We start from the raw sequence: 115343 nt of genomic DNA, 5'->3' as shown, positions 1-115343 counted from the left end.
AAGGTGATGCCGCACCTGTGGTATACGAGCCAAATCCGACCTTTGGCAATATATTTGGCAAAATAGAGTATGCGACGTCGCAAGGCTCGTTGATCACCAGTTACCGCTCAATTCAGCCTGGTGCATTGCATCGTGCGAATGGTGGTTATTTGATCATGGACGCCGAAAAAGTGATGGCTAACCCGCAAGTGTGGGATGGTTTAAAGTTATCGCTGAAAACCCACCAAATTAAAAATGATTTACCCTATCAAGACAGTGCCGTTGGCAGCAGTTTTACTCTACGCCCGCAGTTAATTCCGCTTGATGTGAAAATTATTTTGCTTGGCTCACGTGAATTGTATTACACCATTGGCGAGTACGACGAAGAATTTGCTGAGCTATTTAGAGTGCTCGCTGATTTTGATTATTACTTACCAAGCAGTGATAAATTACAGTATCAATTTATCACTAAAGTACTTGAGTATTGTGAAGGCACGCTAAAGTGCAGCTTAACGGAATCTGCGATGGCGCGACTGCTTAAGTTTAGTTATCGCCAAGCGGAGCACCATAATAAATTATCAGCGCGTTTTGCCGATGTATTAGAGTTAGTTGCAGAAGCAAGCTTTTATGCCAAACAAGATAATCTAAGTCTAATTGATGCGCATCATATTGATGAAGCTATTGAAGGTAAGCAATATCGCACTGGGCAAATAAGTGAAAACATGCTCAGTGATATTAAAGAAGGGCACACGTTAATTGCCACCGAAGGTCATGCGGTCGGTAAAGTTAACGGTCTAACGGTATTGCACATTGGTGATACGTCATTTGGTACACCGGCACGCATAACCGCCACGGTATATGCTGGCGCCGATGGCGTAATTGATGTTGAGCGCGAAGCCGAACTCGGCAAAGCCATTCACTCCAAAGGTGTCATGCTACTGACCGGTTATTTAGGTAATAAATATGCACAGCAGTTTAGTTTAACGCTCAGTGCTAATATCGCCATTGAACAAAGCTATGGTTACATTGATGGTGACAGCGCATCACTAGCTGAGCTTTGTGCATTGATCTCTGCTATTACAAGCTTACCTATTAGTCAATCAATCGCGCTGACCGGCTCAATTAACCAACACGGTGATGTACAAGCCATTGGCGGCGTGAATGAAAAAATAGAAGGCTTCTTTAAGCTGTGTAAAATGCGTGGTTTAACATCACAGCAAGGCGTCATCATCCCTAAATCGAACCAAGTTAACTTAGTGCTAGATGATGAAATTCTTAACGCGGTAGAGCTAGGTAAGTTCCATATTTACGCTGTTGAAACAGTTGACCAAGCGCTTAATTTATTGATGGATATAGCCGCTGGTGAACTTAAAGATGGGCAATACCCAGAAAATTCAGTTAATGGTATTGCTTTGGCGCGATTAAGTGAAATTGCCGATATCGTTAATGGTGATAACGACGAAAAAGAACACGAGAAAGAGTGATTATGATCAATATTTTTTTGGCGGTAGTTATCGCCATTTTATGTTTTTTAATTTTTAAAAATAGTAAGAAATTAAAACAACAAGCACTTGCTAACGCACAAATTGAAGCGGATTTTTTGCGTGCGAATAGCCAGGTTGATGGGGTTTTTGAGACGGCATCGGGCCTGCAATATAAAGTTGTGCACCGCAGTGACAATGAAACTAAACCTAGCCCAACGAGTATGGTGAACGTGCATTACCATGGCACTTTAGTGGATGGCACTGTGTTTGACAGTTCAGTTGAACGTAATAGCCCGATCAGCTTTGGCTTGCACCAAGTGATAAAAGGTTGGACTGAAGGCCTGCAATTGATGAGTGAAGGGGATAAGTTTACTTTTTACATCCCTCATCAACTTGCCTATGGCGAAAAGCGAGTTGGCAGTATACCTCCTGCCTCGTTACTTATATTTGAAGTTGAATTACTTAAAATAGAGTCTTAGTTGAAAATAAATGGCGAAATAAATACATTCGCCATTTTAAACACCGTTTACATGGCTTCTAGCTTGATACCGCGTGTTTCTTTTATATATTTAACAATAAAAAATACGCTAATAAAGGCCGATAAGGCATAAAACCCATAGGCACCCGCTAATCCAATACTACCGAGCATAATCGGGAAGGTCATAGTAATGGTAAAGTTGGCAAGCCATTGTGCACTTGCTGCAACTGCTAAAGCAGCACCACGAATTCTGTTATTAAACATTTCACCTAACAGTACCCAAACGACCGGACCCCAACTTAAGCCAAAAAACACCACAAAAAGATTCGCCATAATCAAGGCGAAAGTGCCCATGTTTTCACTTAGTGCCAGTTTACCTGCTGCATCGAGGCCTGCGCTACCAAAGGTATAAGTCAATGCGCTTAAACTAATAAACATACCAATACTACCTACTAGTAATAATGGTTTTCTGCCGACTTTATCTATCAGTGCAATTGCAATAAAAGTAGATAAAATATTGGTAGTACCTGCTAATACGTTGATAAATAAAGATTGTGACTCATCAAAACCCGCAGCTTGCCACAGCTCAGAGCCGTAATAAAAGACCACGTTAATGCCTACAAATTGCTGAAAAACAGACAACGCAATACCAACCCAAACAATAGGGTGGATTTTCTTTTTACCATCAATAAATAAGTCACGAATACTTGGTTTTTTATCGCCATGCAGTGACTGTTTAACATCGTCTATTTGTGATTGAGCATCATCATTGGATATTTTACCAAATACCGCTTTGGCTTTATCTAATTGGCCTTGGGCAACTAAATAACGCGGTGACTCAGGTATAAATAATACTCCCAGCAGAAATAATCCCGCAGGGACTAGCTCAGCCCAAAACATCCAGCGCCAAGCCGCCAGTTCAAGAATAAAAATACCTTCAGCGCCATTTGCCGCCGAAGCGATCAAGTAATTACTTAAAAAAGCAGCAAATAAGCCAAGTACAATCGCTAACTGTTGCAACGTCGCTAAGCGTCCACGTAAAGCCGCCGGTGCGACTTCAGCGATGTAAGCGGGCGCTAACACCGATGCTGCGCCAATACCTAAGCCACCAAATAGACGATAAAAAATAAATTCTGCGGAGCTGTCAGCAATGCCCGAACCAAACGCGCTAATGGCAAATATAACTGCAGTGATGATCATGATTGAGCGGCGGCCAAATTTATCAGCAAGTGGGCCCGCAGCGAGCGCACCAAGTGCACAACCCAGTAATACCGACGCAACATTAAAGCCTGTTGCTACACTGCTTGAGTTAAACGTTTTTCCAAGTGCCGACACCGTTCCGTTGATAACTCCGGAGTCAAAGCCAAATAAAAAGCCACCAATTGCTGCAACGCCAGATATGAATATAACATAAAGTAGAGAATGGCAGCTTGTTGGTGAAGTATGATTCGGGCTATTGATCTTGCCCGACGATAAAGGTGTTGTCATGGTGATATACCTGATTATTGTTGTTGCGAATTATATTGTTGAAAATGATTTTATCAGAGCTGACCCTTTCATAACTAATATTAAAGTTATTATTAAGCACTTCAAGTAAACCTGTCAGTTCGCAAGTTTGACCATGCTGGTTACTTGTACATATTTAAACGCTCATTATTAAAGCCCAATATACCCAAGTCATCTCAAGGTGCTAACCCCGCATCTTGGGTATACTAGCCGCTTTTAGTCTTTGGGTAATTAAGGAGTTGGTTATGTCATACAGCAATGGATGAGGCTGATGAAATAGTGCTTAAGCTTTTTTATTTTATGCCGATACCTTTATTAGGACCATTTCAGGATGAAATAATGAAAATATCACCAGCCATAAATTTGCCTAAAGCTGAGGGCTTTCAAACGAATAGTGATAAGCGATTACAGCAACAGCAATCCCAAGATGATGAGCCTAAATATACGCTGTCTGAGTTTTTAGATGCCAAAGCACAACAATACAGCGATGAAGATGCCAGTTTTGCAGGCCAATATGAAAACTTAGAAAAAGTATACGACGATTTAGAGCAAAAGATTAATGTGCTGCAAGAGCAAATTAGTAAGCTCAAACAAAACCCAATCCAACGCCATCTGCAGCTAGAAAGTGGCACTGCAGAGGTGGTTAAACCTGAACAAAGCAAAGGACAGCAAAGTTTAAATATTCAACCTGAGCACACCGGCGTTAAGCGCTACAGAGAATCCCAGCAACAAGAGCAAGTAGATATCTTGCTGCACCAGCTTAATGAACTGCAATCTCAGCAAGCAGAAGTTAAGCAACAGATGATGGATATGGTTATTACTGAGCTCAAAAAGCGAGGTAACGAAGAATATAAACTTTAATCTGCAGCTGTTGCTTTATTAGTAAACGCTATTTGTTTTAACTCTATTTTAAAATTACCTTGTTGTTTCTTTGCGATCATCAGGCCTAACTGTTGAATATCATTAAAATGTAACGTTGCTTGCTGCTGTAAAGCTTTACCGCGATAAGTTAAGCTGAAATCATCCGCTGAAAAGGTAATAACTTGCCATTGATTTTTTAATGTTGCAAATGAGGTTGTATACGCTGGTCCGTCTAGGAACTGACTTGTTCTTAAGCGAAGTTGATACGTTTGACCATCTCCTTTTAACCGTAAAGATATGAGATTGGCGTTTTCTTTATTGGTGTTTATTGTTGTGCGTATTGAAGCAAAGCCCCCATTATTTTCAAGAGAAACGTGGCCTGTAAAAATTAAGCTATTATCCTTCTCATAAGCTTGGCTGGTCGATAAACCGCCCATGACTGAGTCATTAACTATTTGCCAATGCAGAGTTAAATCGCCGGAACCTGATAGTAACAGCAAACTAGTTGTAGGGTTTGTTTTCATTTTTTATCGCAAAGCTTTGTGTTATAGATAAGCTCAATAATACGTATGTTCAGATAAATTGATCATTTTTTTTAATAGGGAAAGCATGAATTCAGATAAATTTTTTAAATGGGTATGGAACTTAAATGGAATTATTTTATTAGTCGGGGTTTTAATTGCTACTGCGTTAATTTCAGTCCAACTTGTTACAATAGTATTTAATGATAACGACGTTGAGCCACCGGCATTAAATTTAGCAGATGATAAGAACGAAGAAGAAAAGTGGCGTTTGGGCTACCCGCGAAGAGTAGGAGAAACGGACTTTTATTATATAGAGCTTGAGTCTGAAAAGTTAACGGTTGAAGCCGATACCGAACGTGGGTTAGGGCAAGTTGTAGAAAATTTTAGTGGTTCCTCTTATTATAAACATAGGCCAACACGGTCAAAAAATGTGATGTTTATCAATGGTAAAACAAACTATGCAAATTGGCTTTTTGATACGACAGCTCAGTTGATTACTGATATTTCTCCATTGTATTTATCTGAATTTGATTCGCAGTCAAAAGCGGCGGGTATTGCCTATCATGTTATTAAAAACGACACAAATAACGACGGCCTTTTAAGCAACGAAGATAAAAGCACTTTTGCATTAAGTAAAATTGATGGCAGTGGTTATAGCGAGGTTCTTACAGGCTACGACCGCATTCTTGAGTACGCTGTTAATGAACAAGGCAATTTGTTTATGTTGTTTATCGATAATGCTGACGTGTTTTCAATGCTCGTTGATTTAACTACATTTAAAGTCATTGATAAAAGGCAGCTACCTAAAGTAGGCTAAATAGAGCGGCTAACTGTTATTGCTCATGAACGTTATTTACACTCTGTTACAGTAATTTGTCGAACAAAGCTGCAATCCATTTTTATGTTGTTATGATGATATAAAATAACAACATAAGGATGGTTAAGTTGAAATTACGTACTTTTTTAACCGCAATAGCAGTAGCAGTGTCACCGGCAATCTCATCGGTGGCTCTAGCTTACGAAACACACGACACGCGCTTATTGCGTTTCCCTGATATTCATAAAGAATCAGTCACCTTTGTGTATGCCGGTGATATTTATATAGCAAATATCAAAACGGGTAACAGCACGCGCTTAACTGATCATATTGGTTTTGAAACCTTCCCTAAGTTTTCACCTGATGGCAGCAAAATTGCTTTTTCAGCGCAATACAATGGCAGCCGCCAAGTGTATGTAATGAACCGCGACGGCTCACAGCTAAAACAGTTAACTTACTACAATGATGTGGGTGTGATGCCACCGCGTGGCGGGTTTGATTATCGCGTACTTGATTGGACGCCAGACGGTAAGCATATTGTATTCAGAGCTAATCGCACACCATATGGTAAGCGTGTCGGACGTCCTTACATGGTGCCTGCTGATGGTGGCTTAGAGCAGCCATTGGCTATACCTGAAACGGGCGGCGGCATGCTATCACCTGATGGCAAGCAGTATTTATATACCCCCATTGACCGCGAGTTTCGTACTTGGAAGCGTAGTCGTGGTGGTCGTGCACAAGATGTCTGGATTTATAATTTAGAAAATAATACCTCAAAACAACTAACCAGTGATCCTGCTACTGAGCAGCAACCGACCTGGGTGCACGACAACATTTACTATGTTTCTGATAAAGAATACACCTTAAACTTATATAAACACCAAGACGGTAAAGCGCCTGTAAAAGTCACTAACCACAGTGACTTTGATGTGCTTTGGCCATCAGCAGGTCCTGATGCCATAGTGTATGAAAATGGCGGTTATTTATATCGCTTTGATGATGCTACGGGGCAAACCAAAAAACTGACTATTAATGTCCAAGGTAACCGTGAATACACTATGCCTTACAGTAAAAATGTAGCTGGTTTTATTGATTCAATGGATGTATCTCACGATGGTAAACGGGTGTTATTCACAGCGCGTGGTGAGTTGTTTTCAGTGCCGGTTAAAAATGGTCCAACCCGCAATTTAAGCCATACGCCAAAAGGGCGAGAGATAGCAGCTTCTTGGTCGCCAAACGGTCGCTATGTGGCATATATGAGCGATGAAAGCGGCGAATACGAAATTTACCTGCAAGATCGTGCTAATAATAATCAGGTTAAACAACTGACCAGTAATGGCACAATTTGGCGTTTTGACCCAGTTTGGTCACCGGACAATAAAAAGCTATTGTTTGCTGATCTAAATCACACCTTATGGTGGCTTGATATAAAAACCGGCAAGCAGCATAAAATTGATACCGCAAAGTATGAAGAAGACGGTTTAACCACCTATATTTGGTCACCAAATAGTGAAGATATTGTGTTTGTTAAAAATAACGAGAACCGTTATGCATCACTGTGGCATTACAATATCAAAGAAAAAGACCTGACTCGCTTGACTGACGATATGAGCAGTGAGAGAAACCCAACGTTTTCGCCTGATGGCCAACAATTGTATTTTACCTCTGAGCGCGACTTTAACTTAACTTTTAGTAGTTATGAATTTGATTATATGTTTAATAATGCCACGCGAATTTACGCGGTTGCAGTAAACAATAAAATCAAACCGCTAAATGCCCCGTTGACTGATGAAACCAGTATTGTGGAGGACAAGCAAGATGACGCCTCATCTAAAGCGCCGAGTAATCATATTGATGGTAAAGGTTTTATGCAGCGTGCGGTGGCACTCAATGCGCCTGCAGGCAACTACGGCGCATTAAGCGGTGTTAAAGATGGCGTATTAACTTTATCTGGCGGTGAACTAAAGCTTATCCCAAATGCTGTTGATGGTGAAGTTGCCACTGTGGCCGCGGGTGTTAGTAGCTATAAAGTATCAACAAGTAGCGAGCATATAATTGCTCGTGCTGGCGATAACTACAGTGTTATTGCGCCTGCCGCAAAGCAAGATTTAAAAGCCACGCAACTAAACCTTGACGACATGGTGCTCAAAATTGATCCGCAAACTGAGTGGGCGCAAATGTACCGCGAAGGTTGGCGTACATTACGTGATTGGTTTTATGATGAAAATCATCATGGTCAGGATTGGGACGCGATTTTAAAACGTTATCAGCCAATGGCAGATGCAATCGCACACCGCGCAGATCTTGATTACGTGTTAAGTGAAATCGCTGGTGAAATTAACTCAGGGCATATCTATGTCAATTCTGGTGATATGCCAACGGCTACTCGTTTGCAACATGGTTTATTAGGCGCTGAAATTAGCGCGCATAAATCAGGCTTTGTGAAAATTGAGAACATTTTTAAAGGTGAAAACTGGCACGAAAACTTCCGTTCACCACTAAACGAGCCGGGCGTTAACGCAAGCGTAGGTGACTATATTATTGCGGTTAATGGCCGCTCAGTAAAAGACGTGGTTAATTTTTATGAGCTACTTGAAAACACTCAGGGCAAACCTGTTGAGTTATTACTCAGTAAGTCAGCAAGTGTTAAAAATAGCTGGAAAGTGTCAGTTAAACCAGTGGCAAGCGAAACAGGTTTACGCTATTTACAATGGACGCAAAGTCGCGCTGACTATGTAGATAAACTCTCTAATGGCCGAATAGGGTATGTGCATTTACCGAATACTCATTACGAAGGTAACCGGTCACTGTTTAAAAACTTCTTACCGCAAACAACGAAAGAAGCCATGATCATTGATGATCGTTACAACGGCGGTGGTTTTATTCCTGAACATATGATCACTTGGCTGGCACGTAAGCCGCTTAATTATTGGAAACGTCGTGGTGTTGAACCGACTAAAACGCCACAGTTTGCGCATGATGGACCAAAAGCCATGTTGATCAATGGCTACTCAAGTTCTGGTGGTGATGCATTGCCGTATTACTTTCGCCAAGCTGGCTTAGGTAAACTCATTGGTACTCGTACTTGGGGTGGCTTAATTGGTATCTCAGGTAATCCAAGTCTTGTTGATGGTGGCTCTGTGATTGCCGCTACCTTTAGAATACTCGATAACGACGGTAATTGGATCATCGAAAATGAAGGCGTAAGCCCAGATATTGAAGTGATTGACCGTCCAGAGCTTATTCATGCAGGACAAGATCCTTCGGTTGAGCGTGCAGTTAAAGAGCTACTTAAAGAACTAAACGCGAACCCGAAAAAACCATTGGTTGTGCCACCGGCACCTACCGAGTTTGGTAAGTGATCAGTCAATTGTTATTACTAAAAAGCCAGCGTTTGCTGGCTTTTTTATCTATTTTTTACACTGAAGTTTTGTAGGTCGCAACGGATAGTGAAAATTGTATTAAATATACTTCATTAATTTAATCTTTAAACAACTCATCTAATTTAAAATACGCTACACCAGAGCCTGACTCAGCACTCAGCGCGCACATTTTTGCTGCAACTTGTTTGCCCGTGATAGGGCGGTATTTTCTTAAACCAGGTAGCATACATAAAATTGGCAACAATACACTGCCTAGCTTTTCACCAATACGAAACTCATTATTACGCTCGCCAAGTAATAACGATGGCTGAATAATGCTTATTTGATCAAATGCTAAAGTTTTAACCGTCTGTTCCAGTTCACCTTTCATTTGTAAATAGGCGTTACCACTATTGGCATTTGCACCACTGGAGGACACGAGCAAATAATGTTGTACGCCATGTTTTACAGCAAGCTCAGCGACTTTTAATTGATAATAAAAATCCACCTTACGTTGAGCGGCAATAGAGCCCGCGGCTTTTTTGGTGGTGCCCAAACATGAAAATAAAATATCTGCTTTAAACAGTTGCGCATGCTGGGCTAAGTGATCAAAATCAACCACATGATTAATCACTTTTTCATTTTTGTATGGTGCAGGGCGGCGAGTGAGGGTAATTACTTGGCTGATATGTGCTTGGTCAACGAGTTGCTTAACTAATTGGCTGCCGACTAAGCCTGTTGCGCCAATTACGATTGCGGTTTTGCCCATACGTCTTCACCCGTGTTTGATTAAATAGTTGAGTAAGCATTGTTATGGATATTTACCTTTAAAACAATCTATTAGTTTTTCACGAGAGCAATTTTTTTAAATAGCAAAGCTAGTAACTTAAACATTAATCATGGCATTATAAGTTAATCTTCCTCAGTAGATTAAAGGGGAGCCTTATCAAATAATGACAATAAAAATATCAAGGTACTTACATGAGCATTATGACATTAACGACTCAAGACAGCGTTGCAGTTATTACCCTAACAAACGGTGAAAATCGTCAAAATCCACAGTTTGCTAAACAACTAAAACAAACACTTGCAGAAGTTGCTGCAAACCAAAACCACAAAGCGCTAGTGATCACTTCAAATGATGAGAAGTGTTGGAGTTTAGGCATCGACACCGATTGGTTGTTACCTGCTATGCAAGCAAAAAAGGCCGATGAAATACGTGGTTTTATGTACGACATGGACGATGTATTTAAAACCTTACTGCTTTTCCCTATGCCAGTGGTAGCCGCTATTAATGGCCATGCTTTTGGTAATGGGGCTATTTTAGCCTGCGCCTGTGACTTTAGATTTATGCTCGGCGATCGCGGCTTTTTTTGCTTCCCTGAAGTGGATTTATCAATCCCATTTTTACCTGGCATGATAGCTTTTGTAAAAAAAGCCATGCCTTACTACCGCTTTAACGAAATGAAACTAACAGGGCGTCGCGTATCTGGAGCAGAGCTGGCAATTGATCACGTTATTGAAAAAGCCTCAACCGATCAGCAAAGCTTACTTAGCGATGCGATGGCATTTGCGGCCACGTTTGATAAAAAACGCACTATTTTTGCCGAGCATAAAAAACGCTTACACAAACAGATAATTCAAATCATTGATGAAGAAAATAAACCCTTTATAGATAATTTGGCTTTAATGGTTTGATAAAAAAGTAATTTGTTAAAGCTGCTGTAACAGCGCGGAATAATGTTTAAGGACGAGAGCATAAATGAAAGTCGAACAAATAGAAGAGTTAGGGTTAACGCGTGCTGAAAGCAGGGAAGTTATTACCCCTTATGCGTTTGAGCTTGATCAAGCGTTATTGGGGTTGCCACTTGCTTCACCGACTCGCCGCGCGCTCGCGATGGTAATCGATGTAATGTTGATTTTTGTAGCAGCAAAACTCAGCGCAGCGTTAATTGCCTTTGTGGCTGCAATGGCTTTTTATAAAGGCACGGCCCAAAAGCATCTACCGAAAATGTCGGTGTTCTGGCGTAGAGTACTAAAAGTGACAGCGGCCAGTATACTATTTGTAAGTTCGTTGGCCGTACTTTCCCTCGCTATTGATTTTTTTGAGGACGATAGCGCAGTTCAAATGCAAGGGATAAAAATTAATAACGACATACCTTTAGCGATCGACGAAAAGCAACTTATCCAAGCGTATTTAGCTGACACTGCGCAAAATTGCGACCAACTCTGCCAAAATAAGGCACTGACTAATTTACAGGCTCAAGTACCGCGCCTTGCTGAAATAGAGGAATTTGAAAACCAACAGCTGACGCGGGTGCTATTGCAAATAATGGTTTCAGCTGATGGTGAGCCGTTAGATCTGGAACCCGAGATTACGCAAACGCAGCCTTCAAATAGTGTGCTGCAGTGGGGCAAGGGCATTATTCAAGATTTAGGCCTTGGCTTTGGCTGGGCTGCAGTGTACTTCACGTTATTTTCGCTGCTTTGGCAAGGCCAAACACCGGGCAAAAAAATATGTGACATTCGAGTAGTGGCACTCAGTGGTGAATATTTAAGTCTATGGGATGCGTTTGGCCGCTACGGTGGTTATGGAGCAGGGTTTGCGACTGGCTTATTAGGATTTTTACAAGTTTATTGGGATCCAAACCGCCAAGCAATTCAAGACAAAATAGCTGCAACCGTTGTGATAAAAGGCAATGTAAATCAGCTGGTAAATACGCACACAATTGAAGAAGCCATTAAGGATTAAGGTTTTTTTAAACGTATGTTGTACGGTTTTACTCAAATTACACTGCAATAGTTTGAATAATTGACATTTGTTACGCCATCTCAGATCATAATTTATAAGGATTTTAAATTTTTATGGCTAAACCTCAGCTTTTTTGGCTTATTTTAATATTATTACTTACCTGCTTCATGCCTTGCGGTTTTCTCATCTGGTATGAAAGTGAGGATCCCGCATTTATTCCTAATGCTAATTACAATTTTATTCTCAACTGGATTTTACCCTCGTTGACGGTGCTGACGATTGGTTACCTTTTTAGCCGTTATAAGAATTTTGCTCAAGTGAAGGAAAGTTTAGATGAGCACTTTATTGCTGAGGGACGCTTAGTTAAATATTTTACGCTGTTTTTCACTCCGGCACTTATTTACTTCTACTTTTGGACGCTCATTAATATCCCAATACAGTTATGGGCACAATACCGTTTAGCGGACTATTGGTCGCAAGAATACCTGTTAGTAGAGGCAACCACATGTAGTAGTGATTATGAGGCGCACTGTGTAGAGCTCAGGTTTGCCGATTTATCAAACCAAGAAACGTATTCAATAAGATGGTATTTAGATAAAGCTGAATTATTAACGCTTAAAGATAAAAGAGTAAACCTAGTCGGAGAACAAAGTTATTTTGGCTATATTATCAATGAAATACAGTGGTAAGTTGGTTTAAAAAGGCGATTAGTAAGATTAACCCCAGTTATTGTGCTGGGGTTAATTTATAGCGAGTTTCAGCAGTTAGTCGCGTTTATGTTGACGCGAAAAATCTATATTGGGACCTTTAGGCACCACTTGGGTTGGGTTTATCATAGTATGGCTAAAATAGTAATGCCGTTTAATATGATAAAAATCAACAGTTTCTTTTACCCCGTCAACTTGATAAAGCTCGCGTAAATACTCACTTAATGCAGGGTAGCATTCGATGGTGCGCAGGTTACATTTAAAATGCCCAACATACACGCTATCAAAACGGATCAAGGTGGTAAACAGTCGCCAATCTGCTTCAGTTAATGTGTCACCCACTAAATAACGCTGCTTGAGTAAAATACTTTCTACTTTATCCAGCGCGCTGAACAAGTCATTAAATGCCTCTTCATAGGCTTTTTGTGTGGTTGCAAACCCTGTACGGTATACACCGTTATTAATGTTGTTGTATACCAGCTCATTTATTTCATCAATTTGAGCCTGCAAGTGAGCGGGGTAAAAGTCGAGCTCATTGCCCGTTAAATGATTAAACGCGCTATTAAACATGCGAATGATTTCTGCTGATTCATTGCTCACAATTTTATTTTGCTGCTTATCCCATAAAACGGGTACGGTCACTCGGCCTGAATAATCTGCTTTATTTTGGGTATAAATTTGATGCATAAATTGTTTATCAAATAACGCATCCCCAGTACTGTGATTACTTTTATCAAATGTCCACCCGTTATCAAGCATATCTGGGCTTACCACAGATACATCAATGTAGTCTTCAAGGCCTTTTAATTTTCTGAAAATCAAGGTGCGATGCGCCCATGGGCAAGCTAGCGAAACATATAAGTGGTAACGGCCTTTTTCAGCCTTAAAACCAGCTTCACCCGTTGCGCCTGCGCTGCCATCTTCGGTTACCCAGTTACGTAATTGTGCAGACTCGCGTTTAAACTCACCGTCACTTTTGTCGGTATCGTACCACTTGTCTTGCCATTTACCGTCGACTAGTAATCCCATAATTGACTCCTGTATTTTGTTTTAAAAGGTACCAAATTTACCGCTTTGATAATCACTAATTGCTTCTCGTAGTTGCGCTTGCGTATTCATCACAAACGGCCCCATGTGAGCTATCGGTTCATTCAGTGGGTTACCGGCTAAAATAAGTACCCCCGCGCCGGTTTGAGAATTAAATTTAATGTCACTGCCAGGCTCTAAAATCAGTAAGCTACCCGCCATAACAGGGCCACCTTGGTCGGTGTTGATTGAGCCGCTGTGAATATAAATCATCACCTTAGTTTGGCTAAGCGGCGGGTGTGTAAACTCAGCCCCTGCAGGCACTGTTACATCTGCCAACATGCCATTGGCTGCCAGCTCTTGCAGGCTTGAAACTTGCTCCTGCTGGTCAAATTGCCAACTGCCAGCCAGCGCTTTTAGCACAGCACCTTGGCTATTTTTATGCTCAGGCGCAGGGTGCTCGGTAGTATCTTGATACTTTGGTGGTCTGAGCTTTTCAGTGCTTGGCATATTAAGCCAAATTTGGAAACCGTGCATGCCCTCAATCGCATCTGCCAGAGGCATTTCACTGTGAATAACGCCAAAACCGGTGCTCATCCATTGTACATCACCTGCGCGAATCGCTTTTTTATTACCCATTTGGTCTTGGTGCTCAAAACCACCTTTTATAATATAGGTAAACGTTTCTATTCCTCGATGCGGATGCGCTGGAAAGCCACCCATAAAATCACTGTGGTCGTCGGATTTTAATTCGTCGATCATTAAAAAGGGATCTAAATGTTTGCCATCAAAGCCTGGAATGCGGCTGATGTTTACGCCATCACCATCTTGGGTTGCATGGCTATTGAGTTGTTTAATTACTTTCATTATTGCGCTCCGAATCGTGTATATGCTTATTTAAACACATTTAAATTAAACAACCATGGGTAAAAATAGCACTATTCATTCGTTTTAGAAGAATGCTCACGCTGTTGTTGCTTAGTTAAGTGATCGGCTACAAAGGCGCCACGTTGACCAGATTCACGGGCAGGGCCTATGGTGCTATCAAGCATGGTTTGTTGTTCAGTACTGGCATTGATGGCTGCGCCAAAAATAATAATATAGGCGCTGATATACAGCCACATCAGCATGATCACCACGCCACCCAGAGAGCCATATGTTTCATTGTATGAAGCAAATTGTGACACGTAATATGAAAACCCTAATGATGCAATGATCCACAGCCCTGTGGCCATGATAGAACCCGTTGTAACCCAACGCCATTTGGCCGGCTTTCTATGTGGTGCATAACGATAAACAAATGCTAATGCAAAATGAAAGGTGGCAGCCAATAATGGCCAAGTGAGTAATTTGATCACGAAATCGATACTGTTTTTGAGGCCTACAATATTGAGTACGATAGGCAAGATACCAATGATCAGCAATGCGACCACCGCAACAAAGATAGCGCCAAGAGAGAATAAAAAGCGTATTAACAGCGCTTTAAAAAACTGTCTTTTGTTATGTTCATGATAAGTAATGTTACAAGCGGTGATCAACGCCTGACAGCCTTTACTGCTACTCCATACCGTTAGTAGAAGCGTACCTATAGCACTAATACTCAACACCTTTTGTGATTGCTGGGTGACTTCGGATACTTGTTGCATAAGGATTTCGCGGCTGCTTGGCGGTAATAAGGTAATAAATTTACTAATGTGTTCACTGATATCCGCAGCTGAAGTGAAATACGCATACACTGATACGCAGGCTGCCAGTGCAGGGAAAATAGCTAGCAATGCATAGAAGGCGACGCCAGCGGCAACAAACGATAAGTTATCTTGCGACATACTGTGATAAACCCGCTTACAAATATCCCACCAACCAAGTAGTGGGATGTCTGTAGGCTTATTGGCCGTAAAGCCACGCTGTTTATGTGCCATTATATTCCTTACTTAGCTTTATTATTAAGTAACCAGAGTTCAGGTTGAGTGTCTTATTTGCAGTTAAATACTTATCTATTAATGAATTTAACTGCAAGGTGCTTGCCAGCTTAAATTGGCGCTTTATTTGCAGTGCTAGGAATAATATTAATTAGCACTGCCAGATTCACGTATGTATATGGAAATCACTAATATGATTAAAAATCAATTGTTTAATTTACTATCATCACTCAGGGTTGAAGCAGCCCCCGCTGTTGTCGATCCTGTTTCTTGGCAAGCTATAAATGTTCAGATTGCGCACTTTTTACAAAGTGCTTGGCAAATGTTACCTGCTCTAACTTTGGGAGTTGTCGCAATCGTTGTGTGTTATTTTATTGCCAGGCCGCTGTCTTATTTATTTGTTAAGCCCATCAGTTATGTGAGTGAAAGCAGGTTATTGCATGTTGTCACTCGTCGCTTTATTAGTATTGTGATTATTTTATTTGGTGTTTATCTATTCCTAAGGTTAGCGGGTTTAAGTGAGTTTGCCGTGGCGGTGATGAGTGGCACCGGCTTAGTGGGTTTGATTTTAGGCTTTGCATTTCGAGATATTGCTGAGAATTTTATATCAAGCATGCTGTTGAGCGTACAGCGGCCTTTTCGTATTGATGATGTGATTGAAGTTGATAATCGCTTAGGCGTGGTTAAAAAAGTAACTGCACGTGCCACCACTTTAGTTGATTTTGATGGCAACCATATTCAAATACCGAATGCGACAGTGTATAAGAATGTGATTAAAAACCTGACTGCAAACCCCAAAATGCGCGGCCATTTTAAGTTAGGTATAGGCTACGATAACGACATACGCGCGACGCAACAACTTGCCGTTAGTTTAATGGCTCAACAAGAGGCGGTGTTAAATGATCCTGCCCCGCAAGTGTTACTGGATGAATTGGGTTCATCGACCATCAATTTAATCATTTATTTTTGGGTTAACAGTGAGCAACACAGCACAATTAAAGTAGCATCACAGTTAATGCGAGAAATGGTTAACAATTTTACTGAGCATGGTATTAGTATGCCTGATGATGCACGAGAGCGTATTATCTTAAATGCTCCAAGTGCCGAGCAACCACAAGAGCAGCAACCTCAGCCAGCCTCTGCTGAGAGAAAAACTAAGCTAGCAGCCACTCACACCGATATTGATGATGTCAGCAGTGATGCCGATGAAATTCGAGAGCAAGCTGATAGCTCACGTGATCCAGAGCAAGGCAATAATATTATATAACCCTTACTATTATGAATTTTTTGCGAAAAAGACAGTGCTGTTTTGTGGGCGTCGCGTAGATAGCGTATACTGCTGTGCTGGTAATTTCAGGCAAGCTCGGTGCTTTACGGGTATAGCTTAATTACGCCGTCTTCTTACCCCTTTTCAAAATGACACTAAATATATGAATGATTTAACAGTAGTAACCCACAATGGTAATTTTCACGCGGATGATGTGTTTAGTATCGCAGCACTTAGGCTAGCTCTTCCTGATTTTAAGCTTGTGCGTACTCGCGATACGCAGTTGATAGCGCAAGCTGATATTGTGATTGATGTAGGCGGTGAATATGATCCAGCAGCAGGGCGCTTTGATCACCATCAACGTGGTGGCGCGGGCGCACGTGAAAATGGCATTCCTTATTCGTCATTTGGTTTAGTTTGGCAGAAATATGGCTTACAACTGTGCCATGGCGATGAAAATATCGTTAATGCTGTTGATTCCTCTTTAGTATCTACCATTGATGCTATTGATTGTGGTCACGTTGAAGGGGTGTCACAAGGGATCAGTTTAAGCCAAACTATTTCTATGTTTAATCCAACCTGGCAAGAAGCAAGTGAGTTTGATCGCTGTTTTGACGAAGCGGTTGAATTTGCAATGCGCATTTTATCGCGCTTTATAGCCTCGGCCAGTGGCAGTATCAACGCTAAAGCCATTGTCGCAAAGGCGATTGAAAACGCAGAAGATCCAAGAGTCATTGTGCTAGAGCAGTACACGCCATGGAAAAAAACAGTGCATGCGTTATCGCAACAAGCGCTGTATATGGTTTACCCATCACATTCGGGTAAATGGATTTTGCAAACTGTACCAGTGGAGCCAGGCTCATTCGACGATCGAAAATCATTGCCAAAAGCATGGGCGGGTTTATCAGATATTGAATTTCAAACCGAAACGGGTATTGATGATGCAATGTTTTGCCACAATGGTTTGTTTATCGCAGGAGCAGAATCATTTGCAAGTACCATGAAACTGGCTGCAATGGCGTTGCAAGATTAATAAAGTGATTAAAAATCTCGAAAAAGGGGAGGCGATTGATCCGTTTCCCCTTTTTTATATTAATACCTAAAGTTCTCTAATAAAGCAGGGATCCCTGGCAGCATGCCGACCATGGCCATTACGCTGGTAAGTAACACAAACATGATCAGTGGAATGATCCAGCGGCTCATATGAGTGAGCTCTGAGCTGCGCTCTTTGCAACCAATTAAGCCTAAGTTATCGAGCAGCATAGTTAGCGACCAGCCAAATGCGGGGTTTACTAACGTTGAAGCAAATACCACAATGGCAGCTGATTGCGTGGTTTTACCTTCGCGGGTCATTTCCATGCCAGCCTCTAACAAAGGGATAAATACCCCCACAATTAACGCTACACATAAAACGGGCTGCCAAATCGCGAGATCCATTGGGTAACCCCATATACCGGCGATCACACAAAATAATGCAGTTAAAATTGCACCGGCTGGAATAGGGCGCTTAGCAATCGCTGCAGGCACAATATAAGTCCCCCAAGATGAGGTAAAATTAGAGCCACCTAAAATAGAACCAAAGGTTTGTCTGACCGATGCACTGAGCATTGTATCGTCGATATTCATTTGCACTTTTTCAGTACGTTTTGGGTAGCTGATTTTTTGGAACACTTGGTGCCCTAAAAAGTCTGGGGACCACATGGCCACCGCAAGTATCGCAAAGGGTAATACCACCACAAAGCTTTCAAGGGTGGGTAAACCTAACATCCAACCGGTGTTTTCACCCCACCAATACATTGGGTTCATATTTGGTAAGCCCGGGGCGGTTTTAAATTCAAACGGTGCGCCTAAAGCAAAAGCTGTTAAGCCCCCAATCAAGCAACTCAGTGGTACAGCAAGCCAGCGCTTTTTAAAATGTTCGAGTAACGCATACAGTAATATAGTGGCCAAAATAACAATGAAAGCAATGTGGGTCATTTGGATTTCTTCGGCCCATGCAAACAGTTTTTTTACCTGTGAAATTGTGCCGATAAAGCCCAAATACAGTAATAACCCGCCGCACACTCCTTTACTGGTGAGTCTTGCTAATAAACTGCCGCCTTTACTGATCGCAAGCAGTAATCCTAATGCACCTATGAGTAGTCCGAACGCCATAGGGTGACCGCCCGCGGCGACTACAATGGGAATGAGTGGGATCAAAGGACCGTGGGTGCCCGCTAAGTTTGCAGTGGGCAAAATAAAGCCAGAGAACAAGATGATAAAAATAGCCACTATGAGTAACTCATAGCGCACGTTTTCTAGTACAAATGCATCACTTAATCCCAGAGGCGCTGCAAATGTTGCTGCAATTGCACCCACCATCACGACTTTACCTATGGTGCCAGCCATTGCTGGAATTGTATCTTCAAATTCGAAACGGTAATCGCGAAAAGGTAAATTAGGGCGCCAGCGCTTGGGCTGCATAATTTGTAGTTCATGCTCAAGGTAGTCATCTCGACTGGCAAACTCAGAGCTTGGTTTATGAAGATTTTTATAGCTATCGGAAACGGTTTGAGTATCGCTTACCTGCTCAGCTTGGGATGAAGAGTCATCTTTTTGCGTTGTTGTCATTACTTCTCCTGCAACATAAGTTGCTTACTCAAAATAAAAAAACAGCTTTATACCCAAATCACCTCAGATGCGAGTTTGAGGTCGTTTGGGTATATAAGCTATGAATATTGAGTTGGTACAGTAAAGCAGAGACGCCACAATTACGATTAGGCAAAGGTCGAGCATGGTGTTGAAAACGGTGAGTATATTAAGTAAGCAAATTGCCAAGCATGAATGTATTTTATTTTTTATATCATTGTTTTAATTTAATTTTAACGAGAAAAAACTGAAGGTGATCGGCGGATAAGGCCGAGGTTGGTTAACCAATTGGCTCTAAACCTTTAGTCTAATAAGCGCAGTAAAGTGTTAATAATCAATAACCAGCAGGACGGCTGTCTTGCATTATTAAATCTAACTTGGTTTGTGCTTTTTTGTAGTTTTCTAAATCAATGACTTCGATCATTTCACATTCATCCCTTACCATTTCGCTGATCAGGCTAGGGTAGTGACGACAGTCTTCTGGTCTATCTAAGTAAATACTGCAGGTATATTTATCCGCTTCATGGGGGGTTGCTTTGGGGGCTAATTCAAGAAAAGGGCATCGGCTTAGTTTTTCCCCAGTGTGCGGGTCGTGCCATATTTGCTCATTTTTAACAAATGCGAAAATGTCAGGGTTAAAAATTTCCCACAGATCTATTTCTTCTTGCGTAGCACTGAGATCGCCATCGCCGTATTTAATACAGCATTTACCACACTGATTACATTCTTTCATAATTAACATTTCTGCAAGTTTGTGTGCTCACTATACAGCAATTGTTACTCAAGACGGATAAACGAGCCGATTATTATTGTATAAGGTCAATTTTGTTCAATAAGGCTCATCGAGAAAAAGAAATACTCCTCTATAAATTAATTACTTAAGTACATTTATGACTTTTTCTGTGATCATCTCAATGGCATTATTTGCCTTAGCAGCCTCTATTACGCCAGGCCCAGTAAACCTACTTTCACTTAGTTGCAGCGCTCGCTTTGGGACAAGAAGCGGCCTGCTATTTGTGACGGGGGCAACGTTAGGTTTTATCGTATTATTTTTATTTATTGGTTTTAGTTTGCATTTGCTGGTGGATAAACTGGTGTGGCTCACAGTTATTTTACAGTGGTTTGGCATCGCATTTTTAGTGTACTTGAGTTACCAATTATTTATCGATGATGGCACATTGAATAGTAAAGATCGTCGCCGCGCGCCCACTTTCATGACTGGAGTTATCATGCAATGGCTTAACCCTAAGGCGTGGTTGGCTTCGTTATCGGGGATTGCGGCGTATATTCCCAATGCTTTAAGTACAGAGCTTGTTACCTTTGCCAGTGTGTACTTACCAATTTGCTGGCTATCACTTGCTTGTTGGGTGTGGCTCGGTTTGCGACTCGGGCAGCATTTTCAAAGCGCTGCCAATGTGCGGTTGATGAATAAAGCACTGGCATTATTGTTGCTGGCCAGTTGTGTGTTATTAGTAATTTAAATTTACAACGGTAAGGAGCGCCGATATTGCTCAGGAGTTGCGGCAACACGTTGCTTAAATACACGTTGGAAATGTGCTTGATCACTAAAGCCACTGTCGTAGGCAATACTGGCAATTGCTTGCCCTTTTTTCAGTGCTTGCTGGCCTAACTGAATACGGCGATTTAACCGGTAAGCGTGTGGAGTCATATTAAAGTGACGTTTAAAAGCGCGTACTAAATAGCTGGTACTAAAACCAAAATGTTCACTGATGCTACTAATTGAGGTGTCATCTAAGCTGTGCTCATTTAAATAGTGGGCCACTTGATAAAGTGCGTTGGGCACGAGCAAAGTTGGCTCTATTGTACGTGAGTTGCAATCTAGGTGGTTAAACAAGGCAACAAAATAGTCATTTAATTGCGTCTGCTTGGTACTAATAGGGGTGTTGGATAGCAGTAATTTGCATAGCTTGACAAAACCTTGATAGAGCAATGGCATATTAAGGGTATCTAAGTGACTATCTTGCCAGTGTGGTTCGGCTCTCACCCCTGACTCAAATAATAACTGCGCTAACCACTTTTTATCGACATGCATCATATAATACGCCCATGCAGAATTTTGCTGCGGGTTACAGGCATGCACTTTATCAGGGTTCATTATTACTAAGTGACCTTGGCTGACATGATGTAGGCGGTTTTCACAAACAAACTCGCTTTGCCCAGCTAAAATAGCGCCGATTGACCATTGCTGGTGTGAATGGGGGGCATAGGTAACGCGTCGGCCATCAAGTACCTGGCGCAGCTCTATATATGGCAATGCGGGATCACGCCAAAAAGTAGGCTGTGTTGTAGGGAGCATAAAATTTACCACGATTGAAAATATGAGCTTAGCTGTTGATACATAAATCTACTCGTAATTTAAAATATTGTCTACAAAAGCAGCCCTTGATTGACGCTAAAATGCATGATTAAAGGTAGTGAGATAAATCACTAATCATGGGCTCATAAATTAATTTTGGTATTTCCAATAAACGGGGTTGCCATACACTTCGCTAAAATAATCAATACAAACACGCACATTTAGCGGTGGTTGCTTTGTGTTTGGGTAAATTGCGGTTATGTTTTGTGAGCCTACTTTTATTGTTGGTGCAAATGAACCTAAAATTGATACTAAGCTTCCAGCTGTTAGGCTTTCACCGATTAACCAGTCTGGAAATAAAACAATCCCCATGTCATTTAATGCGCTAATGAGCAGCGTTTCGGCATTATTAGAGACTAAGGTAGGGATCACTACTTGTTGCTGCCATGCTGATGAATTGTTTTTAAATAACCAACGATTTTGCCCCGATGAGCCGCGATATATTAAACCATGATGTTCACTAAGATCTGATGGCTGTTTAGGTATGCCATACTTTTTAAGGTAACCGGGAGATGCCGCCAAGTGATATGTTTGCACGCCTAAGGTTTTGCCATGCAAGGATGAGTCGCTGAGTGAGCCAATCCGGAAAATTATGTCGGCGGCATCCGTATGTGGATCAATAAAATCATCTGTTTGGGTTAACTCAACTTGAATTAACGGGTAGCGATTTAAAAACCCGCTAAGCCAAGGGGCGATGTGTTTTTGGCCGAAAAATACCGGAGCATTAATTCTGATCAAACCTTTTGGCTGACTTGCTCTATCTTGCAATTCATTGCGTACTTCGCTGAGCTGTTCAGTCATTGACCGTGCATAGCCGTGAAAAATTCTCCCCGCTTCGGTTGGCATTATTGCGCGTGTGTTACGATAAAATAGCTGCTGGCCAAGCGCGCCTTCAAGTTGCAAAATCACCCGCGAGACCATTGAAGGGGATACATTTTCACGGCGAGCAACAACAGAAAAACTCTTACTTTGATACACGTCAATAAAGAACTTTAATGCGCGGATATTAATTGAGCTAATATTATTCATTTGTGCAAATCCTGCAAAAGTGTTTTCTACATAATCCCATTTTTTACGTTGAATCACTAGGCTATGATCAATTTCTTATTAATAGGAGATTTACATGCAGTTTATTTTGATTCTAATTGTGGTGATGGGAGGAATGGGGCTGTCTGTAGAAGCGGGTCTATTGGGCCCTTTAGGCGGCGAAGTTGGAGAGCTATGGGCTACCTTCAGTGTATTTAGTGTGGGTGCTGCGCTTACCTTTATGTTGATGCTATTTTTTAGTCCTCGCAATAGCCCGTCATTTTTCAAGCAACCATCATGGACATTATTAGGCGGCGTTTTAGGCCCGGTTTATGTCGTTATATTGACGATAACAGCACCAGTTATAGGTATTGCTATGACGATGATCGGTATTTTAATGGGGCAGATAGCGAAAAGTTTATTGATCGATCATTACGGCTTATTTGGCACACAACATCGTCAGGTCGACCGGAAACGGCTTGTCGCACTGGTTTTTATTATTATTGCATTGTTTTTGATGGCACAAGGGTAGGGGACGAAAATGACGTTAATAATGATAATTCTCGCTGTGATTGGCGGCGCTACATTAAGTATTCAAGCTGCAATTAATGCTCAGCTTGGCAGTAAAGTGGGCGTTTTTCGCTGCGCATTTTTGACTTTTTCGGTTGGTGCTTTGATCACCGGATTACTTATTTTTTACTTTGAACCTAGCCACGCGATGACATTGTTAGATGTGCCTAAATGGCAATTACTCGGGGCAATGTGTGGTGTGCCCTATATCGTGATTATGGTGTTTGCGGTACAGCGCATAGGTACTGCGGTTGCAACGGTTGCAGTTATTTTTGGGCAACTATGTATGAGCATGCTCATTGATAATTTTGGCTGGTTTGGGAATGGCATTATTAGTTTTACTCCCACTCGAATTGGCGCCATTATTTGCTTAGGCATCGCATTATATTTTATTCATGCAAGTAACAAAGCTGCAGTTAAAACTGAGGGTTAATATTTACCCAGTTGGAAGGTGCGCTGAGCCACTGCAATTGAACAATTACTTTATTAAACAGACCTTTTTGCCCTGCGATAATAAAACATGTAGTGTGATCACTTAGCATGAATCATTTTTGCGTAGAGTGTATTAGAATAGCGCGTTATTGGCCTCACATAGATTGCTTGTTTGGGATTACTTTACGCAATCTAATGAGCTGGCCGTTATTTCTAACAAAAGGTAATGATAGAATGATGAATACAAAACTGTATAAGTCAGTATTGGAGCTCGCAGGTGAGCTAATGAATGCAGCGCAGCAGCAAGATCAAGCGAGTTTTGATTCACTTTATGTGCAGTTAAAAGCGCTGTGCATCGAACATGAAAATACTGAGAAAGATCATCCTGTTCAGTGGGAAACACTGGCTGATTTTACCGATGAATTTGCAGATGCCTTGTTGATCTATGAAAAGGCGTTAGCTAAAGCGACAGCTATTAATGCGAAAGACTATATGTCGTCAATTGGCTATGCAATGGCAACCATGCATGTCGAGCTTGGCCAAACTGATGCCGCTATTGCCTGTCTACAAACTGCACAGGTGAGTGCAAATAAAATCCCAGACAAAGCCCTAAAAGCTGAAATAGCAGAGTTATTAGACACCTTAAAATAGAGTGTTTAATGGGTTATCTGAGAGGGGGTAATCAATGGAAGTTACGCTAGGCAATAGCCCGGAATTAATTGAAATGCGCTATAGCATAAAATAAAGGCTGCAAAGATTTAATGCGCGATGAGTTAAGAGCGAAGATCATTCAAGTTTGCAATAAAAAAATAGCGGCGAAAGGCGACAATGTGGGGTTGTCTTTTTATGCCTTTTTTGCAAATAAAAATGATGACCCTGAGTTATTAATGGAAGCTGCGACTTGGTGGATCCACACTCATCAATTAGATCACTTTGTTAAAGCAAAAACGATTAAAACGATGATTGAAAATGATATGTGAGCGTGCAGCTTTTTGCAGTTTGCTCATTTGCAGGTGATTAAGATAGTTTTATAGGAGTATTTTGCTGGTGGTAGATACGTTCATTGCACAAGGTTTTGGTTTTTTAAGTTTTTTTTTAGCGATGCTGTGCTTTATGCAAAAAGATGATCGCCGCCTTAAGCTAATGATGATTGTGATGAATTTGAATCACGCCTTACACTTTTATTTACTCAATGCCGTAACCTCATCGTTATGCTGCTTATTTTCAGCAGGGCGAACCGCCGTTTCGATGAAAACCAAGGCAACTTGGGTGGCGTGTATATTCATTATTTTAACCGCTTTGATTGGTTACTTGACGGCGCAGCAGTGGACTGATTATATTGCAGTGCTAGGTGCATGTTTAGGTAGTTACGCTTTATTTTGCCTGAGTGGGATCACTATGCGCTGGGTGTTATTTTGTGGCTCATGTTTATGGCTTATCAATAATATTATTGTTGGCTCAATTGGCGGAGTATTATTAGAGGTAACGGTTATCGTAATAAATTTAACCACCATTTACAGGCTTCATAAACAACGTTTTATGGACCCAGAGTTTACGCAGTGAAGGACTTAGCTGAGCCCTTCACTGCGTAATTTATGGGTTACTGTCTGGTTAATTCAAACATTTGATTTTCAGCACCAGCTAAGCATGTCCACTGCAAAATATTAGCGTCATCACTGGTTTTGCTGCCATCTACATCCAAACACAGTTCGCTATTGCGATTGATTATACGCCATTTACCAGAGCCCGCACTTTGGAAGCGAAACTGCTGGTTATAACTACCTGTGTAGGTCCAAAGATTAATATTTTCCCCCGCGGTTGTTGAATGGGTATAAACCTCTAATCCTTTAGCTGGGGCATTGGCGGGTGAAATACGATGCCAAACACCGTCAACAGTGGTGATATTAAATTTTTGGCAATTATTATTAAGCCAAGACCATTGCCTAATATTTGCCCCATCAGCAGTATCACAATTAGCTACATCAAGTGAAGCACCACTGTGTTTTGGAGTAATTCTATAGCTACCATTAACTAAGGTATTGGTAACGCTGCCATTAGCTCCATCACTGTAGCCATTGTAGACTTCGAACTCCGCAATTTGAGGAACACCATTGGCAGAATGAACCACAAAACTGACTTTAGATAAGTTAGTGTTCGAGAAGCTGATAACATCAGGTACTGCTCCACCATTTGCTAGTGTTACGCCAGTGTCATAATTTACTAATGACCAAGCAGTGATCTGTCCTTTAGTAGCCGCTGTTTCGATAACTCTAACGGCATTTATTGTCGTGTTGAGGTTTTTAATATTAATGCTACCTGTTGTAGACGAAGGCGACCAGTATGTAGAAGTATCACCATCGTTCACATTACCATAGCTTGAGCCACTGGCTTTTGAGCTACCATCAACACCAGCATTGAGTGCTAAGTTTTCGCCAGCAGGGGTTGGCTCAGGAGTAGGCTCAGGGGTCGGCGTTGGATCGGTAGGCGTTGTAGTACCACATTGCCCATTGGATGTTTGTAAGCCTTTGTTTGCCCCCGCTGTTGCAGCGATGATGCTCGGTATACACTGCGCATTATCAAGTTGATAGCTATAAGGAATGTTGATTGTTGTGGTGGAAGTTGGGTTAGGTCCAGCAGGGTGAAGTTTGCTTTCTTGCTGTGACCAATCGATATTATCCCAAATATTACCACTGACTTGCCAGTAACCCATGTCGTTTGTATAAAACGTACCAAGTGGATCTTTTGAATCTTTGAAGTAATTATTCTCGGCTCGCATTTTGCCACCAATACGTGGATTCATACCTGATGATACAAGTCCACTGTAATAGTTATTGTAAGCATGAGCTGTAGCATGCCTTAATAAAGGCGTGCGCGAATTGATGTTTTCATAGTAATTGTGATGAAAGGTCACAGGGCCGTTATTTTCATCGCTATCACTTGAGCCAACAAGGCCGCCACGGCCTGAATTACGTAAAATACTGTATGATAACGTTACGTATTTAGTATTACTTTTCATGTCAAATAAGGCATCATAACCTGAGCTTTCTCCTCCACTGGCTTCAAGTGTCACGTGGTCGACCCAGACATTACTAACATTCGATTCCATGCCAATTGCATCTCCACCGTTTGAAATAGGGGAGCCAGACTTTTTGACGTTTCTGACATGGACATTCTGAATAATGATATTTGAAGAAGAGCGAATATGAATGCCCAGTTGATCAAAGAGGGCACCGCTTCCTACACCGATAATAGACACATTACTAATTTCTTTCAGTTCAATTAAATCTGGCCCAGTATTACAGCTGTCTCCAGAAACTTTACTGGTATTGCCATGATTTATGGTGCCCTCAACATGGATAATAATTGGTGTGTCACTTGATGCTCGGTTACACAAAGCTTGATGAATTTGCGTGCCAGTTGTTGCATAAACAATATCACCGCCAGCTCCACCGGTTGTTCCGCCATTTGATGTGGCAAAGCCTGACGCATTCGCAAACGCACTTTGGCCATAAATTGCAGCAGTAATGGCTAAAGCCCTCACTGAGTAGTTAAAAAGTGTACTTTTACTCATTGTTGTTCCTAATAATTGTGTGTTTAGATCAAAACAATTAGATTAATTAATTGTAAAATTAGTTAACACAATCAAGTTTTTTAATGCTTGTACTGCAGTGCTACCGGTGGCATTATTGCGGTAAATATAATCTTTAGCAATATTAATTACTGATTTTTTAGTTTTCAATTCATTATTTAGGCTTGTTTTATTTGTTTCTAAATGGCTTTAATTAATTTAAATCATTATGTTATGTATTTTTTGTGGTGTAAAAATAAATGACAATAATAACAAGTTTGATTTTTAATTTTTGTTTAAGAAGGTTTCATTCATGATTTTATTAAATTAACATTTGTTCCCTTTATTTTGGTGGGAAAGGGTCCTCAGCACATAAATAATAACGTTAATGCTGAGCGCTATAACAGTTTAAGGGGGCACTCTAGGGTTGTTTGTGGGTATATGCTGCATGAATGCTCTTTGCAGCATTAATTTATACAAGGAATTATCTACACGCTATGGCACTTTTTATATTTTTTACCACTACCACATGGGCATTTATCATTACGGTTAACTTTTATATCTGCAACTGGGAAAATCTCACCATCTAGATAGCGCCATAATCCTGCTTCTTTTATAAAATTTGATTTTTCATGCAGCTGGCAAAATAGATTTTGATAAAAATAACTAACGCAAAATTCAACATCCGCAGTCGACTCGTGTTGTTCGGCATTGATCACGTCTAATTGAATAAAGCGGCAGCTGTTGGCAAACTCAGTGATTTCTTTGACTGGATTTTCAGCTTGTTTTTCTTGGGCATAAGTTTGGTATATATATTTGGCATTTTTTAATGCATAGGCGGCATAGCGAGATCGCATAAGTTGCTCTGCCGTGGTTGCTTGCTCTGTGCCTAAATGAAGCTTTTGGCAGCAGTCTTGATAACTATGTTGACTGCCGCATAAGCAATTACTGTCGGTAAGTGAAGTCATGTTAAATCGTTTGATTCAAAAACGTTATTTTAACAGCTTATTGCGCCAATGCCATATCGTTACTTTGCTGGGTTTTAGTGAAGCAGTATAGCTTGGCACTTGCTTGGTCTAAGTTTAACGATAGATCAGCAATTTGATTATCTTTTACGATATCTGTCCAAGTGATCACTGCTGCAAAATTCCCATTATGTAATGCAGAGTTTAAAACATACGCTAAATTAACAAGGTGCTTTTGGCGTATTACTAGTAACTTACTGGTATCAATCGAACATGAATCAAGTAGTGCTTTACTCGGTACATGATCGGGTGCAATTAGCAATGTCCATGCATTTTGATTATTGTAATGGTGCAATACCTTTAGCAATTCAAACGTTGCTGAGATCTCATCTTCAATTTGAATTAAGTTAACTGATGCGCTTTGGTTATCTTGTTGGTAGCTTTTAACAGTTCTTACGGTAATTGGCTGTAACATAATGTTCACTCACTGGTTGTTTATACAGTATGTGTATACAGTAGTTTATACAGTTGTTTGGTGCAAGTTTTTTCTGCTAATTTTTTATACGATTTACAACCTTGGCAGGCTAATGTAAGCATGAAAGAGGTAGTTAAAATTAAATATTATTTAAAAATCAAGCGGTTAGTTTGTTTGTGGTGATGTTTGTATTTTGCACGATATGAACAGCCGGTTATCACTTTTTTATACAGTAGTTGGGATCAGATGTGAAAATTGCTGTTGATGGATCTGTTCATACAGTGTTGCAGCATAGCACTGGGCGTCTTTAAAGCGACGTGTGCTCAGATGCTTACGTAGATCTGTAAGGGCTGCTGTAGCAGGTTCATAACCTTGGCTGCTGGCTAAACTTAGCCATACTGCACCATGAAATACACTATTTGGCACGCCTTGGCCCTTGATAAAAAATAAGCCAAGATAAAATTGTGCTCGGTGATTTCCTGACATCGCTGCCAATCGCATCCATTTAGCGGCGAGGGGAGGTTGTTCATTTTTCAAATAATAGAGTGCTTTATTCACGGTGTTTTCTGGTGTATCAGCTTTAACATCACTGTGTGGGGTGCTGTTTGGTTGAGTGATAAACGATAAAACGTTATCTAGCTGTTGTTCTAAATCTAAGCCAATAGGTGAGGTATCTGTCATAGTGCCACATATATTATTGTTGTCTATTACCGCGTAAGTTTAGACTAATACAAGGTAAAATGTCCTGCTATTCTTGAAATATATGATAAAATTACACAATTATTCTTATCTACAATGAAACTCATCTATGCTTGACGCGTTATTTAAAATTAGCGACCACAATTCAACTGTGCGTCGTGAATGTATTGCTGGCCTCACAACATTTATTACTATGGTTTATATTGTTTTTGTAAACCCTGCTATGTTAGCCGAAGCGGGTATGGATCAGGGCGCGGCGTTTGTTGCAACCTGTATAGCTGCCGCAATTGGTTGTTTTATTATGGGTCTTTGGGCTAATTATCCGTTAGCGCTGGCGCCAGGTATGGGGCTCAATGCCTTTTTTACTTATGGCGTTGTACTTGGCATGGGCTATACCTGGCAGGCTGCGTTAGGTGCGGTGTTTATGTCAGGTTGTATCTTTTTGTTTTTAAGTTTGTTTAAAGTCAGAGAGTGGATCATTAATGCAATACCGTTGGTTTTAAAACAAGCAATAGCCACGGGAATTGGCGCATTCTTAGCGTTAATCGCACTAAAAAATGCCGGCATCATAGTGGCAAGCCCTGCGACTTTAGTGCAGTTGGGTGACATCACAGCTGCAGGGCCATTATTGGCAATTTTTAGCTTTTTTGTTATTGCAGCTTTGTTGTATCGTGATTTTAAAAGTGGCGTACTGATCAGTATCTTATTAGTTACTGCCATTGCATTAAGTTTAGGTTTAGTTGAGTATCAAGGTGTGATGTCTATGCCACCTTCAATCCTACCAACCTTTATGCAACTTGACTTTGCAGCGGCTCTTGAGTTGTCTATGCTCAGTGTTATTTTTGCTTTTTTGTTTGTCGATTTATTTGATACCTCAGGGACTTTGGTTGCAGTTACACAAAAAGCGGGCCTTGCTGATGAAAAAGGCAACATGCCGCGTTTAGGCCGTGCATTAAGTGCAGATAGTTCAGCAACGATTGCAGGCGCAGTGCTTGGTACTTCTACAACAACATCATACATAGAATCTGTCGCAGGTGTTTCTGCTGGTGGTCGTACAGGTTTAACAGCCGTTGTTGTTGGCCTGTGTTTTTTATTGATGATGTTTTTTGCACCACTGGCTAAAATGGTCCCAGCGTATGCAACTGCGGGCGCTATTTTATATGTGGCAGTATTGATGTTACAGAATCTCAAGTTTGTAAATTGGGATGACATGACTGATGCAATACCAGTGAGTGTAGTATTACTAATGACCCCTCTGACGTTTTCAATTGCACATGGCATTGCACTTGGCTTTATTTCGTATACGGCTGTAAAAGTATTGTGTGGCAAACGTGATGAGGTAAGTATCAGTGTGTGGATCTTAACGGCAATGTTTGTGGTTAAATTTGCGTTTTTATCATAATTCGATTTCTAACAATTACGACAAAGAAAAAGTGGTTTTACCACTTTTTCTTTGGTGCAAATAATACGTCTAAATCGTCTTGCTCTTGCTCGGCTTTTTTCTTCAGTGCCGTTGCATTCGATGCTTTTAACTCAGTACTAATGGCTTCTAAGTAACCCTCTAATTCTTGACGTTTACCAGTGATGTAGTCATCGCTATAAGCCACAGCAGATACAGTTGCGTAGGCTTTTTCAAAGTATTGACGTGCAGAGCCCACCATGTTGGCTGAACGAGCAGAAATACCGCGTTTAATTTGGCTTTCAATATTAATTCTTAATTGTAGTTTTTCTAAACGCTTATCTTCAGCAACAAAAACTTGGCTATCTACTTTACCTTTACCGTGTTCTGAGCGAAGCACTGCGCGTAATTTTTTAATACCTTGGATCAGTGATATCAATTGCTTGTCGTTATCAGGTAACACTAAGTTTTCTGAATTAGTGGCGTCAAGTGGGTTGCCCAAACGTTCTTTTGCTTCTTTTAAGCGGTTTTTTAATTCTTTAGAATTGGGAGAAAGTTGCACCATAGTTACAAGCGCATCGTGAATACGGCGCTGCAGAATACGTAAAATATTCTCAGACATGGGGATGTTAGCGCTATTTAGTAATACGTCTTCGGATTCTTCAATGATTTTTTTTTGTTTAGTTAAATCTTTACGGCGTTCTGTCTCTTGTTTCTCTTTATGCTGTTGTACCGCACTAACCCACAGGGCAATGACGATAAGTGCAACAATCAACATAATAATAATAGAAACGATCATGGTTTAGGTCTCAGGTTTCACAAGCTAATAATTTTTATCTTACATTAAATATATGCTAACAGGGTAGTTTTGCGCGTTTTATAGCAAAAAAGAATTCACTTTCTCAGTATTTATTATTATATAGATTATGATTTTTTTTATTTTTTGGTTCCGCTAAAAAGATGGCTACCTCAATACGAGGGTTTATGCTAGCCTAAGCATATCATCTTATAATTCTGATCTCAGAGAGCCTTTTTCTATTATTAAGTAGAAAATACTTGGCTTGACGCGATGTAGCATTTATAAATAAGCAGTATAACTACACTAAAAAATGCAGCCATGAAATTACAACAACTCAGATACATCGTCGAAGTCCAAAATCATAAACTCAATGTTTCAGCAACAGCCGAAAGTTTATTTACCTCACAACCTGGTATTTCTAAACAAGTACGTATGTTAGAGGATGAGTTGGGCGTGCAAATTTTTGGCCGCAGCGGTAAGCATTTAACACATGTTACTAGTGCGGGCACAGAAATTATTAATATTTCTCGTGAAATACTTTCTAAAGTAGAAGGTATTAAAGCGGTAGCAAATGAACATACTTTACCAGATCAAGGTAAGTTAAATATTGCTACTACGCATACACAGGCTCGTTATGCTTTGCCAAGTGTGATCCAAGGCTTTATGAAAAAGTATCCTGCTGTGTCATTACACATGCATCAAGGTACACCACAGCAAATTTCTGATGCGGCGGCGCGCGGTGATGCCGATTTTGCGATTGCCACTGAAGCACTGCATTTATATTCTGATTTAGTGATGCTGCCGTGTTATCACTGGAACCGTAGTATCGTGGTTGCAAAAGATCACCCGCTGGCGAAAAAAGCGGAATCTCTCACTGTGGCTGATATAGCTCAGTATCCGCTAATTACCTATGTATTTGGTTTTACTGGCCGTTCAGAGCTGGATAAAGCGTTTAATGCACAAGGACTTGAGCCGCATATTGTATTTACTGCTACCGATGCTGATGTTATTAAAACCTACGTACGCTTAGGTTTAGGCGTAGGTGTTGTCGCATCAATGGCGATTGACCAAATTGCCGATACCGATTTAGTGTGTATTGATGCCAGTCATTTATTTGAAGCGAGTACGACTAAAATAGGCTTTCGAAAAGGCAGTTTCTTACGCACCTATATGTATGACTTTATAGAACGTTTTGCGCCGCATTTAACCAAAGAACGAGTGGAAAGAGCGAGCTTATTGCGTAATCAAGAAGACGTTGATAAGTTGTTTGAAGATATCGAATTACCAGTTAAGTAACTAATTTTATAAAGAAAAAGCCGCATAATGCGGCTTTTTTATCATCCTAAAAAATTAGCATTCAATAATGTTAACAGCCAAACCACCCCGTGCGGTTTCTTTGTATTTGGTTTTCATATCATTACCTGTATCGAGCATGGTTTTGATCACTTTATCCAGTGATACCTTTTGCTCGCCACTGCCACGAATAGCTAAGCGTGATGCGTTAATCGCTTTAATCGCGCCCATTGCATTACGTTCAATACAGGGCACTTGTACTAAGCCACCGACCGGATCGCAGGTTAAACCTAGGTTATGTTCCATGCCAATCTCGGCGGCATTTTCAACATGTAATACGCTGCCACCAACAATTTCTGTCAGTGCACCCGCAGCCATAGAGCAGGCAACACCTACTTCACCTTGGCAACCTACTTCAGCGCCTGAAATTGAGGCATTCTTTTTATATAAGATGCCAATCGCAGCAGCAGTGAGTAAGTAGCGCGTTGCAATATCGCGGTCAACTTCTTTAATAAAGGTGTGATAGTACATAAGTACCGCAGGTAAAATGCCCGCAGCGCCATTAGTCGGTGCCGTAACCACACGGCCACCGGCGGCGTTTTCTTCGTTAACGGCAAGGGCAAATAAGTCGACCCAGTCCATGGCTCGCAGAGGATCGTTACTTACTTCAATATTGAGCTTTAAATACAAACTCGGAGCACGGCGTTTTACTTTTAAACCACCGGGTAAAATGCCTTCGGTGCGCATACCGCGTTCAATACAGGCTTTCATTACTTGCCAAATATTGAATAGCTCATCTTTGATTTCATCTTCTGTGCGCAGCGTTTTTTCATTTTTCATCATCAAGCTTGATACGCTAAAACCCGACTCTTTACACATCTCAAGCAATTCTTTGGCGCTGCCAAAAGGAAAGGGGGCTGGGTTTTCTTCGCGAATATCCAGTGCTGCTTGTTTTTCTTTTTCAAATTCTTCATCGGTAACAATAAAGCCGCCACCAATTGAGTAATATACTTTACTGTGGAGTTTTTCGTCACCTTTGAATGCAATGATTTCCATGGCATTTGAGTGTTTAGGTAAAGTTTTGCGACGATGAAATACGATCGCCCCTTGTTTTGGGAACTTAGCTTTATGAACTTGATTTAAATAGATAACTTGTTCGTTTTCAATTTTAGCGAGGATCTCGTCAACTAAATCAGCATCTATGGTTTCTGGATCATAACCGGCAAGCCCTAAAATAACGGCTTTACCAGAGCCATGGCCAATGCCGGTTTGGCCTAATGAACCATATAGCTCAACTTTAACGCTGGTGACATCGGTTAATAAATTTTGTTGTTGTAGTTCGTTAACGAATAAACGCGATGCACGCATAGGACCGACTGTGTGTGAAGACGACGGGCCAATGCCAATACTAAACATATCAAATGCACTGATCATAATAACTTTACTCTACTTTTACTCAGCACGATTGCTGCCTTTGAACGGTCGCACATAATAACCCGTAATTGTACCCTTGTAACCATTTGTGGCAGAGATTTAAACTGGTATGGCGAGCTGTTTTGTAAAGTTTTTTATAATGCTAGCCGTTGCCCCCCAGAGCAATCCGTAAGGGGTTGAAAAGCCTTGTAAAGTAATTACCTTTCCGCGTCGCTCAAAATGCAAGGGTTGCCAATTGTTTACATTCGCTAAAGTATTTACGGGTAGTAAAAAACTTGCCGCAACTTCATTGTGATCGGGATGCCACTGGGTGTTTGCTGCGAGCACACCAACAAATGGCGTGATGGTGAAGCCTGTAAGGGTAGAGTAATCGGGTAATTGGCCAATCACACGGACATTCTCAGCAGCAATATTAAGCTCCTCATGTAACTCGCGCAGGGCGGTGTTACGTAAATCGATATCACTGTGTTCATATTTACCGCCAGGCAAACAAATTTCGCCAGGGTGATGATTTAAAAACGTTGGGCGTTTACATAATAAAATGTGCGCAATGTTGTCGATATCAATCAATGGCAGCATCACGGCACTGGCGCGTTGAGTGCCTTGTAAATAAGCATGATGCGCTGGAATGTCAGTATTAGGCGCCGTTAGCTGAAAACGAGCTATAAGCTGTTGGCTATTCAAATGGGTTACTTCAATAAAGGCAAAATTTTATTTACTTTATCGTAAGTTTCTTGGTATTCCAAATCCACTTGAGAGTCTGCCACAATCCCGCCGCCAGCCCAACAATAAATATGTTGATTATGACAGACTAAGGTGCGAATGGTAATGCTGGTATCCATGTTGCCGCATGCACTTAAGTAACCAATTGAGCCACAGTAAATACTGCGGCGATGCGGTTCTAATTCTTCAATAATTTCCATCGCGCGTATTTTTGGTGCGCCAGTAATAGAGCCTCCGGGGAAAGCAGCTTTGAGCTGATCAACTGCGGTTTTATCATCGGCTAACTGTGCTGTCACGGTGCTAACTAAATGATGCACGGCTGGAAAGCTCTCAATTGCAAACAACGAAGGTACGTGTACGCTGCCTGGCTTGGCAACTTTACCTAAATCGTTACGCAGTAAATCTACAATCATCACATTCTCGGCGCGATCTTTTGCTGAATTTTGTAAGCGAGTGGCTTGTGCGGCATCTTCTTGCGCGTCTTTACAGCGCGGCAAGGTGCCTTTAATAGGCTTAGTTTCAATGTGGCCTTGCTTGATGGCGATAAACCGCTCTGGTGAAATAGACACAATAGCGCCATCGGGGTGATTTATAAAACTAGAGAATGGCGCTTTGTTGGCTTCTCTAAGCGTACAATACGCTTGCCACGGCGAGCCTTGATATTGCGCCGAAAAGCGCTGTGCTAAGTTTATTTGGTAGCAATCACCACTTTTTAGGTAGGCTTGGATTCTGGCAAATTTATCGCTGTATTGAGCAAGGCTCATATTGGAGGACCAGTCACGGGTTATTTCAAACTCAGGATAAACAGGCACTTGCGTTGCTAACGGATCAAGATACAGGGCCTGCCTATCAATATTTGGCTGCGCGATATAAAACCAATGGCCGAGCTGCTTATCGTAAATTAATGCATCTGGATAGAGGCCAATCGCCATTTGTGGCATGGCAATATCATCAATAGCTTGCTTTGGTAAGTGCTCAATTATGCGACCTAAATCGTAACCAAAATAACCCAGCCAACCACCACTAAACGGCAAGTCGTGCTGTGCTTTACTGTTATCAAGCTTGGCAAGCTCGCTTTGGATGACGCTGAAGCTGTCTTGCGTTGTCAGTTTGTCATTAATATAGGTGTGATTATTTTTAACCTCAAGGCGTAGGCTAGGCGCTATCGCAATAAGATCATAACGGCTATTTACATGCTCGCTATTGGCAGAGTCGAGCAGTATTGCATAAGGTAAATCAGCAAAATAAGCGAAAACCTCTACACAGTTGAGTGAAATGTCTAATTGAATACAGGTTTTTTGTTGCTTTATCATCTATTTTTTTACCCTGAAAAACTGGCTCGAAACGGGCTGGGAGGGTATCATAAGTTAAAATTTTTTGGCAGCGTTTAGTGAATAACAAAGGCTGTTACAAACCACCGTCACGGTTTGATTTATGTTACGTGTATAAATACGTAAAGGTAACTTAAGGAACCCCTATGAGTACAATTCGTCAGCAAGACTTTATTGATAGCATTGAAGATGCTCTGCAATATATTTCGTTTTATCACCCACTTGATTTTGTACAAGCACTCGAAAAAGCCTATAACAAAGAGCAAAGTAAAGCAGCGAAAGATGCCATCGCGCAAATTCTAATTAACTCGCGTATGTCGGCTGAAGGTAAGCGTCCACTATGCCAAGACACTGGCATTATCACCTGCTTTGTAAAAGTTGGTATGGATGTGAAGTGGGATAAAACAGATTTAACCGTACAACAAATGGTTGATGAAGGAACGCGTCGTGCTTATTTGAACCCAGATAACCCTTTACGTGCATCGATTGTTGCAGATCCTGCTGGTACACGTAAAAACACCAAAGACAACACGCCATCTGTAGTTCACATTGATTTAGTGGCCGGCGGCGAAGTTGAAGTCATGGTGGCAGCTAAAGGCGGCGGCTCTGAAAATAAAACCAAGATGGTGATGCTAAACCCATCTGATGACGTAGCAGCATGGGTTGAAAAAACTTTACCGACGATGGGCGCTGGTTGGTGTCCACCGGGCATGTTGGGAATAGGTATTGGTGGTACAGCTGAAAAAGCAGCGGTGCTTGCAAAAGAATCACTAATGGATCCTGTTGATATCCATGAGCTTATGGAACGTGGCGCCGAAACTACGGAAGAAAAATTACGTTTAGATATTTTTGAACGTGCAAACAAACTGGGCATTGGTGCACAAGGCCTCGGTGGTTTAACTACGGTCGTTGATGTGAAAATCAAAACTGCGCCGACTCACGCAGCATCAAAACCTGTGGTAATGATCCCTAATTGTGCAGCGACTCGCCATGTTCACTTTACCCTTGATGGTTCAGGCCCTGCGAACTTAAAAGCGCCAAAACTTGAAGATTGGCCAGAAGTAACGTTTGAGGTAGGTGAAGGCACACGTCGTGTTAATTTAAATACGTTAACCAAAGAAGATACCCGTGAATGGAAAATGGGCGAGACAGTATTATTGTCAGGCACTATTTTAACTGGCCGTGATGCGGCGCATAAACGTTTACAAGATATGATCAACTCAGGCGAAGGTTTACCAGAGGGCGTTGATTTTGATAATAAATTTATCTACTACGTTGGCCCAGTTGACGCGGTACGTGATGAAGCGGTAGGCCCAGCAGGCCCTACAACGGCTACCCGTATGGATAAATTTACTGACATGATGTTAGAGAAAACCGGCATCATTGGTATGATTGGTAAAGCAGAGCGTGGTCCAGCAACTGTAGAATCTATCAAAAACAATAAGTCAGTGTATTTGATGGCAGTGGGTGGTGCAGCATACTTAGTATCTAAAGCTATCAAGAAAGCCCGCGTTGTGGCGTTTGAAGACTTAGGTATGGAAGCTATCTACGAGTTTGAAGTAGAAGATATGCCAGTTACCGTTGCAGTTGATAGCGAAGGCGCCAATGCGCATACGCAAGGCCCTGCGATTTGGAAAGCTAAAATTGAAGAGCTAGACGGTAAGTTAAAATAATCCGTCGCTGATTCTGTGCGGTATTTAGCAAATGTTAAATACCGCCGGTCAGATCTGACCAGTTTTAATAATTTCCGCAAACCTCTACATAACTCACTCTATTTAAACATATAGTATCGATTTTCTGGTTGTAATATTTACTTTACACTAAACTTGCCTTTTACGTTCACGTAAAGCTATGATGATGGTTTTTCATTTATTCTGCATTTATATTTTGTATGCCGTACTTTTTATGAATTAAATATGCTGGTTATTGGCTTTATTTCATTTTTTTATGATGTTTCGTTATTTTGATTAGTTTTATCATCTCATATAGTGGTAAGGCGCAATTTGAAGTGATAAAGTCTCGGCAATTTCAGCGTGCATACCCTCTCACGGGTTACAAATTTCGGAGTAAGATAAAGTGGCTGTGTTTAATCAAGTTGACTTTGATAACCACGAACAAGTGGTTTTTTGTGCAGATAAAGAATCAGGCCTTCGAGCAATTATTGCCGTTCATAATACTAACCTAGGCCCAGCTGTAGGCGGATGCAGAATGTGGGATTATGCCAGTGACGACGACGCAGTAGTAGATGCGCTGCGTTTATCAAAAGGTATGACCTATAAAAATGCAGTAGCACGCCTGCCTTTTGGTGGTGGTAAGTCAGTGATCATCGGTAATGCAAAAGAGATTAAATCAGAGCAGTTATTCCGTGCCTTTGGGCGTCAATTAGAACGTTTAAATGGCAGCTATTATTCAGCCGAAGATGTTAATATCACTTGTGATGATGTTGCCATTATGAATAAAGAAACCAACTACGTATTAGGCCTTGAAGGTAAAAGTGGCAATCCATCACCTTTTACTGCCTACGGCACATTTTTAGGTATTAAAGCTGCTTTACAGCATCAACGTGGCCATCAGGACCTAACCGGTATTAAAGTCGCCGTGCAAGGTTTAGGTGCCGTTGCTTATGGTTTATGTAAACATTTACATGAAGCCGGTGCAACTTTGTTTGTTACTGATATCAATCAAGTCGCGATTGACCGTGTTGTAAATGATTTTGCAGCAACTGCGGTGAGCATTGATGAAATATATGACCTTGATGTAGACGTGTATGCACCGTGTGCATTGGGCGCAACAATTAATGATGCAACGATCCCTCGTATTAAAGCGACTATTATTGCAGGGTGTGCGAACAACCAATTAGCAGAGTCGCGTCACGGTGAAATTATTCGTGAAAAAGGCATTTTGTATGCCCCAGACTATGTGATCAACGCTGGCGGTATTATTAATGTTTATTATGAAACTGCGCCAGAAGGTTACTCTGTTGAAGCGTCAAATAAACATGTTGAAGGGATTTATGCTACTCTAACTGAAATTTTTGCACGCAGTGAAAAAGAGCAAAAATCAACGCATTTAATTGCCGATGAGCTAGCACAAGAGATCATCAAAAACGGTTTATAATAGCCGAATACCAATCGTGTTAAGTATTTAAGCCGATTGGTATATAGGCGTGCAATTGCACGCCTTTACTTTACCCAATAAATCCCTCACGATACGCTTACCCTAAGCTGTTTAATTTTAAAATAATGACTCCAATAGATTTAACTTCTTGGCCTCGCCAACAACATTTCTCTTTGTTTAAAGAGTTTACCCAACCTTATTTTAATGTTTGTGTACAGCTCGATATGGCAGCACTTTATCAGTACTGTAAGGCACAACAATATTCATTTTTTCATGCGTATATTTATGCAGCGCTACAGGCGAGTAATGCTTATCAGCCAATGTTGTTGCGCATCATAGATAACATGCCTTGGCAATTAACAGCGCAACGAGCCAGTGTGGTTGAACTTGCCGATGATGATACTTTTCGCTTTAGTTATTTGTTACCAAAGCAAAGCTTTGCTGATTTTCAAGTTCATGCACGTGCTGTGAGTCTGGCAACAAAACAACAACCCTTATTTTCCGAAGCGTTTGCATGCACTGAGGGACAGGCCGACTTGCTGCATATTTCAGTACTACCATGGTTGGATTTTATGAGTTTCTCGCATGCCTTTAGCCAAAGTGATAATTTTGGTATTCCTAAACTAGTGTTTGGTAAGTTTAATGCTAAAACGGGGAAAATGCCGTTTTCTATAGATGTGCATCATGCCTTAATGGATGGATTGCATGTGGCTAAGTTTATTGAACAACTGCAACGCTGTATTGATGATTTTTGTGTTTAGAGCCGTTTAGTTTAGACGTAAACAAATTGTGTTATTTAGTTAATGAAAATAAAATTAAGACTATGTTAGTATAATTACCGAATAGTGAAATATAATGATAATTAACTACTAATAAATCATTATTAATTTAGTTTGTGTTAGTGCTAAGTTGTTAGCCCGCCATAATTACAAAGGCGTTTAGTGTAATGATTCGTTCAGGTCTTTGCTTTTTCATTTTTGTTATGTTCAGTAGCCTGGCTGCTGAACAAACTCGTTTACCTCTTAATGATTATTTCGCTGAAACATGGAATACCCGCTCAGGTTTACCTCACAATAGTATTAATAGTGTTGCACAAACCAACGATGGCTATGTGTGGATTGCGACTTGGGAAGGGCTAGCCCGTTTTAATGGGCGTGAATTTAAGTTATTTACTCGCTCAGAAATAACTGGTTTACCTGATTCTGGTTTACGCAGCCTAGCCCCCCAAGCTGATGGCAGTTTGTATATTTCAGGTGCACGCGGTGGTGTTGGTCATTTAAAAGAGCGACAGTGGATTGCGCAAAATGATGCGTCAGCGATGGTCAATTACATATTAAAAACGCGCACTGGTGAAATGTGGTTAGCACTTGAAGGCGAAGGGGTGACATATCGTGAGTTTGATAATGGGCCTGAACATCAGGTTTTAGTCAATCTAAGCGCATATAGATTAGTTGAAGATGACAATGGTTTGATTTGGGCCGCTACCAGTGATGGCTTGTATCGAATTGAAAATAAAATAGCACAGTTAGTCACAGCAAATAGCGGGTTACCGAATAATTCTATTTACTCTTTATTATTAACTAAGCAAGGCCAACTTATTGTCGCTGGTGAAAAAGGTGCGTGGCGATTAGTGGGTGATATGTTTGAAAGCATCCATCAACTTGATGGGGAGTCTATTTCTAGCTTGTTACAAGATGATCATGATGACATTTGGTTTGGTACGATAAATAAAGGCCTATTTAGGCTCAGTGAAATAGGCTTAGAGCAACTGGATGCCGAGGCTGGTTTGCCGGCAAATCGTATTTTATCGTTAATGCAAGATCGTGAAAAAAGTATCTGGGTTGGCACCAACGGCGGTGTCTATCGATTACGGGAAGCGCCTTTTTCGTCATGGACAAAAAAACGCGGGCTCAACGGGGACTATGTACGCAGTGTGCTGTCTCGCGCAGATGGCAGTATGTGGGTGGGCAGTAGTTTAGGCTTAAATCGTATTATTAATGATAAAGTTGAGCTGATAAAACCCGCATTTGATCAGGATCCTTTATCCATTCTCAGCTTAGCTGAAGATAATCAAGGCAATGTGTGGGTTGGTACTTATACCAGCGGTTTAATGCGCGTTATTGATAAAAAAATCTACCCAGTCATTAATCGTGATAATGGTTTGCTTAGTAACGAAGTTAGAGCTCTTTTGTTTGATAATGAACAGCGCTTATGGGTCGGCTCTGCTGCAGGCTTAACACGTATCGATGCTGATGGTTCATTAACTCAATTTACAACCAAGCAAGGGCTACCAGGTGATTTTATTATGGCGCTTGCTCTTGATAGCCATGGCAATATTTGGGTTGGCACAGGTGTAGGTGTTGCCATGTTTAATAGCGCGCTTGGAGAATTTAAAGGGCAGGCATTTCCTAAACAATTTAATGCAAAATATGCATTTGGTTTTTACGCTCAACAAGATTTTATGTGGATGACCACAGACAGAGGTTTAATTCGCTTTAATGTTATCACGGGCGATATTGCTATGTTGGGCCGTGAGCAAGGCTTACCGGTTGATAAGCTCTTTCAGTTAGTGGCGCAAAGCGACTTGTTTTGGCTGTCGAGTAACCGCGGTATTATTCAAGTTAAGCAGCAACAAGTGAATGATTTTTTAGATGATCCAATCAACACGAGGGGCCAAAAATTACAGTACCAGCTCTATGATGAAGGTGATGGTATGCTTAGCGCCCAGGCCAATGGTGGTTCTAACCCAGCTGCAACACTACATAACGACGGCAGTATTTGGTTTGCGACTTCGCAAGGTGCCAGTACAGTTATCCCTGAGCGTATAAAAAAAACCACGCAAATATCACTGCCAACAGTCATTGAAAATTTATACGTTGATGGTAAAAATACCCCCTTATTATACGACGAAGAAGTCTTATTTTTACCGCCAAGTACGTCGCGGTTATCATTTCATTATGCTGGCTTGAGTTTTATTATGCCGCAGAGACTCAATTTCCAAACAAAATTACTGGGTTATAATAATGAATGGGTTAATCGTCAGCGCTTAACAATTACAGAATATACAAACCTTGCGCCGGGTAAATACACTTTTATGGTAAGAGCGGGATACCCAAATAGTCCGTGGCAAGATAATTATAAAACCGTTAACTTTGTTATTCAGTCATATTTTTGGCAAAAAACAAGCTTCAAACTGGTGATGTTTTTTTCGTTACTAGTGCTTGCATACGGCGTGTATCAATATCGTCTTTATCATTATAAAAACATTGAAAAACAGCTCACTATTCGTGTTGAGCAACAAACCAGAGACTTACAACAACAAACGGATGCATTTGCGCATCAAGCAACTCATGACCAGTTGACGGATTTACCAAATCGTCGTGCTTTTGATAGCTGGTTAGCTGATAACTTTACCGACTTTAAACAGCAAGCTTTACCTTTGGCTATTGCGATTATGGATATCGATCATTTCAAACGAATTAATGATGGCTGGTCACATATTATTGGCGATCGGGTAATTTGTGTCGTTGCTCACCTGTTAAGCCAGTGTGGTGAGAATGACGCGAGTCTTGTCGCTCGCTGGGGTGGTGAGGAATTTACGTTACTATTCCCTAATAAAACTGCGCAACAAGCCGCGCAATTGTGTGAAGAGCTACGCCAGGAAATTGCAAACTACGATTTCTCAAATATTGCCAGTGGGCTAACTGTTACGGTTAGCTTTGGTGTAGCAGACTCATTGACTGTTAATGATTATGATCGGTTACTAGCGCAAGCAGATCAGGCATTATATAAAGCAAAAAGTAATGGTCGAAATAGGGTGGAGGTAACATCTGCTGAAACATTTACTGTTGGGTAGTTGAAACCTTTGCATGATTTTTTGCAATTAATAATTGTGTGCATTTTGTACATTTTGTTTATAGCTAAGAAAACTCGCTACAGGCTGCACTATATCAGGTACATAAAATATATTTATGCAAGCATAAAAACATTTTATTAACATAATTTTAACCTTGATGCTATACCTTTTGTTCCCAGTTAGGGATTTTTACTCTGGAAAAGGAACAAAAGATGAAAAATAATATAATTAATATTGCATTAGCAAGTGCCTTAGGTGTGTCACCTGTGGTGTTTGCTGAAGGGCATAAGCACGATGATTTTTCGTTTACAGCTCAGTCTATTGAATCACTAAAATTAAATGCTTTACTGGTTGTTGATGATACTCAGTTTGTATTCAATAATGAATTATTGAATAAAGATTGGGATAATTTTTTTGCTCTACATGCCCCTGCACTAGAAGATAAAAAAGAGCTTATTTTGCATTGGGCAGGTTACACCAGTATTAACCCGAAAATCATTCTAGCCTTGATTGAGCAGCAAAGTGGTTTGCTGTCTAACCCTGATGCTGATTTCGCAGCTCCGTTAATAGGTTTATCTGATGAGCAGGGTTTTGACGCGCAAGTAGAAGATCTAGTAACAAAATTAAGCCAGCGGTTTTATGCTTACAAACAGTGGCAAGATAGTCAAGTGACGGCAACAACATCAAAATATACAAGTACAGCTATATCTAATCAGGCGAGTAGTAATAGCAGCACTGCAGCAACTGCGGCCTTGGTTAGTGTATTTAAAAAACGTAATAAATTGGCAGTGGATCAGGATATCGTTAATCACTCTAATGACGATTTAACCGTTTTTTTGGCCACTTTTGATCGTTTATTTCCCGAAAGTAGTGCGCAGTTAGAACGCTCATCAAAAAGCACAGTGCAAAGTGCTGAACAACAATTCGTTGCTGCCAGCTTTTCTATGAATTTACCTTGGCCATCTGGTTACTGGTATAGCGGTGGTGCTCATTCAAATACAGGCTCTGGTTATCCATATTCATCACTTGATTTTAACAATGGTTCAGGTAACTGGGGCAGTAATACGCCCTATGTGCAAGCGGCTCATGGCGGTACAGTGACACGTTTTTCATCGTGTAATATCCGCGTAACTCATTCTAGTGGTTATTCAACCAATTATTATCATATGTCTAATCTGCAATATAACAGTGGCGATTATGTACAACCTGGCGCATGGCTTGGTCGCTATGCTAATAGCTATAATCAAGCATTATGTGAAGGCGGGCAATCGTCAGGCCCGCATGTACATTTCACGTTGCTATATAACGGCCAGCAGGTGTCACTGCATAATCAGTACATCAGTGGGCATCGTATCGACGTAGGTAATAGTAACTATGATGATAACTGTAACCGCTTCTACTTTGAACGTAATGGCTACCGCACGTGTGCATGGCAGCCTCTATATCGTTAATTTTATGGCCTTATAGCCTGTTATTAGATTAACAGGATGTATGCAGCCGCAGATCTTACATAACCTGAACTCTGGATACTAAATCAGTCTCCAGAGTTCGGATTAAATAGGTATGCGGCTTTTTATTTGTAGTTAACTAATTGAATTTACCAGCCAACGGACATATTAATACTGCATAGCTTTTTAGTGGACACTAATATGGTAAACGGATTATTAATGCTGGCGCTGATTGCGTTTGTGGTTGTTTATTGGCGATGGCCAATAATCCAAAATCGATTGTGGCAAAGGAAATACCAAGACTTCCGTTTAAACGACCAACAAAAAGCGTTGTTACTTCGCTGCATGCCAATTTACCAAAAAATGACTGACAGCGACCGTGAAAAATTAGAGCGCCATATTGTATGGTTTTTAAATGAGAAACGTTTTATCGGCTGTGATGGCTTAAAGCTCAATGATGCAATGAAGCTAATTGTTGCTGCTGACGCATGCGTTTTAGTGCTCAATAAACCATGGCCATTATATCAAAATGTGAAAGAAATTCTGCTTTACCCAAGTGCATATTATGCCCCGCAAACGTCACGTGACAGCGCGGGCTTGGTGAGTTATCACAACACAGTGCGCCAAGGAGAGTCATGGCCTGGCGGGACATTAGTGCTGAGTTGGCATGATGTATTAGAAGGTAACCGCTTGCCCAGTGATGGCCACAATTTAGTGTTTCATGAATTTGCGCATCAGCTTGATCAAGAAACAGGGCAAACAACCGGTACGCCGTTGTTAGCAAAGCAAACGGATTATCAACAGTGGGGGCGTGTTTTTAGCCGTGCCTATAACCAGTTAAAAACTCATGTGGCTTATAATATGCCGCATGTTATTCATAGCTATGGCGCGACCAATGAAGCCGAATTTTTTGCTGTACTCACAGAGACCTTCCTTGAAAAACCCGCAGAGCTGCGCCACTACGACCCTGAAATATATAGTTTGTTGGTCGGTTATTACCAGTTTGACCCAATAAAATGGCATTAACCGCCAAATAACCGCGCTTTATCAGATATAGCTGGTAACGCGTGGCTATTTTTGGTGCAATTAAAAACAATAAACAACAAGAACAAGCGAGAAATCGATGAAAAAGTTATTTCAAACTGCGTTAGCTGTATCAATATCGCTAGCTCTGTGTCCGAGTTTACAAGCAGCTGAACACAAAGAAGATAAAAAATGGCAAGTAGATGCCCCGCAAGGGCAATTTGCAGATGCGGCCATCAGTGTCTCACAAGGCACATGGATGAACATTGATGTTAGCCCTGATGGTAAAACCATCGTATTTGATTTACTCGGTGATATTTATACTATGCCTATGGCGGGTGGCACGGCGGTGCAGCTTACTTCAGATATTGCATGGCAAATGCAGCCACGGTTTAGCCCTGATGGAAAGCATATTGCGTTTACCTCAGATCAAGGTGGCGGCGATAATATTTGGCTAATGGATGTAAACGGTGAAAACCAAACGCCGGTGACTGATGAAACGTTTCGTTTACTCAATAGCCCAGCGTGGAGCCCTGATGGTGATTACATAGTCGCTCGTAAGCATTTTACAGCAACTCGCTCATTGGGCGCAGGTGAGGTTTGGCTATATCACAAAGCCGGTGGTAAAGGTGTACAGCTAACACAACGAGACAATGATCAAAAAGATTTAGGTGAGCCGATGTTCTCACCGGATGGTCGTTATGTGTACTTTTCTCATGATGCAACACCGGGTAAAACTTTCCATTACTCAAAAGATTCGGTTGCTGGTATTTATAAAATAAAGCGTTATGACCGCGAAACGGGTGAGATTGAGACGATTATTGATGGTGTAGGTGGTGCAATTCGCCCAACGCCTTCTCCTGATGGCAAAAAACTCGCGTATATCAAGCGTGATGATTTTCAAACGAGCCTCTATTTATATGATTTAACGAGCGGAAAACACACTAAGTTATACGATAAGCTTGAGCGTGATATGCAAGAGACTTGGGCTATCCACGGAGTATATCCAACGATTGCCTGGACACCGGATAATGAAGAGCTGGTATTTTGGGCTGGTGGCACTATCCACAAACTTGATGTCAGTGATGGTAATGTAGAAACAGTGCCATTTACAGTTAAAACCAGTAAGAAAATTCAAAAAGCAGTCCGCTTTACGCAAAACATTGATAGTGATGAATTTGATGTAAAAATGCTCCGTAATGTACAAGTGTCACCTGATGGTGAAACGGCTATTTTTGAAGCGCTAGGACATATTTATAAGCGTGATTTAGAGTCAGGTAAAGTCCAACGTTTAACTAAACAAAACGACCATTTTGAGTTGTTTGCGCAGTTTTCACGCGATGGTAAAAAAATTGTTTATGTAACTTGGGACGATAATGAGCAAGGTGCTGTCCGTGTTGTATCTGCGCGCAGTGGGCGTGGTGATGATATTACGACTGAGCCAGGTAAATATGTTGAGCCGACATTTAGCCCTGATGGTAAAACGGTGGTATATCGCAAAGCTTCAGGTGGCAGTATTTTAAACCCTGATTGGTCTTTGCACCCTGGTATTTATGCCGTTAGTAGCAAAGGAGGTAAAGCAGAGCTAATTACTAAAAGTGGTTATCAGCCACAATTTGCAGCAGCAAATGATCGTATTTATGTAATGAGCCCGTGGCCAAAACCAACTTTGAGTATGGTTGAGCTGGATTCTAAAAAAATCTCTAAATTGTATGAATCTGAGCATGCCACTGAGTTTAGAGTATCGCCGGATGGCAAATACTTAGCTTTTGCTGAGCGCTTTAAAGTGTTTGTTACTCCCTTAGTGCAAAGTGGTAAAACCATTAATATTGGTCCTAAAGACAGTCAGTTCCCAATCGAACAGTTATCTGTGCGCGCCGGTGAGAATATTAGCTGGAGCACTAATAGCGATAAGTTGTATTGGAGCTTAGGTCCTGAACTTTATCATGCGAGTTTAGCGGGTTTGTTTGATATAGATAAAGCTGATGATGTCGATTTCAAAGTAAAAAGCGGTGATAACATTGGTTTCACCACTAAAATGGCTGAACCTAAAGGTATGATAGCACTAACTGGTGCGCGCATCATCACTATGCAAGGTGAGCAAGTAATTGAAAATGCTGTATTACTCACTGATGGTAAGCATATTAAAGCCGTTGGCAATGCAGCAGATGTAAGCATTCCAAAAGATGCCAAAGTGATTGATGTTACAGGCAAAACGATTATGCCTGGCATTGTTGATGCACATGCCCATGGCTCACAAGCCAGTGATGAAATCATTCCTGAGCAAAACTGGAAAAACTTAGCAGGGTTATCGCTGGGTGTAACTACTATTCATGATCCATCAAACGATACGACGGAAATTTTTGCTGCCAGCGAAATGCAAAAAGCAGGAAGCATCGTTGGTCCGCGTATCTTCTCAACCGGTACTATTTTATATGGCGCCAATATGCCTGGTTATACGTCGCATATTGATTCATTAGAAGATGCTAAATTTCACCTAGAGCGTTTAAAGAAAGTTGGCGCGTTTAGTGTGAAGTCATATAACCAACCTCGTCGAGAGCAACGCCAGCAAGTAATCGAAGCGGGTAGAGAGCTGGAAATGATGGTGGTGCCAGAAGGTGGCTCATTATTGCAACATAACTTAACTATGGTGGTTGATGGCCACACTGGGATTGAGCATTCAATACCAGTGGCGAATATTTACGACGATATAAAGCAGCTTTGGTCACAAAGTGATGTGGGCTATACGCCAACCTTAGGGGTTGCTTATGGCGGTATTTGGGGTGAGAACTATTGGTACGATAAAACAGATGTATGGAATCACCCGCGCTTGAGTAAATTCGTGCCGAAAAATCAATTGCTACCGCGTTCAATGCGTCGCGTTAAAGCACCCGATCACCACTATAATCACTTTAATAATGCCCGTGTCGCAAAAGAGCTACAAGATTTAGGCGTGTTAGTGAACTTAGGTGCGCATGGCCAGCGCGAAGGACTTGCTGCACATTGGGAGATCTGGATGTTTGCCCAAGGCGGTATGACACCACTTGAAGCAATTCGTGCCGCAACACTTGATCCGGCTAAATACATTGGCCTTGATAAAAACATTGGCTCACTAGAAGTTGGTAAACTTGCTGATTTAATCGTGATTGACGGCAATCCACTGACCAATATCCGTGACACGGATAAGGTGGATTACACGATGATCAATGGTCGCCTGTTTGATGCTGCAACAATGAATGAAGTAGGTCAAAAACAACGCGATAAACTGTTCTTTGAAGAGCAATAGATAACTCGCTCTATGCATAATAACTAAGCGGCTTCAATAGCCGCTTTTTTTATGCTTGCGCATCCATTAACTGAGCTAAAAACTCAGGGTTTTGTAAATAGTGATTTGTTGTATGCGTGACGCGTGCTTGGCATATCATGCCTTCTTTTAGAGTCATTAGTAAGTGCGCCATCTGAGTCGCTTTAGTTGGCTGATGTTGCAGTTGTGTAGTTTGACTGAGTGTGTTGATGAGTAGCTCTAACACAGCTTGCTTATGTGCTGCACATTGTAAAGCGATTGGGTGATCCGGCTCTGGGTATTCGGCCGAGGTATTAATAAAAAAACAGCCATTAAAATCGCCTAGCTCAGGCACTTTATTATCTATCCAACGCGCGATAGCACTAAATAATGCACCGGCAACCTGTTGTGGTGTTGCACAGTCTGCAATTTGATTACTTAGCCAGCGATTAAAACGTTGATCCCTTACCTCCAGGCAGGCACAGATCAGCTCATCTTTACTAACAAAATGGTTATAAAGTGTTTTTTTCGCCACATTCGCCTGTTTTAGTATTTCGTTTATACCTACGCTGTGGATGCCTTTTTGATAGAAGGTATTCAGCGCAGTATTTATTATGTGGGTGCGTTTATCCATATTCACTCCTAAAAATGTAAGCTTGACACAAGTAGACCGACTTGTCTACACTGCGCATGTAGACAGCTCGGTCTACTTGTTTGGAGGTGACTATGAATTATTCGTTGTATAAAGCACTCAATGCGGGTGTATTTTCTGCAATAACAATATTGGTGTTGGCGTATTTAGAAAGTTTAGGAAATTATGGAGTGTGGTTAATGGCCCCGTTTGGTGCAACAGCCGTGTTAGTATTTGGTGTACCACAGAGCCCGCTAGCTAAAGCAAAAAACGTGATAGTAGGACATTTTTTGACTGCGCTAATAGGTGTGGCTTTTGTGAGTTTTGTGGGGACTGATCCAATAAGTATTGCCCTCGCCACAGGCTTTGCAATAACAGCAATGATGCTTACAGATACAATCCATCCAGCGGCGGGAGCAAACCCTATTTTGATCATAGTAACCGGGCAAAGTTGGGATTTCTTGTTTATGCCAGTGTTGCTAGGAACAGTATTTATAGTGCTCTGCGGTACATTAGCGAATGGCGCAAATAAAAGAGTGGGGCAGTACGTCACGTACAAAAAAACCGCTTAAAAGCGGTTTTTTTATAATACTAAATTAGCTTACACAACACCGCGCGGTAGGCGACAATCGTGATCTTTTTCAGCTAGGTACACAATCCATAGCTCTTCGGCTGTGTAGCCATCTTCATTAGCTGTAATAACAGTAAATGGTGCTTTTTTATCAGCTGCTTTTACTGGCGCTTCAGTTTTAGTTTTTGTTTTTTTCGCTGGCGCTTTAGCGGTAGGTTGTTCAGCAGTTTTACCAGATGTTAGCTGCTCAGTTAGCTCAGCTACATCCGCGAGGCGTAAATTCTTCCCGCCGTCGATGCTATACCAACCAGGTTTAGTGGTTATTTCAGGTTTCTTACCATTGGCTGCTTCATATGCTGCTTCAAAGGCATTTAATACTTCTGTTTTGTCTAGTTTGCTCATCAGAGGCCCTATACGTTGTAAACACAGATTGAGAATATTTATTTATACCTATTTTTGACTTACTTTTCAATTTTTTGCGATTTTCCTTCCATTTTAACCCTATAAACGCCAAAATTTGCACAGAATTTAACGCCAATCTGGAATAATAAAATGCAGCGCAGAGAATTTAACCACTTATTAAATACTATTTTAAGACCTGATTCTATCCAAGACTTTTGTCCAAACGGATTACAAGTTGAAGGGCGTGAGCAGGTCAAAAAAATTGTGACAGGTGTCACTGCCAGTCAAGCATTAATAGATGCTGCAATTAGTCATCACGCCGATACAATATTAGTTCATCATGGCTATTTTTGGAAAGGTGAAGCGCAGCCAATTACAGGCATGAAAAAACGTCGTATTGCAGCGCTGCTTGAGCACGATATAAATTTATTTGCTTATCATTTACCGCTTGATGTTCATCCAGTGATAGGCAATAACGCGCAACTTGCCCAATTACTAGAGTTAGAGATGACTGAAGGCTTAGAGCCTGTGGCCAATAGTGTCGCAGTAAAAGGGCGGTTAAAAACCCCGATGAGTGGTGAGCAGTTTGCACAAAAAATAGCAAAAGTGTTAAACCGAGAGCCATTAGTTAGTTTAGTACGTGATGAACCTATTGAAACAATTGCTTGGTGTACCGGTGGCGGGCAAGGGTATATCGATTTAGCAGCAAGCCTAGGGATAGATGCTTACCTAACTGGTGAGGCGTCAGAGCAAACCATTCATAGCTCTCGAGAACAGCAAATTGACTTTTTTGCGGCTGGGCATCATGCCACCGAGCGGTATGGCGTCAAAGCCCTCGGTGAGTTACTGGCTGAGCAACATGGCTTTGATGTAACCTTTATTGATATAGATAACCCCGTTTAAACCCACAGTTGATTTAAAGCGCTTCTGGATCAATCCAGCGGCGCATGCTGATCCACGCACTTCCTAGTACTTCATGCCAATAGTTGGTAACGGCCTTCAGCACTTCTACATTTGGAATATATTGTTTGTAGGTAGGCCAAGCGGAGAAATCATAAAAATCGGTTGCAGCGGGGATCACATCAACGCCTTGGGCGTTAAATAAATTGGTTGCCCTTGCCATGTGGCTGGCAGAGGTAACCAGCGCCACTTTAAAATCAACAAGGCTTGGTGCTAACAGCTTGGCTTCGTCTGCAGTATCCATGGCTGCGGGGTTTTGTTTGATGCGCGCGGCATTAATCCCTAAACTAATTGCTGTTTGTTGCATTAAGCTACTATTGGTGATTTTTCCATAGCCACCACCGGAAACAATGAGTTGTGCATTAGGGTAAATATTAGCTAACCGCAGGCCTTCAACTAAGCGGCTTTTAGCGCAATTGCCCAGTTGACTATTAGCGTTAAGCTGTGGGTTGGGGTTCACGTCACAACCTAGTACCACTATTTTATCGAGTGTTGGCTGTTTATTTGCGAGAAAGGTGTATTTTAATTGCGAATTGGGATCTATTATTTTTTGGCCGATAAAGGGAGTGCTAATAAGTAATAAACAGCTGATCGCAATGAGACCAACATACGCGCTGAATTTATTGCTGCGCAGGGCGATAAGCAGACCGATAAAGCACAACAAACCCAACAAAGGTAACGGCATGAGCATTGAGCCGAGGATTTTTTTCAATTCAAACATTACAGTAGCACACATAAAAAGGTTTTTTGTATGCTACTGCGTTACTGTTATTTTATCGACCGTTATTTAACTTACAGGTATTTAAAAAATGGCGATAAACTGGATTGTCTTTCATATTCTTTTTCATTGCTAAATACATAGGTCGAGTTAGCCCCAACGCACCCAATGGAATTGATTTTATTAACCCTTGGCTTTCGTAAGGTGTTACTAACCAATCTGGTAGTGCCGCAACGCCCATTCCTGCGCTGACAAGTTGAAAAATCAGCAAGCCTTGGTCAACGGTTTTTAAGGTGCCGTCAAAACGGGCATTTTGGATAAAATGCTTAAATATATCCTGACGCTCCCGAGGGATCGGGTAGGAAATAATGGTTTCATTTTTTAGATCAAGCGCGGTGACATAGGCTTTTTTTGCTAGCTCATGATCAGGGGCAACAATAAGCTTAAGCTTAAAATCAAATAAATGTGCATATTCAAGTTTATCTGGTTCACGAATATCTGAGGTTAATACTAAATCCAGTTCATCACTGAGCAGATCTGGTATAGCGTCATAGCTAAAGCCGCGTTCGTAATCCACTTTGATATCTGGCCAAAAGTTATTGAATTCCTTTATTGTCGGGAGTAACCAATGGAAACAGGCGTGGCATTCTACACTTAAGCGTAATTGCGAAATAGGCTGATTAAGGCTTTCTTTTAAACGACACTTGGTTGCTTCAACACGAGGGAGTACTTCGTTTGCAAGTTCAAGCAAAAGCATACCTTGCGGCGTAAAACGCACCGGTTGCGTTTTACGTTCAAACAGTTGGCAATCCAGCTTGTTTTCTAAGTCCTTGATTTGGTGTGATAAAGCTGATTGTGTTAGAAATAACTCCCGCGCAGTATTCACCAAAGAACCGGTTTCTTTCAAGGTTGCGATGGTCTTTAAATGTTTTACATCAATCATCTTTAATAATTCTCATGGTAAAAGTGAGTCGAACTCAGATTACAGACATAATACGCTTTTGCTAAAGGTGTTTCAACGTCTAGATGGCTAAATAATGTCATTTGTTTTACGTAAACTTTACAAGTTTACTATAGCACTAAAATTGACAGCGTTGTCATTGTATTTTTCTAGATTTTGAATATTGTTTTCATGAATTTACCTCACGTTGAAACTGAGAAAGCATCAATTGCACTATTCTAATCGTGAGTGTAAATTTTTTTCACCTAAACAGCTAAAAGCAGATTCCATCACATGGCACAATTACATTACTTAGGCTTTCCTCGTGTAAATAATGTGAATTGAAATTTGCAGTCCAATGATATTGGCAGACATTGCTTGATACGCCGATGCCTTGTCTAGCAGCTTATTCGTTGCTGTTATTTTTGAACGTTTCCCGAAAGTGATGCAGAAAATAGTTGCTCAGTGTTTATGGGGTGAACCAGATTATGGTTTGAGCTCTTATGGTTGGGGGGACACGCGTCAAGTGCTTGATAGCATTGCAAAAGAAACTAAAGAGCTGTTTAACTAAATTTAAGAACATCCCCTACGATGCAAAGCCCTAACTGAATTAGGTTAGGGCTTTTTTTGCCGATTGGGTTTGGGAGTATCTTCATTGTTTGGCTTTTTAAAATCCATCGTAGTCGAATGTTTTATCAGTAAAATATTACCGATAATGATTGCCAATACTAAGATGATAATGAGTATATGCCAAAGTTGCATGATGTTGATCGCTAGTGAATTATTGATAAGTGGTTACTGTAGCAAAAATTTACCTGCTTAAAAACGCCGAGCTAACGATAGGGAAATAAAGTCAAGGCCAGGATTAGGGCTTTTAAATCCGGCATTTGAATAATGTAAATAGCGTAGTGCGGCCTTAGTTTTTCCAAAGTCAGCAACCAACCCAAGGCGGTCTTCAAATTGGTAGTGGGTGCTTACATTTTTGCCTGCAAAGTGAGTGTCGTTAATTAATGAAACACCAATTCCAGCTTCAAAATACAGGGGAATGCTTGCAACTGATCCGATCGGGTATTGAAATACCGGCGACAAAGCCAGCACTGTATTGGTCTGGTGATTATTTTCAGCGCCATATTGCCATAAGTTAATACTTGATTCTAAGTAAACATGGGTGTTTTTAAATAGCGTCTGTAGAGACTCAGGATGATACTGATAGGCTAATTTTATCCCTTTTACATCACCTTCACCTTGAATGTAATCAACCGCATAGCCATGAGGGGAAGGTTTATTATCGCTGGCATACGAGAAGCAACTGAACGTCGCAATAAAAACTAAAATTGATAAGGTGTATTTTTTAAATAACATATGAAAAAACTCTTCGAGTGATAAATGTGTTATTTACAAAATAAGGGCGCGAAGAATGCTAATTCAAGGAGCATAAATTCACAAACTCTGTGCATTTATGCAAGAGTTTAGCTAACAAGATGAAATAAAAAGATTAAATTTATTGGTGTCAGTTTGGCATTAATAAGGTGCTATTTTGAGGCTTTTTAATCTCTTATGAACAGCGTAAATTACACGCTAAGATTTACTCAGGACTTATCAACAATGATTTTACTCAGCCGTTACTTTTTATTTATCTCACTTCTTTTTAGTGCTTCGTTGTTTGCGCAGGCTCAACCGTCGCCACATCAGTTACTAACCCAAGTTGGGGATCAGCTGTTTAGCGAAATTGGCAAAATAAACAGCCAAGGTACTGCAAGTAAAGGTGACATGGCAAAAGTTGTTGATAAGTTTCTAATGCCAAATATTGATGTGAAATTTGTATCGTATAAATTATTAGGCAAGCATATAAAAGGGATTGAGCGCGAACAAGCGACTGCTTTTATCAGTGCGGTGGAGCATTACTTAACCACGACATACGCAAGTGCATTAATGAAATACACTGGTCAAGAAATAAAGTTTGAAGAAAGCAGCGACACAACGGCTGGCGACTTTGCAACTGTGAAAACACAAATTATCGATAAAAATGCGCCGACCATTGATTTGCATTTTAAGCTTCGCCAAGGCAAAGATGGCAGCTGGAAAGTTTATGATATTGTTGCTGAGGGAATTTCATTACTGAGTGCAAAACAAAAAGAAGTGATCCAACGAATTTCAGATGTTGGATTGGATCAAGTGACAGCTGAACTTAATAGTAAGTAACCTTTCCCATGTACGTCTCCAACCTAAAGCGGCACGCTGTGAAAACACCGTGCCGCTTTGTTATTTTCTTTTAAAATCACATTGTTTGTCTATAGCGTGTGGTTTTGGGTATGCTAGAATAATCGACATATTAAGCGCAGTGTCAGTTTGTGGTTGTTATAACTAGACATTGACTTATTTCCCTAGCATTTCAGACACTGGAGTTGTGTTTTTTTAATGGAAAATGTACTTATTTGGCCGAAAGAATACCCGTTGTTAGTCAAAGGACTTATTGAGCAAAACGGTGCCTTTATTTTAGATGCTTTAGATGCATGGCCTGCCTGTCGCTCGACCGAAGAAGACGATGGTGTATGTACTACTGTGCTACCACCCATTTATTATTTAACGTGGTTAACTCCCCTTGAGCCGTTTGAAGAATGCTTTTTTCAACATATTTGTGAATATGATGAAGCTGCCCAAGAATATATAAATGCAGCGAAAAGTTATTACTTTGAAAACGAGTATACACATGAAAGCTTAGTGTTATTACTTTGCCAGCGGCTTGAGAAGTATGCAGCTGTTGCTGCGCAAACGACTATAAAAACCCCTATTACATTACTCTCTCAGTTATTTTCAAAACGCTACTTTACAATTATTGAGCATGCACTTAATGCGGGCAGTAAAATGAGCGCAGAAGATGTGTTAGCGTTATGGAAAGAAGTTGATTTTAGAGAGCGTTTAAGCAGCTTTATTCCGGACTCCATTGATGATGTAAGCGCACTGAGTGATTTAGCTGCGCAAAAGGTGGCTGGCGGAAAAGATTACTTTACCTTGCTGACTCAAGTATCACCAGATGTTGACTCTGTTGTGCTATTAGAGCAAGCACTGTTGGCGCATTTAAGTGTCGATACGGCAAAGCAAACAATGGCAATGCGTTTTATAGAGCAAGGAGCAACAGGCACACTTGCTGATGAAAACGGTAAAACCGCTTTTATGTGGGCGGTTGAAAAAGGCTTTGTTAATTTAGTACAAACTCTTTTAAGTAAACAAGATAAAAAGCAACGAGATACACTTGGTAATAGTGCATTGCACTATGCCGTACTTGCAAAAAATGAACCGTTGATGGTGCTATTATTGAAATCCGGCTATGATTTTCGCGCGCGAAATAGTGATGGATTAAGTTGCTACCGATTAGCTGTTAGCATTAAAGCAACTCAGTTAGTTAAGTGTCTAGAACGTGATTTTGGCATTAAAGAATTATCGCCCGATGGGCAATTTTCGCGAATTAAAAAGGTACATGGCTTACATGCGATAGTGACCTTGTTATTGCCATTACAGCTGTTTTTCTTTTTTGATGATTCGATTGCAATTAAAAGTGAATTGACTCTGTGCTTAACCATGTTAGCGATTGTCTGTTTTTTCTTTGCCATGAGTTTAAAGCGCTGTGCACTTTATCCACACATCAAACACCCTTGGGGGTTGTTTGTATTACGCTGTTTTTCGTTTTTTAGTTTGATAGCACAATTGGGTTTAGCGAGTATTGTTGCACTAGCCACGCTAAGTGAAGTGGTATAACTCACCTGAATAAAAAACGCGCCAATGGGCGCGTTTTTTATTATCTATGATGGGTTAACGATTTTTTCTATCGTATTCTTGCTCGGCTTTCTCTTGCGCTAATTCATCTTTTAATTTACGAATTTTCAGTCCTAATTCTTGACCGCGATGACGTGCATAATAGGTGCAACCAATAAACATCATACTAGCAAATAATAATTCGAGTAACACCCAAAGTAATTGATCTTGTGCTACCCACAGCAATGTAAAGCCGTGAATAAAGTAGAACATAACAATGAAGTTAGCCCATGCGTAGGTATATGGTTTATCTTGAATGATGCCTTTGAGTGGTAATAATAGCGGTAAAATATACACCACAAAGATAAAACCATTACTGTGGCCTTCTCGGGGGGCAATCAAAAACAACCAAAGTGGCATTAGCAGTAATAGGCCAACATAGCCAATAATAGCAATGCGCTGAAAGCGAACCGTGAGGGCTTTTTTCGGCGTTAATTGTGGGTTTAAATCGCTTTGCGATGTCATTGTAGTTTTCTCGTGATTTTAACTAAGCGTTGGCCAACGCTTTGGCAAATTTTAATTTCGTCTTTACTCAATTGAGCGCTATTTTGTGCACCAGCCACATGACTTGCGCCATACGGAGTACCACCGGTTTGTGTTGCAAGTAATTCAGGTACTTCGTAAGGTACACCCATCAGCATCATACCATGGTGTAGCAGTGGTAAAGACAAGTTAAGTAAGGTTGCTTCGTTACCGCCATGCATACTACTTGAAGATGAGAACACACACGCTGGCTTATCGATTAATTGTCCTTTGAGCCAGATATCGCTGGTGGTTTCCCAAAATGATTTCGCTTGTGCGGCCATCATGCCAAACCGAGTTGGGGTGCCAAAGGCTAGACCATCACATTGAATTAAATCTTCTTTGCTGATCACAATATCGTGAGGTGCTCTTTGTTCAAATGTGCGCAGTAATGCAGTGGCGCCTTGGCACTCAATCGATTCTGCAATCTCATGAGCCATGGCCGCAACAGAGCCATGACTTGAGTGATACAAAACAACAATAGTGGTGCTCATTAAAGTACGCTTAATACGTTTTCAGGTGGGCGACCTAACGCGGCTTTATTGTTGTTAACAACAATTGGGCGTTCAATTAACTTAGGGTGAGCTTGCATAGCAGCGATTAAGGCTGTTTCATCATGCTCATTTTTAAGGTCTAGCTCTTTGTAGATATCTTCTTTAGTGCGCATTAATTCGCGTACAGATGAAAATCCTAACTGCTGAACTAAGGTACTGATCTGCTCAGTGCTGAGCGGTGTTTTTAAATATTCGATGATATCTGGTTGAATCGATTTTTGTTCAAGTAGGGCCAAAGTTTCACGTGATTTTGAACAACGTGGATTATGAAAAATAGTAACAGACATAGTAACAATCCAATTAGATAAAGTAGGGTTATTTTAGGGCAAGCAGCGCGAGACTTAAAGTCTCGCGAGCTCTTTTTGCATTTGTCGGTATTGAGTTAATAGTGCTTTGAGGCGTTGTTGTTTAATTAGCTCTTGAGGCTCTACAAAGTTGAGTGCTTTTTGAACTTCGTCGGCGGCTTTTAAATAAGCACCGTATTGTGCTAATACTTCGGCATTCGATTCATGGTAAGCCGCTAAGTTTTCTTGCTTTTTGTAAGCGTTAGTGAGTAATTGCAGGCCTAAGCTATGCTCAGGTTTTTCAAGTAAAAATGACTTTAAAATTGAGACTGCAAGATCATATTGCTCGGCTTCTATGGCAGCATTTGCGTAGTTTAATGTGATGACTTGATTGTTAGGGCGATTGACATGCAGTGCCGCTAAAAATTTTACCGCTTCGGCGGCTTTATTTTGTGCGATTAATAAATCTGTATGTGTATCTATATAAAATAAGTTTTTAGGATCCGCCTTGAAAAGCGGCTCTAGAATAGCCGCGGCTTTATCGAGCTTTTTTTGGTCCAGTAAGCTAATACCTAAACCATAATTAAGCGCGGTTTTATTATAGAAGCTGTTTTCACGAATGAGCTTTCTAAATAAGTTCTCTGCCGCTGCCGGTTTTTGGTGATAACGGGCTATTACGCGACTTTTCGCTAAATTAAATTCTAAACTATCAGGAAGTTGACGTTTTTCAAATTGTTGTGCTCGCAAACGAACATCAGACACTCGACTCTCGGGTAAGGGGTGAGTCAGTAAAAATGCAGGGGGTTTATATTTGTAACGAATTTGCGCCGCAAGCTTTGTTAAAAACTCGCTTGATGCATAGGGATCAAATCCTGCGTTATTGAGTGTCTGCATGCCAATGCGGTCAGCTTCTTGCTCCGCAGAGCGACTGTGAGTTAATTGACTAAATGCACTTTGCGTTTGACTGGCAGAAATAATAGCAATCCCCGCATCTGGTGATACTACGGTGGCTAAAATACCAGCAATCATACCAGCGATTGTCATCGCGCTGTTATCTTGTTGTTGCTGCATGCGACGGGCAAGATGGCGCTGTGTTACGTGCGCAATTTCGTGGCCAAGTACTGAGGCAAATTGGCTTTCGTTATCTGATTGCGCAATTAAACCAGTATGAACACCTACATGACCGCCATAAAATGCAAATGCATTGATTTCAGGATTGTTGATCCAAAAGAATGAAAACGGAAAACGAACATCATTGGCATTGGCTACGAGTTTTCGGCCAAGCGTGCTGAGGTATTCATCAAGTACCGGATCGCTTACAACAGGGGATGACCCGCGGATCTGCATCATCATTACTTTGCCGATAGCTTGCTCTTTTTCAAGCGGCAAGGCTTGCAATGCGGAAGTACCAAGATCAGGTAGTGTAAAACTCGATTGTGCCTTTAATGGCTCACTTACCAGGACACTAAAAGTTAAAAGTGTGCTGAATAATGTAATAAAGGCTGATTTTAGCTGCATTTTATTCCTTGTTATGGTTTTCACCGAGCATCAGCTTGGCAATGTCGATTTCGTCACTGCACGCTCTGCTGTCTCGTTCGCATAATTGATATAACTCTTTGATTGTGACCCCATCTAGCTTTACAACGTTCAATTCTCTTTGTAAAAAACTAATGATTTTATGCACTACTTTATGTGCATGTAGAATAAGCGCCTTATCTGCTTTGTCGCCACGCTCAAAGTAAAAGCCAATAAATTTGTGTAATTGATTAATGCGGATCAAGCTTTTCATTGACACTGGATCCCATTCGTTAAACTCCATGAAACGATTATCTTTTACGTATTTGTCTATTGTAACGTCTTTTGCGTAAGGCAGTGCCCATAATTCAAAACCACGATCAGTAAACACTTGGTGTAATGCAATTCGTGGTTTATTTACACAGTGAATTTCTCCAAAAGAGTCTTCATGGCCTTCTAATAGGTCGAGATTCCAGTTGCGCTTATTAATGATCTTTTTTACTGCATTATCAAAACCATGCTCTAATATCCCCTCTGATTCACTCACTGACGATGCAACGAGGTGATAGAAGGGCGGAAGCTCGCCCCAGTTTATTTGTTTTTTATACCAGTTAATTTCTTTAAGAGTTGGATTACTGGGTAGTTGCGCTTTATTATGCGTACCAGACATTAACTTATCCTTACTACAAACTATGCTATAAGGATAAACTATTGCGGTGCGTGTTTTAAGAAAAAGTTACACTTGTTATCAACACCGCTGATATGAGACTTATTATTCATTTTTATAGAGCTGATAATTGGTTATGCTAGAACGAGATTTGCGTGACTTTAAATGCCCGCAGCAATTTATCCAGTTTAAGCTGGCATTGCGGGAAGCGGTAAAAACTGCGCAAACAATTAAATTTACTTTTTTGGCGCACCAATCGACTCGAGATATTGAGCGCTTTTTGCAAAAAAATCATTACCCTTACAAATTAGAGCAACAACATGGGTTGTTAATCGTGGAGCTTAATCGTGTTTGAATATGTAAAAACGTGGTACGAAAGGAAGTTCTCAGATCCACATTCTGTTACTTTACTGCTTTTATTACTCGCTTTAATGGCGTTGTTTTACTTTTTTGGTGCGTTTATCGTACCTGTATTAATAGCATTGGTCATTGCCTATTTGCTGGATTGGCCCGTTGCACATCTAGAGCGATTTGGCTTACACCGATTTACTGCCACAATTATTGTGATGTTAATTTTCTCAGGACTAATGTTGACCTTAGTGATAGGGATGGGACCTGTACTGTGGCAGCAAGCAAGTAATTTAGTGCAAGAAACCCCGCATATGATAGAGCAAGGTAAGGCATTTTTACTGCATTTGCCTGAGCAGTACCCAAGTTTAATTACTGCAGAGCAAGTGCAGTCAGTAGTGGCGAGTGTTGAAGCCAAGGCTATCGAGTTTGGTCAAATGCTGTTATCGGTGTCTTTAACGTCACTCAAAGATGTTGTTGCTTGGTTGATTTACTTAATTTTGGTGCCATTGTTAGTATTTTTCATGCTTAAAGATAAGCTCGAATTGGTCACTAGTGCAGAGAAACTAGTACCTAAACAGCGCCGCTTGATCTTGCAGGTGTGGCATGAGATGAACCAACAGATCATGAACTACATTCGTGGCAAAGTGTTTGAAATTTTGATTGTTGGTACTGTCTCGTTTATTGCATTCACTATTTTTGACTTACGCTATGCGGCGTTATTAGGTGTACTCGTTGGTTTATCAGTGCTTATCCCTTTTGTAGGCGCAGCGCTTGTGACAATCCCTGTTGCTGCGGTGGCACTTTTTCAATTTGGTTTAGAAACGCAATTTTGGACTATCTTAATTATCTACGGTGTTATCCAGGCACTGGACGGTAATGTGCTAGTACCGTTATTGTTTTCAGAAGCGGTTGATTTAAACCCGGTATTTATTATTGTCGCTGTATTGTTTTTTGGCGGTTTATGGGGGTTTTGGGGAGTGTTTTTTGCAATCCCACTGGCTTCCTTAGTTAAAGCATTACTTAATGCTTGGTCAACGAAACATGACGAGCATGCGGGCGAGCAAAACCAGCTTTAGTCGTAAATAGCATAGATAACGCACTTGAGAGACTAATTGATTATTACGCAACCCATTAATTTTATGTAGAATGGGTTATAAGATATATCTTTTAGTAATATGGTGCGTTTTTTAATGTCTGATTTATTATTTCCTACTGACACTGGTTCACAAATTTACCTTGATGCAAACGCAACGACCCCTGTGCTGCCTTGCATAGCTGAGGTTGTATCGCATACGATGCAAATTTGCTTTGGTAATCCTTCTTCTTCTCATATTACCGGTATTCAAGCTAAACATTTACTAGAGCAAACACGCCAAAAAGCGCGTGATGTTATTGGTGCCCAGCAGGGCGATATTTTATTTACTTCAGGGGCTACCGAAGGTATTCAAACCGCGGTGGTTTCTACGCTAATTGCCGCAAAAAATCACACTATTAAAAACCCTGTTTTATTATACGGCGCAACTGAGCACAAAGCGGTACCAAATACTCTAATCCATTGGAATGCGGTATTGGGAATTAACGCCACTGTGCTTGCGATCCCCGTTTCGAGCGAGGGAATTTTAGATTTAGACTTTATTGCCCAACATGCCAGTGATGCCCTGATGATTTGCACTATGGCTGTTAATAATGAAACCGGTGTTTATCAAGATTTAAATGCTATTGAAGCTGTGATCCGCAGCCATAATACTGACGTTGCCTGGATGGTTGATTGTGTACAAGCACTGGGCAAAACGGCATTAGCACTAAGTGATACCAGTATTGATTACGCGCCGTTTTCAGGCCACAAGCTGTATGCACCAAAAGGTATTGGTGTGCTGTATATTCGCCAAGGCAGTGCTTACACGCCTTTTATCGCCGGTGGCGGGCAAGAAAGTGGTATGCGCTCAGGTACTGAAAACTTACCGGGTATTGCTGGGCTCAACAAATTGTTTTCTTTATTACTCGATAAAGCAAACGACACCTTTAAATCACTTGATGTGTTGCATAGTTACCGTGAGCAATTACAGCTGGCGCTTGTGGATACCTTTGGTAGCTTAACATTTAATCATGCCTTTGAATTGTCAGTGCCTACGACTTTAAATTTCGCGGTTGATGAGTTAAGTAGTAAAGAGGTGATGGATTTATTTGATGCGGCCGGTATTCGTATCAGTGGGGGATCTGCGTGTAGTTCTGGTGCAAACCGCAGTTTTGTACTAGATGCTATGGGCGTGAGTGATTGGCGCAGTGAAAATGCAATTCGCTTGTCATTTGGACCTGCGACGACACAAACTGAAATTACCACGGCTTGTACTCGTATTCGTTCACTTAAAGCGATTTTACAAGCAAACTGTTTAGTGGTGTCTGACTCATCAGTACCGAATCAAGAGGTGTGTGCGTTAGGGCTAACCCAATTTAGACACCAAGGAGCATGCTGTTGGCTTTATGTCAGCGCAGATAAACAAGCAGTGATCATTGACCCTATTGTTGAGCTCATTCCTCGCCTTGAAAAAATAGTGCACACCCAAAATTTAACTGTGGCAGCAATTTTAGACACTCATGCTCATCAAGAGCGTTGTGGTGCAACTGTATTATTAGCGCAAGCGCTACAATTTAGTTTTGAGGATGAAAATCAATTAGGCTGGCCAGTTGCACAGACTGTGATTGAATTACCTGAGTGCACCATTGAACGTATAGCGACGCCAGGACACAGTGAGGATAGTGTTAGTTACTTATTGCGTTGTAATGTATCTCAGCAAGTGCGTTTTTGTTTTTGTGGCGATTTACTGCTGCCTGCAGGGCTTGGCAATACAGCTATTGACGGCGGCAATGCATTAGTTATGGCGCACTCATTACGCCAATTAGCACAGTGTTTAGATAATTCGACAGTGATTTGTTCTGGTCATGATTACCAGCAATGCTTTGCTATCAATTGGCAGGTCCAGCAACAGCAGACGCCGTTATTGCAGGCATTATTAAGTAATGAAATAAGCGACTCTGAATTTGCACAGCAAAAACGCCACAGTGATGAATGCAATCTGTCTAAATTTGCAACCTTGTGTGGTTATGCTGATAGTTTACAGCATAGCACTGCGCACGAACTAAATGCCGCACAAGCAAAACAGATGTTAACAATAGGCGACGTATATTTAATTGATACCCGTGAACCCTATGAGCATGGCGCAACTAATGTGTCTCAGCAATTTGCAATCAATCCTGCACGTGTAATGAACATTCCGCTCAGTAGAATGGCTAACGCGTTAGTAGATGGGCAATTAAGCTCACAAGGGAAATATATTTTACTCTGTCGTAGTGGCAATCGCTCAAAACAAGCGGCGACTAATTTATCTCAGCTTGGTTTTTCGGATGTGTATAACCTCAGCGGCGGTATGGCATTGCTTTAGTTCGGACTTAAAGGTAAGACACAATAAAGGCGCTTGTAAGCGCCTTTATTGTTTTCAATCGTATTGTAAGGTTACTGTTTGGGGCCTGAACTTTCACGGATAACGATTGAGGGTGTAAACGAGGTAATGATGTCTTTATCTTGATTTCGCGCCCCGCGAGTTTTGGTAAATAATAATCGTGCCGCATGTTGAGAAATAACATCGTTGGCTTGGTGGGCAGTAGTTAGTTTTGGCCACGTTTGACGAGAGAAGGGCGAATCCTCAAAGCCGGTAATGGATAATTGCTCAGGAATAGCAATACCCATTAAGCGTGACGCAAATAAAGCGCCTGCGGCCATTTCATCGTTACCACCTAAAATTGCTGTGATCGCCAGTTTGTTATTATCGGCTAATAACGCTTTTGCGCCTTCAACACCTGACTCAAAAGAGTATTTACCATCATAAACAAACTCATTGTTAAATTGAGTATTATGATCTGCCAGTGCTGCTTTATATCCTTCCAGACGCTCTGATGTTGATTTATGCTCTTTATCACCACAAATAAAACCTATATTTTCATGGCCATGTGTTAATAAGTGAGTGGTGATCTCGTACGCCGCTTTATAATCGTTTACATAAATACAGGTATCTTGATCATCATCAGTTGGTCGTCCTGAGAGCACTCGCACGTAGTGAATGTTTAATTCATCCAACAAATTAGTGATGCTGCTTTGCTCTGATAACGGCGGAGTAAGCACAAGTCCGGCTAGACGTGAGCGCTTTATCATAGTGATAAAATCTGCTTCCATGTTTGCATCAGTGTATGTACATGGATGGATCACCAATTCATAGCCTTCGTCTTTACAGCGAGATAACACACCATTTTGCATATCAATCACATAATACGCATTGGGGTTGTCATAAACTAAACCGACAGTAAATGATGATGTACCGGCTAGATTACGCGCCGCAAGGTTAGGTTGATAATTCAATTCATTGACAGCTTCCATGACTATATCGTAAGTTTTTTTACGAACAGAGGGTTCTTTATTAATCACCCGAGAAACTGTTTTCATTGAAACTCCTGCGAGTTTCGCTACATCATTTATAGTTACTTTCATAGAGTTACTTTTAGGTTATAGTTTTAGTGTTGTCTTGTGCCTGTGATGAGTCCTCCAGAGTAGACTTAGCAAAGTACTATTCATTAATTCTTCATCAAGACCAGTTAGTGTATCTAATGTTCCATTAAATTAGCAGTAAAATAATTGAGAAAATTTTTATGATACCGGTGTCAAATGAGTAAAAGTGCGTTATTATCTCGATATTAAAATATAAAAGTAGCTTGTTGACAGCGTTGTCATTTTAACTTATCGTTAACTTCGTTTGTAGGTTAATACGCTATCAGTTTACTTTTTTTATATAAAGATAGTTATAAATCAGTTTGTTGCAAGTTTAAGGGGATGTTAAAAAATGAGTTGTCGTTCACAGTTAGCTAGTTGGCAAGCATTACAAACAAGTGCAAATAAGATGAAGGAAATTCATCTTAAAGATTTATTTGCCAATGACAGCACGCGATTCGAGCAATTTTCAACTCAAATCCCTGGTGTTTTATTTGATTATTCAAAACAATTGATCGATAACAGTGTAATCACGCAGTTGATTTCTTTAGCGCAAGAGTGCGATATCGCCACTTGGCGTGACAAAATGTTCAGCGGCGAAAAAATCAATATTACTGAAGATAGAGCGGTTCTTCATACTGCGTTGCGCAATCGTAGTGAATCATCATTGGTTGTTGATGATGAAAATGTCAGTTCTGTGGTAAATGCTGAATTGCAAAAGATTAAATTGTTCGTTGAAAAAGTACGTAGCGGGCAATGGTTAGGTTATACCGGTAAAACAGTTAAAGATGTGGTGAGCATTGGTGTTGGTGGCTCGAACTTAGGTCCGCAAATGGCCACGGAAGCACTAAAAAGCTTCGCAGACGATACTCTTAACGTGCATTACGTATCAAATGTAGATGGTGTACAGATTGCGTCAGTATTAAAAGACATTGACCCAGAAACGACCTTGTTTGTGATTTCATCAAAAACGTTTACTACATCTGAAACCATGACTAATGCGAAAACGGCTGTTGCATGGTTTTTAGAGTCAGCCAATGACAACCAAGCGATTGCGAAACACTTTGTTGCAGTGAGTACTAATTTAGAAAAAACAGCAGCGTTTGGTATTGCAGATGAAAACGTATTCACAATGTGGGATTGGGTAGGCGGTCGCTTTTCATTATGGAGTGCGATAGGATTACCAATTGCATTGTACTTAGGCTTTGAAGCGTTTGAGGCTATCCTTGAAGGTGCATTTGAAGTTGATGAACACTTTAAAACTGCTGAATATCAACAGAATATTCCACTGTTGATGGCGTTGCTAAGTGTGTGGAATACCAGCTTTTTAGGTTTCGATTCACAAGCAATCTTACCTTATGATCAAGCATTACATATGTTGCCTGCCTATTTGCAGCAAGGTGAAATGGAAAGTAATGGTAAGCATGTAAACTTTGCGGGTAATACTGTGCCATATACCACAGTGCCAATTATCTGGGGTATGACAGGTATTAACGGTCAACATGCTTTTTATCAGTGTTTACATCAAGGTAACGTTGTTGTACCAGCTGATTTTATTGCGTCAATTAAACCGCAAGTTAATGTTGGTGAGCATCATGATATTTTATTATCAAACTTCTTTGCACAAACTGAAGCAATGATGATGGGGGTTGATGCCGAGCAAGTACGTGCTGATTTGACCGCTAAAGGTAAATCTGAAGCTGAAATTGCAGAATTGTTGAACCATAAAATTCATCAGGGTAATCGTCCAACGACATCAATGCTGTTAGATACAGTTGATGCAAAAACAGTGGGTCGGTTAATTGCCTTGTATGAACATAAAATTTTCTGCCAAGGTATCATCTTAGAGATCTGTTCATTTGATCAATGGGGTGTAGAACTTGGTAAAGGCTTAGCGTCAAAAATTGAAGCTGAGTTATTGGATGACAGTATAACTCATCCACATGATAGCTCGACAAATGGCTTAATGAGCTATTATAAACAACGTCGCGGACAGTAAAAAATTCGCACAGTACAATCAAGTGTGCTGTGCAACCAAATACCTTTGAACGGGTAGCGCTGGAGTTCTTAGGGCCTGTATATTTGTGAGAGGATATACAGAGCCCCTAAGACTCATTTAATTACCAGTTTAATATGAGTACAGCTGGATCAATATTCAGCAATAAAAACAAGCGAATTCAACAGGCTTTTTCTCGATCACGATGCCAAAAAGCTGACATCATCTAAACAATAAGAATGTATGCCTGTACTATCAATAGCAGATAGTCGACAACCGGGCATAGCAAACGTAGAGAGTAAATTATGCTAAATCCTTTTGATATTGTAATTTTTGGGGGCGGTGGTGATCTTGCATTACGCAAATTATTACCTGCAATGTATCGCGCATATCAAGAAGGCAACCTTCCACAAGGTTCACGTATTTTACCGACGGTTCGTGAAGAAAGTAAACGTGCGGAATACGTAGAAACAGCTCACCAAGCATTAAAAGAGTTTTTAAGTAAAGGTGAGTTTAACGCTAAAGATTGGAAAGCATTTTCAGCGTGTTTAGTACCAGTAGTCACTAACGTTACCGAAGCTGATGATGATTGGGATAAATTAAAAACTATCCTTGATGAGCACGATACAGATAAATCGCGCGTGTTTTATTTATCACTGCCACCTGCTGTGTATGGTAGCTGCTGTGAAATACTTTCAAGCAAAGGTTTGATCACCCCGACATCTCGCGTAGTTGTAGAAAAACCCATTGGCTATTGTGGTAGTTCGGCTGAAGAGATCAACGCAAAAATTGCCGAGTTTTTCACCGAAGAGCAAATTTTCCGTATCGACCACTACTTAGGTAAAGAGACGGTACAAAACTTAATGGCACTACGTTTTTCAAACTCATTATTTGAAAATATGTGGGATGCTAAATCAATTGATAATATCCAAATTAGCTTATCGGAAACCGTTGGCCTTGAAAGCCGTGCTGGTTTTTACGATAAAGCCGGTGCTTTACGTGACATGGTGCAAAACCATTTATTGCAATTATTATGCTTAGTAGCGATGGAATCGCCAAATAAGCTTAATGCAAACAGCATACGCACTGAAAAGTTAAAAGTATTAGAATCATTACGTCCGCTGGTTGCAACAGATGTAGATGAAAATATCATTCGCGGTCAATATGTCCCTGGCGATTTAGCGGGTAAAATAGTACCTGGTTATTTAGAAGAGTTAAATGAAGGTTCGAGTAAAACTGAAACCTTTGTAGCTATTCGTGCGCATATTGATAACTGGCGTTGGGCGGGTGTGCCATTTTACCTGCGCACAGGTAAACGCATGGCTAAACGTTGTGCTGAAATTGTGGTTGAATACAAAAAAGTATCTCACAACGTCTACGATGATAACGTTGGTAAAATTGAACCAAATCGCTTAGTTATTCGTCTGCAACCAGAAGAGACAATTCAATTAACTTTAATGTCTAAACGCCTAGATAATCTTGAGATGCAGTTAGAGCCAGTGACAATGAATATTGAGCTTTCACAAGCTTATAGTAATGGTTTTCACTCAGACGCGTATAAGCGTTTAATGCTTGATGCAGCGGCAAATAATCCATCATTGTTTATTCACCGTGATGAAGTACGTCAAGCATGGAAATGGATTGACCCGATTATTGAACGTTGGCAAGAAAAAGGTAAGCCGGCTTTATACCGTGCTGGTAGCTGGGGGCCTGATGATGCTGACGAATTGTTAGCTGAAAACAATCATGTTTGGTTTAACACTGGCGATAAGGCATAACAATGGCAACCATCGTAGAGAAGTTTTTTGATTCAAAAGATGCATTAACCGCAGAGTTATCAGCAACGCTTGAACAAAGTTTAGTCAGCGGCATTGAGGCTGATGGACGTGCTGTACTTATGGTATCTGGCGGTTCATCGCCAGCGCCAGCTTATAAACATTTGTCTAACCTCGCATTAGATTGGGCTAAAATCGATGTTGCAATGGTTGACGAACGTTGGGTTGATGCTGAACATGAAAAAAGCAATGAAGCGTTTATTAAAAGCACATTACTACAAAATCATGGTGCAGCTGCGAACTTCATAACCATGAAAAATAGTGCAGCAACGGCCGAGCAGGGTAGTGCAGAATGTGAAGCCGCTTTTCAACAATTAAAGCGCCCATTTGATGTGACTATTTTAGGCATGGGGCCTGATGGCCATACTGCTTCATTATTTCCTCACGCAAATGGTCTTGAGTTTGGATTAACAACTTCAGATTTAGTGTGTGCAATTAATGCGATTGAAAGCGATGTAACAGGTAGTATCACAGAGCGTATGACTTTAACCTTAGCTGCAATCGCGCAATCTAAAGTTGTAAAATTGTTGATCAGTGGAGACGAAAAACTCGCTGTTTATAAAGCGGCAAAAGCCGGTGGTGATATCAATGATATGCCACTACGTGCTGTTTTAAATCACCCAACAATAAATATTGAAGTGTATTGGGCACCTTAATTATTTAATTGCTCAAAACAGCAAAATGCAGGCTATAAGCCTGCATTTTTGATTGCGTCAAAATAGTCTAATTCCATAGCATAAGTTGCATACGTTTGTTTATGTGAAAAACGGCAGCAATATATCAATCGACTTAAATATTTAAGCATCTAGAGCTTGTCATCATAGACTTACTCGATAGTTAGTCACGATAAATAGAATACACATGAAATAAAGGTAGACATAAGTAGCATGGCTCTTTATAATTTAAAAATGACAGCGCTGTCATTGGTATTGATAACTATTTATATCAGTTCCCCTTAGATAAATTATTTGCCCTAATTTATCTTGTGCAAGCAGTTTTAAGTGATGCGCTTGTAATTCCCGCAAGCGTAGTAGTGTCATCGTCAGTTAACGAGTTTGGTTCCACTTTAGATAATGAAGTGGAACGTTTTTTTTACACCTAGCCACACTAAAAACCATAAAGTTTACCTAAATAGGGTATTTGATTTTCTCTTTTCAGACTTATTCATGTTATATTCACGCCGTTAAGATGTAACAATTCATAAAGTTCATTATTTTTAATGTATTTACTTTCAATTGCTTAGTGTTTTTTCAGCTATTTTTTTACACAATATAGCTAAAAAGATGTAGCACAATTGTAATTTAGAGTGTATGGTTTGTTACTAGATGACAACGCTGTCATCATCACTGGGCAGAAGTGATAAATAAAACCAACAAAATGATTCAAGGGGAATCCTGTGTTAGCTAAAAATTTTAAAAAAAGCTTATTAGCAGTAAATATCGGTCTTGTAATGAGTGCCGGATTCACTGGTGCTGCATTCGCAGCTGAAGAAACAAAAGTTCAAGAAGACGTTGAAGTAATTGAAGTACGTGGTATTCGCGCTTCAACGAAAGCTGATATTAATAACAAACGTTTTGCGAATGCGGTTGTTGATTCTATTACTGCTGAAGATATTGGTAAATTTCCAGATAAAAACGTTGCTGAATCACTTTCACGTATTACAGGTGTTGGTGTAAGCAGAGAGTTTGGTGAAGGTGAGAAGATCACCGTTCGTGGTTCTGATCCTACTAAAAACCGTACTTTACTTAATGGTCAAAACGTAGGTACTGCTGATTGGTTTATTCTTGATAATCCATCACGTAGCTTTAACTTCACTATGCTACCATCTTCTTTGGTAAGTAACTTGGAAGTTTATAAGTCACCAGAAGCGCGTTTAGACGAAGGTTCAATTGGTGGTACAGTAATTCTTCATACTCGTAAACCTCTAGACTTAGACTCAGGTACGACTCACATTAACCTTCAAAGCCAATATTCAGAAACATCTGAAAAACATGACCCACTAATTGAAGGTTTATTTTCATGGAAAAATGAAGATGAAAAGTTTGGTATTTTAGTTTCTGGCTCTAAATCAGACCGTACAGTTCGTCGTGAAGGCTTTGAAGTGCTAGGTTGGGATGCACAAGATGATGGTACATACACACCTCGTACTATGGGTGTACCAGTATTTCGTCAAGACCGTGAAAGAACAACATTATTTACAGCAATTCAATTTGCACCATCAGATGACTTTAGCGCTACTTTAAACATCTTAGATTCAAATATGGATGTGAATAACACGAACTCAAACTATCTACTTATGAACCCAGCATCTAACTCTACTTTAAGTTACGAAGGTGATAATGCTGTGTATGGTAGTGGCGGTACTGATGTTCGCTGGAACCACATCAACCGTATTTCAAGCACAGACACAAGCTCAATTCATTTAGATATTGATTTTGCAACTGATTCTTTCAGCATGAATGTTGAGTTAGGTACTACCGAAGCTGAAGGTGGTACTTTGAATGAAACGTCATGGGAGTATGGTGGTCAAGGTGATTATAACTTTGACTTAACTGGAAGCACACCAACTGTTAATGCGGGTGTTGATGGTACTGATCCTTCTAAATTTAATGGCGGTTGGATTTGGGGTGGTAATAAACCAACGACAGACGAAGAAAGTTATGGCCAAGTAGATTTTGATATTCCTGTTGATATGGGCGCATTTACCGCTATTAAAGTGGGTGTTAAGTATCGTGATCAGAAACGTACTCAAGATAGAGAAGCTTATAGCTGGCACTGGGGTTATGCAAACGATGGTGTTAGTGCTAACTACATGAGTCAAATTCTTTCTACTGATTGTCCAACTTTAGCTCAGTGTGATCTTGCTATTGGTTCTGATTCAGTAGGTGCAGATGTTGTAAATGGTGATATCACGCAGCAATTAACGCATAACAGCGCTAAAATGCTCGAGCTTGGCTTAGGTCCAGACGCATCATACGCTGTACACAAAGTACTTGGTGAAATATTTGCAGTTGAAGAGAAAAAGACCTCATATTACATTCAGGGGGATTTCTCTGGTGAAGATTTCCGTGGTAACTTAGGTGTTCGTGTTGCTAAAACAGATCAAGATTCTTCAGGCTACTTATTCTCTTCTGATTCATCTGGTCTATTAACTGTTGATAATCCAGGGTTAAACCCGAGTTTAGCACCTTCAACGCTTGAGTGGGTAACAGAATCTCGTAGTTATACTGAAATTTTACCTAACTTTAATTTGTCATATGATTTAGCTGAAGATCAAATTGTTCGTTTATCAGCAGCTAGAACAATGGCTCGTCCTAACTTTTTTGATATCTCACCAATTACAGCACCTGGTGATTTAGGGGAAGATAACCCAACTGCGCAAGCGGGTAATCCTAACTTAGATCCACAGTTAGCTAATCAGTTTGATGCTGCGTGGGAATATTATTTTGATGATGCATCACTTTTTGCAGTTACTCTGTTCTATAAAGATATTGAGAGCTATCAAACATCTGGTACATATAGTCAAAGCTTTTATGACGAACAAACTGATTCTTGGATATCTGCTACGGTTACCCGCCCTGAAAATGGCCCAGGTGGTACAACAACAGGTTTAGAAGCTACATTGCAGTATGACCTAGGTGGTGGTTTTGGTGTATCAGCGAACTATACTTATACTGATGCACAAAATGATGGCGAACGTGATGTTATGAAACCCGGTTCTGGTCTAGTAATGGGCGCATCAGAAAATATGTTAAACGCTTCAGCATTTTATGAAGATGACCTATTCTCAGTTCGTGCAATGTACAACTACCGTACTGAGTGGTACAAAGGTCTGCATTCTTCAGGCGCAGAGCTATGGAATGATGACTATGGTCAATTAGACTTCACTACAACTGTAAATGTTACAGAGAATATCTCAGTTGTGTTTGAAGGTATTAACTTAACGAATGAAAAAGTAGTTGAGTACAATACAAGTAAAGACCGTGTTCTATCAATTTATGAAAATGGTCGCCGATTTGTTCTTGGTGCTAACTTCCGCTTCTAAGATTTAACTCATATAAAAAATGCCGCAATTAAGCGGCATTTTTTTCCCAACTTACAAAGTCAATGTGATATTAAAAATAGTAAGTTAAATAAGTTGGCGCTTTAATGTGTTATTAATAAATTAGTGATTATTTATTTTTATTCTTGCAGCTAGCGATTCGTATGCCAATTTAATTTTGTTTTTATTACCACTTAATATTCCATCATAATTTTTAGTTTTTTTATTGAAAGGGTCTAATTTATTAAAAACATAATAATCAAAAATTTTTTGCCATGATTTTCTCTGATGCTCAGGTAAATGTCTAATTGTTAAAATGCTATGCAATAAACTATCGGAAGCATCGTTGCTTATACTTTGGTTTGTGGTTTCATTTTTCCACCAATAATTAATTAATATGTTTATTTTTTCAGTTGATTTTACATTATGCCACCAAAGCGGTGGAATAAACAAAGCTTCGCCTTCATTTAGCGATGCCTTTAATACTTGATCTTTTACATTTGAGAACTTTGGAAACTTAGTAAGGTCAGGTTGCGAAAAATCGACTTGACTAACAGCGGGACCCGCTATGGAGAAATCTAGTGGCGCAACATATAAATTTGAAATAGCTTCGGCAGGTAGCAGATAAAAAGTTCTTTTACCGCAAAGGTTTAAAGCTATATTATGCTCGCAATCATAGTGTCCAGGCACTGTTGTGGCATTACCAATCCAAATTCGAGGATCAATACTTGCTAAAAAGTCTGGAGAAGGATTATTTTTTAAAAATGAAGTTAAGCAATCTTTAATTAGCGCACTTTGCACTGCAATGACATCTGTGTTGTTTAACTTTAAATTAAGGATAAGCTTTTTAAGCACTGAAGGAAAAGGAGCATCGTATTTTTTAAAAGTATAAGACTCAAAAGTTTCATCTGAAAAACTTATTAATCCGTTGTGTTTTTTATCAATAACTAAAGTATTAACAAGTTCAGGTTTCGCTTGACTTATCAAATGTCGTAATATTTTATCACCAGAATATTTTGCAATTTCTAATGATGGCCAATTATCAAATAAGTTGGTTAAAATGATTGGGCTGTCTTTTACTTCAAGATAACTCTTTAAGTTATCAATTTTTTCAACATTAATTCGTTGTATCTTCATCCTTTAACTTACCTTGAATACATGTTATTTTTAATAAAATAATAACATATTGATGAGTGATTTATGTCAGAAAATTATGAAATATTTAGCTTGGAAAAACATAAAAAATATTCTGTTCAAATTAGTGGTAAATATTCATACGCTAGCCACCTACATATGGTAAGCATTGTACCTAGTGAAATTGCAAAAGTAGCTTTAAACTTCCCAATTTCTTTTATTAAGTCAAAAAATGATAGCTATCATATGGTGGCTATTTTAGGTTTGCAAGCTGGTTCAAATGTGTTTATCGATGATGATCATTTTGATACGGTTTATGTTCCACAAAATATATCTAAATACCCTTTTTCGTTAGCAAAAAATGCTGAAGGGGACATCGTAATTGCGATTAATTCAGATGAGTTGAATGATCTAGGTGAAGGGGTTGCTTTAGTTGCTGATAATGGACAACCATCTGCTTATATGCTTGAGAAGCAAAAGCAATTAAAACACTTAGCTGAGCAAGAAGTGATTGGCAATCAGTTTATTGAAAAGCTAAGTGAGTTAGGTTTGCTTGTCGAGCAAAACTTCAAGTTTGATTTAGGTGATGGTGATAAAAAACAAATCTCAGGTTTATTTTCTGTGGATCGTGACTTATTAAATACATTAAGTGATGAAGAATTACTTGAATTACAGAAAAGTGGAATGCTTGAGGCTATTTATTCTCAGTTAATTTCTTTAGGTCAATTTCAGCGACTTATCGACAAATCTAGAATAGGATAAATGCATTAAACTGCTATACGTAAGTTTTGGGCTGATGATGAACAACCGATGATTAACAGCAGTTCATTTTAAAAAAGTCCAACGTACAAATTGTCACAAAGTTTTCACTTCCTTTTTGCCGTCAAAACCTTTAGCCTTAGGGCACTAACAGCAAAAATATAAATTAATAAATAACGGAGCAGTAACATGGCGGAGCAACAAGTACAGCCTTTACACAATGAAAAGCATGCCAACACTAAAATTCAAAATGGCATCAATGTAGAATTTTTAAAAACTCAACACTTAGTGCCAGTTGTTGCACATGAGTTTGCGCGTGTAGCAAATGAGTTCCCTATGTCTTTCGTTAAAAATAACGAAACAGGTCAATTTCAAGCGGTAGCAATGTTTGGTTTAGAGCCAGGCGAGAACCTTTTTGTACAAGATGGTAAATGGACTGCAGCGTTTGCACCTATGGCAACGACTCGCTACCCACTTGGTTTAGTTAAGCACCCACAAGAAGATCAATACGGTATCGTAATTGATGAAGCAAGCCCATTAGTAGGTGAAGCTGAAGGTAATGCGTTATTCGAAAACGGTGAAGAAACTGATTATTTAAAGCGTCGTAAAGAAGCTTTAGTGTCATTCATTGAGTTTTCTCATGTAACAGAAGCGTTTACTAAGTACCTTGCTGATAAAGAGCTTTTAGTTGCACAAACACTGACTGTTGATATCAAAGGCGAGAAAAAAGACATCAACGGTATTTACCTTATCGATGAGAAAAAGCTTAACGAGTTAAGCGATGAAGAGTTCTTAGACCTTCGTAAGCGTGGTTACTTAGCACCGATTTACTCATTCTTAACGTCTACTCATCAAGTAGCACGTTTAGCTCGTTTAAAAGCGCAACAAGCGTAATTTAAACGAAAGCGCCTTTGGGCGCTTTTTTTGTGTCTTTTATCTGGTTAGGGTTGTAATTTTACGTAAGTTTATTCACATTGGAGGTACTTACATCCAACACAAGTTACCGGTATGAACAAGTCACTGTTTACTGCGCTTATAAGCGCTGCGTGTATAACCCTAAGTACGTCTGCATTGAGTGCGCAATCGTCTAGCCCATTCGCTATTGCAATCCATGGTGGCGCCGGCACGATTGAAAAAAGCCGCTTTACTCCAGAGCAAAACCAGGCTTATCGCGCAAAATTAAAAGAAGCTGTTGAAACTGGCTACAAAGTACTTGAACAAGGTGGTGAGAGCCTTGATGCAGTGACAGCCGCAATCAATGTGCTGGAAAACTCCCCGTATTTTAATGCCGGCCGTGGCGCTGTTTATACTTACGATGGTAGCCATGAATTGGATGCCTCGATTATGGATGGTCGCGATCGTCAAGCCGGTGCTGTAGCCGGGGTTAAACACATAGAGAACCCAATTAATTTAGCACGACTCGTAATGGAAGAATCTGTGCATGTGATGCTCAGCGGCCAAGGTGCTGAAGAGTTTGCTAAAGAGCAGGGCGTTCCACTGGTCGAAAATAACTTATTTGATACAGAAAACCGCTACAAAGCCTTGTTAAAGGCCAAAGAAAAGCTAGATAAAGCAAAAGCTACCAGTAAAGATTATCAGGCCGCACATCAGGCATTACCTGTGAACTATAAGATGGGTACGGTTGGTGCAGTTGCCCTTGATAAAAACGGTAACTTAGCAGCAGGCACATCAACCGGTGGTATGACGGCGAAACGCTTTGGCCGTATTGGTGATGCGCCAATCATTGGTGCTGGCACCTTTGCTGAAAATGAGTCATGTGCAGTGTCTGCCACAGGTCACGGTGAGTATTTTATTCGTTATAATGTGGCGGCTGATATTTGTGCCCGGGTTAAATATCAAAATAAAACCATTGCCCAAGCTGGGGATGAAGTGATCAATGATGTACTAAAGCCGATAGGTGGCACCGGTGGTGTTATTATTGTTGATAACAAAGGTAATATCAGCTTACCGTTTAATACCAGTGGTATGTATCGCGCTAGTAAATCGAATACGCAGGCTACTTACGTGGCGATTTTTGATGATGAGTAATATCGGATTTAAGTTAATTGCTCAGTTCTGATAAGCTGGTCACGTTTTTGCTCATAATCAGTTTTAATAATTTCCAGCGCATTTAGCACATCATTTGGAGCAACTTCGTGTTGCTCCAAAAGCATAATCAAGTCAACGGCAAGTTTTATATGAATCGGTGCTTGTTCAAGGTCTTTAGTCATCTAAGTTCTTCTTTTTTGCGATTTGGCTGATCGCAACGTCAATTGCTGTGTTAACGCGCTCTTGCATATGGATGCGCTCAACTTGTGGTAAATAAAATTCCATATCAACATCATAACGAATATAGCGTGCTGGCAGCTGATTGAGTACAGTGCAACAAAAATCAGCCATTACGTCTTCGTTATAGCTTTTTTCAAGTTGTCGTTTAATGATTTCTTCAATCACTATTTTTTCATAATAGTTGTGGATGTCGTCATGTAATCGCACTTGTTTATTCACTGTTAAAAGGTCACGTTAATTTAAGTTTATACTAGGTATAGAGATAAATCGAACAATCCACTTCAGCTTAGCGCAACTGTTGTTTTTCGACTTGCTGAATTTTTTCTTCTGTAGCCGATATAGCTTTGCGACAACGTCCTAGGCGCCCGTGTAGGGCTAAGATCTCAAGATTGATAGCTTTGGCTTTTACAGGGCCTACGTTTTGCATTCTAAGTTTACATTCTTCAACCATCAGCACTAAGCGGCGCTCAAATTCGTGATTTTGTTTAAGTTCGTCATACAGCTCATGAGCGGGTTGCATGATTTGTTTTACGGCTTGTTGGTAAGGTGCCGATTTATTGAATGTTTTACTGCGGGCTTTGTAAGTGCTTTTATTTTCTTTTTCCCAAATCGGCGTAGATTTTATAACATTAAATACGGCTTGTACCTGATTACCTATCCGCTCTAAAGCATAGTTATGAGCATGACGACGCTCCAGTGGTGGAAGGCTATTAACTTCGTCTTCAATTTCGAGCACGTAATCTACGAGCTTCATACTTTTAGTCGTAAACACACCACGGTCAAATAGACTGGGTTGTGCTTGCATATAACGGTTTTTAGCAAATAACTTAGCTTTATCAAACTGCTCAGCGTGTTGCTTTAAAGTAGCAACCTGTTGGCAAAGTTTATCAAAAGAAGCTGAGTTCATATTATAAATACGCCTCGTAAATTAGCTTTAGCGCTAAAATTATCACCACAGTATTGAATACCGGACGAATGAATTTGCTGCCGAATCGAATTGCAGAGTGGGCTCCTAACCAAGCACCAAACATTAAAAAGAAGCCCATAGTAATGCCTAGTAAAAAGTTAACATGACCAAGTGCAACAAACGTTATTAAAGATACAAAGTTTGAAACAAAATTCATCGAGCGGGCAAGGCCACAGTTAAGTAATAGGCTCATTTTATACAATAAGCTATTTGATGCAGTCCAAAAAGTGCCGGTGCCAGGGCCCGCCAAGCCATCAAAAAGGCCTAAGCTTAAACCTTGCAACCATTGTTTTATTTTTGTTGCCCTATTGAGTGGCGGAAGGTTGTCGTGCTCTACCGTGCTTAAATTGCCAAACAGGCTATAACAAGCGACTAGAATAATCACGATGGGTAATAGCTTGTTTAAAAATCCGATACTAAGGTAATCAACAATTAGTGTGCCAATTAATGCGCCAATGGCAGTTGCCATGATAGAAGCGGCCCAGAATCGAGGATTAAATAGTTGCTTACGAAAGTAAGTCACACTTGCAGTGAGTGAGCCAAAACTCGCGGCGAGTTTATTGGTGCCGAGTGTTAAATGGGGAGGCAGTCCTGCGGTTAAAAGCGCGGGCACAGTTAACATACCGCCGCCACCGGCCACGGCGTCTATAAAACCAGCGGCAAGTGCCACCACGCAAAGAAGTGCCCAGGTTGTTGGGTCTAGTGCAAGTTCAAACATTAATAATCTATTTGTCTTTTAAAGGGTGGTAATGTGTCCAGCATGGCTTTGCCATAGCGCTTGGTCACTAAACGGCGATCGAGGATTGTGATCCGGCCTTGATCGTTCTCTTTACGCAGCAGTCTACCACAGCTTTGCACTAATTTCTTCGCTGCATCGGGCACTGTGATGGATAAAAATGGATTGCCACCTTTGCTCTGCACAAATTCAGCTTGTGCCTCTTCGATAGGTGACGTCGGCACGGCGAATGGAATTTTAGTGATCACTAAATTTTCAAGGTATTTACCGGGCAAATCAAGTCCTTCCGACAAGCTTTGGGTGCCAAATAAAATACTGCCTTTGCCAGCATCAATATTCTTTGTGTGTTGTTTTAACAGTGCTTCACGAGACATTTCACCTTGCACTAGAATATCTAGGTTTTTAGCGCGCAAGGCCTTTACGACATGATCCATTTGCCAGTACGAAGCAAATAATACTAAATTAGCTTGTTGGCTATTTAGGTGTTCAGGTAATACTTTAGCTAAATGATCGCTAAATTCTTTATCCGTCGGCTCTATATGCGCGGTTGGAATATGCAATGTCGCTTGGTTAGGGTAATCGAAAGGGGAAGGGACTTTTAAGTATTTTACGCCTTCTTCTTTAGCAAGCCCACTTTCATATGCAAAATGATCAAATGAGCCCAGTGCAGTGAGTGTAGCGGAACATAAAACGGCACCCGCACATTGTCGCCAGAGTTTATCTTTTAAGTAATAGCCTACTTCAATTGGGCAGTCACTTAATAAGTGATCGTGATGATTTTTATATTCTAAACGTTTGATCCATCGGGCATGAGGTGTGCCTTCACCTTTAGTTGCGTAACTAAACCAGAGTTTATTGAGTTGTTCAAGGCGATTAATATAGTGCCCGCTTTCACCTAAAATAGGGTCGGCCACATAGGGCTTTATATCGCCATCGCTCACATCTTGTACTAGTGTGTCGTGCATTTTATTTAGGCAACGTAGCGCATCGAGCGTTGCTTCGCTAATATCTTTGGCTTTAGTGTGTAACGACTCAGGTATTTCACCATGCTCGAATCGGTAAGTATCGTCTTTTGAATAATTAAAATCAGCATTATCCAAAATGTCGCGCACCACTTTTAAATCTTTATTGGCATCATTAATACTGTCACAAAGCTTAAAGTTTTGGCCGATGGCTTTTTGACCGACTAATACTTTGGCCATTTTGCCACTAAATTTAGTGAGTTTATCAAGCCAATCAATGGTGCCTTTAATGGTGGCTGCGGCAGATGAAAAATCACGGGTAATATGTGCAAGGTGATGCGCTTCATCAATAACGTAAATACTGCTATCAGGCTCAGGTAAAATTTTCCCACCACCTAAATCGAGATCGGCCAGTAATAAAGAATGGTTAATAACTAATACATCCATTTGCATTAAGCGTTGGCGAGCAAGTTGAAATGGGCAGGTTTGGTGTGCTTTCATTTGCCGTTGACAGGCATGTTTATCGCAGGCGATTAATCCCCACACGCGATCCGGAATGGTATCAGCCCAGCTGTCTCGATCGCCTTGCCACTTTTTATTGGTGTATGCATCGTAGAGTTGTTGCAAACATTTGGTTTCCATCACGCTTAGTGGCGATGAGAGTGTTGGCATAAACTCCATTTGTGTTTGGCTATCGCCATTGACTGCATTATGTAGCTTGTGCGCGCAAATATAACGTTGGCGACCTTTTACTAAATCAAATTTGAAATCAAGGCCTGAATGTTTTTTAAAAAAGGGCAATTCTTTACTTATTAATTGTTCTTGCAAGGCTACCGTAGCGGTTGAAATAATTAACTTCTTTTTTTGCGCAAGAGCCAGTGGTAATGCCCCTAAACAATAAGCCAGCGATTTTCCCGTACCAGTGCCTGCTTCAATAACGCAAATACGTTGTTTTTTATGGTATTCGCCAGCCAGCGTTTTGGCGATTTCTGCTACTAGATAGTTTTGGCTGCTGCGAGGGCGATAATCACTCAGGTTATCGGCCACATGCTTATGAATTTTTCTTATCGTCGTTTTTAATGTATCAGAAAGCATGGGTGAATAACCTAAAGTATGTATATAATTACAGTGCTGTATATTAATTGGGATCGAACATTGACACAAGCAATCTATCAAGGCTTTATACTTTCAAGGCAACAATATGCTGCTGATAAGTATAGCCGCCATAGCGGGATCACCCTCTGTTATTGGTTGAGCTCAGATCACGGACCGATAAAAGTGTTAGTGCCAAATCAGCAGGCGGTGTTTTTTATTCCAGAAAAACAGCATGCCCTAGCTGAACAATTGCTTCGTCAACAAAATTTTACCGCTGAATTTAAACCTGTCCCAATGCAACATTTTGGCGGCGAACAATGTATTGCGTGTTATTTCTCCAGCTCGCAAGCACTATATCAAGCTCGGCAGGTGTTTGAGAGCCAATCTATCGATAATCAAATCACAGTGTATGAAGGTGATATACGCCACAGTGACCGTTTTTTAATGGAACGTTTTATTCGTGGTGGGGTGTGGGTCACCGGAGATGTTACTCAGCAAACAGGGTATATTCAAATCGATAATGCTCAGTTAAAAGCCGCCGATCCATATACTCCACAGTTTAAAACGGTGTCATTAGATATCGAATGCAGTGGAGAGGGGGTGTTGTTTTCTGTTGGCTTAGTAGGTGAGGGAATTGACTGCGTACTAATGATTGGTGAACCTGAACAGAGCGAGCAACGCATTTATTGGTGCTTTGATGAAATTGATTTACTCACGCAATTACAACAGTTAGTAAAGCAAGTCGATCCTGACATCATTATTGGTTGGAATGTCATTGAGTTTGATTTTTCAGTACTAAATCGCCGCGCTGAAGCGCTGGGGGTTAAATTATTGCTGGGCCGCGGCCATGGACAACTTCAGATACGCGAAGGGCACTTTACTCGTTTAACTCTACCAGGGCGCTGTGTGATTGATGGTATTGATACACTAAAAAATGCCACTTACCATTTTAATAGTTTTTCTCTGGCGAATGTGAGCCATAAAGTGCTTGGTGAAAAAAAACTGATCCAAAGTGATAATCGCTTGAGTGAAATTATTCGTCAATTTAATGAGGACAAGCTATCACTCGCCGCTTATAACCGCCAAGACTGTGTGCTCGTGAATCGTATTTTTGCACAGTTGAAATTAATCGAGTTTGCGATAGTTCGTACGCAATTAACAGGGCTTGAGCTGGAACGAATGGGCGGCTCTGTAGCGGCATTTACCAATTTATATTTACCGTTATTACATCGCAGTGGCTACGTTGCGCCAAACTTAGGCGATCATGGTTTATCGTTTGAAAGTCCTGGTGGTTTTGTGATGGAGTCAATTCCTGGGCTGTATAAAAATGTCATCGTACTGGATTTTAAAAGCTTGTATCCATCAATTATGCAAACGTTTTGTATTGATCCGCTTGGGCTAATTCGCGGCTTAGCAGATCCAGACAACGCGATAGCCGGTTTTAAAGACGCATTTTTTTCCCGCACTGAGCATCACCTTCCTAATTTAATAAAAAAGTTAGCCTCATCAAGGCAGCACGCAAAAAACACTGATCAACCCATGCTGTCGCAAGCTATAAAAATCATCATGAACAGTTTATATGGCGTGTTAGGATCTAAAGGTTGCCGCTTTTATGATCCACGTTTATCAAGCTCTATTACACTACGTGGTCATGAGATTATGCAAACCACGCGTCAATGGATTGAAGAGCTTGGATACAGCGTTATTTATGGTGATACCGATTCCACATTCGTAAGTTTACCCGACGAACTAGGTGCTACAAGCTGCAAAGAAATTGGTAAACAATTAGCCAATACAATTAACGAAAAATGGCAACAGACACTCAAGCAGCGCTATGCGATAACAAGTTACTTAGAAATCGAGTTTGAGACGTTATACAGCCCATTTTTTATGCCCACCATACGGGGTAAAACAACTGGTTCAAAGAAACGCTATGTTGGTCAAGTGGATACAAAAGGCAAAAAAGAACTTATTTTTAAAGGAATGGAGACAGCGCGCAGCGACTGGACCCAGCTTGCCCATGAATTTCAAACCGAATTATTTACTACCTTATTCCTAGATAACTTCAGCGTAGAAATGTTCACGCCCATTATTGAAAGTTATATTACTCGTTTATACGCAGGTGAATTTGACGATAAGCTCGTGTATAGAAAAAGGCTCGGCCAACATTTAATTGATTATCAAAAAAATATCCCGCCGCAAGTACAAGCAGTAAAAAAATATCAAGCCCTACATCCTGAGTTTGTGATCAACAAAGGGCAGATTGTTGAGTATGTGTATACAAAATCAGGGCCAGAGTTGTTTATAGAAAAAACTCCAGCTACTGAGTATCAATTTGACTACAACGTATACGTCGAAAAGCAACTAAAACCAATCGCACAAATGATCCTCCTTCCCCTCAATCACGATTTTTTAACAACCAATAAAGCACAATTATCGTTACTTTGGTAAGCAGATAGTTGAAGTTCCAAAAAAATCGTGGTTAATGTGATTATGTCAACAGTAAACCTCCGTATAAAACAAAAAATAAACATTCTTTTTTATCCTTAACCAGTCTGCAACTTACGTATAGGGTTTTGGGTTTAGTTTAGGTTAAATTTATGTAATTAAATGTTGTCATTTGCATTTGTTTTGTTTATTGTTGCACTTCCATTGTAACTTAAATGTTTCATGGTCTTGCAAAAAGTTAAATAAAAATAACCACAAAATAGTGGTCCAGGGAGAATCAAATGTTAAATAATAAAATTTCAAAAGCTGTTCGCTTAGCGATCGCTTTTGGTGCAGCATCAACAGCTGCATTTTCTGCAAGCTCGTTTGCAGCAGAAGAAAATGATGGTGTTGAAAAAGTTGAGCGTATTCAAGTAACAGGTTCTCGCATAAAGCGCACAGACTTAGAGACGTCTAGTCCAGTTACTGTAATGACTGCTGAAGAGATTAAATTAAGTGGTTTTACTCGTGTTGAAGATATCTTGAATCAGTTACCGCAAATTGAAGCTGCAGAAAGTTCATTTTTAGCGAATGGCGCAACAGGTACTGCAACAGTAGATTTACGTGGCCTAGGTTCAAACAGAACTTTAGTTTTGATAAACGGCCGAAGAATGCAGGCGGGTAGTATTACATCTCAAGTTGCTGATATAAACCAAATTCCTTCATCACTAATTAAGCGAGTGGATGTTTTAACTGGTGGTGCAGCTGCTGTTTACGGTGCTGATGCTGTTGCCGGTGTTGTTAACTTTGTAATGGATGACCAGTTCGAAGGGGTTTCTCTTAACGTAGGTACTTCTGGTTATCAACACAATAATGATAACAAATACATTCAAGGTTTGATGGATGAAAAAGACTTCGAATACGATACAGGTAGCACAGGTATCGATGGTAAGTCTTACAGCATAGATTTTACTGTGGGTGGTGGATTCGATGGCAGCAAAGGTCACGCTGTAGGTTATGTAACGTACAACCGTCAAACTGAATTGTTGCAAGGCTCTAGAGATTACTCATCGTGTGCATTAGATGGCGCAGGTCAATCTTGCGGTGGTTCTGGTACAACTCCAAATCCATTTTTTGATATTTATCCTGTAGTTGATGGTGAAGTTGATTACAAACAAAATTTTTACGGTTACCTAGAGCCAAATGGTTCTGGTTTCAGAGAAGATGATGGTTATCGTTATAACTTTGCCCCAGTCAATCACTTTTTAAGACCAAATGAGCGTTTTACGCTAGGTACATTTATTGATTATGAAATCAATGAAACTTTCCGTCCATATTTAGAGTTCTCCTTCATGCACAACAGAACTGCTGGCCAAATCGCGGAGTCCGGCACGTTCTATAATGAAGAGTTTTTATTTGATTATAATAACCCTTTATTATCTGACGCTCAAAAACAACAGCTTCAAGGGTTGTTCAATCAAGATGGAACTGATCAATTTGTTGCTTACATAGGTAAACGGAATGTTGAAGGTGGACCTCGTTCTGATAATTTAGAGCACTCTTCATACAGAATACTAACAGGTATGGAAGGTGAGCTTAGCGATAATTGGTCATACGACGTTAGCTATAACTACTCTGCAACAACTTCAAGTTCTGTTTACAAAAACGATTTACTTGCTCCAAAGATTGGTCCTCGTGTTGGTGCTGTAGGTACGGAGTGTGACGAGGCCGATGGCTGTTTATACTACAACGTATTTGAACTCGGTGGTGTAACACCAGAACAAGCCGCTCAACTTGCAGGTGTAGGCATTCAAACTGGTTTAGTGACACAGATTATTTATAGTGGTTATATTAGTGGTGAGTTCGACTGGAGTCTTCCTACAACTTCTTTACCTGTTGGGGCTGTATTTGGTGTTGAACGTCGCGAACAAGATTACGAACGTGAATCAGATACTGTTTACGCAGAAGGTCAACTATTAGGTCAAGGTGGCCCTTCACTAAGCCTTTACGGTGCAATTGATGTAAACGAAGTTTACGGTGAGTTACAAATTCCAGTATTAGATAACTTAAATGTGTCGACTGCAGCTCGTTGGTCCGATTATTCTACAACCGGATCTGATACGACTTATTCAATTGGTGTTGATTATACTCTTGCAGACAAATACAAATTTAGAACTAGTTTTGCAAAAGTTGTACGCGCCCCCAACGTAGGTGAGTTATTTGCAGCTCAAAGCCTTGGTCTTTGGAGTGGCGCAGACGGTTGTGCTGGTGATCCAAATGCAGCGGATCCAGCTGACAGACCTACATATTCAGCTAGTCAATGTGCTAATGCTGGTGTGAGTGCTGACCAATACGGTAGCATTGGTGAATCACCTGCGGGACAATATAACCAACTAGCTGGTGGTAATCCAGCACTTCAACCTGAAGAAGGTGAGACACTTACTATTGGTTTAGTTGCTTCTCCTTTTGATAACTTTAACTTTTCTGTTGATTACTTCAAAATTGAAATTGAAAAAGTTATTGGTACAGTAGGCGCAGAGCGTATATTAAATAACTGCGCTGAAACAGGTGACGAGTTCTTCTGTAACAACATTACTCGCAGTCCATCTGGTAGTCTTTGGTTAGGTCAAGAAGGTTTTGTAACAAACCTAAGTGATAATATTGGTGGTAGGACTTGGGAAGGTATTGATGCCACAGCTGCCTACTCAATGGATCTAGAAAATGCAAGCTTGAAATTTGACATTAACGGTTACTACAGCATGAAGAAAGAAGTTGAACCTATCCTAGGTGATTCAACTTTAGCTTATGACTGTTCTGGTAATATTAATACAGACTGTTTCGCTTCGCCTAAATGGCGTCATACAGCTAACGTAAATTACATCCGTGATGACTGGCGTGTTGGAGCTAAATGGCGTTACTACGGCGGTATTGACTATGACGGATCAGCGGATGTTTCATTAATTGAAAATGGTGGTATAGGTTCTTATAGTTTTATCGACTTATCTGGTAGTTACTCTATTAATGAACATGTAACGTTAACGGGTGGTATGAATAATATCTTCGATAAAGAACCTCCTATGGTGGGTAACACAATTGCTTCAAACGCAAACACAGTTGCTGGATTTTATGACACATTAGGTCGTTTTATTCACATGAGTGTAAATTTGAAATTCTAACCTGATTGCTAATTTAAGTATATGAATTTAAATTAAAGCCTGTAGTTTCAGGCTTTTTTTATTTTAAACTTTTATGACGCATTTAAACAGTCGGCTTTATGGACTCATAGTTTTCATATTAATTATTAGGTAGGATAAACCCTTTTTAGTTAATTGATTTTGTGAAGTAAATCCGCCGGTGTTAGGTTAGGCTAATTTTCATAAAGCAGTGAATTACCTAAAAATCAGATTGGTTAATTATGTTTTTTATCTGTGAAAATATTTGTGTTTAGGTTAAATAACTGTTGACCTTTGGTCGTCTCTAATATTAGTATCGTTTTGCTTAGACGGGTTCTTGTACACTTATTGTTTACAAAGTAACTAGTTAATTTGCAAATAAAACTAATAAAATCATACATTCAGTATGACCAGGGAGAATCAAATGTTAAATAATAAAGTCTCAAAAGCAGTTCGCTTAGCGATCGCTTTTGGCGCAGCATCAACAGCTGCATTTTCATCAAGCTCTTTTGCTGCTGAAGAAGGCGCAGAGCAAGTTGAGCGTATTCAGGTGACTGGTTCACGCATCAAACGAACTGATATGGAAACTACAGTACCAATTACGGTCATTGGACGTAGCGATATTGTACAAATGGGGGCGTTAAATGTCGCGGATGTTTTAAATCAAACTCCTGTTGCAATCGCTGGTTCAGATCAGTCAAATTCATCATTTAGTACATCGGGAGTAGGCTTAAATACTACTTCATTGCGAAATCTAGGTGAGTCAAGAACGCTAGTCTTGGTTAATGGCCGTCGGTTTGTGTCAGGTGTATCTCCATCTTCAGGTTATGCTGTTGACTTAAATGCAATTCCAGCTTCTATGATTGAACGAATTGAAATTCTTAAAAGCGCCTCATCAGCAATTTATGGTACCGATGCCGTTGCTGGTGTTGTAAATATAATCACTCGAGATAATGTTGAAGGTGTTGAGTTCAATGCTCAAACAGGTATTTCTGCAGAAAGTGACCGAGAAAAGTATACTGTAAATGTCACTGCAGGGAATAGCTGGAATACAGGTAATGTAACTGTTGCGATAGGATATGATGATGATAAAGGGTTAAAATCTTCTGATAGGGACTTTTCTCGTTTTGATGAAGCTATTTTATTAGACGACGACGGTAATGAATATGTGGATAAAGTTTATTCATCTTTTCCTCCTCAAGGCCGTGTAGGTAGTTATAATGGAGATGGAACACCTTACACTGGTTTGGCAGGTGGTGAAGCATTCAATCGTGCATCATTTCGTCAACTTGTTACTCCTTTAGAGCGTAAATATGCAGCTTTTAACATAAAGCAAGATATTAATGATGATGTACATTACTTTGCTGAAGTAAACTGGAATTCATCGAAAACTTATGATTCGACGATAGAACCTACACCATTTTCAACTGATGACGTTTTCCTTCCTTCGCGTGGTGGGGTAGGCGGTATATCAATGAGCAATCCAATGGTGCCTGAATTATTACGTCAGAACTTATTGGCTGATGGTTTAACAATGGATGATAATATTCCAGCTTTAGTACGACGTATGGTTGAGTTTGGTGCTCGCTCAACTGATTTAGAACGTGATACTATTCGTATTGCAACAGGTATTGATTGGGAAATTAATGATGCTTGGGCACTAAATACATATGTATCTTGGGGTAAAACTGATCAACGTCAAGATAGTGGCGGTCAAGTAAATATTGAACGTGCAGCCCAAGCATTTGATGTAATAGAAAATGCTGATGGGGAGTTACAGTGCGCTAACGATTTAGCAGTATTGCAAGGTTGTGTTCCGTTAAACCTTTTTGGAGCTGGCTCTGTTTCTCAAGAAGCTGTAGATTATGTGAAGGTTCCCGCGAAAACAGCAGGTCAATCTGAGCAATTTATTTTTTCTGCTTCATTAGTTGGTGAGTTACCAATTGAGCTGCCAGGTGGAACAATTGGCGTTGCACTAGGTGCTGAGCATCGTCTAGAAAGTGGTTTTTATAATCCTGGTGATTTAGCTCAAACTGGAGCTTCAAGCACAAATAAATCTCTACCGACAAATGGAAGTTATACATCAGACGATTTCTATGTTGAAACTATCTTACCTGTTTTAGACAACCTTGAAGTTGATTTAGCAGCACGCTATTCAGACCATGAGATTGTTGGTGGGGAAACAACATGGAATGCTGGTATCCAGTATTCGCCTATTGATACCTTAAAATTACGAGCTTCAGCTGCAACAGCAATTCGTACTCCTAACATTGCTGATTTATTTGGCGGAAGAGGTGAAACTTTTGCAACTGTTACAGATCCTTGTAGTGGTGTAACTGCCTCAGACACAGGTAATGTTGCTCAAAACTGCCTCTCTATTCCTGAAGTTGCTGCACGTGTAGCTGCAACCGGCTCATTTCAGTTAACTCAAATTGAAGCGCAAAGCACAGGTGGATTTGTTGGTGGTAATGAAGAAGTGAAATCAGAAACTGCTGATACTTATAGCCTAGGTGTTGTTTGGCAAGTAACAGATGAGTTTTCTTTAACTGTTGATTATTATGATATATCTGTTGAAGATGCTATTTCTACAACTAGTCGCACAACTGTACTAAATCGCTGTTTTGATGTGTCTTCATCAGAATTCGATCCATCGTGTTCAGGCAATGCTTTACGTGATAAGAATGGCGCCCTTGTGGAGGTTAATTCCGGAACAGGTAATGAAAATAATATCGAAACATCAGGTATTGATATTGAACTAGCTTATAAGTTAGATACTGATGTTGGTACTTTCGGTGCTAACTTACTCTGGAATCATCTTCGTCAATATGATATTACAGGTATTGAAAGTGGTGAGACAATAGAATACGCTGGTCAAGTTTATACACCTGATAATCGCGCAAACTTAAATTTAAATTACGGGTTTGAAGATTTTAATTTTTCTTGGCGTATGCGTTATTGGGACCGTTCTGTTGACAGTGTAGATGGTGGTAATTTTAACTACACTGATTTTACTCCATTAGTGGAATATAATGAATTTCCATCAGTTGTTTATCATGATATATCAGGTACATATAGCTTCTCAGATAGTACAGATGTAACATTAACTATCCGTAACTTATTTGATAAGCAACCACCAGTTGCTAACCAAAGTTCATCAAGTGGCGGTACTGGTATTAATACTGTATCTGAAGCTTATGATGTTACAGGTCAATATTTCCAACTGAGTTTTACAACTAAGTTTTAAGTAAATATATATTTATTTATAAAGTCAGCTAATGAAGCTGACTTTATATTTTAATAAGCAATATCTGTATAATATAACATAAGTATTTTCTAGTATAAGTGAACTTGCCTGTATGGACTTCTCTGCTTTCACTAGACAGTTTTTAGCTCAGAATAATACGCTTCTTCAAACTTAACAGGTGAAACACCTCGTGTGTGTGAATGGGGCCTTTTTGGATTGTAAAACATTTCTATAAAATTAAATATCTCAGCTTTCGCACCTTTGCGCGGCGAGTACATCTTCCTTTTAGTTATTCGCTTCTTAATCGTCGTAAAAAACTTTCAGCAACCGCATTATGAGTAAGCGTCCGGCCAACCACACCTAGCAACAACACTTTTTGTATTTGAAAATACCTTCAGCTTTTTATTGGAGGTTATTATGAATTCACCCATCCCTAAACGCTGGCTAGAAATTCTCACGCTTCGCTCGTCATTTACCGGAACGAATGAAGCCTTTTGCAAACACTATCAAGTATCTATCAGTTCGTTTTATAAATATAAAAGTATGCAGCAGGTTAAGGCCTCAGGCGCGTCACCTCAATTTGTGCGAGTTGAGCAACAAACCCAGCGCACACACGTCAGTATCACTGAGCAACTAACGATTGACTTTAATACTCGCACTGGCCAACTGACTTTACCCACAACACTTAACTGTGATGCTATCGTCTCAATTATTAAAGGTCTATCAGCATGAAGATGTTTGTTAATCCGCCCGAGGTGTACTTATGTGCTGAGCATGTGGACTTTCGTAAATCCATCAATGGCCTTGCGGCGTTGGTGGAATGTGAGCTTGAATTACCAGTGCTATCGGGAGCGCTCTTTGTGTTTTGTAATAAAAAGCGCGACAAGTTAAAGCTTCTCTATTGGGATAAAACGGGCTTTGCATTGTGGTATAAGCGACTTGATAAGTACAGGTTTAAATGGCCTAAGCTTAAACGCGATACCATGACACTGAATGAACAGCAATTACATTGGCTATTATCAGGGTATGACGTTATTAGCCATGAAGAAATCAACGTAAGTCAGTACACAGTTACTTAATTGCTTAGATCAATTGATGATCATCAAGGTTTAAGTTATTAGCCCTATTCATTGTGCATAAAAGCCGTAAAATAAACGGTATGAACGATGTATTTACCTTACAACAACGCATTGCTGAGCTTGAGAAACAGTTATCTCAAGCAAATGAGCGAAATCAATACTTGCTAGAGCAATTCCGTTTAGCCCAACAAAAACAATTCGGCAAAAGTGCTGAAGGCTTTGTGGGGCAAGGTGAATTATTTAATGAAGTTGAAGAGATTGCTGAGACAATCGAGCCCGAGCAGCAAGCAATTAGCTACACCCGCAACAAGCCTAAGCGCAAGCCACTACCAAAAGACTTACCGCGTGAGTAGGTTGTTCACGACATCGACGATAAGCACTGTGCATGTTGTGGCGGTGAATTACATAAAATCGGTGAAGATACCGCTGAAAAGCTTGAGTTCATTCCTGCACAAGTCAAAGTGATTGAGCATATTCGCCCGAAATACGCGTGTCGTGCATGTGAAAAATCAGGCACTGAGTCAAAGATAAAGCAACAGCCGATGCCAGCCATGCCAATTAACAAAGGCATGGCCACAGCCAGCTTGCTAAGCCAACTGATAACGAGTAAGTATCAATATGGCTTACCGCTTCATCGCCAAGAGAGCATGTTTAAGCAATACGGCATAGAGCTTAGCCGACAAACCATGAGTGACTGGGTGATTAAATCAGCAGCGCTGTTTACCCCGCTCATTGAGCGTTTAAAAACAGAATTACTCAAACAATCTGTACTTAACGCTGATGAAACCACGGTTAATGTGGTGAAATCGGATAAAGTAAATAGTTACATGTGGGTGTACTGCTCAGGGGCTGATTCACCTAAGCCTGATAACCCTATCCCCAATATTGTGCTTTACGACTACCACACTAGTCGCGCAGCCGCCTGCGTGATGAATTATCTTAATGGTTACCGAGGCTATTTACACGTGGATGGTTATCAAGTGTATGAAAAAACACAGGCCACCCTTGTGGGTTGCTGGGCGCATGCTCGTCGCAAATTTATAGAGGCGAAAAAGCTGCAAGGGAAAAACAAAACAGGCAAAGCCGATGTTGTGCTCAGCTTGATACAAAAACTGTATGGGATTGAATCGCGGCTGAAAGATAAATCAGCTGATGAGATTTATCATACTCGGCAAACACAAAGTAAGCCGATACTCGACAAGCTCAAACAGTGGCTAGAAAAACATCAGCCAAACTTAGTTGGTAACAGCAAGCTCATTGATGCCGCCAACTACATGGCAAACCAATGGCCGAAACTCATCATGTACATCAACGATGGGCGACTGAGCATTGATAATAACCGTGCAGAAAGGGCCATCAAACCGTTCGTCATTGGCCGTAAGAACTGGCTGTTTAGCCAAACAGCGACAGGGGCGAATGCAAGAGCGATACTTTACAGCATCATTGAAACAGCCAAAGCCAACGGCTTAGTACCCTACGATTACATCACGGCGTGTTTAAATGAGTTGTGCCAACTAACACCTGATATCGATAGTCTATACCCATAGAATTTTAAAGGCTGGGTGGTGATCACCGGAAGGATACGACGCTTATAACCAATTTGTGCTTTAATCTTATGTTGTCGCATGATCGTAGCAACATGATTTACGCTGCATTGCTCGCCAGCTTCACGCAAATTTGCGTGTATCCAAGGGCTACCGTAGTGCCGCCACTGGCCATATAAAACTATTGAATGAACTTCAATAAGCAATTATCTTCAAGCGCTTTATCGCTGAAAAGCCTTTTTAACCACACATAAAAACCGCTGCGATGCAGTTTAAAAAGACGGTACATCATGGTGATGGAAAACTAATCTTGGTGATCACGACTGAAGTCGTACTTTAGTCGAGGTTATTGGCAAAGTACCTTGCGGTCTTTTTTAAAATATCTTGTTCCTCCGTAACAAGTTTCAATTTAGCCTCTAATTTAGCGATCTTCACTTTTTCATCGGATGATTGAGCGGATTTAGGTTTATCTGATAACTGGCTTCGTCAGTGATATAACGCTTTGGTACAAATACCCAATCGCTCAGCGACTTCTGTAACGTAGTATCCATGATCAGTAATTTTTTAACAGCCGCCTCTTTAAACTCTTGGGCTTTGCTCATAAAACACCTCTTATGAGAAGTTACAATGTAACTGTCTAGCAAACTATTGGAAACCCAGTTATGAAGAAATCGTGGAGCACTAGTTTCGCAAGCGTGGAATAAATTCATATCAATTTCAGATACAGTTAAAAGCATATGCTCTAGAGGCCCGATTACATTGACATAATCTAGTGATTAATTTATCCGCTATTATTTAAGAGATACTTATTATTTGTGTATAAAATCGGTGATAATTGCTATCACCGATTTTTTTAGGTTTTACAGAATAGCTAGTTTGTAATACCGCTAGATATAATCCAAAAAATCAACCAACCGCTGCGTAAAAACAACCGAAACCGGGCAGGGTTAGGGTGTGTCCTTCTACAGTACCAACGTGGTGCTGAAGCTCTTCATGAGGCGTAATGTTGGTGTGCTGAATATCGAGGCTTGCCGATTCCTGTGCTAAGTTAAATACACATAACATTGTTTGTCCTGCAAAGTGGCGATAGAAGGCAAGCAATGGCTCTGGCGTGTTAATAAATTCAATATCACCTTCAAGTAAAATAGCTTGCTCTTTTCGCCATGCCATAAAGTGACGGAAGGCATTTAAAATTGAATCACGATCGCTATCTTGCTCATTAACAGCTTGTAGCTTGTGGTTTTGATCAACCGGTAACCACGGATTTACAGTTGAAAAACCAGCCTGCTCGCAGTCGTTATTATGCCAAGGCATTGGTGTACGACAGCCATCACGGCCTTTAAAGTTTGGCCAAAAAGTAATGCCGTAAGGGTCTTGTAAATCTTCAAACGCCACACTTGCTTCACCTAAGCCTAACTCTTCACCTTGATACATACACACACTACCGCGCAGTGATGCAAGCAAAGCGCTGAGCATTTTACACTGTGCTGGGTTGATGGTGTTATCACTGCTCCAACGACTTGCTACACGCTCTACATCATGGTTGCTAAACGCCCAACAAGGCCAACCTTCAGTCATTCGTTCTTCAAGTGTTTGTACTGTTGTACGGATATATTCACTACTATAATCATTGGTTAAAAGCTCAAAGCTGTAACCCATATGCAGTTTATCGCCACCGGCGGTGTATTCAGCCATGGTCGCAAGTGAATCTTCAGATGATATTTCACCTAAAGAAACAGTGCCTGGGTATTTATCAAGCAAGGTGCGAATATCCTGCATAAAGCTGATATTTTCAGGCTGGGTATTATTGTAGTGATGATATTGAAATGCGTACGGGTTATCTTCACTAAAACCACGACCTTGGCGTTTTTCTGGCGGTTTTGCTGGGTTGTCGCGAAGCTGTGCATCGTGATAGCAAAAGTTAATCGCATCTAATCGAAAGCCATCTACACCTTTTTTCAGCCAAAACTCAACGTTATCTAATACAGCTTGGCGTACTTCTGGATTATGAAAATTTAAGTCCGGTTGCTCAGTTAAAAAGTTGTGCAAATAATATTGCCCACGGCGCGGCTCCCATTGCCAGGCCGGGCCACCAAAAATAGAAAGCCAGTTGTTTGGCTGGGTGCCATCTGGCTTGGCATCAGCCCAGACATACCAATCACTGCGGTCATTACTTTTATCTTCACGGCTGTCTAAAAACCATTGATGTTGGTCTGATGTGTGGCTCAATACTTGGTCAATAATAATTTTAATATCACGTTGATGAGCTTGAGCAATAAGTTCGTCAAAGTCATAAAGATCCCCAAAAAGTGGGTCTACGTCACGATAATCGCTGATATCATAGCCAAAGTCTTTCATTGGCGATTTAAAAAATGGTGAGATCCAAATAGCATCAACACCCAGACTTTTAATATAGTCTATGCGGCTGATGATCCCTTTTAAATCACCAATTCCGTCACCGTTGGTATCTTGAAAACTGCGCGGATAGACCTGATAAATCACTGCGCCTTTATACCACTGCTGTTGAGCCATTTTTTTCTCCGTCGTAACAACACTAGCCATTTTATCCTAGCGACTATCGCTTTGTGGAAGTGCTGTGTTCGTGATCTTGTTAGCAGTTCAACTAAAAGTGAACCACGTTATTTTTTAAAAAGCATACGTGAAGGGTTTGATACTGTAAAAAGGATGCATACGTATGCATGTTAAATAGATCATTTTGATATCTGAAAACACCCAATAAAAACGCGCGAATAAAGTGTTAGTAATACCAATTAAATCTTTACCAATTAGCATTTTGGTAGTGTTAGTAACAAAAAAATTCCAACTTGGTGCATATTTTATAGGTTCTGTAGCGTTGCGGTGCAATCGTTATATTGGTCTTACCAATGTGCAGTATAAATAAGTTCATTTGCTAATAGATGAATAAAGTGTAAATACACTAATTTTTAGACTGTTACCCAGCGAATTAGCGCATTAAAAATAAGTGAGAGGTGAATATTTCTTTTATAAAATAGTAAGACTGACAACGTCAACTTTATATCTATAAAAACAAGGTGTTGTCGATTTTTTTGTGAATTTTTTGTTAAGATTACAAGTTTTGCACTAACCTGAATACGTATGCATAAAGTTGTTAATAAAATAAGGCGGGCGTTAATATTCATCCTGACAACAAAATTAGCTAACTAATAACTGCGCACTATCACTCGCATCTTATTCTGTTGGTATAACAATATGGGTAACGGGAAAAGCATCATGTCTATGTTCAAACCAAGTATATTAACAATTGCACTTGCTACAGCAGGTATTAGCAGTTTCGCTTCGCACGCACAAGAAGAGCAACCAACCACCAAGAGTGACGTAGAAGTCATCGAAGTTAAAGGTTTCCGTGGCAGCGTCGTTGAGTCAATCAATACAAAACGTTTTTCATCTGAAGTAGTAGAGTCTATCTCTGCAGAAGATATTGGTAAATTACCAGATTCGTCAATTGCTGAGTCAATTGCACGTCTTCCTGGTTTAACAGCACAGCGTTTAGACGGACGAGCGAGTCGTGTAAGCGTACGTGGCTTTAGTGAAAACGAAAGTGCAACAACTTTTAATGGTCGCGAGCAAGTGTCTATTGGCGACAACCGTGGTGTTGAGTTTGACCTTTACCCATCAGAAATAATGAGCGGTGTAACCGTATATAAAACACCCAATGCCAGTTTAGACGCTGAAGGTATTGCAGGTGTTATCGACATGCAAACCGTAAAACCTTTAAGTAAAGGTGAGCGCGTGATCATGTTTAATGGTCAATTAGAGCAAACTGGTTTCGATAAGTTAAATCCAGACGGTGATGACCAAGGTTTCCGCGGCACAGTTTCATACATCGACCAGTTTGCTGATGACACCATCGGTGTCGCATTTGCTTACAACACAATGAGTTCACCAAACCAAGAAAAACGTTGGAACTCATGGGGCTACCCTGAGTTTACAGAAGACAGTGGCCAGACATACTCTATCTTAGGCGGTGCTAAGCCATTTGTACGTTCATCAACCCTTGAGCGTGACTCGGCAATGCTTGTTATAGAAGCAGCGCCAACTGATCGCTTAAATATGACGTTTGATGCGCTCTATGTTGATTTTAGTGATGAGAAAATTCTTCGCGGTATTGAAGTGCCTTTTGCCTGGGGACAAGGAACAATAGATCCAACCTCTGTGGTAGTTGATCCTGAAAGTGGTTTTATCACCAGTGCTGTAACGCAAGGTCAACGTGTTGTTGTACGTAACGACTACGAAGAACGAAATGCAGAGTTAACTCAGTTTGGATTCAATACAAAATACGATATTAGCGATGATTGGTCAGTTGAGTTTGATGCGAGCCGCTCTGAAGTAGAGCGCCAAATTTGGAGTATCGAAAGCTATTCAGGTACTGGCCGTGGAGATAATAATGGTGTTGCTGAGAACATTGGTTATGTGTTTGATGGTGGTAATACAGGTGCGCAATTTTCGCATGAGTTAGATTACAGCGATTATGGCTTAATTCAATTAGGTGGGCCACTATCATGGGGCTCAAGTGCTGCATTAAATAATAAGTATGGCCTATCTGGTACACCTTACGAAAATACTGCCCAAGATGGCTTTATTAATGCACCTGAAATTAATGATGAGTTATCAACATTAAAACTCGCGGCAAGTAAAGTTCTTGATAGTGCGTACTTCAGTAAAGTGAGTTTTGGAATTTCATACCGCGATCGTGAAAAGAGCAAACTGTCTGAAGGCTACTTCATGACCTTAAAAGATTTCTCGCTTGCAAATCCTGGTATGTTGTCAATCCCTGAAGAGTATCGTTTAGGCACTGCTAGCCTAGATTTTATCGGTATGGGTGACATGGTTGCTTACGATACTAACGGTTTAGTAAACGATGGTTACTATGATTTACTACAAGAAAGTCTAACGGATCAAAAACATAAAACGCAATCTTGGACAGTACAAGAAGAAGTGACAGCTGTTTTTGCGCAACTTGATATTAATGCTGAGCTTGGCTCAATTCCAGTTACTGGTAATATTGGCGCACGTTATGTGCAAACAGATCAATCATCACAAGGTTTTGCTGCAAATACAGTTGATGGCTTAGTTGTTGTTACACCTACTGATGTGAGCCACGACTATAATCACTTTTTACCTAGCATTAACTTATCGTTTGCTATCGATGAAGAGCAAACAATTCGCTTTGGCGCGGCAAAAACTATTTCACGTGCGCGCCTTGATGAAATGAACGCATCGGTAAATGCATCTTACAACCAGCAGCCTGATGAAAATGGTAACTACTGGAGTGTCTCTGGTGGTAATCCAAACTTAGAGCCAAAAGAAGCTACAGGGCTAGATCTAAGCTACGAAAACTACTTTGATGCGGAAGGTTATTTTGCAGCAGCATTCTTCTATAAAGATATTACCCAGTGGATTTTTGATGGCAGTTATGAAGTAGATATGTCTGGCGTCGCGGATCCATCAACTGGTCAAATTCCTGCTAATTCTACAGGGTCTGGCTCAGGTAAAGTAAACGGTGGTGAAGGTGACTTATGGGGTTACGAATTATCACTTGCCTTGCCATTTAATGTCTTTCATTCATCACTTGATGGCTTTGGTTTAATCGCAAGCCATACAGGTGTCGAGCAAGATCTTAAAGATCAAAACGGTAACGATTACGAGTTACCAGGCTTATCAGACCAAATTGATAGCTTAACGGTTTACTTTGAGCGTAGTGGTTTCCAAGCTCGTACTAGCATGCGTAAACGAAGTGACTTTAAAGGTGATGTATACGGCTTAGGTTTTGCAACAACTCAGGTTGATATTAAAGGCGAAACCATCTGGGATGCGCAAGTTGGTTATGACTTTGGTGAAGGTGGTGTGGAAAGCTTAGATGGCTTAAGCGTAACATTCCAAGTACAAAATATCACTGAAGAACCGTTTGTATCATTACAAGGCGATAGTGATTTACAAGTACGTGATTACCAAGATTATGGCCGTACGTTCTTACTTGGCTTTAGTTACAAGCTATAACATTCTTTAGCGTTGAAAGGCCCTTGTGATTTGTTTTACAAGGGCTTTTTTATATCGACTACACTTAACTAAAAGCAAGTGGAGCAGGGGCTATGCAGAGTAAACAAATAAAAGACGTGGTAATAGCCGGTGGCGGCACTGCAGGGTGGATAACCGCAGCCTTACTAAATAAAGTGCTAGGTAAAATAGTTAATATTACCCTGATTGAATCTGAGCAAATTGGTACTGTTGGAGTGGGTGAAGCGAGCATTCCGCCGATTCTTCACCTTAATGCGGCATTAGGTATACCTGAGAGCGAGTTTATTAAAGCGACCCAAGCGACCATTAAATTGGGGATCGAGTTTGAAAACTGGCGAGCACTACAGAATAGCTACATGCATGCTTTTGGTGAGATAGGCAAAGATCTCCCGTTTTGTGAGTTTTATCATTATTGGTTGAGGGCCAAGCAACAGGGCACTAATGCTGATTTTTGGGATTTTTCACTTAACTACCAAGCGGCCAAACAGCATAAATTCGCCCATTTAAAACATATTCCTAATACCCAGCTTAGTGGTTTAAATTATGCTTATCATTTTGACGCTACCTTGTACGGTGAATTTTTAAAAGGGCTGACTATATCACGCGGTGTTAAACGTATTGAGGGTCAAATTGCGGATGTTAAGCAATGCCCAGAGAGCGGTTTTGTAAAGGCACTTGAGCTGTTAGATGGGCAAATAATTTCAGGCGATTTATTTATAGACTGCACAGGCTTGAGTGCATTGCTCATTGAAAAGACCTTAAACACAGGATTTGAAGATTGGACGCATTGGTTACCGTGCGACAGTGCTATAGCTGTGCAAACCAAAAATTCAACGGAGCCTGTACCGTATACTCGCTCAATTGCTCACGATGCGGGTTGGCAGTGGCAAATCCCGTTGCAACACCGTGTTGGTAATGGTTTAGTATATTCAAGTCGTCATATTACTGATGAGCAAGCTAAACAACAACTCCTTGATAATATATCGGGCGAACAGATCACAGAGCCACGGGTTATTCGTTTTAAAGCTGGACGAAGGCTTAAACAATGGCACAAAAATGTAGTGGCTATTGGCTTATCAAGCGGTTTTTTAGAGCCGTTAGAATCAACCAGTATTCACTTAATACAAACCGCTGCAATTCGGTTAATTAAATTATTTCCCCACCAAGGGATCAAACCTGTTTTAATCGATACCTTTAATAAGCAAAGCAAAACCGAAGTTGAGCGAATAAGAGATTTTATTATTCTGCATTATAAACTGACCGAGCGTGATGACAGCGGATTTTGGCGTCAGTGTAAACAAATGGATATTCCTATATCGCTGCAAAACAAAATCGATTTATTTAAGCAAACAGGTAAATTAATTAGAGAAGATGATGAGCTTTTTGCAGAAGTTGCTTGGCAGCAAGTAATGATAGGCCAAGGGCTTGAGGCACATGATTATCATCCACTCGCAGATGCACTGAGTGATGAACAACTCGCCGAGTTATTTACGAATTTAAAAACGCTTATCAACGGCACTGTAAAGCAATTACCCACACACAGTGAATTTTTAGCCAGGATGAAAAATAATTAATATGAAATCACTCATGCACACTTTTTTACTAAGCACGCTTTTTGGTATGTGTTTAAACGTCAATGCAATAACTGCATCACCACAAAACTGGTGGGTTGGTATGCAAAGCAAGCAATTACAAATTATGCTGCATAAGGCAAATATTGCTAAGCAGCAATGGCAACTTGAACCGCATGCTGGTGTTGAGCTTACCAGCATTACGCACACTGATAATCCAAATTACGCGTTTTTAAACCTGACAATCAACCCAGATGCCAAGCCTGCGAGTTTAATTTTTAAGAGTAAATCAGGTGAGCGTTTTGAATACCCGTTACTTGCGCGGGAAAAAAATAGCAGCCAACGTAAAGGCTTTAATAGCAGCGACACCATTTATTTAATTAACCCTGACCGCTTTGCCAATGGCAACAACAGTAATGATACCATTCAAGGCATGTTAGAGGCTGCCAATCCTCAGGAGCGAGGTGGGCGTCATGGTGGGGATATTCAAGGGATCATTGATGCACTGCCTTACTTACAAAAACTAGGAGTGACTCAGCTTTGGCTAACACCGCCACTTGAAAATGACATGCCTAGCTATTCGTACCATGGCTATGCAATTACTGACTTTTACAACATAGATCCACGTATGGGCTCAAATGAGTTGTATCGCGAGTTATCAGCTAAAGCGAAACAACACGGTATCGGTATGGTGATGGATTTAGTACTTAACCATTTTGGCTCAAAGCATGAGTGGATGACAGACAAACCCACAGCCGATTGGATCAATTTCAACGGCGACTTTGCAAACGGCAAGCATGCAACAAGCCATGCACGACAAACTATACAAGATCCACATGCCAGCGAGTTCGATAAACGCCAGTTTAGTGATGGTTGGTTTGTAGCGACTATGCCTGATTTGAACCAGCGCCAACCATTATTAGCAACATACTTAATTCAAAATGCTATTTGGTGGATTGAATACGCCGACTTAAGCGGTATTCGCGTTGATACCTATTCATATTCAGACAAAGCATTTTTAGCTGACTGGACTAAAGCGATAATGACTGAATACCCTGACTTTAATATTGTTGGCGAAGAGTGGACCAGCAATCCTGCGATTGCCTCATACTGGCAAGCGGGCAAAGTTAATAACGATGGTTACACCTCAAGTCTACCAAGTGTGATGGACTTTTCATTACAAGAAGCACTTATTCAAGCACTTAATGAAGATGAAAGCTGGAATACTGGCTGGGTAAAAGTGTATCAATCAATCGCCAATGACTTTTTATACCCAAATCCTGATAACTTATTGGTGTTTGCCGATAATCACGACATGAGCCGCGTGTTTACAGAATTAGAACAAGATCTTGATAAAACTAAAATGGCGATGGCGATGTTGCTAACCACCCGTGGTATAGCACAAATGTATTATGGCACCGAAGTATTGCTTGATAACACGGGCAGTAATGATCACGGTGATATCCGTATTGATTTCCCCGGTGGTTTTAAAGGTCAGACTAGTAATGCTTTTACAGGACAAGGGTTATCAGATGAGCAAGTTGAGATGCACAAAACCATCACCACTTTACTTAATTTTAGAAAGCAAAGCCCAGCCATTGCTCATGGAAAGCTGACTCACTTTAGCCCACAAAGCGGCGTTTATAGCTACGCTAGAATAAGTGAACAGCAAACAGTGCTGGTATTTTTAAACAAAAATAACGCAGTAAAAAACTGGTCATTAGCGTATATGCAAGAAGTAATTGGACAACATAAACAGGCCACAAATCTGTTTACTAACCAAACAATTAGCTTAACGAATGCAATGACATTGGCGCCAATGAGTGCCACGGTATTAATAATTGAATAAAGCCTGTGTGAATACGTATGCAGCTACTGTCAGTCAGTGGCTGTTCACTTTAGTATTAAATTTATAATAAAAATGACGTTTAAATGACAATCCATTAAAACGTCAGATCTAAGTAAGAACATTATGACAACAAACAAAACCACAATTAGTATATTTAAATATGGCTCATGGGTATTAGCTAGTAGCTTATTGTTATCGAGCTGCTCAGATGAGCACACAATCCCCAGTGCCGACAAAAAAGTAGCTGAACAAGTTAACGAACATTCAAAGCCGGTGGTCTACCAAGTATTCACGCGCTTATTTGGTAATACCCAAACAGCCAATGTGCCATGGGGAACCAAAGAGCAAAATGGCGTAGGTACTTTTAGTGATTTTAACGATGCCGCTTTAACTGGGATCAAAGAGCTTGGTACAACTCACATTTGGTATACAGGTGTGCTTCATCACGCGCTGGTGGGAGATTACAGCCAATATGGGATCAGCCAAGACGATCCAGATGTAGTGAAAGGGCGCGCAGGTTCTCCTTATGCTATTAAAGATTATTACGATGTAAACCCAGATCTAGCCATCAATCCTGAGCGACGCTTAGAAGAATTTGCTGCATTAATTAAGCGCACCCACCAACACGGTATGAAAGTGGTGATTGATATTGTGCCAAATCATGTGGCGCGTCATTATCAATCAACCGCTAAACCAGCTGGTGTGAAAGATTTTGGTGTGCAAGATGACACCAGCGTAGAGTATGCCCGCGATAATAACTTTTACTACGTTACTGGGCAGTCATTTCAAGTACCAACCAGTGAAAATTACCAAGTACTGGGCGGTAATACCCACCCACTTGCCGATAACTTATTTGATGAAACGCCTGCAAAATGGACTGGTAACGGTGCCCGAGCTGCTAAGCCTGATATTAACGATTGGTACGAAACGGTTAAAGTTAACTACGGCGTAAAACCTGATGGTAGCTACGACTTTCCAACGCTACCAAGCGATTATGCCAATCAAGATTTACGCGCGCACTTTGAATTTTGGCAAGATAAAGAGTTGCCAAACAGCTGGTATAAATTTCGTGATATCGCCTTGTATTGGCTTGATAAAGGTGTAGATGGCTTTCGTTATGATATGGCTGAAATGGTGCCCGTGGAGTTTTGGAGCTTTTTAAATTCATCTATCAAGATGCACAACCCAGAGGCGTTTTTACTAGCCGAAGTATACAACCCAGATTTATATCGCCCGTATATCCAGCAAGGAAAAATGGACTACTTGTACGATAAAGTGGGCTTTTACGACACCCTAAAAGCCGTGATGCAAGGCACTCAAGCCGCGAGCAGCATTTTTGCAGCACAGCAACAAGTGGCAGATATTGAACAGCACATGCTGCATTTTCTAGAAAACCATGACGAACAACGCATTGCCAGCCCCGATTTTGCAGGTAGCAGTGAAAAGGGCAAACCCGCATTGGTAGTATCAAACCTTATTAGCCGCTCGCCAACACTATTATATTTTGGCCAAGATGTAGGTGAAGATGGCTCTGAAGAGGCAGGTTTTGGCAAACCAACTCGCACCAGTATTTTTGATTATATTGGCGTGCCAGCGCATCAAGCGTGGATGAACAACGGCAAGTTTGATGGCGGCGCATTAACTGCCGAGCAAAGTCAGTTACGTGAATATTACAAAACAGTTATGGCGTTGAGTAAACATCCTGCGGTTGTTGCCGGTGACATGCACCCGCTCACGGTGACAGGTAGCGACCAAGTTGCCGCGTTTAGCCGCAGTATTGGTCAACAACACATTTGGGTGGTGAGCAACTTTGCTGAGCAAGAAAATACGGTAAGTATTGATATTCCACTTAACACATTAGCAAACCACAAACAGGCAGAGCAGCAATTACTTGATCTGCTCGAAGCCAATCAAACTGCCGTGTTAACAATCACACCTGAGCGGGTAAAAATCAGTTTAACGTTAAATGCGCTTAGCAGTGCAGTATTGACCACTGGAGCACATAATGAATAATAACAAACCCAACCTAAGCTTTTGGCAAATATGGAACATGTGCTTTGGCTTTTTAGGCATTCAATTTGGCTTTGCACTGCAAAACGGTAATGTAAGCCGTATTTTTCAAACCCTTGGGGCGAATGTAGATGACATACCTATTTTGTGGGTAGCAGCACCACTTACTGGGTTAATTGTACAGCCAATTATTGGTTACTGGAGTGATAAAACGTGGGGCAAATTAGGTCGCCGTCGACCATTCTTTTTATATGGTGCAATTCTCACCACTTTGTCGTTATTTATTATGCCAAACTCACCAACGCTTTGGATTGCAGCGGGCATGTTATGGATCATGGATGCATCGATTAACGTCACCATGGAACCATTTCGCGCCCTTGTAGGCGATAACCTACCAAACAAACAGCGTGCTACGGGCTATGCAATGCAAAGCTTTTTTATAGGCGTAGGTGCTGTGGTTGCTTCTGCACTCCCTTGGATGATGACAAACTGGTTTGATATTGCCAACACCGCCGCTGCAGGGCAAATTCCTGATTCTGTAAAGTACTCATTTTACTTTGGTGCGGTTGTATTGCTGGTCGCAGTGGGCTGGACAATTATAACCACCAAAGAATATTCACCTGAAGAATTGGCCGCATTTAATCAACAAGAGCAAACTCAGGCTGAACAGGCTGTATCTGCACAAATTAACTTTAGTAAAGGCGGCAGTGTATTTACTGTGTTAGGGCTTGCCGTACTTGGTTTAGTCATCGGCTTAAACCTAGAAAAAGAGCTATACCTATTAGCTGCTGGGTTAGTGAGTTTTGGTGTTATTCAATTTATTGCAGCCGCACTACAGGCAAAAAACTATACCAGCGGTGGTTTTTACCAAGTAGTTAACGATGTATTCACCATGCCAGAGGCGATGAAGCAACTGGCTTGGGTGCAGTTTTTTAGCTGGTTTGCATTATTTGCCATGTGGATTTACACCACCTCAGCGGTAACCAGTTTTCATTATGGTAGCAGCGACACAAGTTCTGCGGCGTATAACAACGGTGCAGATTGGGTCGGTATTTTATTTGCTGCTTACAACGGTTTTGCTGCATTGGCTGCTTTATGTATCCCGATCATCGTTAAGCGTGTTGGTTTAAAACTAGCACATGCACTTAACCTTATTTTAGGTGCGTTAGGTTTGGCGAGCTTTATGTTTATACAAGATCCGAGCTTACTTATTTGGCCAATGATAGGTATTGGCTTTGCGTGGGCGTCTATTTTGTCCTTGCCTTACGCCATGTTAAGTACCTCAGTACCGAGTCATAAAATGGGTGTGTATATGGGAATATTTAACTTTTTTATTGTGATCCCGCAATTACTTGCAGCCAGTGTACTTGGCCTGATACTCCGTCACTTTTTCCAAAATCAACCTATTTACGCATTGATGCTAGGCGCTGTGTCTTTTGTACTTGCAGCGGTTGCCGTACTGCGTGTTAAACAGTCTTAATTTAAGGGCCTAAAATGAAAAAATATAACCTAATTACCGCGACGATATTGGCCGCAGGCCTTGTAGGCTGTGGCACGCAAAATACACAAACCAGTGCAGTTGTGCAAACATCAGTGAGTGCGCCAGGCGCACCAGGCGTTGAGCCATTTTGGGCTTACTCAGGTAAAACCGGGATAGGCACGTCTTTTGAGCAATACCAAGATGGCCATTACAGTAACGAAGCGCCAACAGGTAAAGTGTCAAAAGTATGGTTCTCAATTGCGAAAGGCATGATCACTGAAACCATGTTTGGGCTTATTCACCAAGCGCAAATTAAAGACATGCAGTTTGTTGTAGTAGGCAAAGACTTTACTGTGACGGAGAGCGATGATCTTGATGTAACAATTGATTACTTATATAAAGATGAAGCAGGGCGACCACTGTCCCTTGCCTACAAAGTAACAAGCCGTGACAAACAAGGGCGCTTTAGCCTCGAAAAACACATATTTACCGATCCAGACGGGCAAAGCTTATTTGTACGCAGTATTTTTAATACTGAGCTTGAGGGTGTTAAAGCCTACGTAACGGTTAACCCTTACATCAATAATAACGGCCTTGATGATTTTGCTAAAACCACTGAGCAAGGGCTAGTAGCGTGGCAGGGCGATAATTACCTGTCATTGCAAGGTGCACAGCCATTTAAACAAACCAGTGTCGGCTTTACAGGTGTGAGTGATGGTTTAACTGAGCTTAAAACAACCCAGCAATTAGCAACTGTGTATAAAAATACGGGTGAGCAATCGGGCAATGTAAGCCTACTTGCTGAGCTGGGTGACATTGGTAAAAACACTCAATTTGATCTAAGCCTAAGCTTTGGTAAAAACCAGCAAGCAAGCTTTAAAGAGGGCCAAGCTACGTTAGCCAAAGGGTATCAAGCTGTACTTGATAACTACAACGGCAAAGGCGAAGCCCTAGGTTGGCAAGATTACCTACAAAGCCTTGCACCACTTAATACCATGAGCGAGCAAACAGCTGATAACGGTAAACTGCTGTATACCAGCGCCATGGTTTTAAAGGCTCAGGAAGATAAAACCCATGCAGGCGCGCTCATTGCGTCTTTATCAAACCCGTGGGGTGAAACCGTCTCTGCAAAAGCGGGCTCTACCGGTTATAAAGCCGTATGGGTGCGTGACTTTTATCAAGTGGCTATGGCATTTATGGCACTAGGCGATACCGCAACAGCCAAAACTGCATTTGAATACCTTGAAAAAGTACAAGTAAACGCCAAAACACCGGGTAACGGTGGTGATACGGGTTGGTTCTTACAAAAAACACATGTTGATGGTGAGCTTGAATGGGTAGGCGTGCAGCTTGATCAAACTGCGATGCCAATTATGCTAGCGTGGAAATTACACCAAGCAAATGTATTAACAGATGCAGAGCTAACTGATTGGTATACCCGCATGTTAAAACCCGCGGCTGACTTTTTGGTAGACGGTGGACGCGCTAAAATCCTATGGAACGACATGCAAATAACCCCACCTGCGACTCAACAAGAACGTTGGGAAGAGCAAGAAGGGTATTCGCCATCAACTACCGCTGCTGTTATTGCCGGTTTAATTACCGCCGCTGATATTGCAACCCTCGCAGGCGATGATAAAAACGCAAAGCGTTACTTAGCCACGGCTAAAAAGTACAACAGCGATATTGAAAAGCTGATGTTTACCACTAAAGGTAACTTAGACTCAAGCGTGTCAGACGGCGAGTATTTTATTCGTATAGGTCAAGATAAAGACGCTAATTCAAATACAAAAATTAACGCCAATAATGGTCGTGAAGGGTTTAATAAAAAGCAGATTTTAGACGGCGGCTTTTTAGAGCTAGTACGCTACGGTGTGCGCGATGCATTGGCACCGAGCATAGTAAAAACCTTGCCAGAGTACGACGATGAAACACTTATCGATAACTTACAGGTAAAATATAGCTACCAATTTAGCGATGGCAGCGGCTCATTCCCTGGTTTCCGCCGCTATGGCAATGATGGCTACGGTGAAGATGAAATAACCGGTGCTAACTACGCAGAAGGTGGACAAAATACCCCAGGCCAACGTGGTCGAGTATGGCCGTTTTTTACTGGCGAACGTGGCCACTATGAAATAGCCGCAGCAAATGCTACGCAGTCATTAAACGCTACAAAACAACAAACTATTAAAAACACCTATGTTAAAGGCCTTGAGCAGTTTGCTAATGAAGGCATGATGCTGCCAGAGCAAGTATGGGATGGTGTAGGTAACAATAAAGCAGGCTATACCCTAGGCGAGGGCACTAACTCGGCCACACCACTTGCGTGGACGCATGCCGAGTACGTTAAACTGGTGCGTTCATTGAGCGACAAACACGTATGGGATCATTACCCCATTGTTACCAAGGCATTAAAATAATTTAATCTTTATCTAATAGCTGTAGTGAAATACGGCTATGTTATTTATAACAATAACAACGAGGCTGTAATGAAAAACTTTACCCTAAGCGCGTTGGCACTGGCACTCATGCTAACAGGCTGCCAGAGCGCACCACCATCAAATACAAACAATACCGAAATATCGCAACTTAACACTGAGCAACAAGCTGCACCTTGGTGGCAAAATGCGATATTTTATCAAATTTGGCCACGCAGTTTTTACGACAGCGATGCTGATGGCCATGGCGATTTTAATGGTATGACCCAAAAGCTCCCGTATCTACAAGAGCTCGGCGTTAACGCATTGTGGTTAACCCCGATGTTTGAAGCACCGTCGTATCATGGTTATGATTTTACTGAATTTTACCAAGTAGAAAACGACTACGGCAGCATGGCAGAGTTTGAAGCCTTTATAAAAGCCGCTGATGATAAAGGCATGAAAGTGATACTTGATTTAGTTATAAATCATATATCAAGTAACCATGAATGGTTTCAGCGTTCAGCAAAACAACAAGCCCCTTTTGCAGATTACTTTATTTGGCGCGACGATATGCCCAAGGCCGGTAGCGGTTGGGGCCACGCATGGAGTGATAACGACCAGCCCGATGCCGTATGGCATTGGAATGAAACACGCCAGCAGTATTACTACGGCGTATTTGGTGCCAGCCAACCTGATTTAAATTTACGCCACCCCGACGTGATTGCCGAAATGGAAAAAATGGCCAAGTTTTGGCTCGATAAAGGCGTAGCAGGCTTTAGATTAGACGCAGTACGCTTTGCCATGGAAAGCGGCGGCAATGCGCAAGCCGACACCGATGAAACCATTGCCTACTGGCAGCACTTTAATCAGTATGTAAAAAGTGTTGATCCAGACGCGTACTTAGTCGGTGAAGCGTGGGCTGACATTCCTGTTGCAGCAAAATATTACGGCGACGGCAAAGGACTCGATCAAGGTTTTGATTTTGAAGTGGGCTATAAAATCCTTGGCTTATTAAAGCCAGACGCCAGTGGCGAAGCGCAATTTGGCACCATGCAGTCTAACCAGCAAAAAAATACGGTTGATGCCAATGTGCTCAAACAAAATATACAGCAACGTATTGACTCGAGCGCACCACTTGACTTTTTTGCGCCGTTTTTAACCAATCACGACCAAGAGCGTGTAGCGTATCAACTAGCAGAGCATGACGACAGGGCAAAGCTTGCCGCCGCCATGTTATTTAGCTCCCCTGGCACACCGTATATTTATTACGGCGAAGAAATTGGCTTAACACAAGGTGGCACAGGTCACGACGTTTATAAACGCGCGCCAATGCAATGGGACAACAGCAATCAAGCCGGTTTTACCAAAGCTAAAACCAGTTGGGTTGAACAAAGTGAATTATTTGGTAAAGACTTTACCAGCTGGTGGCCTGAATTTTTAGCCGAGCAGCTTAGCGCAGGCGATCGCAATGTAAAAACGCAACAAGCAGACTCTGATTCACTTTGGCGTTTATATCAGCACTTAATTTCGCAGAAAAAACAGCGCCCAGAGCTCGGCATTAAAGGCAGCTACACGTTAACTCAACACAACAACGGCCTAGTTGAAATAACCCGCGAGTTAAACGGCAGTAAAAGTGTGTTCGTGCTTAATTTAACGGCTACCCCTCAAACTGTTGCTAACATTGCTCGAGACGGTTTAACCGCCAACTGGCAACATGACCTCAATGGCGAACAACTCGCAGCTTATGGTTTGTTGTTACTAAACAACACACTGTAAATAAAATCCACCCATTGGGGCTAACATACGTAAGCCCCTTTTGGTGAAAAAGGCTAATCATATTACCCCACAGTTGTAGCGCATTTTAATGCTTATTAGATTAGGTAAAAGTCTTTTAAATTCATACTTTATAATATTTTACTTAGTGGGCTAATTACCCCGTTCGCGCCTTGTTGTAAAACATGCGTATATATTTGTGTGGTGCGAACATCGCTATGGCCGAGTTGTTCTTGCACGGTGCGTATATCTGCACCAGATTCAAGTAAGTGGGTAGCGAACGAGTGCCGTAGCGTATGGCAGGTAACATTTTTTTGAATTTTTGCCAGCTTTGCTGCCTGTTTAATTGCTTTACGAACCGTTGTTTCATCAATATGGTGGCGACGCAGCTTTTTACTTTCTGGGTCCATGCTTAACTGGGCAGAAGGAAACAAATATTGCCAGCTCATTTCATAAGGAGCCGCTGGGTATTTTCTAGCTAATGCATTCGCAAGCCAGACACCGGCATAGTCTGTTGCTTGTTTGTCTCGATGCCAGTAGTCATTTACCAAGTGACTTTGGCTGCGCAACAACGGCAGTAGTTCGAGTGCTAATGTTACTCTGCGGTTTTTATTACCTTTGCCCTGCCAAATCATTAATGAGACATAGTCATAATCGACATCTTTTACCCGTAGCCTTACAGCTTCCATTAAACGTAGACCACTACCGTAAAGTAACTGAGCGATAAGTTTATACTTTGGGTCCATTGCCAATAATAAACGCTGCATTTCTTCACGGGTCAGTACTACAGGTAATTTAGGTGGCACGAGTGATTTATTAAAATTCATCTCAAGTGATAACGGCCGATTAATAATATGACGGTATAAAAATACCAAAGCATTTAAAGCCGTTGCCTGAGTTTTCATTGCAACATTACGCTGATTACTTAAATAAGATAAGAATTGCTCAACCTCCAACTCTGCTAATTGCGCCGGATGTTTTTTAGCATGGTATAAAATGTAAATTTTATCCAATATTGATAAGTGTCTATAGTACGCTTGGCATAACGACGCGTTATCATAAAGTCACGGATGGATTCTAAAAATACAGAAGCCATAATCTGCTCCAGTTGTTACTGTATATATAAACAGTAGTTGTATTTAGTTTTTTTTCAACAACTCGCGGGATTATTTCTTGTATTTTACAACAACAAAAAAACAACAAATATAAATCCCTTGATTTACATTTAGATACAGAGTTAAACTTAAAGTATTAAAAAACTCAAAGGATTTTCTGTCTGCAACTTGTGGGTTTAGATCCTTTGAATAAGCTGTTATGCCTTTTGAATTATGAAGCCTGAAATTGCTATTTCGAAATATAAGCTTGGGTTACTTTCAAGCGAAGATATTGTTCAGCTTGCTGACTTGTGGCTAACACAAGGTATTTTTACGGACTCACTAAACTTCCTTGCAATGGAGTTATATCCGGTTATGGCAACCGTAGGGCCAATGTTCGAAAAAGCAATTGTTGAGTTGGGTTTAACCGTTCCTTCAAAAATTGAAGCTGCAAAACAGTTAGCGAGAGATACTATAGAAAAAATGGTATCGGGAGAGATAGATTTAATGGTTGGTGCTAATTTCCTGTATTGGGACGTTCACCACGAAATTACTGACGAACTACCAGATGGAAAGTATCTAGGAAGTAATCTCGGTTTTGAGCATATATTTTGTTGGCTCAGAGAAGTATGGGATTGTCGTGATGGTTCAAGAATTCTCTATTACACTGATTTACCTAGAGATGAAGCGGAAGTTAAATTTCTAATTCACCTTAAGGAAGAGGCGGAGGCTTGGCTTGCAAATCAGGCATAACAAGGCGCTGTTGTCGCCACTATCGTGGCTGGGACGGCTTACGCTGCGCTCCAGCCGCCCCAAAGCTTTGCGTTAGCTGGAATTGGGACGATGAATCAAATATTAGTTAAGCAAGTCCACCTGGTCTGGATATTTTCTATCATTAATATTGGCCTGGGCTTTGTAATTCCCGGCTTTGACGTTTATGCCAAGAGTATCAGTCATGTTGCACTTGAATCGCCAGTTTTTGCTTTTATACACCGAACAGCAGATATTGTAATCGGCGCATCCATGATCCTGTTTGCCATGGGGATACAAGCAATATCACCAAACCGGTTCTCTGCTTCGATGCTTTCAGCCCTGTTGCTCGGCATTAGCATGATTAGCGCTGGTATATGGACACTGGAAAGCCCTCTGCATCTGCTTTACAACTTGTCAATTTTCATGATTGTCGTTCCGATCACATTTGCTCTTGAGTTCAAGAACACGATTAAGTCGCTAGCATTTGAGAACCTTTCAGTAACAGTAACTCTATTGCACGTACTTATGTTTTGGGCGATCTATGCCGGATTCATACCATCAGAATACAACGGTTTGGTACAAAGAGCGTGGGCGATTCCCACAATGGGTTGGTTCGGCGTTGCCGCCTACATGCTAAGTTCGCGGCGAACTTCAGCTAACAATGCAATGCACGCGACAAGCGCGTGATTGCGGCGTTATATGCCCTGAACAAACTTGGAGTTTCACTTGAATAAATTCGATTATAGATTTGATTCTGCTCCGGACCCAAAAGGAAAAGTTGTTCGTTATTTCGTTTATACACTTCTAGTGTTTATTTCCACATTCCTGTTTGTGTCTTTAGTTCACTATGTGGGTGGTGTATTAAACGTAGATGTAAACCAGCCACTGAGAGAATTACCCACGAACGTCGTGTTTTTGGGGTTATTGGGAATGCTTGTTACATTAGTTCTCATTTATACTGTTCTATTGATGTTAGCTCGGGTAATTTTTAGAAATCTCGGGGTGTAATCGGGCATATAACAAAGCAAATTAAAAAGGGCGGACAAAAATCAGTTGGCTTTGTTCGTACCTCACAAATTATAGCCAACTAATTTTTGCCGTTTATTTACGGCGTTATGCTTACTAAGTTAAACATCGTTGTAACTTTTAACCATTAAGGATTCAATGTGGTTGATCTAAACGGACGTATTAGAAGAGTATCTGATAAAGCTTCCGCAAATGAAAAGGCTATTAAAGAAATCAAAGATAGCTTGAAACCTGCTAAAAAAAGAGAACAACTCAAAATAGGTATATGGCCTGTTTGCGCTTACCACGCTCAAATGGAGCCCGAGCTAAAATCAAAAACGATCTTAACTGACTCTACTTGGGAATATGTTGAAATTTACTTAAAACAAAAATCAGATGGCTCAGTAAAGCACAAAAATGCTATTTTTTATTGGCAACAAGCACGGAATTTTTATCAAGCAACTAAGTCACTAGATAACAATTCAAAACCATTGACCACTTACTATTGTTTTCTTAATGCGTCAAAAGCACTTTTAGAGATTAAGAATATTCCTTATGACTTTTCTCATGGAGTTTCAGGGCGAAGCGAAAAAGGTCATAATAATATAAAAAATGAATTCGTTAGGCTTAAGACCAAAGGTGTTTTGTCTGGGTTGTGTTCATATTTTGAGGAGGCTGTTGTTCCTCAATCGGAAGATGAACCCCATGAAGAATACTCGCTTAAAGACGTGTTTTATAATTTGGCGTATATACATCGATCATACAATGTAACTTATCCTAATCAAACTGAGTTATTTGTACCTATATTGAATCCTAAAATAGTTAAGGACAAAACTAAAAATAAAGCATGGATGCAATTTGAATTAGAGCCAGAACATTCCAACAAAGCAACCCTGACTAGGCTTGAATCCTTAAAATATGAATTGGAAGTTATAGCTGAGAATGATGAAAATTATACAATTCGTCATAAGCGGAGATTTAAATGGGATGTTGCTCGAAATAACCCAGATACAGACAATTTAAATAGACTGAATCATTATTTAAAAGCTCGCCGAAAAGAGCTTCAGTATATTTATAGTGCAAATGAGCTCTGGTATATAAAGCGAAAAGATTTAACTGCTGACTCTATAATTAATCGTAATCCACTTGTCTTATCTTATGCCGCAATGCATCGTTTGAGTGAATTAGCTAGGTACCAGCCAAACGTTTTGAAATCTCATTTGGAAAAAGATGCTTCATGGCTTCTAAATGAGTTTATTGAGAAATCTATAGTACAGTTTATAGATCAAGTTTCTTCTGAAATAACGGGGAATAAATTTCGGATTACAGGGTTTCGCTCATAAGGTAAGCCTAACAAGCGCCTCAACGAAGGACGCAAAAAGCTTGGCTTGCGTCACTTCGTTCCTTATTTTAGCCAAGCTTTTATGCGCCTGTTAGGCGGGCGTTATGTGGGCCAAGGACTTAGAAACTGGAGAAAACTATGAAGAGTAAAGTTCCGGGTTTTATCTTAATTTGTTTGTCCATTATTACTCTGGCTGCTTGCCAAACAAATACTAGGATACCCAATACATTCGAAATGAAGCCAGAATCAAATTGGTCAGACCAGCAACGGCAAGTTGCATTAAAAAGCTATTTGTATGCGCAAATGGCAAGCAACACGTATGGACAGGGAGGGGATGGGTATGGCAGCGACGGCATGGATTTTGTTTTGCCATCAATCTACTCGGTCAAGCATTTTCCCAATGACGATATTGGTTTGGCTTATTCAATTTATGAGAAACATGAAGACAGCAAACTAACTGAAGTTGTTTTGGCTTTCAGAGGCACTGAGGGGTTCGGTAATTGGAATGACTTTTGGCACGGCAATTTGCTTGCACACCAAAATTCCCGAGCACTTTCAAAGTACAAGAAACTCAGAAGCATACTTAATAATGGCGATCACGCAAATGTACCTGTTACCCTAGTTGGGCACTCGCTGGGCGGAGCATTAGCAATACATGTTGCAATGAATTCCGAGGAGGTAATTCCCTACTATGTGTTTAATTCTTCGCCCAGATTTAAGCTTATTGAGAAATGGGAAGCTGATCGAGATCCGGAACTACTCTTTAAGATTCGCTACTCTATCGTTGAAACTAGTGAGTTTCTCTACTCTTTGAGGTTCCCTGCTACAGAGGCGATTCAAACCTATCAACCAATGAATTGTGATGCGCACTTCAAGCCGTTCTCATCGCATAGTATCGAGAAATTGGCTAAATGCTTGACACAGGTGGCAGCCATGAATGATCAAAATGCAAAAATCGAGCAGCAACCTAAAAATTAGAGCTCCACATAATAAATAAGGATAGGTTGCGCGAAGCCGCAACTTAATCCTATTGTTGGACAAGCCCGTTGCTGATGTTGACACTTATTTATAGTAAATAAATCGATTAGAACTTTGGTGGTTGGCTTGTTGATGT

96 protein-coding genes and 2 pseudogenes (1 of these 98 running past the window's edge) are annotated in these 115343 nt (G+C 40.7%); 57 read left to right on the top strand and 41 right to left on the bottom strand.

Annotated features, from left to right (window positions below):
* Both A7968_RS15725 and bamJ read left to right on the top strand, forming a co-directional pair.
* A protein-coding gene (locus A7968_RS15725; protein ID WP_064667521.1) for a Lon protease family protein crosses the window boundary here: on the top strand, positions 1 to 1463 show its 3' portion. Its footprint begins 946 nt before the window's first position; 1463 of the gene's 2409 nt are visible here — the last part of the coding sequence; the start codon falls outside the window, past its left edge; the stop codon is at positions 1461 to 1463.
* Between the two features lie 2 nt (positions 1464 to 1465).
* Positions 1466 to 1942: a BamJ family beta-barrel-assembly machinery protein gene (gene bamJ / locus A7968_RS15720; RefSeq protein ID WP_064667520.1), complete on the top strand. Its 477-nt coding sequence runs from the start codon at positions 1466 to 1468 to the stop codon at positions 1940 to 1942.
* A 47-nt stretch (positions 1943 to 1989) separates the two neighbouring features.
* Here bamJ and A7968_RS15715 read toward each other — a convergent pair whose 3' ends face one another.
* Complete coding sequence (locus A7968_RS15715; RefSeq protein WP_064667519.1) at positions 1990 to 3429, bottom strand: sugar porter family MFS transporter; 1440 nt, start codon at positions 3427 to 3429, stop codon at positions 1990 to 1992.
* A gap of 357 nt (positions 3430 to 3786) precedes the next feature.
* On the opposite strand from A7968_RS15715, the gene A7968_RS15710 reads away from it, so the two are divergent.
* Complete coding sequence (locus A7968_RS15710) at positions 3787 to 4308, top strand: hypothetical protein (RefSeq protein WP_064667556.1); 522 nt, start codon at positions 3787 to 3789, stop codon at positions 4306 to 4308.
* Here the strand turns inward: A7968_RS15710 and A7968_RS15705 are convergent.
* On the bottom strand, positions 4305 to 4832 hold the full coding sequence (locus A7968_RS15705) for a CIA30 family protein (protein ID WP_064667518.1): 528 nt from the start codon (positions 4830 to 4832) through the stop codon (positions 4305 to 4307). The two genes, A7968_RS15710 and A7968_RS15705, sit on opposite strands and share 4 nt — an antisense overlap.
* 85 nt (positions 4833 to 4917) lie before the next feature.
* Here A7968_RS15705 and A7968_RS15700 point away from each other — a divergent pair, with 85 nt between their 5' ends.
* Positions 4918 to 5649: a hypothetical protein gene (locus A7968_RS15700; protein WP_064667517.1), complete on the top strand. Its 732-nt coding sequence runs from the start codon at positions 4918 to 4920 to the stop codon at positions 5647 to 5649.
* Positions 5650 to 5768: 119 nt separating this feature from the next.
* Complete coding sequence (locus tag A7968_RS15695; protein ID WP_064667516.1) at positions 5769 to 9011, top strand: S41 family peptidase; 3243 nt, start codon at positions 5769 to 5771, stop codon at positions 9009 to 9011.
* Between the two features lie 118 nt (positions 9012 to 9129).
* Here A7968_RS15695 and A7968_RS15690 read toward each other — a convergent pair whose 3' ends face one another.
* On the bottom strand, positions 9130 to 9780 hold the full coding sequence (locus tag A7968_RS15690; protein ID WP_064667515.1) for an NAD(P)H-binding protein: 651 nt from the start codon (positions 9778 to 9780) through the stop codon (positions 9130 to 9132).
* Between the two features lie 212 nt (positions 9781 to 9992).
* Here A7968_RS15690 and A7968_RS15685 point away from each other — a divergent pair, with 212 nt between their 5' ends.
* From A7968_RS15685 to A7968_RS15675, 3 genes are all read left to right on the top strand, one after another.
* Positions 9993 to 10709 (top strand): enoyl-CoA hydratase/isomerase family protein, encoded by a 717-nt coding sequence (locus A7968_RS15685; protein ID WP_064667514.1) that lies wholly within the window; start codon positions 9993 to 9995, stop codon positions 10707 to 10709.
* A 64-nt stretch (positions 10710 to 10773) separates the two neighbouring features.
* Positions 10774 to 11763 carry an RDD family protein gene (locus A7968_RS15680; protein WP_064667513.1) on the top strand — a complete coding sequence of 330 codons (990 nt, stop codon included), beginning with the start codon at positions 10774 to 10776 and terminating at the stop codon, positions 11761 to 11763.
* Positions 11764 to 11876: 113 nt separating this feature from the next.
* Positions 11877 to 12452 carry a hypothetical protein gene (locus A7968_RS15675; protein ID WP_064667512.1) on the top strand — a complete coding sequence of 192 codons (576 nt, stop codon included), beginning with the start codon at positions 11877 to 11879 and terminating at the stop codon, positions 12450 to 12452.
* Positions 12453 to 12527: 75 nt separating this feature from the next.
* On the opposite strand, the gene A7968_RS15670 is transcribed toward A7968_RS15675, so the two are convergent.
* The 3 genes from A7968_RS15670 to A7968_RS15660 form a co-directional block, all read right to left on the bottom strand.
* Positions 12528 to 13499 (bottom strand): glutathione S-transferase family protein, encoded by a 972-nt coding sequence (locus A7968_RS15670; RefSeq protein ID WP_064667511.1) that lies wholly within the window; start codon positions 13497 to 13499, stop codon positions 12528 to 12530.
* A gap of 21 nt (positions 13500 to 13520) precedes the next feature.
* On the bottom strand, positions 13521 to 14363 hold the full coding sequence (locus A7968_RS15665; RefSeq protein WP_064667510.1) for a pirin family protein: 843 nt from the start codon (positions 14361 to 14363) through the stop codon (positions 13521 to 13523).
* A gap of 71 nt (positions 14364 to 14434) precedes the next feature.
* Complete coding sequence (locus A7968_RS15660) at positions 14435 to 15415, bottom strand: YihY/virulence factor BrkB family protein (protein ID WP_064667509.1); 981 nt, start codon at positions 15413 to 15415, stop codon at positions 14435 to 14437.
* Positions 15416 to 15608: 193 nt separating this feature from the next.
* Here A7968_RS15660 and A7968_RS15655 point away from each other — a divergent pair, with 193 nt between their 5' ends.
* Together A7968_RS15655 and A7968_RS15650 are read left to right on the top strand one after the other, a co-directional pair.
* A complete protein-coding gene (locus A7968_RS15655; RefSeq protein WP_371850151.1) occupies positions 15609 to 16682 on the top strand; it encodes a mechanosensitive ion channel family protein in 1074 nt (357 codons plus the stop codon).
* 163 nt (positions 16683 to 16845) lie between these two features.
* The gene (locus A7968_RS15650) at positions 16846 to 17715 is read left to right on the top strand and encodes an MYG1 family protein (RefSeq protein WP_064667508.1); all 870 of its coding nucleotides are present in this window, start codon (positions 16846 to 16848) and stop codon (positions 17713 to 17715) included.
* 59 nt (positions 17716 to 17774) lie between these two features.
* Here the strand turns inward: A7968_RS15650 and A7968_RS15645 are convergent, their stop codons facing one another.
* Both A7968_RS15645 and A7968_RS15640 read right to left on the bottom strand, forming a co-directional pair.
* Positions 17775 to 19292, bottom strand: coding sequence for a DUF3360 family protein (locus tag A7968_RS15645; RefSeq protein ID WP_064667507.1), 1518 nt, complete (start codon positions 19290 to 19292; stop codon positions 17775 to 17777).
* A 352-nt stretch (positions 19293 to 19644) separates the two neighbouring features.
* The gene (locus A7968_RS15640) at positions 19645 to 20043 is read right to left on the bottom strand and encodes a YkgJ family cysteine cluster protein (protein WP_064667554.1); all 399 of its coding nucleotides are present in this window, start codon (positions 20041 to 20043) and stop codon (positions 19645 to 19647) included.
* Positions 20044 to 20200: 157 nt separating this feature from the next.
* On the opposite strand from A7968_RS15640, the gene A7968_RS15635 reads away from it, so the two are divergent.
* The gene (locus A7968_RS15635) at positions 20201 to 20791 is read left to right on the top strand and encodes a LysE family translocator (protein ID WP_064667506.1); all 591 of its coding nucleotides are present in this window, start codon (positions 20201 to 20203) and stop codon (positions 20789 to 20791) included.
* 2 nt (positions 20792 to 20793) lie between these two features.
* On the opposite strand, the gene A7968_RS15630 is transcribed toward A7968_RS15635, so the two are convergent.
* Together A7968_RS15630 and A7968_RS15625 are read right to left on the bottom strand one after the other, a co-directional pair.
* Positions 20794 to 21627: an AraC family transcriptional regulator gene (locus A7968_RS15630; protein WP_064667505.1), complete on the bottom strand. Its 834-nt coding sequence runs from the start codon at positions 21625 to 21627 to the stop codon at positions 20794 to 20796.
* A gap of 150 nt (positions 21628 to 21777) precedes the next feature.
* The gene (locus tag A7968_RS15625) at positions 21778 to 22716 is read right to left on the bottom strand and encodes a LysR family transcriptional regulator (RefSeq protein ID WP_064667504.1); all 939 of its coding nucleotides are present in this window, start codon (positions 22714 to 22716) and stop codon (positions 21778 to 21780) included.
* A 94-nt stretch (positions 22717 to 22810) separates the two neighbouring features.
* Here A7968_RS15625 and A7968_RS15620 point away from each other — a divergent pair, with 94 nt between their 5' ends.
* The 5 genes from A7968_RS15620 (at position 22811) to A7968_RS15600 (ending at position 25278) form a co-directional block, all read left to right on the top strand.
* Entirely contained in the window at positions 22811 to 23245 is a 435-nt protein-coding gene (locus A7968_RS15620; protein WP_064667503.1) for a DMT family transporter, read from the top strand.
* Between the two features lie 9 nt (positions 23246 to 23254).
* Positions 23255 to 23716, top strand: coding sequence for a DMT family transporter (locus A7968_RS15615; RefSeq protein ID WP_064667502.1), 462 nt, complete (start codon positions 23255 to 23257; stop codon positions 23714 to 23716).
* Positions 23717 to 23949: 233 nt separating this feature from the next.
* Positions 23950 to 24366, top strand: coding sequence for a hypothetical protein (locus A7968_RS15610; RefSeq protein ID WP_064667501.1), 417 nt, complete (start codon positions 23950 to 23952; stop codon positions 24364 to 24366).
* Between the two features lie 110 nt (positions 24367 to 24476).
* Positions 24477 to 24695, top strand: a complete 219-nt coding sequence (locus tag A7968_RS15605; RefSeq protein WP_064667500.1) for a DUF6500 family protein — start codon at positions 24477 to 24479, stop codon at positions 24693 to 24695.
* A gap of 67 nt (positions 24696 to 24762) precedes the next feature.
* Positions 24763 to 25278 (top strand): YgjV family protein, encoded by a 516-nt coding sequence (locus tag A7968_RS15600; RefSeq protein ID WP_157586768.1) that lies wholly within the window; start codon positions 24763 to 24765, stop codon positions 25276 to 25278.
* A 37-nt stretch (positions 25279 to 25315) separates the two neighbouring features.
* On the opposite strand, the gene A7968_RS15595 is transcribed toward A7968_RS15600, so the two are convergent.
* From A7968_RS15595 to A7968_RS15580, 4 genes are all read right to left on the bottom strand, one after another.
* Entirely contained in the window at positions 25316 to 27286 is a 1971-nt protein-coding gene (locus tag A7968_RS15595) for a pectate lyase family protein (RefSeq protein WP_064667499.1), read from the bottom strand.
* A gap of 485 nt (positions 27287 to 27771) precedes the next feature.
* Positions 27772 to 28251, bottom strand: coding sequence for a YchJ family protein (locus A7968_RS15590; protein ID WP_064667498.1), 480 nt, complete (start codon positions 28249 to 28251; stop codon positions 27772 to 27774).
* A 37-nt stretch (positions 28252 to 28288) separates the two neighbouring features.
* The gene (locus A7968_RS15585) at positions 28289 to 28723 is read right to left on the bottom strand and encodes a SulA-like leucine-rich domain-containing protein (RefSeq protein WP_064667497.1); all 435 of its coding nucleotides are present in this window, start codon (positions 28721 to 28723) and stop codon (positions 28289 to 28291) included.
* 225 nt (positions 28724 to 28948) lie between these two features.
* Positions 28949 to 29404, bottom strand: coding sequence for a tetratricopeptide repeat protein (locus A7968_RS15580; RefSeq protein WP_064667496.1), 456 nt, complete (start codon positions 29402 to 29404; stop codon positions 28949 to 28951).
* A 127-nt stretch (positions 29405 to 29531) separates the two neighbouring features.
* Here A7968_RS15580 and A7968_RS15575 point away from each other — a divergent pair, with 127 nt between their 5' ends.
* Positions 29532 to 30824, top strand: a complete 1293-nt coding sequence (locus A7968_RS15575; RefSeq protein WP_064667495.1) for an NCS2 family permease — start codon at positions 29532 to 29534, stop codon at positions 30822 to 30824.
* Between the two features lie 37 nt (positions 30825 to 30861).
* Here the strand turns inward: A7968_RS15575 and A7968_RS15570 are convergent, their stop codons facing one another.
* Positions 30862 to 31620, bottom strand: coding sequence for a hypothetical protein (locus tag A7968_RS15570; RefSeq protein WP_064667494.1), 759 nt, complete (start codon positions 31618 to 31620; stop codon positions 30862 to 30864).
* Between the two features lie 318 nt (positions 31621 to 31938).
* On the opposite strand from A7968_RS15570, the gene cysB reads away from it, so the two are divergent.
* Positions 31939 to 32916, top strand: coding sequence for an HTH-type transcriptional regulator CysB (gene cysB / locus A7968_RS15565; RefSeq protein WP_064667493.1), 978 nt, complete (start codon positions 31939 to 31941; stop codon positions 32914 to 32916).
* Positions 32917 to 32970: 54 nt separating this feature from the next.
* Here the strand turns inward: cysB and A7968_RS15560 are convergent, their stop codons facing one another.
* The 3 genes from A7968_RS15560 to pabB form a co-directional block, all read right to left on the bottom strand.
* Positions 32971 to 34347 carry an L-serine ammonia-lyase gene (locus A7968_RS15560; protein WP_064667492.1) on the bottom strand — a complete coding sequence of 459 codons (1377 nt, stop codon included), beginning with the start codon at positions 34345 to 34347 and terminating at the stop codon, positions 32971 to 32973.
* A 99-nt stretch (positions 34348 to 34446) separates the two neighbouring features.
* A complete protein-coding gene (locus A7968_RS15555; protein WP_064667491.1) occupies positions 34447 to 35031 on the bottom strand; it encodes a CoA pyrophosphatase in 585 nt (194 codons plus the stop codon).
* A gap of 5 nt (positions 35032 to 35036) precedes the next feature.
* On the bottom strand, positions 35037 to 36383 hold the full coding sequence (pabB, locus tag A7968_RS15550) for an aminodeoxychorismate synthase component I (RefSeq protein WP_064667490.1): 1347 nt from the start codon (positions 36381 to 36383) through the stop codon (positions 35037 to 35039).
* A 164-nt stretch (positions 36384 to 36547) separates the two neighbouring features.
* Here pabB and A7968_RS15545 point away from each other — a divergent pair, with 164 nt between their 5' ends.
* The 7 genes from A7968_RS15545 (at position 36548) to A7968_RS15515 (ending at position 49131) form a co-directional block, all read left to right on the top strand.
* A complete protein-coding gene (locus tag A7968_RS15545) occupies positions 36548 to 38074 on the top strand; it encodes a fumarate hydratase (RefSeq protein ID WP_064667489.1) in 1527 nt (508 codons plus the stop codon).
* Between the two features lie 403 nt (positions 38075 to 38477).
* The gene (locus tag A7968_RS15540; protein WP_064667488.1) at positions 38478 to 39518 is read left to right on the top strand and encodes a Leu/Phe/Val dehydrogenase; all 1041 of its coding nucleotides are present in this window, start codon (positions 38478 to 38480) and stop codon (positions 39516 to 39518) included.
* A 125-nt stretch (positions 39519 to 39643) separates the two neighbouring features.
* Positions 39644 to 40279, top strand: a complete 636-nt coding sequence (locus tag A7968_RS15535) for a CatA-like O-acetyltransferase (RefSeq protein ID WP_064667487.1) — start codon at positions 39644 to 39646, stop codon at positions 40277 to 40279.
* Positions 40280 to 40464: 185 nt separating this feature from the next.
* Positions 40465 to 43374: a ligand-binding sensor domain-containing diguanylate cyclase gene (locus A7968_RS15530; protein ID WP_064667486.1), complete on the top strand. Its 2910-nt coding sequence runs from the start codon at positions 40465 to 40467 to the stop codon at positions 43372 to 43374.
* Between the two features lie 212 nt (positions 43375 to 43586).
* The gene (locus tag A7968_RS15525; protein ID WP_064667485.1) at positions 43587 to 44825 is read left to right on the top strand and encodes a M23 family metallopeptidase; all 1239 of its coding nucleotides are present in this window, start codon (positions 43587 to 43589) and stop codon (positions 44823 to 44825) included.
* 198 nt (positions 44826 to 45023) lie between these two features.
* Positions 45024 to 45848 (top strand): M90 family metallopeptidase, encoded by an 825-nt coding sequence (locus A7968_RS15520; protein ID WP_064667484.1) that lies wholly within the window; start codon positions 45024 to 45026, stop codon positions 45846 to 45848.
* Positions 45849 to 45945: 97 nt separating this feature from the next.
* Positions 45946 to 49131, top strand: a complete 3186-nt coding sequence (locus A7968_RS15515) for an amidohydrolase family protein (RefSeq protein WP_064667483.1) — start codon at positions 45946 to 45948, stop codon at positions 49129 to 49131.
* A gap of 49 nt (positions 49132 to 49180) precedes the next feature.
* On the opposite strand, the gene A7968_RS15510 is transcribed toward A7968_RS15515, so the two are convergent.
* Positions 49181 to 49762 carry a TetR/AcrR family transcriptional regulator gene (locus tag A7968_RS15510; RefSeq protein ID WP_064667482.1) on the bottom strand — a complete coding sequence of 194 codons (582 nt, stop codon included), beginning with the start codon at positions 49760 to 49762 and terminating at the stop codon, positions 49181 to 49183.
* A gap of 92 nt (positions 49763 to 49854) precedes the next feature.
* Here A7968_RS15510 and A7968_RS15505 point away from each other — a divergent pair, with 92 nt between their 5' ends.
* Entirely contained in the window at positions 49855 to 50331 is a 477-nt protein-coding gene (locus A7968_RS15505; protein ID WP_064667481.1) for an HPP family protein, read from the top strand.
* Between the two features lie 29 nt (positions 50332 to 50360).
* Here the strand turns inward: A7968_RS15505 and A7968_RS15500 are convergent, their stop codons facing one another.
* A complete protein-coding gene (locus A7968_RS15500) occupies positions 50361 to 50732 on the bottom strand; it encodes a hypothetical protein (RefSeq protein ID WP_064667480.1) in 372 nt (123 codons plus the stop codon).
* Between the two features lie 150 nt (positions 50733 to 50882).
* Between A7968_RS15500 and A7968_RS15495 the strand changes: the two genes are divergently transcribed.
* On the top strand, positions 50883 to 51635 hold the full coding sequence (locus A7968_RS15495; RefSeq protein ID WP_064667479.1) for a Nif3-like dinuclear metal center hexameric protein: 753 nt from the start codon (positions 50883 to 50885) through the stop codon (positions 51633 to 51635).
* A 13-nt stretch (positions 51636 to 51648) separates the two neighbouring features.
* Here A7968_RS15495 and A7968_RS15490 read toward each other — a convergent pair whose 3' ends face one another.
* Both A7968_RS15490 and A7968_RS15485 read right to left on the bottom strand, forming a co-directional pair.
* On the bottom strand, positions 51649 to 52413 hold the full coding sequence (locus A7968_RS15490) for a YdcF family protein (RefSeq protein ID WP_064667552.1): 765 nt from the start codon (positions 52411 to 52413) through the stop codon (positions 51649 to 51651).
* A 52-nt stretch (positions 52414 to 52465) separates the two neighbouring features.
* Positions 52466 to 53353, bottom strand: a complete 888-nt coding sequence (locus A7968_RS15485; protein WP_064667478.1) for a LysR family transcriptional regulator — start codon at positions 53351 to 53353, stop codon at positions 52466 to 52468.
* A 391-nt stretch (positions 53354 to 53744) separates the two neighbouring features.
* On the opposite strand from A7968_RS15485, the gene A7968_RS23235 reads away from it, so the two are divergent.
* Positions 53745 to 53921: a hypothetical protein gene (locus A7968_RS23235; RefSeq protein WP_157586766.1), complete on the top strand. Its 177-nt coding sequence runs from the start codon at positions 53745 to 53747 to the stop codon at positions 53919 to 53921.
* A 44-nt stretch (positions 53922 to 53965) separates the two neighbouring features.
* Here the strand turns inward: A7968_RS23235 and A7968_RS23005 are convergent, their stop codons facing one another.
* Positions 53966 to 54112: a DUF2897 family protein gene (locus tag A7968_RS23005; protein ID WP_084448220.1), complete on the bottom strand. Its 147-nt coding sequence runs from the start codon at positions 54110 to 54112 to the stop codon at positions 53966 to 53968.
* 57 nt (positions 54113 to 54169) lie between these two features.
* Positions 54170 to 54712, bottom strand: a complete 543-nt coding sequence (locus A7968_RS15480; protein WP_064667477.1) for an acyloxyacyl hydrolase — start codon at positions 54710 to 54712, stop codon at positions 54170 to 54172.
* A 243-nt stretch (positions 54713 to 54955) separates the two neighbouring features.
* Here A7968_RS15480 and A7968_RS15475 point away from each other — a divergent pair, with 243 nt between their 5' ends.
* Together A7968_RS15475 and A7968_RS15470 are read left to right on the top strand one after the other, a co-directional pair.
* Positions 54956 to 55552, top strand: a complete 597-nt coding sequence (locus A7968_RS15475) for an MlaC/ttg2D family ABC transporter substrate-binding protein (RefSeq protein ID WP_064667476.1) — start codon at positions 54956 to 54958, stop codon at positions 55550 to 55552.
* A gap of 216 nt (positions 55553 to 55768) precedes the next feature.
* Complete coding sequence (locus tag A7968_RS15470) at positions 55769 to 57106, top strand: ankyrin repeat domain-containing protein (RefSeq protein WP_064667475.1); 1338 nt, start codon at positions 55769 to 55771, stop codon at positions 57104 to 57106.
* Between the two features lie 54 nt (positions 57107 to 57160).
* Here A7968_RS15470 and A7968_RS15465 read toward each other — a convergent pair whose 3' ends face one another.
* From A7968_RS15465 to A7968_RS15445, 5 genes are read right to left on the bottom strand one after another with little or no spacing between them, the layout of a single operon-like run.
* Complete coding sequence (locus A7968_RS15465; protein ID WP_064667474.1) at positions 57161 to 57628, bottom strand: DUF2069 domain-containing protein; 468 nt, start codon at positions 57626 to 57628, stop codon at positions 57161 to 57163.
* On the bottom strand, positions 57625 to 58179 hold the full coding sequence (wrbA, locus tag A7968_RS15460) for an NAD(P)H:quinone oxidoreductase (RefSeq protein ID WP_064667473.1): 555 nt from the start codon (positions 58177 to 58179) through the stop codon (positions 57625 to 57627). The genes A7968_RS15465 and wrbA overlap by 4 nt, the downstream gene beginning before the upstream one ends.
* Positions 58179 to 58526: an arsenate reductase (glutaredoxin) gene (gene arsC / locus A7968_RS15455; RefSeq protein WP_064667472.1), complete on the bottom strand. Its 348-nt coding sequence runs from the start codon at positions 58524 to 58526 to the stop codon at positions 58179 to 58181. The genes wrbA and arsC overlap by 1 nt, the downstream gene beginning before the upstream one ends.
* A gap of 54 nt (positions 58527 to 58580) precedes the next feature.
* Positions 58581 to 60041, bottom strand: a complete 1461-nt coding sequence (gene bepA / locus A7968_RS15450) for a beta-barrel assembly-enhancing protease (protein WP_064667471.1) — start codon at positions 60039 to 60041, stop codon at positions 58581 to 58583.
* Position 60042: 1 nt separating this feature from the next.
* Positions 60043 to 60708, bottom strand: a complete 666-nt coding sequence (locus A7968_RS15445) for a hypothetical protein (protein WP_064667470.1) — start codon at positions 60706 to 60708, stop codon at positions 60043 to 60045.
* Positions 60709 to 60841: 133 nt separating this feature from the next.
* Between A7968_RS15445 and A7968_RS15440 the strand changes: the two genes are divergently transcribed.
* The 3 genes from A7968_RS15440 to A7968_RS15430 all read left to right on the top strand — a co-directional run bounded on the left by A7968_RS15440 (position 60842) and on the right by A7968_RS15430 (position 64496).
* Entirely contained in the window at positions 60842 to 61060 is a 219-nt protein-coding gene (locus A7968_RS15440; RefSeq protein WP_064667469.1) for a sulfurtransferase TusA family protein, read from the top strand.
* Entirely contained in the window at positions 61053 to 62132 is a 1080-nt protein-coding gene (locus A7968_RS15435; protein ID WP_064667468.1) for an AI-2E family transporter, read from the top strand. Before A7968_RS15440 ends, A7968_RS15435 begins: the two co-directional genes overlap by 8 nt.
* A 114-nt stretch (positions 62133 to 62246) precedes the next feature.
* Positions 62247 to 64496 carry an aminotransferase class V-fold PLP-dependent enzyme gene (locus tag A7968_RS15430; RefSeq protein ID WP_064667551.1) on the top strand — a complete coding sequence of 750 codons (2250 nt, stop codon included), beginning with the start codon at positions 62247 to 62249 and terminating at the stop codon, positions 64494 to 64496.
* Between the two features lie 71 nt (positions 64497 to 64567).
* Here A7968_RS15430 and A7968_RS15425 read toward each other — a convergent pair whose 3' ends face one another.
* Positions 64568 to 65596, bottom strand: a complete 1029-nt coding sequence (locus A7968_RS15425) for a LacI family DNA-binding transcriptional regulator (protein ID WP_064667467.1) — start codon at positions 65594 to 65596, stop codon at positions 64568 to 64570.
* Between the two features lie 349 nt (positions 65597 to 65945).
* On the opposite strand from A7968_RS15425, the gene pgi reads away from it, so the two are divergent.
* The 4 genes from pgi (at position 65946) to A7968_RS15405 (ending at position 73469) form a co-directional block, all read left to right on the top strand.
* Positions 65946 to 67592, top strand: coding sequence for a glucose-6-phosphate isomerase (gene pgi, locus A7968_RS15420; RefSeq protein WP_064667466.1), 1647 nt, complete (start codon positions 65946 to 65948; stop codon positions 67590 to 67592).
* Between the two features lie 302 nt (positions 67593 to 67894).
* Entirely contained in the window at positions 67895 to 69367 is a 1473-nt protein-coding gene (gene zwf, locus A7968_RS15415; RefSeq protein ID WP_064667465.1) for a glucose-6-phosphate dehydrogenase, read from the top strand.
* 2 nt (positions 69368 to 69369) lie between these two features.
* Positions 69370 to 70080 carry a 6-phosphogluconolactonase gene (gene pgl / locus A7968_RS15410; protein WP_064667464.1) on the top strand — a complete coding sequence of 237 codons (711 nt, stop codon included), beginning with the start codon at positions 69370 to 69372 and terminating at the stop codon, positions 70078 to 70080.
* Positions 70081 to 70820: 740 nt separating this feature from the next.
* Complete coding sequence (locus A7968_RS15405; RefSeq protein ID WP_064667463.1) at positions 70821 to 73469, top strand: TonB-dependent receptor; 2649 nt, start codon at positions 70821 to 70823, stop codon at positions 73467 to 73469.
* Positions 73470 to 73589: 120 nt separating this feature from the next.
* On the opposite strand, the gene A7968_RS15400 is transcribed toward A7968_RS15405, so the two are convergent.
* Positions 73590 to 74603 carry a cupin-like domain-containing protein gene (locus A7968_RS15400; RefSeq protein WP_064667462.1) on the bottom strand — a complete coding sequence of 338 codons (1014 nt, stop codon included), beginning with the start codon at positions 74601 to 74603 and terminating at the stop codon, positions 73590 to 73592.
* A 63-nt stretch (positions 74604 to 74666) separates the two neighbouring features.
* Between A7968_RS15400 and A7968_RS15395 the strand changes: the two genes are divergently transcribed.
* The 3 genes from A7968_RS15395 to A7968_RS15385 all read left to right on the top strand — a co-directional run bounded on the left by A7968_RS15395 (position 74667) and on the right by A7968_RS15385 (position 77408).
* Entirely contained in the window at positions 74667 to 75362 is a 696-nt protein-coding gene (locus tag A7968_RS15395; protein WP_064667461.1) for a SapC family protein, read from the top strand.
* Between the two features lie 186 nt (positions 75363 to 75548).
* Entirely contained in the window at positions 75549 to 76253 is a 705-nt protein-coding gene (locus A7968_RS15390; RefSeq protein WP_064667460.1) for a SapC family protein, read from the top strand.
* A 114-nt stretch (positions 76254 to 76367) separates the two neighbouring features.
* Entirely contained in the window at positions 76368 to 77408 is a 1041-nt protein-coding gene (locus tag A7968_RS15385; RefSeq protein ID WP_064667459.1) for an isoaspartyl peptidase/L-asparaginase family protein, read from the top strand.
* An 8-nt stretch (positions 77409 to 77416) separates the two neighbouring features.
* Here the strand turns inward: A7968_RS15385 and A7968_RS23000 are convergent, their stop codons facing one another.
* From A7968_RS23000 to dinG, 5 genes are all read right to left on the bottom strand, one after another.
* Positions 77417 to 77590, bottom strand: coding sequence for a DUF2496 domain-containing protein (locus A7968_RS23000; protein WP_084448219.1), 174 nt, complete (start codon positions 77588 to 77590; stop codon positions 77417 to 77419).
* Positions 77583 to 77855 carry a late competence development ComFB family protein gene (locus A7968_RS15380; RefSeq protein WP_064667550.1) on the bottom strand — a complete coding sequence of 91 codons (273 nt, stop codon included), beginning with the start codon at positions 77853 to 77855 and terminating at the stop codon, positions 77583 to 77585. Before A7968_RS15380 ends, A7968_RS23000 begins: the two co-directional genes overlap by 8 nt.
* 79 nt (positions 77856 to 77934) lie before the next feature.
* Positions 77935 to 78555, bottom strand: a complete 621-nt coding sequence (locus A7968_RS15375; protein WP_064667458.1) for a primosomal replication protein — start codon at positions 78553 to 78555, stop codon at positions 77935 to 77937.
* 1 nt (position 78556) lies between these two features.
* On the bottom strand, positions 78557 to 79333 hold the full coding sequence (locus tag A7968_RS15370) for a TSUP family transporter (protein WP_064667457.1): 777 nt from the start codon (positions 79331 to 79333) through the stop codon (positions 78557 to 78559).
* The gene (dinG, locus tag A7968_RS15365) at positions 79333 to 81408 is read right to left on the bottom strand and encodes an ATP-dependent DNA helicase DinG (RefSeq protein ID WP_064667456.1); all 2076 of its coding nucleotides are present in this window, start codon (positions 81406 to 81408) and stop codon (positions 79333 to 79335) included. Before dinG ends, A7968_RS15370 begins: the two co-directional genes overlap by 1 nt.
* 60 nt (positions 81409 to 81468) lie before the next feature.
* On the opposite strand from dinG, the gene A7968_RS15360 reads away from it, so the two are divergent.
* From A7968_RS15360 to A7968_RS15350, 3 genes are all read left to right on the top strand, one after another.
* Positions 81469 to 83859, top strand: a complete 2391-nt coding sequence (locus A7968_RS15360; protein ID WP_064667455.1) for a DNA polymerase II — start codon at positions 81469 to 81471, stop codon at positions 83857 to 83859.
* 278 nt (positions 83860 to 84137) lie between these two features.
* Positions 84138 to 87011, top strand: coding sequence for a TonB-dependent receptor domain-containing protein (locus tag A7968_RS15355; protein WP_064667454.1), 2874 nt, complete (start codon positions 84138 to 84140; stop codon positions 87009 to 87011).
* Positions 87012 to 87432: 421 nt separating this feature from the next.
* The gene (locus A7968_RS15350; RefSeq protein WP_064667453.1) at positions 87433 to 90252 is read left to right on the top strand and encodes a TonB-dependent receptor domain-containing protein; all 2820 of its coding nucleotides are present in this window, start codon (positions 87433 to 87435) and stop codon (positions 90250 to 90252) included.
* 131 nt (positions 90253 to 90383) lie between these two features.
* On the opposite strand, the gene A7968_RS23815 is transcribed toward A7968_RS15350, so the two are convergent.
* Positions 90384 to 90557 (bottom strand): IS3 family transposase, encoded by a 174-nt coding sequence (locus tag A7968_RS23815; RefSeq protein WP_227008935.1) that lies wholly within the window; start codon positions 90555 to 90557, stop codon positions 90384 to 90386.
* 112 nt (positions 90558 to 90669) lie between these two features.
* Between A7968_RS23815 and A7968_RS15345 the strand changes: the two genes are divergently transcribed.
* The 3 genes and pseudogenes from A7968_RS15345 to tnpC all read left to right on the top strand — a co-directional run bounded on the left by A7968_RS15345 (position 90670) and on the right by tnpC (position 92878).
* Positions 90670 to 90984: a hypothetical protein gene (locus A7968_RS15345; protein ID WP_064667452.1), complete on the top strand. Its 315-nt coding sequence runs from the start codon at positions 90670 to 90672 to the stop codon at positions 90982 to 90984.
* A complete protein-coding gene (tnpB, locus tag A7968_RS15340) occupies positions 90981 to 91331 on the top strand; it encodes an IS66 family insertion sequence element accessory protein TnpB (RefSeq protein ID WP_064667451.1) in 351 nt (116 codons plus the stop codon). Before A7968_RS15345 ends, tnpB begins: the two co-directional genes overlap by 4 nt.
* 80 nt (positions 91332 to 91411) lie before the next feature.
* A pseudogene (tnpC, locus tag A7968_RS15335) lies at positions 91412 to 92878 on the top strand (IS66 family transposase).
* Here tnpC and A7968_RS23810 read toward each other — a convergent pair.
* The 3 genes from A7968_RS23810 to A7968_RS15330 form a co-directional block, all read right to left on the bottom strand.
* The gene (locus A7968_RS23810; protein ID WP_157586765.1) at positions 92812 to 93081 is read right to left on the bottom strand and encodes an IS3 family transposase; all 270 of its coding nucleotides are present in this window, start codon (positions 93079 to 93081) and stop codon (positions 92812 to 92814) included. The pseudogene tnpC and the gene A7968_RS23810 overlap by 67 nt on opposite strands.
* A gap of 225 nt (positions 93082 to 93306) precedes the next feature.
* Complete coding sequence (locus tag A7968_RS23225) at positions 93307 to 93477, bottom strand: hypothetical protein (protein WP_157586763.1); 171 nt, start codon at positions 93475 to 93477, stop codon at positions 93307 to 93309.
* A 304-nt stretch (positions 93478 to 93781) separates the two neighbouring features.
* Positions 93782 to 95407, bottom strand: coding sequence for an alpha-glucosidase family protein (locus A7968_RS15330; protein ID WP_064667450.1), 1626 nt, complete (start codon positions 95405 to 95407; stop codon positions 93782 to 93784).
* Between the two features lie 720 nt (positions 95408 to 96127).
* Between A7968_RS15330 and A7968_RS15325 the strand changes: the two genes are divergently transcribed.
* The 7 genes from A7968_RS15325 (at position 96128) to A7968_RS15295 (ending at position 110038) form a co-directional block, all read left to right on the top strand.
* A complete protein-coding gene (locus tag A7968_RS15325) occupies positions 96128 to 98914 on the top strand; it encodes a TonB-dependent receptor (RefSeq protein WP_064667549.1) in 2787 nt (928 codons plus the stop codon).
* Positions 98915 to 99006: 92 nt separating this feature from the next.
* On the top strand, positions 99007 to 100506 hold the full coding sequence (locus A7968_RS15320; protein WP_064667449.1) for a tryptophan halogenase family protein: 1500 nt from the start codon (positions 99007 to 99009) through the stop codon (positions 100504 to 100506).
* A 1-nt stretch (position 100507) separates the two neighbouring features.
* Complete coding sequence (locus A7968_RS15315) at positions 100508 to 102352, top strand: glycoside hydrolase family 13 protein (protein WP_064667448.1); 1845 nt, start codon at positions 100508 to 100510, stop codon at positions 102350 to 102352.
* 123 nt (positions 102353 to 102475) lie between these two features.
* The gene (locus A7968_RS15310; protein WP_064667447.1) at positions 102476 to 104365 is read left to right on the top strand and encodes an alpha-amylase family protein; all 1890 of its coding nucleotides are present in this window, start codon (positions 102476 to 102478) and stop codon (positions 104363 to 104365) included.
* Positions 104358 to 105842 carry an MFS transporter gene (locus A7968_RS15305; protein ID WP_064667446.1) on the top strand — a complete coding sequence of 495 codons (1485 nt, stop codon included), beginning with the start codon at positions 104358 to 104360 and terminating at the stop codon, positions 105840 to 105842. The genes A7968_RS15310 and A7968_RS15305 overlap by 8 nt, the downstream gene beginning before the upstream one ends.
* Positions 105843 to 105856: 14 nt before the next feature.
* Positions 105857 to 108262: a glycoside hydrolase family 15 protein gene (locus A7968_RS15300; protein WP_064667445.1), complete on the top strand. Its 2406-nt coding sequence runs from the start codon at positions 105857 to 105859 to the stop codon at positions 108260 to 108262.
* Positions 108263 to 108331: 69 nt separating this feature from the next.
* Positions 108332 to 110038, top strand: coding sequence for an alpha-amylase family glycosyl hydrolase (locus A7968_RS15295; protein ID WP_064667444.1), 1707 nt, complete (start codon positions 108332 to 108334; stop codon positions 110036 to 110038).
* Between the two features lie 128 nt (positions 110039 to 110166).
* On the opposite strand, the pseudogene A7968_RS15290 reads toward A7968_RS15295, so the two are convergent.
* Positions 110167 to 111131, bottom strand: a pseudogene (locus A7968_RS15290) (integron integrase).
* 232 nt (positions 111132 to 111363) lie between these two features.
* On the opposite strand from A7968_RS15290, the gene A7968_RS15285 reads away from it, so the two are divergent.
* The 4 genes from A7968_RS15285 to A7968_RS15265 all read left to right on the top strand — a co-directional run bounded on the left by A7968_RS15285 (position 111364) and on the right by A7968_RS15265 (position 115207).
* Positions 111364 to 111882: a hypothetical protein gene (locus tag A7968_RS15285; RefSeq protein ID WP_064667443.1), complete on the top strand. Its 519-nt coding sequence runs from the start codon at positions 111364 to 111366 to the stop codon at positions 111880 to 111882.
* A 90-nt stretch (positions 111883 to 111972) separates the two neighbouring features.
* Entirely contained in the window at positions 111973 to 112569 is a 597-nt protein-coding gene (locus A7968_RS15280; protein WP_084448223.1) for a DUF998 domain-containing protein, read from the top strand.
* A gap of 479 nt (positions 112570 to 113048) precedes the next feature.
* Positions 113049 to 114230, top strand: coding sequence for a YaaC family protein (locus tag A7968_RS15270; protein ID WP_064667441.1), 1182 nt, complete (start codon positions 113049 to 113051; stop codon positions 114228 to 114230).
* 137 nt (positions 114231 to 114367) lie between these two features.
* Positions 114368 to 115207 carry a Tle-like phospholipase domain-containing protein gene (locus A7968_RS15265; RefSeq protein WP_064667440.1) on the top strand — a complete coding sequence of 280 codons (840 nt, stop codon included), beginning with the start codon at positions 114368 to 114370 and terminating at the stop codon, positions 115205 to 115207.
* The last annotated feature ends 136 nt before the right edge of the window (positions 115208 to 115343 follow it).

The sequence above is a fragment of the Pseudoalteromonas prydzensis genome, assembly GCF_001661495.1.
GTDB lineage: Bacteria > Pseudomonadota > Gammaproteobacteria > Enterobacterales > Alteromonadaceae > Pseudoalteromonas > Pseudoalteromonas prydzensis.
The sequence above is the reverse complement of the archived record's forward strand: the minus strand, read 5'-3'. Positions and strand labels throughout refer to the sequence as shown.

What these genes read in the sequence shown, in the direction of transcription:
- A7968_RS15650 (WP_064667508.1), top strand. Translation starts at nt 16,846, where the DNA reads ATGAATGATTTAACAGTAGTAACCCACAATGGTAATTTTCACGCGGAT.
- A7968_RS15280 (WP_084448223.1), top strand. Translation starts at nt 111,973, where the DNA reads ATGAATCAAATATTAGTTAAGCAAGTCCACCTGGTCTGGATATTTTCT.
- A7968_RS23225 (WP_157586763.1), bottom strand. Translation starts at nt 93,477, where the DNA reads ATGAGCAAAGCCCAAGAGTTTAAAGAGGCGGCTGTTAAAAAATTACTG.
- A7968_RS23005 (WP_084448220.1), bottom strand. Translation starts at nt 54,112, where the DNA reads ATGCAACTTTGGCATATACTCATTATCATCTTAGTATTGGCAATCATT.
- cysB (WP_064667493.1), top strand. Translation starts at nt 31,939, where the DNA reads ATGAAATTACAACAACTCAGATACATCGTCGAAGTCCAAAATCATAAA.
- A7968_RS15285 (WP_064667443.1), top strand. Translation starts at nt 111,364, where the DNA reads ATGAAGCCTGAAATTGCTATTTCGAAATATAAGCTTGGGTTACTTTCA.
- A7968_RS15695 (WP_064667516.1), top strand. Translation starts at nt 5,769, where the DNA reads ATGGTTAAGTTGAAATTACGTACTTTTTTAACCGCAATAGCAGTAGCA.
- pgi (WP_064667466.1), top strand. Translation starts at nt 65,946, where the DNA reads ATGAGTTGTCGTTCACAGTTAGCTAGTTGGCAAGCATTACAAACAAGT.
- A7968_RS15685 (WP_064667514.1), top strand. Translation starts at nt 9,993, where the DNA reads ATGAGCATTATGACATTAACGACTCAAGACAGCGTTGCAGTTATTACC.
- A7968_RS15520 (WP_064667484.1), top strand. Translation starts at nt 45,024, where the DNA reads ATGGTAAACGGATTATTAATGCTGGCGCTGATTGCGTTTGTGGTTGTT.
- zwf (WP_064667465.1), top strand. Translation starts at nt 67,895, where the DNA reads ATGCTAAATCCTTTTGATATTGTAATTTTTGGGGGCGGTGGTGATCTT.
- A7968_RS15625 (WP_064667504.1), bottom strand. Translation starts at nt 22,716, where the DNA reads ATGAATAATATTAGCTCAATTAATATCCGCGCATTAAAGTTCTTTATT.
- bepA (WP_064667471.1), bottom strand. Translation starts at nt 60,041, where the DNA reads ATGCAGCTAAAATCAGCCTTTATTACATTATTCAGCACACTTTTAACT.
- A7968_RS15660 (WP_064667509.1), bottom strand. Translation starts at nt 15,415, where the DNA reads ATGGCACATAAACAGCGTGGCTTTACGGCCAATAAGCCTACAGACATC.
- A7968_RS15675 (WP_064667512.1), top strand. Translation starts at nt 11,877, where the DNA reads ATGGCTAAACCTCAGCTTTTTTGGCTTATTTTAATATTATTACTTACC.
- A7968_RS15700 (WP_064667517.1), top strand. Translation starts at nt 4,918, where the DNA reads ATGAATTCAGATAAATTTTTTAAATGGGTATGGAACTTAAATGGAATT.
- A7968_RS15665 (WP_064667510.1), bottom strand. Translation starts at nt 14,363, where the DNA reads ATGAAAGTAATTAAACAACTCAATAGCCATGCAACCCAAGATGGTGAT.
- A7968_RS15305 (WP_064667446.1), top strand. Translation starts at nt 104,358, where the DNA reads ATGAATAATAACAAACCCAACCTAAGCTTTTGGCAAATATGGAACATG.
- A7968_RS15315 (WP_064667448.1), top strand. Translation starts at nt 100,508, where the DNA reads ATGAAATCACTCATGCACACTTTTTTACTAAGCACGCTTTTTGGTATG.
- A7968_RS15510 (WP_064667482.1), bottom strand. Translation starts at nt 49,762, where the DNA reads ATGGATAAACGCACCCACATAATAAATACTGCGCTGAATACCTTCTAT.
- A7968_RS15390 (WP_064667460.1), top strand. Translation starts at nt 75,549, where the DNA reads ATGGCGGAGCAACAAGTACAGCCTTTACACAATGAAAAGCATGCCAAC.
- A7968_RS15710 (WP_064667556.1), top strand. Translation starts at nt 3,787, where the DNA reads ATGAAAATATCACCAGCCATAAATTTGCCTAAAGCTGAGGGCTTTCAA.
- A7968_RS15545 (WP_064667489.1), top strand. Translation starts at nt 36,548, where the DNA reads ATGAGTACAATTCGTCAGCAAGACTTTATTGATAGCATTGAAGATGCT.
- tnpB (WP_064667451.1), top strand. Translation starts at nt 90,981, where the DNA reads ATGAAGATGTTTGTTAATCCGCCCGAGGTGTACTTATGTGCTGAGCAT.
- A7968_RS15645 (WP_064667507.1), bottom strand. Translation starts at nt 19,292, where the DNA reads ATGACAACAACGCAAAAAGATGACTCTTCATCCCAAGCTGAGCAGGTA.
- A7968_RS15615 (WP_064667502.1), top strand. Translation starts at nt 23,255, where the DNA reads ATGACGTTAATAATGATAATTCTCGCTGTGATTGGCGGCGCTACATTA.
- A7968_RS15475 (WP_064667476.1), top strand. Translation starts at nt 54,956, where the DNA reads ATGATTTTACTCAGCCGTTACTTTTTATTTATCTCACTTCTTTTTAGT.
- A7968_RS15295 (WP_064667444.1), top strand. Translation starts at nt 108,332, where the DNA reads ATGAAAAACTTTACCCTAAGCGCGTTGGCACTGGCACTCATGCTAACA.
- A7968_RS15530 (WP_064667486.1), top strand. Translation starts at nt 40,465, where the DNA reads ATGATTCGTTCAGGTCTTTGCTTTTTCATTTTTGTTATGTTCAGTAGC.
- dinG (WP_064667456.1), bottom strand. Translation starts at nt 81,408, where the DNA reads ATGCTTTCTGATACATTAAAAACGACGATAAGAAAAATTCATAAGCAT.
- wrbA (WP_064667473.1), bottom strand. Translation starts at nt 58,179, where the DNA reads ATGAGCACCACTATTGTTGTTTTGTATCACTCAAGTCATGGCTCTGTT.
- A7968_RS15320 (WP_064667449.1), top strand. Translation starts at nt 99,007, where the DNA reads ATGCAGAGTAAACAAATAAAAGACGTGGTAATAGCCGGTGGCGGCACT.
- bamJ (WP_064667520.1), top strand. Translation starts at nt 1,466, where the DNA reads ATGATCAATATTTTTTTGGCGGTAGTTATCGCCATTTTATGTTTTTTA.
- A7968_RS15655 (WP_371850151.1), top strand. Translation starts at nt 15,609, where the DNA reads ATGATTAAAAATCAATTGTTTAATTTACTATCATCACTCAGGGTTGAA.
- A7968_RS15400 (WP_064667462.1), bottom strand. Translation starts at nt 74,603, where the DNA reads ATGAAGATACAACGAATTAATGTTGAAAAAATTGATAACTTAAAGAGT.
- A7968_RS15670 (WP_064667511.1), bottom strand. Translation starts at nt 13,499, where the DNA reads ATGGGATTACTAGTCGACGGTAAATGGCAAGACAAGTGGTACGATACC.
- A7968_RS15350 (WP_064667453.1), top strand. Translation starts at nt 87,433, where the DNA reads ATGTTAAATAATAAAGTCTCAAAAGCAGTTCGCTTAGCGATCGCTTTT.
- A7968_RS15465 (WP_064667474.1), bottom strand. Translation starts at nt 57,628, where the DNA reads ATGACATCGCAAAGCGATTTAAACCCACAATTAACGCCGAAAAAAGCC.
- A7968_RS15705 (WP_064667518.1), bottom strand. Translation starts at nt 4,832, where the DNA reads ATGAAAACAAACCCTACAACTAGTTTGCTGTTACTATCAGGTTCCGGC.
- A7968_RS15375 (WP_064667458.1), bottom strand. Translation starts at nt 78,555, where the DNA reads ATGAACTCAGCTTCTTTTGATAAACTTTGCCAACAGGTTGCTACTTTA.
- A7968_RS15265 (WP_064667440.1), top strand. Translation starts at nt 114,368, where the DNA reads ATGAAGAGTAAAGTTCCGGGTTTTATCTTAATTTGTTTGTCCATTATT.
- A7968_RS15440 (WP_064667469.1), top strand. Translation starts at nt 60,842, where the DNA reads ATGCTAGAACGAGATTTGCGTGACTTTAAATGCCCGCAGCAATTTATC.
- A7968_RS15370 (WP_064667457.1), bottom strand. Translation starts at nt 79,333, where the DNA reads ATGTTTGAACTTGCACTAGACCCAACAACCTGGGCACTTCTTTGCGTG.
- A7968_RS15525 (WP_064667485.1), top strand. Translation starts at nt 43,587, where the DNA reads ATGAAAAATAATATAATTAATATTGCATTAGCAAGTGCCTTAGGTGTG.
- A7968_RS15430 (WP_064667551.1), top strand. Translation starts at nt 62,247, where the DNA reads ATGTCTGATTTATTATTTCCTACTGACACTGGTTCACAAATTTACCTT.
- arsC (WP_064667472.1), bottom strand. Translation starts at nt 58,526, where the DNA reads ATGTCTGTTACTATTTTTCATAATCCACGTTGTTCAAAATCACGTGAA.
- A7968_RS15310 (WP_064667447.1), top strand. Translation starts at nt 102,476, where the DNA reads ATGACAACAAACAAAACCACAATTAGTATATTTAAATATGGCTCATGG.
- A7968_RS15300 (WP_064667445.1), top strand. Translation starts at nt 105,857, where the DNA reads ATGAAAAAATATAACCTAATTACCGCGACGATATTGGCCGCAGGCCTT.
- A7968_RS15610 (WP_064667501.1), top strand. Translation starts at nt 23,950, where the DNA reads ATGATGAATACAAAACTGTATAAGTCAGTATTGGAGCTCGCAGGTGAG.
- A7968_RS15325 (WP_064667549.1), top strand. Translation starts at nt 96,128, where the DNA reads ATGTCTATGTTCAAACCAAGTATATTAACAATTGCACTTGCTACAGCA.
- A7968_RS15715 (WP_064667519.1), bottom strand. Translation starts at nt 3,429, where the DNA reads ATGACAACACCTTTATCGTCGGGCAAGATCAATAGCCCGAATCATACT.
- A7968_RS15385 (WP_064667459.1), top strand. Translation starts at nt 76,368, where the DNA reads ATGAACAAGTCACTGTTTACTGCGCTTATAAGCGCTGCGTGTATAACC.
- A7968_RS15470 (WP_064667475.1), top strand. Translation starts at nt 55,769, where the DNA reads ATGGAAAATGTACTTATTTGGCCGAAAGAATACCCGTTGTTAGTCAAA.
- A7968_RS15560 (WP_064667492.1), bottom strand. Translation starts at nt 34,347, where the DNA reads ATGATCAGTGCATTTGATATGTTTAGTATTGGCATTGGCCCGTCGTCT.
- A7968_RS15580 (WP_064667496.1), bottom strand. Translation starts at nt 29,404, where the DNA reads ATGACAGATACCTCACCTATTGGCTTAGATTTAGAACAACAGCTAGAT.
- A7968_RS15495 (WP_064667479.1), top strand. Translation starts at nt 50,883, where the DNA reads ATGCAGCGCAGAGAATTTAACCACTTATTAAATACTATTTTAAGACCT.
- A7968_RS15425 (WP_064667467.1), bottom strand. Translation starts at nt 65,596, where the DNA reads ATGAAAGTAACTATAAATGATGTAGCGAAACTCGCAGGAGTTTCAATG.
- A7968_RS15595 (WP_064667499.1), bottom strand. Translation starts at nt 27,286, where the DNA reads ATGAGTAAAAGTACACTTTTTAACTACTCAGTGAGGGCTTTAGCCATT.
- A7968_RS15490 (WP_064667552.1), bottom strand. Translation starts at nt 52,413, where the DNA reads ATGTTTGAATTGAAAAAAATCCTCGGCTCAATGCTCATGCCGTTACCT.
- A7968_RS15515 (WP_064667483.1), top strand. Translation starts at nt 45,946, where the DNA reads ATGAAAAAGTTATTTCAAACTGCGTTAGCTGTATCAATATCGCTAGCT.
- A7968_RS15690 (WP_064667515.1), bottom strand. Translation starts at nt 9,780, where the DNA reads ATGGGCAAAACCGCAATCGTAATTGGCGCAACAGGCTTAGTCGGCAGC.
- A7968_RS15630 (WP_064667505.1), bottom strand. Translation starts at nt 21,627, where the DNA reads ATGCTCCCTACAACACAGCCTACTTTTTGGCGTGATCCCGCATTGCCA.
- A7968_RS15445 (WP_064667470.1), bottom strand. Translation starts at nt 60,708, where the DNA reads ATGTCTGGTACGCATAATAAAGCGCAACTACCCAGTAATCCAACTCTT.
- A7968_RS15640 (WP_064667554.1), bottom strand. Translation starts at nt 20,043, where the DNA reads ATGAAAGAATGTAATCAGTGTGGTAAATGCTGTATTAAATACGGCGAT.
- pabB (WP_064667490.1), bottom strand. Translation starts at nt 36,383, where the DNA reads ATGATAAAGCAACAAAAAACCTGTATTCAATTAGACATTTCACTCAAC.
- A7968_RS15585 (WP_064667497.1), bottom strand. Translation starts at nt 28,723, where the DNA reads ATGTTACAGCCAATTACCGTAAGAACTGTTAAAAGCTACCAACAAGAT.
- A7968_RS15485 (WP_064667478.1), bottom strand. Translation starts at nt 53,353, where the DNA reads ATGATTGATGTAAAACATTTAAAGACCATCGCAACCTTGAAAGAAACC.
- A7968_RS15635 (WP_064667506.1), top strand. Translation starts at nt 20,201, where the DNA reads ATGACTTTTTCTGTGATCATCTCAATGGCATTATTTGCCTTAGCAGCC.
- A7968_RS15605 (WP_064667500.1), top strand. Translation starts at nt 24,477, where the DNA reads ATGCGCGATGAGTTAAGAGCGAAGATCATTCAAGTTTGCAATAAAAAA.
- A7968_RS15570 (WP_064667494.1), bottom strand. Translation starts at nt 31,620, where the DNA reads ATGATCGTTTCTATTATTATTATGTTGATTGTTGCACTTATCGTCATT.
- A7968_RS15355 (WP_064667454.1), top strand. Translation starts at nt 84,138, where the DNA reads ATGTTAAATAATAAAATTTCAAAAGCTGTTCGCTTAGCGATCGCTTTT.
- A7968_RS15395 (WP_064667461.1), top strand. Translation starts at nt 74,667, where the DNA reads ATGTCAGAAAATTATGAAATATTTAGCTTGGAAAAACATAAAAAATAT.
- pgl (WP_064667464.1), top strand. Translation starts at nt 69,370, where the DNA reads ATGGCAACCATCGTAGAGAAGTTTTTTGATTCAAAAGATGCATTAACC.
- A7968_RS15590 (WP_064667498.1), bottom strand. Translation starts at nt 28,251, where the DNA reads ATGACTTCACTTACCGACAGTAATTGCTTATGCGGCAGTCAACATAGT.
- A7968_RS23000 (WP_084448219.1), bottom strand. Translation starts at nt 77,590, where the DNA reads ATGACTAAAGACCTTGAACAAGCACCGATTCATATAAAACTTGCCGTT.
- A7968_RS15345 (WP_064667452.1), top strand. Translation starts at nt 90,670, where the DNA reads ATGAATTCACCCATCCCTAAACGCTGGCTAGAAATTCTCACGCTTCGC.
- A7968_RS15330 (WP_064667450.1), bottom strand. Translation starts at nt 95,407, where the DNA reads ATGGCTCAACAGCAGTGGTATAAAGGCGCAGTGATTTATCAGGTCTAT.
- A7968_RS15480 (WP_064667477.1), bottom strand. Translation starts at nt 54,712, where the DNA reads ATGTTATTTAAAAAATACACCTTATCAATTTTAGTTTTTATTGCGACG.
- A7968_RS15500 (WP_064667480.1), bottom strand. Translation starts at nt 50,732, where the DNA reads ATGAGCAAACTAGACAAAACAGAAGTATTAAATGCCTTTGAAGCAGCA.
- A7968_RS15505 (WP_064667481.1), top strand. Translation starts at nt 49,855, where the DNA reads ATGAATTATTCGTTGTATAAAGCACTCAATGCGGGTGTATTTTCTGCA.
- A7968_RS15575 (WP_064667495.1), top strand. Translation starts at nt 29,532, where the DNA reads ATGCTTGACGCGTTATTTAAAATTAGCGACCACAATTCAACTGTGCGT.
- A7968_RS15680 (WP_064667513.1), top strand. Translation starts at nt 10,774, where the DNA reads ATGAAAGTCGAACAAATAGAAGAGTTAGGGTTAACGCGTGCTGAAAGC.
- A7968_RS15535 (WP_064667487.1), top strand. Translation starts at nt 39,644, where the DNA reads ATGACTCCAATAGATTTAACTTCTTGGCCTCGCCAACAACATTTCTCT.
- A7968_RS15620 (WP_064667503.1), top strand. Translation starts at nt 22,811, where the DNA reads ATGCAGTTTATTTTGATTCTAATTGTGGTGATGGGAGGAATGGGGCTG.